This window comes from Caballeronia sp. Lep1P3 (genome assembly GCF_022879595.1).
Lineage (GTDB): Bacteria > Pseudomonadota > Gammaproteobacteria > Burkholderiales > Burkholderiaceae > Caballeronia.
Window position 1 is genome coordinate 57,672 of the sequence record NZ_CP084270.1, and the last position, 115,343, is coordinate 173,014.

Sequence of the window (115,343 nt, forward strand, 5' to 3'; positions counted from 1 at the left end):
GGCGGGCTGTATCGCTTCGCGCGCGCAGAGGTCCTTGAGGACTTCGCTGGCCAGCACGCTGCTTTCCTCGGCATACACCTGCCAGCCGACAATTTTGCGACTGAACACGTCGAGAAACAGATACAAGTAGAAGTACTGCCCACGAACCGTGGTCGGCAGATACGTGATGTCCCAGCTATACAATTGGTTCGGTGCATCGGCGCAAACCGAACGGGGTTTGCTGCGTGCCTGTGCCGGCCGTTCGCTGCGCCGGTGTGCGAGTTGCTTCTCGGCCTTCAGGACCCGGTAGAACGTCGATTCGGAGGCGATATAGCGTTGCTGGTCTGCCAGTCGAGGCACGATCTGGCTTGGCGGCAGATGACCGAATTCGGGCGAGTTCGCGATCGCCAGAAGCTCGGCGCGTTCGTCGGCAGAGAGCTTGTGACGCGGCGCGTGATGCCGTAACGAGCGCCCGTCCACCGCGTCAGGTTCGCCGCGCTGCCAGCGCTGAACCGTTCGAGCACTGAGCCCTAGAATGCTGCACGCACGCGCCTGGCGAGCCCCGGCCAGGGTCGCCTCGCTGATCAGGTCGATCAATGCCTTGCGCTCTTCAGGGACCGTCATTCGGCCTCGCCCCCGAACAGCGCACGGTGCTTTTTTTGCAGCACCAACAGCGCCGCAGCTTCAGCCAGCGCCTTCTCCTTGCGTTTGAGTTCGCGCTGCAGCTCGAAATTGGCCTGCTTCAGATCCCGGACTTCCGTGGCGCTCTCGCGCCGACTACCGGTTCCACCGACCGTGCAAAAATCCGCTCGCCACTGCGCGAGATGATGTGCGAACAGGCCGCGCTCGCGACACCAGCTGTTCAACGCTTCGTCGACCAACCCGTGGCTCTCCTGCAAGGCCATCAGCCGTTCTTCCAGCGACCAGTCTTCCGGACGTCTTGCGTGTTCGGAGCCCGAGCTCCGCTTCGCGGCGGCGGCGCCTCTCATCCACTTCCTTAACGTCAGTACGTTCACGTTCAATTCGTCGGCCACTGCTCCAACCGTTCGGGGGCCGCGCTGCAGGACCTTCGACAGCGCCTGTTCCTTAAATTCAACAGAATACGTTTGTTTCGCCTTCACCCTGTACCTCTGACTCTTCTCGATAAGAAAGTTCAGAGGCGACAACTAGTCTGACGCCGGGGGGCAAGCGCGCCTGAAGTATCCGCAGGCCACCATCGAAGATCTCGACACCCGCGCTGGTCGAGGCGTGGACCCGCGTTCGCTCACAAGCCTGGCTCTCGGCGACTGGGTCGAATCTGGATACAGCCTGCTCATTAGCGGCCCAACCGGCGCAGGTAAATCATGGCTCGCTTGCGCCCTCGCGCAGTATGCCTGCCGACGCGGGCACTCCGCGTTGTACCTACGTGTGCCGCGCCTCGGCGAGGAACTGCGCGTCCTCCACGGCAACGGCGGCTTCACCAAATGGCTGCTGCAGGTTGCTCGCGTTGATGTTCTTCTGCTGGACGATTGGGGAATGGCTCCGCTCGACGCGATGGTCCGAAACGATTTGCTCGAGATGATTGACGACCGATCTGCCGGCAAAGCCACGATTGTGACAAGCCAGCTACCAATCGAACACTGGCATGGCTGGATAGGCGACGAGACGATCGCCGACGCAATGCTAGATCGCCTTATGCAGCGTCATCACCGCATCAAACTGACGGGCGAATCTCTTAGAAAACCATCTCCGAAACCCAGCGGGCTCGAACCAGAACTCGACCAAAACTAGCGAGGAAATCTACAATCGAATCCGCGCAACGCCCGACCTTGCCGAATCGGTCACGTTCCCGAAATCGGCGGTCACGTTCGCCGAAATACGCAAAACGGCCTCGTCCTGGATTTACCCCACCGCCCAATCATCCCGCGGAGGGGACATCCGCGACGCGCTCATCAAACGGCGTGCGTGCCGATCGCATTCCGTGCAACCTGGTCCAATATTGCTGAAGCCGGCCAGAACGCGATTCAGTCATCCTCCACGCGTAACAGACGGTCGAAATCGCCGATGGCGCGGCCGCGACGCGCGAGGATGCTCGACCGGAAGACTCGACCGGCAGGTCTCTGCTGGAGGAAGCAGCAGTCAGCGGACCCGGCGCGCATGCCGGCAGAAGGCCGCAGCCGCAGAGAGCTGCTCGATGGCACTCGTGTAGAGGAAACCTCCGTCTTGACTCCGACAATGCTGCACGAGATGCAGACGCAGGTACTGGAGCTTGTAGCCGCCACGGGTCAGCACAGCGAGCGGGTTCTTGAATTGATCACCGTTCCCTATGTTTGCGAGTACCGTAGCGATGGGAACGCCGCTTCTCTCGAACGGCTCAGGCATGTGCCGCTCGTCTTCCAAGTGATCGAAGAGGCGTGGTCTCGGGATGCCGACGACATTCACAACGAGCAAGTGACCGATGGGCGCATTTCGCACCTGTCACCGAATTCGGCGTTACCGAACGCCTTGCTTTCTGTCACCGACGACTGAAATCGGGTCTACAGACTTAACGGGGATTCGCGTCTTACCTTCAAGGTGCACTTCCGAGCCTACCGTTGGCCCATCAATGCCGTCAGGCTTGCCCCTGGGACGACAGAAGATAATAGGCCGGCACTTCGGCGGCCACACACGAAAACATCTAATTAGTCGCTCTGCTCGTCAAGGTTCTTGCTTGAGGAATTCGACCCCTCTGTATCGGATTTGCGTGACTGATCCTTGCCCGAGTCCGTAGTTGAGACGTTCAGTTCATCCAGCGTCTTGTCGATTTTTTCCTTGTCGCCGCGATCCAGCGCATCTTGTGCGGCGCGGTCCTGGTTTTGTTCGGTTGTTGGTTTTGCGTCGCGCTCACTACGTCCTTCTGGATCGGAGGCGCCATTCATTTCGTTATGATCGGTCATTATTGCTCCCTGTCGAGGTATCTGAGTTAGTGACATGAGGATGTCGGCATACCAGGCGCTGTTGAGTCCAAGGGATTCGTCAACTTGCAGGTCCCGTTCGCCCATATCGATCGTTGACGAGTGGACACCCAGTAGCTTCCACGACAGCGCGCCCCTGTTACTCGCCGTCCCGGCTGTCGCATCGCTCATCACGACGGGCGCGCCGCTGGTGCCTCGATGAGTGCGTGCATCGGTAATAAAGCAGCCTTTGCCCTGAAAGCGTAGACCGAAGGCCGACGCGATGACCCCTTGCCTGACCACAGGCAGGTGGTGCAGCGAATCATGGAAGCCGAGCGGGAAGCCAACAATCAAGACAGATGACCCGACCGGCATCACGTCTTGTGCCTTCGGCAAATGCTCTGGCCCAAACGCTTCGAACACCGCTGTGCGGGGCAGCTGTTCCCTGATCACCTCTAGCACGGCAACGTCGACCTCACCGCCTCCATCCGCGCCCTGTCGCCAGAGGCCCATCCCATCAGCATAGAGGGGAAGCGAAAACCAAATCGATGCCCCAAGGTTATCGTTGTCAATGTGAAGTTCAATTTCGAGCCGGTCCGGGAAGTGTTCGCTCAGCGCATCGAGGACTACGTGCCGGCTGGTCACCAAGAACAGCCGCGCGTCACGCGCGAAAAAGAAGCCGCTGGCGTTCGTTAGATGGCGTTCATTCGCGAATGTCCTCACGCGCGCGGCGGCGAGTAATAAGCTTTCTACGGTGGGTTGATTGACCGTCGTGCGTACGGTTGAGGACTGTTCTCCGACCGCGCAGCTGGCGCGGTTTGCGATCGATGCGAGGAGCGCCTCGCCCTGCGGCGTTGCGTGCGCCGATGCCAGGAAATCCGCGACCGATGTGTCACTCGGATTTCCACCTGATGCAAGATTCGGCACGTGGCGGACGACGGGCACATCGTCAGCACCGCGGAGCAGAAGCCACCTGTCGCCATTCGCGCTCACGTAAAGTTCAATCAAGTCTTTCTCCATCTGGCACATTGCTGAGATTCAGCGATGAGCGATCCTGGCAGCCGTAGCGACTTGGTATGTAGCGACCTGCGGAAACGGGGGACAGAAACCCCGCTGTCGAGTGTGATCGTCTGGTGGACCGATGAGAAGGTCATTGCTGCCTGTTCGGCACATTCGGCGACGAGATAGGACCAGCGCCGCGTGAACGGGCCGTTACGAAGTGGAATTCGACGGCCCAAGACGCGCCAAGCACGCTCAGATTGCTGCCTCCCAAAATCTGAAAGCTGACGTCATACAGATCTTCCGACGATGCCTCCAGGGTGACGTGAATCTCAAAGCCGCGGTAAGGGCCGATGCGAAACATGAGGCATTCCTCGAAGTCGATTCGGTGCCTCAATCGAGAGGGGCGATGGGAACCGCCGACGACGTTACTGCTTCGGGACGACCCCTTCGCGGACAGGGGCGTCAATCCATTCGCGCGCCCAGGTTCGTGCATAGACGATGGCATCTTCGCGCTCCTCGAAAGCGGCTAAGTCACCGCTCATCAGAACTTGAGGCTCTTGACCGTCAACGGCGGGCGTCGTTATTTTTGCATGTGCCATGTACTCGCCGTCCGCCCTACGTGGCGTAGGATCAACACTGAAACTTGGTTCGATGAGCGTCATCTCGTTCTCCGCGAAGTTGACCGACCATTCGCCAAGGGACGGCTAGGTGATGATGATATCCCAGCACCGATTGGGCCCGACCGGCCGCTAGAGAGCTGAAGAGCATCACATCTCACTTACATCGGTGCTGGTGATTTGCTCGAGCGACGAAGACGGTTACATCGTCTTGCTCCCGCGGGAAGTCGCGGTAAGCACGGCAGCGATGATGGCCGGATGACGCACAGCCAGCCGACGCGGAAGTTGAGATCCGGACGCAATCGATGCTGACTTCGTCGGCTAGCGAGAGCAGCCCCGCCCAACCTCCGCTCAGGTTCGGCGATTTTCCTCACAATCGTCCCAGTAGCGCAGTGGGTCGCGATGGTCCGGGTAATGTAAGTCAAGCCACGTTGCGAGCTTGGTCCAATCGGGATGGTGGGTTCCCGTTCGCGCCGACCAGTTCGATGATCGTTCGAGAATTCGACCATTTCCGCGATCGCGAACAAGCACACTCGCGAGACCGTTCGAAGTGTTGGCCTGTGATTCGATAAAGTAACGTGGCAGGAGCCTGAGTTCAGCATCCTTGGCCCATCCGTATAAGCCGCGAACCGCGCCAGAAGCATCTCGCAATTCGATGGGGCCGCTTTCCGGACGAACCGCTGTCCAGCCTTCAGGAAACTCCCCGACAACCTCGTCTTTGCTTTCTCTTACCCACTTCACACGAAGAGCGCGCGTCATCGCTTCGCGCATGCGAGGCACCGATGGGTAGCCCGGCGGCAATTCGATCGACACCGGCAGCGTGACCAGGCTGTCCTTCCAGAGGGTGAGTTCGTCCTCGACGCGCTTCGCGACATCGGACACGTCTGGGCCGAACGGATTCTCGGGGCGCCTTGACCCACTCGACTTCGTCGGCGGCAACCCCTCGAAAAGGCGCTCAGCGTCCTGACGGGTTAGTTTTGACTTTCCTTTGTTCATGCTCTCTCGGTACAAAATATAGATCGGCTTGAACGCGCACGACCCCCGTGACCGCAAAGCGGTCCAGTCGAGCGACGACGCTCGCGCATAAGATCTCACCGTCAATCTAACGCTCATCGTCGCGACTCACCCGTTGGTCCCGGGGCGACGCCGTGCGGCGCGAAGCAAACGCCAGTCACGATGTGACGCTGGCATTCGTGCAAATCGTGTCCCAAATCAGATCGGCGCGCAAACATGCCAGCGATAGGTGGGCAGCGATAGTTGGCCCAACAGGTTGCCAGCGACCGTGACGATCACGATGCTTCGCTGCGACGGATCATTCGCCTAACTCACGACTGTTACCGGGTTCATCGCTTTCAGGTCGGGGAAACGCCCCGCTTTCAATATCCGATCCAGCTGCGCCTCGGCGAGCTCAGTTCGGTGAAGGGGCGTGGAGGCGAACTGCGTGTCGCGCGCGCGTAGGACCGCCTCGATCGCCTCGCACTGATCGTCGGCGATGGCCCACGGGTGATTCGTCTCCGAATCGTGAATGCACTCCCTCAGGACTGCTTCCGCCCTAAGATACGTTGCGATGGGGTGGGTCAAACCGATCCTGCTCGCAGATGAAGTAGGTCAGGTAGAGGATTTTAACTAGTTCACTCGCGAGGTCAGCGTTGACCCGGCCGTTGCGCATTGCAGCCAGCGCCAGATGGTATCTCAGCGAGAAAGCCCGCGCCGTCGCCGGGGCAATCGGCAACAGCTTCGCCAGGGTTAGCTGCGGGCGGCGCATCATCTTCGCGTTCTTTGGTTTCTTCGACATGGTGGCGATTGTCAGCGACCGCCCCACGTTAGAAACCTTGGATGCCAGGGCGCGACGTGTGGGAGAGTCGTTTTGCAGTGAGCTCCGAGCAGGAGCACTGTGCTGCAGAGGCTCTGTCAACTTGTCGAGACTGAGTCGGAAAGACGGCAAGAAAAAGCGTCCCTCAGAAGGCGCTGGACGGATTTCGGGTGACCCCGGTGAACTCGCGCCAGGCAACAAATCGCCCTTCGAGTTGTTTCCGATAGAGTGAAGCGCGCAGCAGATGCCGCTTGAGCGCGAAGTGTTGCCTGATCGGCCCGAAGCACGAGAGAAATTTCTGTGTGCGTTTCGGGTTGCGAAAGCCGCGCATACGCCGTTCGCGTTCGCGGGTCGGTTGGTGGCTGTTCTCCGCGCGGTTGTTCAGTCGGGCGGCCGCTTTGACGAACACGTGCTTCACGTTCGCAAGTTCGGGGATCTCCGCCTTTGCCGCCGGATAGCTGCGCAACTGATCGGTGACGATCTTGCGCGGTACCGGGCTCGAGCGCAGCACACGCTCGAAGAAGCGTTTGGCCGCGGCTTTGTCGCGCCGCTTTTGTAGCAAGATGTCGAGTTCCGCGCCGTGCTGGTCGACCGCGCGCCACAGCAGGTGCGGTTCGCCACGCAGCGTGACGAACATCTCGTCGAGGTGCCAGGTGCTACCCGGCTTGCGTCGCGCGGCTTTCACCCGGTGAGCGAAGCCGTTGCCAAACTTATCGCACCAGCATCGGATTGTCTCGTATGTCACGGTCACGCCGCGCTCGAAGAGCAGTTCCTCGATGTCGCGCAAGCTCAACTGAAAGCGGAAATACCAACGCACAGCGCAACTGATGACCTCGGCCGGGAAACGGTGACCGTGATAGAGCGATTTCGATTTCTTCATCGCATCATCTTACGTGACCGACCCAACAACCTGACAACGCCTTACGGCACAATGCAACAAGGGATGCTTCCCACTACCGGGCTCATGCTCTCGGCAAAAGACAGTTGCCTACTGTCGTTTCTGAGCGGAATCCTGGAAGGGCGCTTTGTTGCCGGTTGAGAATCGGGGCGCACCGATGTTCCTTTTCGTACGCGGGTAACCGTCAATCTAACCTTACCCCCGAAACCGGCTAGGCGCGGTCCACCAACAAATTACTGCGTGTAGTGGGTCGGGAAACAAACATGCAGTCAATCGACGGGACCGAGTAACACGTCGATTGCAGCTTGGCCGGCAATTTCGGCCACCAGATAGGCCCAACGCTCAGTAAAAGGTCCGTTGCGCAACGGGATGCGGCCTCCCCGCGCACCGAGCACTTCGAGGTTCGTGGTGCCTCTTATCTGAAAGGTCACGTCAAAGGTGTTTTCGTCAGCAGCCGAAGTCAGTTCGATCTGAATTTCGAAGCCGCGGTATGCGATCGTTCGGTGCATGAAAGCCTCCCTTTCGTCTTCGGACACTAACATGAGTCAGCATCAGATGGTCTACGCAACCTTTGGGATAGTAGTCATGCATGCGCCACCACGCGTACTCAAATATCTACATACAGGAACCTTCAGGACCGCAACTACCGATTCCATGAATGCTTCTTGACCACTTCGACGAATCTCGCGCGCGGGCAACTTCTTCATCGGCTGTTGGGGTGGTCACAACGATAACCGGAAAGTCTGTACCGGTGCGTTAGCGCATTTGTTGAACGACCTCGAAGCCGTCGAGGAATGGCCGGCAACCAGCGCAGACCGACGGCACGGCGCAGTGTGCCGCCGTAAGGGGCGCGCGGGCCGCTCGCATCAACCGAAGCGTGTCGCAAGCCACTCTTGCGCCCACTTGGTCGCAAATTCGACGGCATCTGCGCGAAGGTCGAAGCCCCCGAGGTCACCGCTAATAAACACGTCGGTCAGGCTGCCATCCGCGGCGTTACCGCTGATGCGTGCGTGCGCCATGTACTCTCCGTCTGCCCTTCGAGGCGTCGGGTCAATGCGAAAGCTCGTCGGACTCGTTTGCATGATCTTCAACTGTTCTATCGACCTGTTTGAAAGGCTGGGGCGCTTGGGTCGTTGCATCCTGCTGGGTCGCTCCTTCCCGCACGCGATGGTTTGTTTGCGCGCCGAAAAACGCGCGGCTCGTTGGGCAAGTGTCGATCACTTGCTCTGCATACGCCGTGCAGGCGCGCCGTGCATCGCCCGCGCTCTGATACCCGCTTTGGGCGGGGAGCCTGAACACGCAACTGCGCGACTGACCGTCTTCCGCTTCCGGCTCTTTAATACGCACGGCGGCATCGAATCCGTCCTCATAGTTGTGACCGTGACCGGACAAGGTCGGTTGGCGTGGAAAGACGAGCGGATAGATTTCCAGCCCACGATATAAGCGGAAATTGACTGTCATGAGTGAGCCCTCGCGCCGTTCAGGCGCCAAAGTAGACTGTGTGCAAAGCAGCTTCGGTAGTACTGAGAGATTGATCGGGTTGCACGGCCTCCGATGCAGGACGGACTTCGGTAGTATCGTCGAAGGACTGCTGGAACCCAAAGCGGCATTCGGTCCAGCCTGCACGTCCCATCCTACCCGCTTCCCAGACTTGTATAGCTAACTTTGAGCGCACAACTTGGGCTGATGTTGAAAGGAAGCGCGCTATACCAGTAAGCCGCCTTTGATTTGAAACGTCACGTCATACATGTTTTCGGCTGACACCGCCAGGCTGACGTGGCGAAGCCGCGGAATGGAATGATCCGGTACATAGGTGCTCCATTGGGAGAGACAGGCGCCTCTTCGGACTTACGAAGAATGCTTAAGTAAGCCCGTTAATTCAGCTGCCACCGGATCAAACCATAGCCAGGCGCCCGACGTACTCAGCAGATTACCTGCTTACCAGTTGGGCACGTCACCGAATCGGTTGCGCCCGGGAAGGATACGATCTACGTGACTCCGCTTGGCAAAAGGCTATCGCTAATCGACTGCCACGCTCGTCTGACGGATCCCGAACCCGCCCCGCTATCCGCCGACCTCGATCGACCGTTCCTTATGAGCTTCCGAGACAGTGAATGTTCCGCTACGGTTTCTGCGCGTTCACGGAACTCACCCTGTCTGAACGCAAACTCAGGATGCAACGGACGTGCGCCCCGTCGAGATGGCATGCCGCAGCCCGAGCAGCCTGCATTGTCGTGAAACGGTGCCGCCAGCTGACGTCGGCAACTGCCGAACAACTACGGAGACTACCTCTGGGAATAGCCCTCTCGCCACAACGTGGCACCGACGGCCACCAGAACTTGGGCGTCTCCTTCCTCTAGACGATCCCACGCCGACGCCAGCCACTGCGCGAGTCCGTTGCACGCGTCATTCAACGTGACGTAGTCTCTTCCCTCAACGTTGAACTGCTCAAAGGTAGCGAGTACGTTTTCTTCTGTCGCCATGTCAATCCTCCGGGTATGTCCCCACTCGACGAGCATAGCCGCGAGTTGCTTGAAATATACTGGACTGTCCGCGCGCACTTCCCGCGCGCCTCCGTACAGGCTTCGCTGCACGGGCCTATCACGGATGCAGTCCAGTGTGGTGTGGTGACTGCCACGGGGCGCGAGCCCGAGCGATGCATATGACGTCGATAGCGCCGGCCTTCAACTGTCGTCGGTCGCACGCGCCGGCGAAACGTAGATCGATTTCGAAAAAAGCGTCTCACCGCCCATCGATCGATCGAGTACACCGATCGCTCGGTTCAGCAGGCCGATCTCGGCGCCCATGCTACGCGCTTCACGCATATAGAAGTTCACAGCATCGAGTCCGTCAATGGTGCAGGCGTCGCCTAGCGGTTGCCCCGGCCACCGAGCGAGAAGTACTGGATCCACCTCGGGCCCGTAGCTGTCCCTACGCGACAAAGTGCACCCGGTGCCAATGTGGACCACTTCGCTCCGAGCACGATCTGCGTGGAACTGCGGAAGTGTCGAAAGAAACTCTAGTAAAGGATACATTTGCCCTCCGGGGCCTGTGCCTGCGATAGGTTGGGGGGATCATTCAGCGCGTTGCAACGGTGGGGACACCGATCATGCAGTCGCTAGGAGTACAGACGTTGTCGACCCAACGCTATCGCCCGCTTTGCAGGAGTCGCTCTGCTTTAATCCTTGAAGGCCGAAAGGGCAATCGTTGATGAGGTCGCAGACTGCGGCAGACCCGCTCATAGCCACGCTCCCTTGATCGCTAGCGATGACATGTGGGCTGGCGCTGGCTCTGTTCAGCCGCCGAAACGGTCGCGTATATCGACTTATAGCAGACCGCCGTAGTACTGCGCGTCACCTTGCCGGCAAACAGCTATGACCCGACGATCCCATCACCGGTAGTCGACCCCCGATTCCCGGGAAAGAGATGACTGGCAGGACGAGCTGACTATATGGTCTGACGCATCGGACAGAGAGGTTCCGTTAAAGCGCGCCAAAGCGATCGCGGCAAGTCGCGCCGCGCCGGTGTCGACTGTACCGACAGGAAAAGGGCCGGTAGACCGGCCCTTGAAACTGCGTTACAGCGGCGAGATATTCGCGGCTTGCATGCCTTTCGGGCCGCGCTTTGTCTCGTAGCTTACTTTCTGATTTTCCGCGAGCGTCTTGAAGCCGTCGCCTTTAACTTCTGAGAAGTGAGCAAAGAGATCGTCCCCACCAGCATCAGGGGTGATGAAACCGAAGCCCTTGCTATCGTTGAACCACTTAACTGTACCGGTATCCATGAGAATTCCTTGAAAAAATAAGAGCTCGCGTGCGGAGCGACAAAAACTTCAAGGAAGAAGAGAGGACAGCGAGTACCGCGCCGAGGACGCGGATAATGGTGATCAGCAATCGAGCTTCTTGAAAATTTCATTTTTCACAATATAGGGCTGGCGTGGCCTTGTCAATTCTTTTCTGGTCGATTCTCAGTGGAACTGTGGCGGTAATTGCGCCCTCATGACGAGGCGATTATCAATCGCCTCTTGACATGCGGAAGCCGGCCGTGAGCCGTTGCAGCCCCAAGCCGTAACGCCGACGCACGTGCCGTTGCGGCAATCGTCCCGCCGAACAGCATGATGGTTGTACCTCGGACGGTTGACCAGTTGACCACTCAGCTCGTTAAGCCGTTTAGGCGTCTCCTAGAGGTCTTCGTACGAATCTCTAGGTTCGCGTTCCCGTGTTTCCCGCGGAATGCTGTCGTTGTTGTTCTCGTTAGCGAGATACAAGATGAGCCATGCACCAAGGACCAACATAATGACCGTCATCGCTATCATTGATGCACCTTTCAGTAGTTGCCGTGCCGGCGTCGCACTTCCCACGCTGAAAGCCATGGGACCAGCAGGCCTCTTAGCAACGCCAAGTCAAACATGATGCGAGGCACCTACCAATGCCCTGCGCAGCTTTCGTCTCGCTTGTTTCGGTGGCATTCCGCAAAGCCAAGCAGATCAGCTGGCATTGGGACGATGAGCGCTAGGACTGCGACACGCAATTCAGGTCGGTCGTCTCCCATACGAACATCAAGATGGCGCCTAATACTTGTAGCCGCCGCTCGCTGGAACAGGACACGCTCGATGCCGCAGTAGTGCGAAACGTCACAGGCCCCATAGGGTGGTCATCGCCTAGGCATTCGGAGGTAGCGTACTTATTTTATTGCTCCTTTTACGACAACCTTTGGCATCGGCGACGGATCGTAGCGTCCGCACCATTTCGCGCGCTTTTTCCTTTGAGCGATGCGCGCCCATTTCTTCGATCAAGTGCGTAAAGCCTCGAAGCCCACGGTGCACGGCACCTTTTTCATTTGCGTTCATCAAACTTCCTTGAGCATGCGCAAGCTCATTATGCGCCCCCGGTACGAGGGGCGCGTGATTCTTGCTGCAATGTCCGAGACGGCACCTGATCACGGCGGGTCAGAAGACGCCTCGCGCGTCGTCGCGCTGACGTCGTGCCGGTCGAGACATGAATGACACGAGACACGAATGCCCTCAACACCGGACGCGCAGGAACATTGTGCCGTTCTCGAGACAACGTCCCGGAAAGCTGTTGCTCGCGTTAAATCAGTGCCCGAGATGTTCCGTCTCGTATTGCGCAGCCCTGGCGCGAGTACGAATGCAGCTGTCCTGACGGGCCCGGCACTAGGCAAGCTCACCAATGAAGCGGAGTAACCGCACGAAAGTAAACGGTGCATTATTGACCAACCAGTTTCGAACCGTTGCGCCGTAAGCTGCACTAGCGCAATCGTACCCAATGCGCACTGTATCGCCAATTGTCGGTGAAGCACGCCAGCGCACGACGGATCGATACGTTGGCTTTATCAAGTTCGGGATCGATCGTAGCGTTTTGCCATCGAGGCGCAACTAGGATCACCGTCATCGCGGAATTGATCGTGCCAGGTTTGAGCCCGCTCTAAGTCCCTCCTCAGAGGATCACTTATGAGCTTCCCCCGAATTTCGACTTCCAGCGGGTCGTGTGTAAACTCGATCTGAAGGAAGGAAAAGAACAATGTTCAAGGTACCAAACCAAGCCTATACGGCGGAGTTCAGGGCGGCCGCCGTGCAGCGGGTCAAGGACGGACAAAGCATCCGTGCCGTGTCTCGTGAATTGAAGATGTCACCGCAGACACTGCGCAACTGGGTGAAAGCTGCAGAGACATCGTGATTGACGCGCTGACGATGGCGTGGTTCCGACGTCGGCCTGAGCCCGGCGCGCTGCATCATTCCGACAGGGGTAGCCAGTACGCAAGCCACGACTTCCAGCGCAAGCTGACGGAATATGGCATGCGCTGCCCGATGAGTCGCAAGGGAAATTGCTGGGACAACGCGCCGACGGAAAGCTTTTTTAACAGCCTGAAAAACGAGCGCGTCCATGCGACTCGCTACCGCACGCATCGGGAAGCGATGGCAGACTTGTTTGAATACGTGGAAGTGTTTTATAACCGCAGTCGTCGTCATTCGTCGCTCGGCTTCGTATCACCGGTTCAGTTTCTGCAGAACTGGATCAAAGCTCAGCAGACCAAGGATGCTGCTGCATAACTCGGGACCCGTGGAAGGCGAAAAACCGAGGGAAGCTCACTTATGCTTGCCGTCTTGATCGTACTTGCCCGAGAGCCATATGGATGAAGATGGAAGCTATATGGCGGATGGGAAAGAGACGTTGGAGCGCTGGGGTGACAGCATGAACGAACCGATCACGACGGTGTTGGCGTGTCGACGCGGACTAACCGATTCGCTCGTCGGAGAGGGCTTCTCGAACCGCGCTGATCTGCCGTCGTGTATTCCCGCGTCGCCTCTATCGTTGAGTGCTGTGATTTGGCAGGTCCGAGAGAGAACCAGTCATTCGAACGGCGTCGACGAGGCGAGACTGACCGACCGCAATTGGCCGGTTGCTGAAATTGAAGTTCGAGCGAGGTCCAACGCGACCGTTCTTCGGCAGCCGACCCGAAACAGCCACTCAGGCAATCGTGACTTCAATGGCTGCTTTCGAGGTGCTTTGGACGACCGGCCGGGCTACTCAGTCCTGGTACCTCGGCGATCAGTCCGGGGGCGCGGTGGGCTTCGCTGCGTTGCGTGTCGTCAGGGACTTGTGCGATCACGCCTGAGCGAGCCCGTCGCGCGTCATGTCGCAAAGCGACTCTCAACACAAATCCAGCTGGCCAAGAGAAACTAGGCAGCGCGCAGGTGCTCCGTGAATCGAAGAAACGAAAGAGTGTCGATGTGTCGGCCTACCGCACAAACGTGACGGAGAACGTTGCTGTGGGTCGCGTCATCCTGAAGCCTCAAGCTTGCAAGAGAATCGCGACCACAGCGATGATGCCCGTTGCAGCGATCGCGGCCGTCGCTAGTACGCAGCGCGGCAGGCCGCAGTTCGTCATCGATGCGGCTGTCGTTCAGCGCTGCGGTCGTGCCCAGCAACTCGCGCAATGCGCCGTTCAGATTTTCAGCAGAAGCTCGGGGGAATGCATGCGGACCTCGTGTTGTGTGATGTGTTTTTTTGTTTTGCCGGCGGCGGTTCCCGCCGTTTTCATGCGGCGCCTTCGCAGCCCTTAGCGCCGGACCACGGGTAGTAGTGGATCGGCGCGAGATCGACGAGCAGCGCGCGGCGGATCTCATCGAGATCGACATCGGTATAGGCGCGCATGAGCAAATTCTCGATCAGCTCCTGCTGGCGCGGCTGTCCGAACGACAGTCGATAGAGCGAGACGATGCGCAGAATCTCCCGCAAGCGCGTGCATTCGACGCTGAATGGCGCAGCGGGTACGATCCGCTCGATGGTCGCCACGCCACGCGGCACGTGCCAGTAGGGCACGAGATCCGTGCGGCGCTGATCCTTCAGCGCCAGTTCGAACAATTCGCCCCAGAGATCCGCGCCGAAGGTCGTCCGGAGCGCAGGGCCATAGGCCTGCGCCACGCGCTGGCGCACGACAAGCGACTTGAAGCGGTTGATCCGTCCTTCGCGCTGTTCGAGATCGATAGGATTGGGCGGCAGGCTCCAGTGCACGATCCGGCGGCAGTACCAGTGGAAGTCGAGTCCTTCCTGTCCGATCGAAGTCGAGTTCAGCATGAACGGCCAGAACGGCGAATTGAAGGACGCGCGGGCGTTCGTGATCCGGTTGATGCTTTTCTCGTCTGTACCTCGCTGATTGCCGAACGGGACGGCGTAGTGACAATGGAAGGTCTTGTCGGACTGCTTCGGATCGGACAAGCGCGACGCCGGCAGCGTCTGCGCGGTCAGCGACACCGCGCCCGTGCCGATCGCGGTATGAAAGGCGTCAATCGAACCGTCCAGCGTTCCGTCGGCCGACTTCAGCAAATGCAGATACTCGTCGAACACGGCTTGCAGATTGCCCATGGCGCCGTACTCGGCGACCGCCATCCACGGCTTTGCGCGCGGCAGAACGGCGCGCAGCACGCGCTGCGACTCCACGCGATTCATCTTGTCGATGAACCAGAGCGCGGCATCGGTCGCGCGCGCGATCAGGAAATTCCGCCGCGCCACCTCCGGCGTTTCAGTAGTGCTGGCGCGCGAATGACGGATCACGTCGATGCCGTACTCGGCGTGACCGTTTTCGGGCGGCCAGATTGCCGTGAGCGTGCGCCGCATGCAGACGCCCGGACCGGCGATGGCGAGATCCGTGAGCCAGTCGAGCAGGTCGACCGGCGGTTCGCCCAGTCCCGCGGCGCCGTCGTTCAGCATTGCGCCGATGCGCTGCGCCTGCGCCGTGCGGGTGGCGGGCGCAGCGGACCATTTGGGGAACCGCGTGACCCATCGCCAGACGTCTGCTTCGCTTTCACCGCAGACGAGATCGAGAAGGAACGGCGCGAGCGCATACCAGCGGCCCTTGAGATTGGCGCGCGTGGCGCCGGAACCGAAGCGCTCGCACATCCGATCGACGTCGCGCTGAAGGTCGACGCGCACGCGCTCACGAACGTCCTCGAGACTTGCATCCGGATACCGCATCGAAACCGACGCGAGACGCGTCGAAGGATAGACGAGCCCCCAGACCGGCCCGACCGAATTGCCGTCGAGACGGAAGGTGCGCGAATGATCCTCGCGTTTTTCGAAGTAGCTCCGGCGTTTCCTGCTCTTCGACAACAGCCGCCGTTCACACTCGTACGACACGTAGCTCGAGATCGCACGAGGCGCCAGCACCAGCGATGAGAACAACAAGGTTTTGCTGAAGCTTTCCAGCCCTTTAAACGGTCCGTCTGCGGCGTAATTGGCGAGACTCGGCGGCACCCACAACAGTCGCTCTGCCCCTTCGGGTGCAGCTGCCCGCAACACCTGAGCGAACCGGCCGCCCGGCGCGTCGCGGGTCAGATCGAGACTGTAGTTCTCGAACTTCCTGTACGGAATCCACGCAGTCTCGGACTGTGCCAGCGCGGAGGCCACGCCCTTCTCCCCGCGGTACTGGCGTAGCGTCTCACGAAGCTGGTAGCCACTGAGAAACGACAGGCTCCACGGCGCCGCCTTGTGAAACTGCATGACATCGCTGCCCGCCTTTCCGTTTGACGCGTCCCTGAGGGCCTGTGCAAGCTGAGCGAGCGCGACGAAGCTCGCGATCTCCGCGATGGAGGTCGCGCCGTCGGCCGCATCCGCCGGCACCGTGCGGAAGATTTTCTCGATATCTGGTTCGATCGCCGCGCGCTCAGTGCGGCAGATGTACGGCCGCAGCGTGGTCTGCACGCGATCGCGCTCGACGGTGCGGAGCGAGTTCGGTGCGAGCGGGCTGTCGGGCAAGCGCAGCAGTTGTCCCAGCAGCGCCTCGCGGCCAGTCTTGTAGTTTGCGAGGACGGTGGCATCGCCGCTGCAAAGATATTTCAGCAGTTCGATGAGTTGCTGTTCGTGCGCTCTTCCTTCCTCCTCGTCGGCGAGATGTGTGAGCGCCTTGAAGGGGGTGGCGGACAAGAGCAGCGTCGCGTAGTCGGAACCTTCGTGCAGCACGCGCCGCGCGATGACCTGCTCTTCCGAAACGGCGTCTTCGTCCGTTGCCTCGCCCGGACCAGGCGCGTCGATGTTCAGCAATGCGGAAAATCGCTGAAACTCATCGAGGATGAACAGATCCGCCTTGAGGTTGCGCGCGCATGCCTCGACGAACATCTGGCGGATGCCTCCGCGCACGCACGTCGTGAGATGCGTGCCGTCGGTGACCTGCCCGGCGTCCGTTTCGGAAAGCGTCCTCAGGAGGCTTCGCCAGGAGCGAACGGACAAACCCAGCGCTTTCGCCGCACGCAGCGCGCGTGCATCGAGTCTGGGCGGTTCGCCCAGACTCGTCAGGAATTCGCGGCGCGACGCGGATTCGAGCGGATCCTGACAGACCCTCTCGGCTTCTTCCCACGCGCCCTTGACGTTCTGCTGGAAGAATTTCCTGAGCGCATCCGTCGGAAGCAGTCCGCCGCCGGACGTCGCCGCGCGCCAAATGATGTAGCGCTCCTTCGCGTTGCCGCCGCCCCGGCTCAGCACGAACGACGTCGCGGGGGTGAGCGAGCACGTTTCCATCAACGGCACGTGTTCGGGTGGCGGTTGTTTGAGACCGAGTTCGGCGAGCCGTCCGAATTTGAGCGAGCTCACCCACTGATCCGCCAGCGCGCCGCGGAATACCGCGAGCTTCTTGACGTTTTCGTGCGCCAGCGCCTGATTGGAGCAAATGTATTCGACTCGAAAAGGCCGCTCTAGCGGGCCCAGACTCAAGCGATTGCGCAACAGCGTGGCGACTACGCCACGTGCCACCAGCGTCTTGCCCAACCCGACCTCGTCGCCGACGAGCAGCCGTCCGCCCAGTCCGTCCACGCCGTCGAGCCGCGCACATGCCGCTTCGACCGTGGCGCGCTGGAAGTCGGTGAGGCCGCACAGCGCTTCGTCAATGGGTCCGATCGCTTCATGCATCATTGTTTGCTCCCGTGGTATCGAGCGAACCCGTCGAACAGGGTGTCGAGTCCTTCCGGAAGAGCGTCGAGCTCGTGGCGTATGCGCTCGAAAATCTCGATGGCGCGGCTCATGCGCCGCGGCGCGCGCGAGGCAGCGCGCAAGAGTTGCTCGTAGAGCGCGCCCCGGCCGTCGAGTCCGAAGATATCGACCGACTTGCCGTCGCCGTCGGCGCGCGTCCAGTCGCCGCGTGATGGACCCGTATCCAGCACGAGTGCGAGATATCGCAACAGCTTTTCGCCGTTGCCGATGACATCGCAGAAAATGGCCCGCTTGCGCGCTTCCAGCAAGTCGGCCGAGAACGCCGCCTGAATCACGAAGCGCTCGCACTGCGCGTCCGCCGCGCGCACTTCGACGGAGACGAACGCGCTCACGTCGGTGAGACTCACGTTGGACCATGAAACTGCCGGCGCAAGCACACGTTCATCGGCGCGGCACAGCATCCGCACGCTGATGTCGAAGTCCGGCTGCGGCTCGAACGGCGTCACTTCGAGGCGCATGTCGAAGTGCGCCGGTTCGGTCTCCTCCGCATGCAGCCGCCAGGCGGCCGTCCTCAGCGCGTCAACAATCTGGCGCATGCGCTGCTCGCGCTCCGCGGCGTCCGGCGCGGTTTCCTTGAACGTGTGCGGTTGAAACACGTTCGCCGCCGACCACATATCGAGCAGCTTCGCAGGGCCGACCTTCTGATTGCGGCCGGTCAGGCGCACCATCAGTTCGCAGTTGCGCGGATACACGTTCGCACTCGGCCGGCCGAACGCGGCGTTCGTCATGTTGGCCGATCCCATGTGCCACGCTGCCATCCCTTGCTGCCGGACGACGATCAGTTTCGCGTGCAGGTTCTGCAACGCCGGCGTTTTTTCTTCGTTGGACTCTTCCCCATCGATGACGCGCTCCGACAACGACAACACCTTCCAGTCTTTGAGCCGCTCGGGCCCGATCTTGTCGAGCGTGTCGCCGCGGCTGATGAGCGTGCGCGAGCCGCTGGCGCGCACGCGGCATGCGAGCGCGTCGAGCATGCTGTGTTCGCCGGCATCGACGAACGGCGAGACGACCAACAGGTCGTCGAGCTTCCCCTCGATGACTTCGTCGAGCGCGAACGGCATGGCCGCCGGCCAGTGCGCGTCGCCATGACGGCCAGGGAGGATGGCGACTTCCGCATCGAATGAATCTGGAGCGGTCCACGCGACCGATTCGAGCCCTTCGCACATGCCTTCGATGAACGCGGCATGCGCCGGATCTCGCGAAAGCGAACGGAGAAAGTCTACGAGCCGTTTGTCGCTGTTGGCCCGACGCCCGGCCGACTGTCCGTCTAACGACACGGCGACATCCCAGCTGCGGTCGAATGTCAGGTTGCGCGACAGCACCAGCAGCCGCCAGCGATCGGGCGCGTCCGCTTCGTCCGGCTCGAAGCGAAGTAGCCACATCTTGGGGTGAAACGATGCAAATGCACCCGCTGCCCCTTCGAGCGCGATGACGGGCGCGATGAGCGGCTCCAGCAGCGCGAACAACCGGTTGAACTTCTCGGGCACCTTGATGCTTCCGCTCTGGTGAAAGACCAGCAAGCGGTTCTGAAGCCGGTCGATAGCTTCGAGCAGCGCCAGGCGTTCGCCCGACAGTTCGACTTCGTCGTCTTCCTTGATCACCTGATCGAGCGTCAGGGCCAGCGACGCGGCTGCGAGCGTTTCAAGATCGAGCGAGTAAGTCGTGGTCAACGCGGAATGGAGTCGATAGCCGTCGGGCGCGCGCAGTTGGTCGCCATAGTCGAGGCGGTCGGTTTCGAGCTTCAGCACGGCAGCTCCTTCGCGATGTCCGTCAACATGCGCCGCGCAGTCTGCCAACGATAATCGAGCGCGCTCATGCCGTACCAGCTGGCTTCATTGGGTTCACGCAGCAGCAACGAACGCTTCGGCTTGTTCTGGATGGCCTGATTGAAGACGAGTTCATCCAGAGCGGACTGATTCGGATCTGCGACGCTGTTGAGCGTGTTCCATCTATCCAGAAACTGGCAGGTAAGCGACTTCACGCGACTGCCGCTGGCGTCGTTGGCACTCATCCATTGCTGCGGGGCATTATCGTGAAAAATGCGTGCGACGCGCGCTTCGGCCTGCCAGCTTGCGTATCGATCCGCGCATAGCTGCGCGAGCTTGCCATTTTGGGTCTTCCCCTCGGCGATCAGGCGGTTGAAGATGATATGGGCGCCCTAGATGGCGAGGCTGAAGCGCTGTGCCCGCTCGACGTTCTCGCAGCATGCCGCGCTGAGCGCCGTCTGTTTCGCGGCCCAGTCGCTGAATGCGGCAAAACTCGCGTAGTCTTTTTTCAGCGCCGTCCTGGCCAGTCCGTGCGAGATCAGTTGCGCAGCAACCGTGTGTTCGAGACCGGGCGCATTCGTGAAGCGCTCGCGCAGGAATTTTGCCTCGGGCGCGGTGAGCTCGAGGAGCATGCCGTCCGGCCATCCTCCAGGCGAGCCGGGCGGCCGGCGCATGACAGCCTCGAATCGATGATCATCGTCGTTGCTGCCTTCGTCGCTCGTCACGATTTCATGCCCGGCGGCATCGCGCTGCCAGTGACGACAAAATTCCGCCAGCGACTGCCTGGTCCGCACGATGTCGAACACACGCAGTCCGTTCCAATAGGTCGTCGATGGACGCCTCGACACACCGCCCTGCTCCACGGCGGTGTGACCGATCACATCGGTCGGCGGCTCACCGATCTTTTCGTAATTGTCCTTGAGCAGGCTCGCAAGCTTGTTCTCCGCCTCACGCAGATACATGGCGAGCGGACGCGCGTTGCGCTTCGACGGCGACCATGCGGCTCAGTCGAGCATCAGCCGCGGAATCGCGAGAAAGTAGCGGGCGCGCGTCTGGATGGTGTTGAAGCCGGGAAACAGCAAATCGGCATAAGCGTCGCGAATCTGGCCTACGCCGAGTTCGTCGAGCGTGCCTTTTTCCTTCATCATCGCGAGCACATCATGCACGCGCCGACGGTCCGACGCGGAAAAATCAATCCAGCCAGTACTGCTCATCGCGACTTGCCCCGTTCTTGTTTAGGTCTTCGTGCCTGCACGGCCCGCTACTGTATAGATGCGGTTTCACTATGTCGTTGAACCGGCATCGAATTGTAATCCGACGTCGGGACAAATCGTGTCCTAGAATGCCGCCTTGGCCCGCAGCCCTACTATCGGCACTAGGCGACGACGTTGAAGTCCTTGGTGGATCGGCGGCGATGGCTTGCAACGAGTCTGCGCGCATGCCGCGTGCGATGGCGGTCGCGACTCGGTGTTGATTCGCAACACGCAAGGTACGGGATTAGACTTGACGCCGTCTGCAGGCGTTACGATGGCACCGCTTGCAATGACATGCCGGACCCAAAGGACGAAGGCTCAAAGCCTGGCGTGCGTGGCTACCCGCCGTTTGGGACAAGCCAGGCAATCGAATGCAACGCTCGCGCGCCACGCCGCATGAAACGTTGTTTTCATCTGTCAGCTTTCGTCAGCGGGGCAGGCGGGCGAAGAAAAAGCGCCCAACCGATGCGTGGGCGCATCGAGCCGGGGAATCGGTTTCGATAGCGAGAGTGTGTAGCAAAGGGACAATGTGAGTAACGGACGACCTTACGACGAAACTGGCGAGTGAATGGCCGTTTGCAGGTTGAAGGAGACTCTTGAACGTCTACGTTGACGCCACAGCGGACGACAGTTTGTGGCCGTCCGGCGCCTTCTGAGCCGTGTACCCGATGCGTCTATCAAGCGAACCGCAGGGACATATGTACCTCGTCGTATGCCTCGTCGCCAACCATCAAAGAGTGGCGTTCCAACCCGAATTCCTGAAATCCTAGCGACGCATAGACGTTTATAGCGGCTGTACTTGTCGCATTGGCCGTTAGATTTACCTGTGTGATACCCGGCACGGATTTGGCGAAATCCAGGGCTTCTGCAATAAGCCTTCTGCCAATGCCCAAACCTCTCATGTCGGGCGCTACATAGTCTCACCTGCAAAATTCGATCTCGCTCGCGCGTGCTCCCGAGTGGTCGATCGGGGCGCAGTCCCACCTTTCCATCTCAGACGGTCGCGCGGGGCGCGAACAAGGCTTCGGGCGAGTCTTTGAACCAGCAGCGCAGCCACGCAAGAACAAAAAATATGGGCGCAAGCCCCAGGCGGACGATGGCGCGCAACAGCCAGCGCAAGTTGTAGCCCGCCGCGCACAACACTGCGTGTAACGCGTCGCCGATTTGCCCTTTTAGCCAGCAACGCCGCATGCCGTGCTCCTGTTTTACGTGCCCGATGATCGGCTCGATCGCTTGGCGGCGCTTTAACCACTTTCGCTGCGTACTGCTTAGCAGGTTGCTGAAATACAGGTGCTTACGACGCAGCTTTGGTCTGTCGCCGCGGCCTTTGCCGCGATTTTTCGCAGTGTGCAATTTCAACGCGAATTCACCGTCTTTTTCGACGGTTTGAGGCCGATTGTTGGCCTCGTGACTACTCATTGCGCCACTATGGGCGGACTTGTCCCAGTGACCGCATGCGCACGAGGTTATAGGCGGCCATGTTCAACACGAACATCTGGTCAACCTTCTCCAAACTACGCACCATCACTTGGCGCATGCGCCCCACGGTCTTGGCCCACCCGAAGCCTTGTTCGATCAACTTGCGCTTTCGCTGCGAAATGGAATAGCCCAGGCTTGATGCAATCGCGTCGGCCACCGCTGAACGCCGCCCAGAAGTGTTTTGCGCAACGTGCGGGGTGACCTTCATTTGCTGGCAGGCTTCAATGAATTCCTGTGCGTCGTAACCCTTGTCTGCACCCAGCGTGATTTCTGCGTTCGCATCTTCTGCCGCTTGCCGCGCATCGTTGATCATGATCTTGGCCGCTTCACGCTCGGCATGCCCATCAGCGTGTGTCACGCGAGCGTTGACCACCAGGCCGTGCCGATTATCGGTCAGCGTATGGCCCATGTACCGCAATTGGCTGGCCGTTTTGCCTTTGCGATAGAGCCGCGCATCAGGATCAGTCTTGGACTGATGCGTCTCGTTGCTGCGCTTGCTGCCTTTGAAGTCGCCCGCGCTGCCGTCATCGTTGTCCTGATCGTCACGGTCCTTGCGCACGAAGCTCTTGTGGCCCGCCCACGCCTGAATCAAGGTGCCGTCCACGCTGAAGTGCTCACCTGAGAGCAGGTCCTTCTTCTCGGCAATGGCCACCACTTCGTTGAAGAATTTGATGACCGCGTCGTGCTTGATCAACCGCTCGCGGTTCTTCGTGAACACGGTGGGCACCCACACCACATCATCCATTGCCAAGCCGACGAACCAGCGAAACAGGAGGTTGTATTGCACCTGCTCCATCAATTGTCGCTCCGAGCGGACACTGTAGAGGATCTGAATCAGCATTGCCCGCAGCAGCTTCTCCGGCGCGATGCTCGGCCGTCCACCTTTTATGTCGACCTCGTACATCTCGGAGAACAGCCGATCCATCTTGGCGAGCGCTTCGTTCGCCATGACGCGAATCGAGCGCAGCGGATGCGACGCCGGAACGAAGTCGTCGAGCTTGCGAAAGGAAAACAAACTCTCAGTGAACGTGTCGGCGCCGCGCATGATCTCCGGGGGGGCAAGTTAGGTCCTTCTATCAACGCTTCAGGCACATCCCGCGATGACCTCTGCGATCAGTATTTCAGCGGCCTGTTAGCGCCTTGTGTTTACCTCGATGAATCAGCTGCACCGGCGCAACATCGGCATCCACACCGCGAAATCCGAGGTCGGCCAGCACGATCTTCGGCGTCGGCGTGCCCGGCAAATCCTGCAGCAAGATGTTCGTTTGTTCAAGTTGCGCGGCCAGCGTGTGCCCGTCGTAAGGGTTGCCTGCAAACGAGCGCGCACCGACGATCAGACCCTGCTTCTCCGTGATCGCGAGACTGACTTTGACACCGAATTCGTAGGGCTGGCGGGCCTTGCCTTTGGATATGCATTCCACTTCTGGCGCGTGAAGCGCGTAGAGTTTGTGCTTGTCCTTCGCACGCTGACGGCAGATACGCCAGGCGCGCTCCAGCCAGATTCGCAAGGATGCCTGTTGCTCAGCGGATGCACCCGATAATTTGCGTTCGATGTCACGCAGCAATCGTCCGAGTATCGTGCGCTGACGCTTGAGCACCCGGCGCAGACGCTTGAACTGTTTGGCATGCGCATAGCCGCCTGCCCGGCGACGCAACTGTTTCCCCTCGCGCTGGTAGGTCTGCTTGAGCGTCAGTCCGGCGCGTTGGGCGAGCCTTGCGAGTTTTCCTCGTGCAACCTCCAGCAAGCGGCTGTCAGTCGGGTAGGCAATTGCTTTCTCCTGGACCGTCGTATCGACAATCACGCGCTCGAACTCGGCCGGCCTTACGGCTTTCATTTGCACGGCCGCCGCAATTGTTGTCGCGAGCATCTCCTCGACGCCGGCTTCGCCCAGCGCCTGCCGAAAGCGCACGAGGTTGGTCGGATCGCATGGCAGGCGCGGCTGGAAATAGTCCTCGCCGCAGAAGTACTGGAAGTACACGTCTTGTGCCCAGCGCTCGCAAACCGACTCATCACTTTCGTTGTATGCGTGCTTCAGGTAGAGCAGTCCGACCATCAGCCGGGTCGACAGGCGCGGACGTCCGGCAGCGCTATGGCCCGCGCCCGCCAGCTTGGGCGCCGTGCCGAACAGATCAACCTCTGCGCTCAGCCGGCCTTCGCGAGCACGCCGCTCGAAGATCGGTGTCAACGTCGCTTCTATCGACGTCCAGGGCATTCGGTTAGCCAGTACGGCCAGCGGGTGCCGCAAATCGATCATTGCATCCAGGCGGCTGCGGAAGAAATCCGGTGTGCTCATCGGCGCTTCTCACTCCCAGAACATAGGCCAATTCCATATTGGAACTGGGAGTTCCGCAACCCTCTGTTTGCACCTATTACCACGCAGCGCCTGGCTTCACGGCATTCTGCAAGACCGACTAACTAGACGCGCCTCTCCCGGCCCAAGTTCTTGTCGCCGTCACGCCTCACAAGAGAATCAGGCGGACCCGCGCGCGCGAGGCCGCGAGTCGCCGGACGCACTGCACCGGTCCTCTACGACGGATCGTAGCCGGCTCACGTCAGGATTGCCGGATCGGCTGTGCCAATCTTTTGACGCCTTCGGTGAAAACCAATGGCCTGCCGATTGCTTTTCATTTGGCCTGTCGCCGACGCACAAGGCTTAAACGCATGATATCGCGCTCACTGAAGGCCACTCTTGCTGCCTCTATCAATGCGCTCACGTTTTCGCCAGACGAAACGGTCTCGCTTGTTGACGTCATCCGTCACCGGCAGACGTTTGCGCAAATGATCGACGCCTGGCACAGCGATACGGATGCGTCGATCGAGGCAATCCTCGCTGCGGCAGCCCGGTGCGCCGCGCTCGGCTGCAACGCCCCAATGGCAAAGGTCCTTGAAGTACGGCGCTCCGACAACGTTCTTGTTGTTAAAGCGCAGTTCGGCCTGAGTGAAGAGGCGCTTGGCCGGTCAGCAGGAAATGTGGACCCGGTCAACCCAGCGGGGGAAGCGCTAGCCAACGCCGAGCCTGTGATCGAGCCCGACGTTCGTCGACGACCGCAAGAAAAGCTGCCGCAGATCCTTCTTGACTACGGCGTCGTGACGTCAGTGAGCTTACCGTTGATCAACCACATTGGGCCCTACGGCATTCTCGAGGTGGATTATCGTGAACCAACTGAATTCGGTGCGTTTGAATTGTCGTTCCTTGCATCCGTCGCCGGCGCGCTCGCCGAAAGCATCGAGAAGTACCACGCGCGATCATCGCTAGCGGCCGATCGTGACGCCAAGGTGGACTTATTGCGGGAACAGCAGCACCGTATTCGCAATAACTTCCAGCTCATCGTCGCTTTGCTTCAACGCAATGCGAGGCAAGCGGACGATCCCCAGGTCCGCAGCAGCTTCAGGGACGTCGAGCGCCGGGTCTTTGCAATGGCGTCGCTCTACGATCATCTCCTCGGTCTCGGTCAACACGGCGAACAGATCGACCTTGGCCGGTACCTTGGTTCCATGGCCGACAGCTTCCACGAGTTTTACGGACTGCGGGAAAACCGAACCACGCTGCAGGTAGACCTCGAGTCTGGCGTCCTGTTGTCGCCCGACATCTGCACCACCATCGGGACGGTGGTGAACGAACTTGTCGCAAACGCCGTTGAACATGCCTTTGGTGGGGAACGTGGGCGAATCAAGATAAGTTTGAGGCAGCAGCCCGAACTTGCGATCTGCGTGGTAGACGACGGCAAAGGGTTTGACGCGAGCGCATCGGAGAACGTAGGGTTACGGACAATTCGGCGGATAGCTATGAGCATCGGTGCAAAATTGGAGCACCGTTCGGAAGCCGGCCACGGCACAGCATGCGAGTTGACACTTCCTGGGCACGCTTTCAACTGAGAGTCCTATCGCTGACTTAAACACTATCCCTATGCTGGGCAATCGTCGAACGCGCCGATGTGTTCAACGTGAGCAATGTGAAGAAGAAACTGGCTTACGGAGCGGATGTTGACCATTGAAGCCATTTGGTTTTTGATAGTCGGGGCCTTGATGGTTGTCATGGCTATCGGTCGAAAGATCGTCGAGCGGTTGCCGATGACCGGCGCGATGATCTATCTCGTCGTCGGGTTCTTGCTTGGTCCAGCATTCGTCGGATTGCTGAGAATCGACATCGAGCGCGACGTTGTGCTATTGCGCACGCTCACCGAGGCAGGCCTTGTCGTTTCGCTGTTCGCGATCGGGATGTATCTTCGCGTTGAGCTTTCGAATCCGCTCTGGAGATTGACATTGCGGCTGGCCGGTCCTGCCATGCTCATCACCATCGCCGTTATGTTCTTCGCGGGGCATTGGGGTCTGGGACTTGCCGCAGGGCCTGCCCTGCTGTTGGCATCTGCATTAGCGCCGACCGACCCTGTCCTCGCCAACGAACTGCGCGTTGAAGAGGCCGGCGACGATGAGCCTCTGCGCTTCGCCTTGTCATCCGAGGGCGGGCTTAACGACGGCGCGGCGTCGCCAATGGTCTATATCGCGCTAGCGATTTGCGGCGTCGGAAGCCTCGGCAGCAGCAATCCGTGGACGTTCCCACTTGCGATCCTATGGGGACTGACAAGCGCCGTCGTCATCGGATGGGCGTTGGGCACAGGCATCGTCGTGCTCGTGACTTGGCTGCGCACGCGTTACGACCATGCGCTCGGCTTAGAGGGCTTTCTTGCACTCGGCCTCGTTGCTTTGGCGTACGGGGCGACGCTCATCGTTGACGGCTACGCCTTTATCGCAGTGTTCGTCGCAGGCGTTGCGCTGCGGCGCCGGGAGATGAAGGCGACCGGTGAGAAGCCGCCGAGCGAGGCGCTCGAGTCGGTGGAACGCGGCAATCGAGATGAGGCTGCAAAAGACCCCGAATTGGCTCACGCCTACATTGCGGAAAAGATGATGGGGTTTTCTGTGGAGATCGAGCGATTCATTGAACTTGGGCTGATGGTTGTTATCGGTAGCGTCGTGTCCGCACATTGGCGCGAATTGCTGCACTGGTCCGCGGTCTGGCCGGTTTTGTTCTTGTTCGTCGTCGCCCGTCCGCTGGGCAGCAGTCTTTCGCTGCTCGGCTCATCGATGGACCGCCATCAGCGGGTGTTATCGGCATGGCTCGGGTTGCGCGGTGTCGGCGCCTTTTACTACCTGTTGTTTTCCTGGGAAAGGGCTGGAGGCAGCACCGTCGCTGCAATTGCGCCGATCATCCTTTCAGCTATCGTCCTATCGGTTCTCATGCACGGAACGACGGCCACGGTGCTGCTTGATCGTTATATGCGCCGAAAGTAGAAAACCCGAGGTTGCGGAATTTGCCTTGCTTTTCACCGATGGAGTAACCCGGAGGATGGCATGGGTGGACGACACAGTCCCGGTGAACGAGTGCAGACATCGGGCACCTACAAAGTTTGCATACACGGCGATGCCAAGTCAGGCTTCGAAGTCAGATGGGTCTAAGGCGAACATTTTCCGCCGATCCCCGGCGGGGCCAGCGCCCATTACGAGCTGCTGTACTTGGCCGCGGGCTCGAAAGAGGAAAGCAAACTCTGCACCGATCGTAATTGATATCGTCGAAGCCGCTGGAAGCGCGCTGTCTGAGGAGCCGAATTTTCACCAGAATTGGCTCGAGATCGGCCAGACTCTGCTGCGCAAGGTGAGCCAAACCCTTCAGTACACCGGCCCGCGAGCGCCCAGACGGGCAGACGACTCTTGCGCCGCTAATTTTTATCCGAATTGCGCGTGAGTTGGCAACGACCGGTTATGACCACACTGCAGCCGGTTGACCGTTCCTTGTTTCAGCATTCCGAGTGACTCAAAGTGGCCGGTTGCTGCCTGCGACGGTCGCATCCGTCTGCCGTGATACGCGACCACCATCGTCCGTGCATCGCAGGCTTCCCGAATCAGAAGCGAAGCGACGTCATTTCTTGCGCCGCGATTAGAATTGCACCGCATGTGTCGCCCAGGCGTCTTCGAGCACTCGCCTACCGATGTTTCGTGCACCGTCACAAACCCTAGCTACTTCAGGCGCTTAACAAGTTACCGAGGGCGTTCCTCACAGACTTTTCAACTGAATCTGTGGATAACTTTGCAACGCGCATGGCCATTGTGTCCGAGGCAAGTACCCTAAGAAGACGTATTCCTAGGGCTGAAGGCGGTCGACGTGTCACGCTAGCAACGTTTTCATCTTCTCCATAAACGCTTAGCACTGACAATCCGCTGCATAAAACGACTGCTTGGGCCCGCGCAGTGGGGCTCAGGGCGACATTACCGACCGGTCCGTGGCCTCGTCGGTCAAAGGGTTATCGCTTCTGTTGCAACGTTTCCAAATTAGCTAAGTAAAATGAAACTTAGCGACGCGCGCATCGAAGCATCAGGCGTCGCAAACGTAAAAGCGAATTCGCGACGCGACGACCCTGCAACGCATCCAGCTTTCCGAGACGTTCTTGTCTGTTCAAATCTGAATCAAAAACGGTTCGGGCGCCGCATGTGCGCGGCGGCACGCTCGACGCACTTCCCCACTGGTATGACGTTTGGGCTGGTTGGCACGGCCTTCGCATATGTATGACGAAGCACTAAAGACATAGCCGCCAAAGTTGGCAAACAGACGGCAAGGTGCTACGGGGCTGGCGCAGACCGATGAAGACCGTCGATGCTTTGCGAACAGCAGGCCAGAGAAATACAGCGCAAAGCGCACAGACCAAGCGGAATAATCATGTTGACCCTTCAGTCCGACCTGCACGGCAATCATTTGTTGGGCGCGCTTCCCGCGCATGAATGGAGCGCCCTGGCGCCCCATCTCGAACTCGTTCAATTGCGCGCCGAGCAGTTGCTGTGCGATTCAGGACGACGCATTAACCACGTCTATTTCCCGACCACCGCCGTTATTACGCTCTTGCACACGATGGAAGATGGCGGTTCCGTCGAAGTCGCGGCCATCGGTCGTGAAGGGATGACGGGCGTGCCTGTGCTGACCGGTGGGGATACGATGCCGACTCGCGTCCAGGTGCAGGCCCCAGGTTTCGCTTACCGGATGAGCGCGAGCGCACTGCGTGAGCACTTCGGCCGCTCCGACTTTCTGCGTCGCATTATGCTTTTGTACATGCAAGCACTGCTGACCCAAGTGGCGCAAACGGCTGCATGCAACCGACACCATGCGCTGAGTAAGCAACTGTGCCGCTGGCTGCTGATTCAGGCAGACCGTACGCCGTCGGATGAACTGAGGGTGACGCAGCAGACCATCGCCGACATGCTGGGCGTGCGCCGGGAAGGCGTCACTGAGGCTGCGGGCAAGCTGCACGACGCAGGACTGATCCATCACAGCCGTGGTTGCATCAAATTGCTCGACCGCGCTGCGCTCGAATCCCGTGCGTGCGAATGCTACGGCATCGTTAAACGCGAGTTTGAGCGGATGCTGCCTAAGATTCGACAAGCCGAGGCCGTTGCATAGTCACTGAACCGCAGGACGGGCGCAGAGCAGCCACCGCCACCGCGGCGGGAGCTTCCTTGCGTGACTGGAGATCGTTTGTAAGCGCGAATTTATGCGCACATAGCGTCTGGGTTCGGAGCAAGGCAAGCTGCGTCCACTGATATTCTGTGGACACACCCATGACTCAAACAGGTCCAGATACGGCGCTTCTCGCCGTTACCCTAGTCGGGCGCGACGGCAAGCGTCGCTACGACTCCCAATCCAAACTTAGGCTCATCGAGGCCTGCCTGCAACCTGGTGTTTCAGTGGCCGGATTGGCGCTCAAAGCCGGCGTCAACGCGAATCTGCTGCGCCGATGGATCAAGCTGCATGAGCAACGCCGCCGCGCCGCGGGGGCGCCGGATATTGTCCCCCGGCGTCAGACTAGTTGTCGCCTCTGAACTTTCTTATCGAGAAGAGTCAGAGGTACAGGGTGAAGGCGAAACAAACGTATTCTGTTGAATTTAAGGAACAGGCGCTGTCGAAGGTCCTGCAGCGCGGCCCCCGAACGGTTGGAGCAGTGGCCGACGAATTGAACGTGAACGTACTGACGTTAAGGAAGTGGATGAGAGGCGCCGCCGCCGCGAAGCGGAGCTCGGGCTCCGAACACGCAAGACGTCCGGAAGACTGGTCGCTGGAAGAACGGCTGATGGCCTTGCAGGAGAGCCACGGGTTGGTCGACGAAGCGTTGAACAGCTGGTGTCGCGAGCGCGGCCTGTTCGCACATCATCTCGCGCAGTGGCGAGCGGATTTTTGCACGGTCGGTGGAACCGGTAGTCGGCGCGAGAGCGCCACGGAAGTCCGGGATCTGAAGCAGGCCAATTTCGAGCTGCAGCGCGAACTCAAACGTATGCGGTCCTTAAGGGACGCCCTAGCAATGGACGAGTGATTCTCTGATGCTACCTGTCCACGTGGACAGCTGGGATGAGAGTACATGACAGAAGATCGAGACTTGCGTAGCCGTCTGGTAGTCGGCGCGAAACGGGATGGTCGCCGGGAATACGATCCGCAAGCCCGCGAGGAACTGGTCCAGTTGTGCATGACGTCCGGCGTTTCGATAGCCCGGACGGCGATGCAATACGGCTTGAACCCGAATCTGTTGCGCGAGTGGATCACGCGCTATCAGAAGACACATGCGGCGCGGAATTCGGCGGATAAGGAACTGAGACCAGCAGACAGGGCATCGCTTGATGTCACGCCGCCTGCCTTGCGGACTGACGCGACCGACGTGCCATCACCATTTGTACCGGTCGTTCAGGGGGCTGTGACGGTTGAACGAGCGGTGTCCGCGCGCACACCATCGATCACGGTTGCCTTGCACATACGTTTGCCTAACGGTGTTGAGTTCGACATCGCAGAGGCGACCATCGACGAGCTGACCACCGTGGTCCAGATGCTCGGGAGGATGCCGTGTTCCGGTTCGACGATAATCTGAAGGTCTACCTGCACCGCGATCCTGTCGACTTCCGCTACGGCATGAACAGTCTGTCGATTCTCGTCGAGCAGTCGATGCGCCTAAATCCGATGGACACGTCGCTTTACATCTTCGGAAACCGACGTCGTGACCGGATAAAGATACTTGGCTGGGACGGCAGTGGTTTCTGGCTTTTTATAAAACGATTGGAGAGCAGCCACTTCATCTGGCCAGACAACAAGGCTGAGATCGTGACGATGACGAGCAACGTGTTGCACGCGTTGCTCGATGGCGATGACATCACCGCGATACGACGGCATCCGAAGCAGGAATATCGCCGCGTGAGCTGAACAGTGAGGCCGTGCGCCGGTCTAACCGGCCATGCCGATCAATGTCACGATCACCGCCGAGGAATTGAAGGCGTTGCTCGCCGAGCGCGATGCTGCTCGTGCATTGCGAGAAGAACAGGAGGCCTTACGCGGCGCCTTGCGGCTTATGACCGCAGAGCGCGATCTTGCTGAGGAGCGACTCCGAGCCTACCGTCGCGAACTGTTCGGCGCCAAGAGCGAGGCACGAGATTCTGATCAACTTGGCTTGTTCAACGAAGCCGAGGTGCTCGGCGCGAACAGCGCGCCTGCTCAAGAAGACACGCCGGAGACGACGGTTGGCGCGCACAAGCGCAAGAAGCGCGGTCACCGCAAGCCGCTTGATCCCAATCTACCGCGCGAGGTCGTGCGGCACGAACTGCCCGAAGCCGAACGCTTTTGCACGAACGATGGACAAGCGCTCGTCGAGATCGGCGCGGAGATCAGCGAGCAGCTCGATGTGATCCCCGAGCAGCTTCGAGTGATCCAACACCAGCGCGTTAAATATGCGTGTCCGTGCTGCGATCTCGGCATCAAGGTCACTCCAGCGCCGCCGCGCATCATCGCGCGCGGACTGTTGAGCGAAGCGGCGCTCGCATGGATCGCCACCGGCAAATATCAGTTCGGCGTGCCGCTCTATCGCCAGGCCGGTTTGCTGTGTCGCTTCGGCGGAGACATCTCGTCGAACACGATCGCCGCCAGCATGGTTCGCGTTGGCCTCGCGACCCAGCCCGTGATCAACCTCATGCGCGATGCGTTGCTTGATGCCGAACTGATCTACTGTGACGAGACGACGTTCCAGGTACTGAAAGAGAAAGGGCGCAAGCCGCAAACGAAGAGCTACCTCTGGGCGCAGATGACCAATTCAGGCATCCCCATCCGCTGCTTCAGCTATACGCCCGGACGCGGTGCCAAGCTGGCCGACAAGCTGTTCACGGGGATCCGCAAGGGCGCCGTTCTGATGACTGATGGCTACGAGCCCTACAACGACATCGCTCAACGCTACGACCTCGTGCACCTCGGGTGTTGGGCACACCTAAGACGGTACTTCATCAAAGCGGAGGAGAACGTGCCGAAAGCCGCGCGTTCGCCCGATCTGCTCGCGACACGCTTCATCACGCTGATCGGCAAGCTGTTCACTGCGGAGGCCCGCTCTAAGAAATGGGCAGCTGAGCGACGACAGCGACTGCGACGTCGATACAGCACGCGCATACTCGACGCCATCTACGCTTTAGCCCTCGCGGAGTCGCCCGGCGTCGTACCAAAAAGTTTGCTCGGAAAGGCACTGACCTATCTGCGCGAGCAGTGGCCGAAGCTGATCCGCTACGTCGAGAACGGCACTTGGGCCATCTCGAACAACCCTTGCGAGAATGCGATTCGCCCCTTCGTCGTCGGGCGCCGCTCATGGCTTTTTAGCGACACCGTAGCGGGGGCGAACGCAAGTGCAAACCTCTACAGCCTGATCGAAACCTGCAAAGCCGGGGGCATCGATCCCTATCGCTACCTTCACTGGTTGTTCCAACGTCTTCCTCTGGCGAGGACCGTTGACGACTACGACGCGCTGCTTCCTTGGAAGATGCCCGCAGATCTCCGCTGACCCGCATTGCTGACGCACATCACGCGCTCTCCACCTTACTCCGAGGGGCGTCGTTCGTGGATCGCGTACACTCAAACGCAAGGAGAAGGCGCTGGCTGAAGCTGCGGCGCTGTTGGTGCTGCAAAAAAAGCACCGTGCGCTGTTCGGGGGCGAGGCCGAATGACGGTCCCTGAAGAGCGCAAGGCATTGATCGACCTGATCAGCGAGGCGACCCTGGCCGGGGCTCGCCAGGCGCGTGCGTGCAGCATTCTAGGACTCAGTGCTCGAACGGTTCAGCGCTGGCAGCGCGGCGAACCTGACGCGGTGGACGGGCGCTCGTTACGGCATCACGCGCCGCGTCACAAGCTCTCTGCCGACGAACGCGCCGAGCTTCTGGCGATCGCGAACTCGCCCGAATTCGGTCATCTGCCGCCAAGCCAGATCGTGCCTCGACTGGCAGACCAGCAACGCTATATCGCCTCCGAATCGACGTTCTACCGGGTCCTGAAGGCCGAGAAGCAACTCGCACACCGGCGCAGCGAACGGCCGGCACAGGCACGCAGCAAACCCCGTTCGGTTTGCGCCGATGCACCGAACCAATTGTATAGCTGGGACATCACGTATCTGCCGACCACGGTTCGTGGGCAGTACTTCTACTTGTATCTGTTTCTCGACGTGTTCAGTCGCAAAATTGTCGGCTGGCAGGTGTATGCCGAGGAAAGCAGCGTGCTGGCCAGCGAAGTCCTCAAGGACCTCTGCGCGCGCGAAGCGATACAGCCCGCCCAGGTGATTTTGCATTCGGACAACGGCGGCCCGATGAAAGGCGCGACGATGCTTGCCACCCTTCAGGCGCTGGGCGTCATGCCGTCGCTGAGTCGCCCGGGCGTGAGCAACGACAACCCTTACTCCGAGTCGTTGTTCAAGACCCTAAAGTATCGACCTGCTTATCCGCTCAAGGCATTCGATACCCTGTTTGCCGCGCGCACGTGGGTGGGCGCACTGGTGCGCTGGTACAACGTAAGCGCGAATTAACACGCACCACGGCGGACCACTGAATAATCTGCGCTCGATCACGTTGACGCGGATTCGTCGTTCCGCTTCGTGAAGTTGAATGGGAGCAGGTCCCGGATATCGGCATCCGCTGAGCGCTGCGGCAGCTCGGTCAGCACGCGCAGCAGATAGGCATACGGCTCGACTCCGCATGCACGGCACGTCAGCATCAAGCTGTAGATGATCGCACTGGCCTTCGCGCCAGCGACTGTGTCGCTGAACAGCCATGCCTTTCTTCCGGTCGTAAATGGGCGGATGTCGCGCTCGAGCAGATTGTTGTCGATGGGTGAGACCCCATCATCGACATAGCGTCGCAGGTATGCCCACTGATTGCGTGTGTAGCTGATAGCCTTGCCGGTCAGACTTTCAGGCAGCACTTGCGACGCCTGTTCATCGAGCCAGATTTTGAACGCCTCCAGCAGAGGCACGCTGTGCGCCTGGCGCAACTCATACGTGTGCTCGGCACGGCTTCGACCTTCGGGCAGTACGCCGCGTGCGAGGGTCTCAACCTGGTAAAGCGCCTTGAAGTATTCGAGCGCCTTGCGTGCGCGGCCGTCGGGTTTCCTGTGAGCCTTGTACGCCTCATCAAACCCGCGGCGCGCGTGAGCCATGCATCCGAGATGGGTCACACCTTCCAGCGTGCGCCACGCACTGTACCCGTCGGTCATCAGCGTTCCGGCGTAGCCGCCCAGAAAGGCCTGCGGATATTGCTGCCCGCGTCCTGGCTGATATTCGAACAGCACGACCGGTTCGGTACTGTCTTTGGCGCTGCGATACACCCACATGTACGACTTGCTCTGCGCTGTCTTGCCGTCTTCCTTGAGCACCTGCACTGTCGTCTCGTCGCCATGAAGCAGGGACTGCGCAAGCAGTGTTCTGCGCATCGCTTCATACAGACGGGACAGGTGCAGCTCGGCGGGACGGATAATCCAGTGTGCCAGCGTACCGCGACTGACCGCAATGTTCGAGCGAGTCAGCGCCTCTTCCATGCGATACAGCGGTGTGCCGTCCGCGTATTTGGCCGTCATCACCGTAGCGATCATTGCCGGGCTCGCGTTGCTTCCTGGCAGCGGCTGCGTCGGCATGGAAGCGATCACAACCGGCGTATGTTCGGCGTGGCGCTCGCAATGGCGACACGCATATTTGAAGCGCACGTGTTGCAATACCGATGCCTTGAGCTCGATATGCAACTGCTCACAGGTCTGCTCGCCCATCCGGTGCATCGCGCCCTTGCAGCACGGGCAGACCTTTTGGTCTTCGGGCAGGTCGTATTCGATACGGGTGCGGGGCAGATCGGCGGGCAGTGGTTTGCGACCGCGCTTCTGATGGGGTGGAGCATCCACGGCAGGCAGGCTGGTGGCGGGCAACGCGAAGACACCGTCCGGATCGTCTTCGACAGGTTCCACCGCGGCGACCTGCTCGGCTTCGTCGAACACGCGATCCTTGAGCTTCTCGCTGCTCGGCGCGAAGCGCTTGAGTTGCGCGAGGCGAAACAGCTCCTCGAGTTGCTCGACGCGTGCCTTCAAGTCCCGGTTGCTTGCCTCGAGCTCGCGGATGTAGGCGAGCACTTCGGGCGGCAGACCGGCGGTGGAATCGGGGGCTGACATGACCCTTACCTTAGCGAAATCGCCGGGCGCGTGGGTTTACGGAAGTTGTAACGACGAGGCCAGTTCAAGGGTCACGGATGCGTCAACCCGTGTGTCGATACTGTCGCGCAGGATGACGACGTACTGCGTCGATATCAATCCCCTCAAGCAACCAGTGCAGTTGCTCGGCGGTCAATTCCATCACGGCCTGCTGCCGGCGTGGCCAGGCGAAGCGGTCTTCTTCGAGACGCTTCATCATCAGCCAGAAGCCGTTGCCGTCCCAGCCAAGCAACTTAATGCGATTGTGGCGCTGGTTGCTGAACGCGAATAGCGCTGGCGCAAACGGGTCCAGCCCTGCCTGTTCTACCAGGGCGGCGAGTCCGTTGATCGACTTCCTGAAATCGACGGCTTCGCGATGAACATACACCTTGAGTCTAGCGTCGAGTCTGAACATCGCAGCGTCCCAGACTCTCGATCATGGCCGATACCAGCGACGCATCGCCGGCTGTGCAGTCCAGCCGCAGCGTCACTCCGTTGGGCATCTCCACCGTCAGTTGCGAGCGCAAGGCCGGATTTGTGCCCACAGGCTCGGAGTCGGGCTTTGAGATGCTGGTCCGCTCAACGACCCCACTGCGGCCAGCCTCGCGGACCATCACAAATGCCGACGGCACGGCGAGTGTCGTCGCATCATCGACAATATCCGGCGCCCCCGCGGCGCGGCGGCGTTGCTCATGCAGCTTGATCCATCGGCGCAGCAGATTCGCGTTGACGCCGGCTTTGAGCGCCAATCCGGCCACTGAAACACCAGGTTGCAGGCAGGCCTCGATGAGCCTAAGTTTGGATTGGGAGTCGTAGCGACGCTTGCCGTCGCGCCCGACTAGGGTAACGGCGAGAAGCGCCGTATCTGGACCTGTTTGAGTCATGGGTGTGTCCACAGAATATCAGTGGACGCAGCTTGCCTTGCTCCGAACCCAGACGCTATGTGCGCATAAATTCGCGCTTACGGTACAACGAGGAGCATCGTCACAGCGCGATCCGGTTCGTCACGCCGGCGCAGCGTCATGCCAACCTCGATCAGGACATTCTGGATCGACGCGCGGCGCTCTACGAGTACGCCCGGCAACGCAATCCGCTTCGGTGGAAAGGCCCAACGCGCAACTGGCAACGCGTCGATGCTGTGCACCTGAACCCGGATCGAATCGATAACCAGGGCGGTACCCCACGACGCCCTAACCAGGAGAGAAAGGCAGCCTGAAATTATTCGTTGAGGCGACAACTAGCTTGAAAATTTCCGCTGGAAGGTGTGACCCATCTCGGATGCATGGCTCACGCGCGCCGCGGGTTTGATGAGGCGTACAAGGCTCACAGGAAACCCGACGGCCGCGCACGCAAGGCGCTCGAATACTTCAAGGCGCTTTACCAGGTTGAGACCCTCGCACGCGGCGTACTGCCCGAAGGTCGAAGCCGTGCCGAGCACACGTATGAGCGGAAATTTTCAAGCTAGTTGTCGCCTCAACGAATAATTTCAGGCTGCCTTTCTCTCCTGGTTAGGGCGTCGTGGGGTACCGCCCTGGTTATCGATTCGATCCGGGTTCAGGTGCACAGCATCGACGCGTTGCCAGTTGCGCGTTGGGCCTTTCCACCGAAGCGGATTGCGTTGCCGGGCGTACTCGTAGAGCGCCGCGCGTCGATCCAGAATGTCCTGATCGAGGTTGGCATGACGCTGCGCCGGCGTGACGAACCGGATCGCGCTGTGACGATGCTCCTCGTTGTACCAGCGCACCAGTGCGCCCACCCACGTGCGCGCGGCAAACAGGGTATCGAATGCCTTGAGCGGATAAGCAGGTCGATACTTTAGGGTCTTGAACAACGACTCGGAGTAAGGGTTGTCGTTGCTCACGCCCGGGCGACTCAGCGACGGCATGACGCCCAGCGCCTGAAGGGTGGCAAGCATCGTCGCGCCTTTCATCGGGCCGCCGTTGTCCGAATGCAAAATCACCTGGGCGGGCTGTATCGCTTCGCGCGCGCAGAGGTCCTTGAGGACTTCGCTGGCCAGCACGCTGCTTTCCTCGGCATACACCTGCCAGCCGACAATTTTGCGACTGAACACGTCGAGAAACAGATACAAGTAGAAGTACTGCCCACGAACCGTGGTCGGCAGATACGTGATGTCCCAGCTATACAATTGGTTCGGTGCATCGGCGCAAACCGAACGGGGTTTGCTGCGTGCCTGTGCCGGCCGTTCGCTGCGCCGGTGTGCGAGTTGCTTCTCGGCCTTCAGGACCCGGTAGAACGTCGATTCGGAGGCGATATAGCGTTGCTGGTCTGCCAGTCGAGGCACGATCTGGCTTGGCGGCAGATGACCGAATTCGGGCGAGTTCGCGATCGCCAGAAGCTCGGCGCGTTCGTCGGCAGAGAGCTTGTGACGCGGCGCGTGATGCCGTAACGAGCGCCCGTCCACCGCGTCAGGTTCGCCGCGCTGCCAGCGCTGAACCGTTCGAGCACTGAGCCCTAGAATGCTGCACGCACGCGCCTGGCGAGCCCCGGCCAGGGTCGCCTCGCTGATCAGGTCGATCAATGCCTTGCGCTCTTCAGGGACCGTCATTCGGCCTCGCCCCCGAACAGCGCACGGTGCTTTTTTTGCAGCACCAACAGCGCCGCAGCTTCAGCCAGCGCCTTCTCCTTGCGTTTGAGTTCGCGCTGCAGCTCGAAATTGGCCTGCTTCAGATCCCGGACTTCCGTGGCGCTCTCGCGCCGACTACCGGTTCCACCGACCGTGCAAAAATCCGCTCGCCACTGCGCGAGATGATGTGCGAACAGGCCGCGCTCGCGACACCAGCTGTTCAACGCTTCGTCGACCAACCCGTGGCTCTCCTGCAAGGCCATCAGCCGTTCTTCCAGCGACCAGTCTTCCGGACGTCTTGCGTGTTCGGAGCCCGAGCTCCGCTTCGCGGCGGCGGCGCCTCTCATCCACTTCCTTAACGTCAGTACGTTCACGTTCAATTCGTCGGCCACTGCTCCAACCGTTCGGGGGCCGCGCTGCAGGACCTTCGACAGCGCCTGTTCCTTAAATTCAACAGAATACGTTTGTTTCGCCTTCACCCTGTACCTCTGACTCTTCTCGATAAGAAAGTTCAGAGGCGACAACTAGTCTGACGCCGGGGGGAAAATGAGGTGACCCGTGAGGCGTTACGAAAAAAATGGTAAGCGCACCGTCACGCCGAGACTTGGTGCGCCACATGACCCACGGCGGCTTGAGCGAGCGACACGCGCTGCGGGTGATAGGCATGAGTGCGAGCTCCTATCGGTACGCGGCAGCAGCGGATAGGAATGAGGCCCTGCGCGAGCAGATCGTGGCGCTCGCGCAGCGACATCGACGGTACGGCTCGGGCATGGTTTATTTGAAGCTGCGCCAATCAGGTCTGGTCGTCAATCACAAGCGTGTGGAACGGCTGTACGCCCGCGAGAACCTGCAAGTACGTCGCCGCAAGCGCAAGAAGGTGCCGGTTTCTGAGCGTCAGCCCTTGGGCCGGCCGTCAGCGGCCAACCAGATGTGGTCGATGGATTTCGTCTTCGACCGCACCGCCGAAGGCCGCGCGATTAAGAATTTGACGATAGTGGACAATGCGACGCAAGCGGATCCGGTGTTAAAGGCGGATCCGTTCGACCTCATCCAAACTGATGTCGTCACGGCGCCGGTCGTAGAGCTGCGTAGTGCGGGTCGACGCGTGATTCGCCATCACCGCGGCGTTCTCAAGCGTACCGCCGTTTTTGAGATACGCGGTGATGCCAGTCGCGCGGAAGGTGTGATTACCGATCAGCGTGTCGATGCCGGCCGCTCGCGCTCGGCGGCGCACCATCGCGTAGGCCGTCGCCACTACTGATGCATAGAAGGGCGGCATGTTCGCCGCGAATGATTTGAACTGCGCTCTTGCGACACCAGGCAGAGCGCGTGTTGCGTCAGTCAAGGCGCATCTCCAAATTACTGCGCCCACGGCTACAGCGCTGGCCGGAACGGTGCGATTTGCGTCATTGAGTGCAGCGTGTCGACGGTCGGTTGCTCTCGTAGGGAGGCGCGACGGCGGGTCAAAGGAAAACATGCCGCAGCACGCCGCGGCTTCTTACTCATGCGACGCTTTGACTAGAAGGCCGACCAGTCGCCATTAGCAGAAGCGATCACCGATGCGCTCAATCGGCGGCTTGGCCGGACGCGTCGCCGTTCGTGCTGGCGCGGGCGTCGGCGCACGCTTCGCCGCGACCACGCTGTTGACTACCGGCGATGACGTGAACGTCTGACCGGTACGAAAGACGCCCACAGCTGCGGTCAGTTGCTTCGCTTGGTCTTCCATCGAGCCGGCCGCTGCCGCCGCTTCTTCAACCAGGGCGGCATTTTGCTGCGTGACCTCGTCCATCTGCGAGATGGCCTGATTCACCTGCTCGATGCCGCGAGTTTGCTCACTCGAAGCGGACGCAATCTCGCCCATGATGTCGGTGACTCGTTGGATCGCGGTGCCCACCTTCTTCATCGTCTCTCCAGCTTGTGCAACGAGCTCCGTTCCCTCATTGACTCGGGTACCGGATGTTTCAATGAGGTCCTTGATTTCCTTCGCGGCGGTCGATGAACGCTGCGCGAGGCTGCGCACTTCGCTCGCGACGACGGCGAAGCCACGACCTTGCTCGCCAGCGCGTGCAGCTTCCACGGCAGCGTTGAGTGCCAGGATGTTGGTCTGGAATGCGATGCCTTCGATGATCCCGATGATTTCGGCGATCTTGCCCGAGCTCTGCTCGATCCCATCCATCGTTTGTATCACCTGACCGATGATGGCGCTGCCCTCGTTGGCGACGGCGTTTGCGTTGTCTGCCAGTCCGCTCGCTTGCTGAGCGTTTTCCGAATTCTGCTTAACGGTCGCGGTTAAGGAAACTCTGCGTAACCCTGTCATGGCATCGATTAGGAATGCTACTATTGACGTTACAGACATGGAGGCATTGTGATGACGCAACTTCATCTCGGTTTGAACCTTTCGACCAAGCGAACGCGTAAGCGGGAGTTTTTGGACGAGATGAGACGAGTGGTGCCATGGTCAAGATTGATCGAGTTGATCGAGCCGCACTATCCAAAGGGCAAAGCCGGACGTCCTCCTTTTCCAATCGCGACGATGTTGCATATTCACTTCCTGCAACAATGGTTTAGTCTGTCGGATCCAGCGATGGAAGAGGCCCTCTACGATGTGCCGCTGTATCGGGAGTTCGCGGGTCTCGACGGCGCGATGACCCGCCTCCCGGATGAAACGACCATCCTGCGGTTTAGGCACCTGCTCGAAGCACATGGGATCGCTGCGCAAATCCTGGCGGTGGTCAATGAGATATTGCGCGACAAGGGATTGATGCTCAAGGCGGGATCGGCCGTCGATGCCACGTTGGTCGCGGCGCCCAGCTCGACCAAGAACGGCTCGGGCACACGCGATCCCGAGATGCAGTCGACTCAGAAAGGCCGCAACTGGTACTTCGGCATGAAAGCCCACGTGGGCGTGGACGCAGAATCAGGCTTGGTTCACACGGTCATCGGCACGGCAGCTAACGTGCACGACATCAATGTGGCACATGCGTTGTTGCACGGGGAGGAGACGAGTGTTTATGCCGACGCCGCATACCAGGGCATCGAAAAGCGTGAGCAAGCGGGTTCGGCCCGATGGCACGTTGCAATGCGGCCCAGCAAGCGCAGGAAACTGAATCTAGACGACCCTGTCGACGCGATATACGACAAGATTGAAAGGCTGAAGGCTGGTATTCGGGCGAAGGTTGAGCATCCTTTCCGAATACTCAAACGACAATTTGGCTACACGAAGACGCGATACCGGGGGCTGGCGAAGAATACCGCTCAAATCACTACGTTGTTTGCGTTGGGCAATCTATGGATGATGCGCAACGCGCTACGCCACTCGTAGAGAGGCCGCCAGATGAACGTGGCCTTCATGTCCTTGCTAAAAGTCACAACCTCTTAACCGCATCGACGTGGTGACCTAATTCAGCAATCGACAGGCTTGCGCGAGGGAAAGTGGAGCTCCAACGCATACTGTTTACAACGAGTCTTCGTCCACGCCTGTCGCATGCGCCTCGAAACGCATTGTGCAGACGCTCCTTAACTCTTCCATGCTCGCGGCCGTTTCCTCCAGCGAGGCGGCCTGCTCTTCGGTGCGAGACGACAAGTCAGTATTGCCAGCGGCGATTTGCTTGCTCGCGCTCGCAATGGCTTCGCTGCTACTTCGAACAGTAAGGACGGTTGCGGCAAGCTTGTCTTTCATGGAAGCCACCCCGGAGAGCAGCTGGCCCATTTCATCATGCGTCTTCACGGCGACAACGCGCGTCAGATCGCCTGCAGAAATGTGTTCGAAGTGCTCAAGCGCTTCTGCGATCGGGGTCATGATCGCGCGGCGCAGCAGGAACCAGCCAGCGAATGCAGCAATCAAACCAGCGGCAATAGCGGCAATCGCTACTACCGCAGCCGTACGACTAGCGCCCGCGTTTTCAATGCGTTGATGATCTGCCGACGTCTGCTGATAGTCGCGCAACGCTTTTGAGGCATCCGTCATTTCCGCGTAAGCCTTAGGCAGTGCAACCATCGCCACCTGACGGATCTCGCTCTCGTTGGCGCGATCCAGTGCAGCACCGAATGCAAGCACCGCTTCGCGTAGCGCCTTGCGCTTTACTGCGAGATCGCCAGCCATGCCCGACTCTTGCGCATCTTGCGGCAACGACATGTATTCTGCGAACGCCTTGTCTGATCCGTCGAGATAGCCTAGCACGCGCTCGCGCTGCCGTGCGGCGTCGGGTGAGTTTGGCTCCATGGCAACGTGATCGAGGACAAGCCTTGCACGTGCGAGACGAATTTCAGCGCTAGCCAGTGCTGCAGTCGACGGCAAGAGGTCCGTGCTCATTGCATCGGCCGAAGAACGGATCTTTTGCATGCCTAACAGGCCTACCGCGCCTACCAGTAGCAGCATAAAAGCAAGGAACGACATCGTAAGCGCGAGGCGCATACGGATTGTGAGAGTCTTCATTTCTGTGATTTTCCAGCGCCACCCATAAAAGGCGATGCGACTGCGCCCACGCACCTGCCTGCCGCTCACCAATTGAAAGCGACCTTTGTATATCGACGCCGATTCGATATTCTGCAATCAGAATTTGTACAGTCGGATGCGATTGGAAGCAGTAGAAAATACCTCTCCAAACTGATTCATCGGACTTGCCGGTGAAGTCTCCCGCAGACTGAACGCTGCAGCTGAATGCGCGAATTGCAACGGCGAAGAAGCGATCCGGCTCGACCATCTCGAACAGGTGAGCAGCATTGCCGTCTAATGACCTGCGTCGGTGGCCGGTTGCGCCCCGCCCGTTGTCCGAAGAGGCGTTCGGAAGCTGGCTGGGACATGTCGCCAGTCGCTACTAGATAAGTGTCGCGCAGATATAGGATTTCACTCAGCTGGGCACATTCCCCGCCCTTCGCAACATCGAATGGATCGTGTTTCCTCCAATATCCGAAGGTACGCTTGCCACGCAATCGGCAGTCACCCGTGAATCCTGACCGGCTTGCGCGGATCCAAACCCCGTCCGGCTGGGGAGCACGGGCAACACTCGAGCAATTTCCGGTAGCAATCGCACGGCGCGTACGTAACATGGATCGGTTGCTTGTGCTGGTGAGCAAATACCGGCACAAACTCAAAAGCGGCCCATCAAGGTCGATCATAGAATTAGTGCACCCCCAAATAGCAAAATTAGCGTACATCAACATCAACTTAAACCAACCAGCCTCCACGCCTCCACGATTCCCCGGGCGCTTCACTACGACGGCTTCGTCATTCGACTACGACTACAACGATGAAGAATTGGCCGGACAGCTCGACGTGTTGCTGGAAGCCGGCAAGCTGCCCGATCTCAAAGCGCTGCGTGAGCAGTACGCACCCCGTGAGGCATCGTGTCCTGAAGTGGATGTTCAGATGCCGCCCGTTGCCGTCTATGACGAACTGCTCGAGGAGATGGCAGCATGAACGCGCCCGCATATGATGGTGGCCGCCTGGCCCTGATGCTCAACGAGCTGCGCTTGCCAACGATCGGCAGGTTGTGGCCCGAGTTCGCCGAGCGCTCGGACAAGGAAGGCTGGCAGGCGACGCGACTGCTTGGCGCGCTGCTTGAGCACGAGCTGGCTGAGCGCGCCAAACGGCGTATCGAGCGGCACCGTACCGAGTCGCATCTGGACCCAACCAAGACACTCGCCACCTTCGACTTCGGAAATTTTCAAGCTAGTTGTCGCCTCAACGAATAATTTCAGGCTGCCTTTCTCTCCTGGTTAGGGCGTCGTGGGGTACCGCCCTGGTTATCGATTCGATCCGGGTTCAGGTGCACAGCATCGACGCGTTGCCAGTTGCGCGTTGGGCCTTTCCACCGAAGCGGATTGCGTTGCCGGGCGTACTCGTAGAGCGCCGCGCGTCGATCCAGAATGTCCTGATCGAGGTTGGCATGACGCTGCGCCGGCGTGACGAACCGGATCGCGCTGTGACGATGCTCCTCGTTGTACCAGCGCACCAGTGCGCCCACCCACGTGCGCGCGGCAAACAGGGTATCGAATGCCTTGAGCGGATAAGCAGGTCGATACTTTAGGGTCTTGAACAACGACTCGGAGTAAGGGTTGTCGTTGCTCACGCCCGGGCGACTCAGCGACGGCATGACGCCCAGCGCCTGAAGGGTGGCAAGCATCGTCGCGCCTTTCATCGGGCCGCCGTTGTCCGAATGCAAAATCACCTGGGCGGGCTGTATCGCTTCGCGCGCGCAGAGGTCCTTGAGGACTTCGCTGGCCAGCACGCTGCTTTCCTCGGCATACACCTGCCAGCCGACAATTTTGCGACTGAACACGTCGAGAAACAGATACAAGTAGAAGTACTGCCCACGAACCGTGGTCTGAGATTGACCCGCCAAAACGGACACCTATCCTTTGGAAAAGGGGGTGCCAAAATGGGCAAGCATCGAGCACCGTACCCGGCGGAGTTCCGGGCTCACATAGTCGAGCTGGTGAAGGCGGGGCGAACACCCGAGGAGCTTGCGCGAGAGTTCGAGCCTAGTGTGCAGACGATAATCAACTGGGTGGCGCAGGCGGATATTGACGCCGGCGTGCGTCAGGAGGGGTTGACCACGGCTGAGCGCCAAGAGCTCTCCCGTTTGCGCCGCGAGAATCGGCAATTAAAGACGGAGCGCGACATTCTCTCTCACGCCGCAGCCTGGTTCGCCCGCGAGACAGGAGCCGTGTCCTCGAAGGATACGGATTCATGAGAGCAAACCAGGCCCGTTGGCCCATTGCTACGATGGCGCGGCTGCTGGGAGTCTCGACCAGCGGTTACTACGCGTGGCTGGTGCGGGAGCCATCAAGGCGGTCACGTAGCGATGCTCAGCTACTGACGCGCATTCGTACGCTGTATGCGAGTTCGCGAGGTACGTATGGGGCGCCGCGCATCCATGCGCAACTTGCGCGCGAGGGAGTGCACGTGGGACGCAAGCGAGTCGCGCGCCTGATGCGCATCGCGGACCTACGGGGAGCAAGCCGACGGCGCTGGCCCCGTACAACGCGCCAGCGTGCGGGGGCACGGCGTGCGCCGGACCTCGTGCGCCGGCACTTCAATGCTGAAGGGCCCAACATACTGTGGGTCGCAGATGCCACCTACATTCCGACGACAGAAGGCTTTCTCTATCTGGCCGTGGTGCTTGATGTCTTCAGCCGGCGCATCGTCGGCTGGGCAATGTCGAACCACTTGTACACCGAACTGATGTTGCGCGCGCTCGACATGGCCCTCCAGCAGCGACGTCATGAGGGTGTGATTTTGCATTCCGACCAGGGGGCCCAATACACATCCATTGCCTTTGGAAAACGCTGCCGCGAAGCCGGCGTGCAACCGTCGATGGGTACAGCCGGCGACGCGTACGACAATGCGATGTGCGAATCCTTCTTTGGGACGCTTGAAGCAGAGCTCCTGGCGCGCGAACACTTCGCGACCCATGAACAAGCACGGAGGCGCATCTTCTCCTTCTTGGAAGGCTGGTACAACGTACGCCGCCTGCATAGCAGCATCGGCTATTGTTCACCGCTCGAATTCGAAAACCTGAGCGCGAAGACAAAAACCGCATCACCCTGCGAGTTGCCCACCGACGGGCAGCGTCGCGGTCGTGAGAAGCGACCCGCTGCCCATCCGTGGACAACCCGCAACTCAACGCTTAACGGAGGCCGGGCCACGACAAATCTTTAACTGCAAATCTGTCCGTCGGAGCGGGTCAATCTCACCGTGGTCGGCAGATACGTGATGTCCCAGCTATACAATTGGTTCGGTGCATCGGCGCAAACCGAACGGGGTTTGCTGCGTGCCTGTGCCGGCCGTTCGCTGCGCCGGTGTGCGAGTTGCTTCTCGGCCTTCAGGACCCGGTAGAACGTCGATTCGGAGGCGATATAGCGTTGCTGGTCTGCCAGTCGAGGCACGATCTGGCTTGGCGGCAGATGACCGAATTCGGGCGAGTTCGCGATCGCCAGAAGCTCGGCGCGTTCGTCGGCAGAGAGCTTGTGACGCGGCGCGTGATGCCGTAACGAGCGCCCGTCCACCGCGTCAGGTTCGCCGCGCTGCCAGCGCTGAACCGTTCGAGCACTGAGCCCTAGAATGCTGCACGCACGCGCCTGGCGAGCCCCGGCCAGGGTCGCCTCGCTGATCAGGTCGATCAATGCCTTGCGCTCTTCAGGGACCGTCATTCGGCCTCGCCCCCGAACAGCGCACGGTGCTTTTTTTGCAGCACCAACAGCGCCGCAGCTTCAGCCAGCGCCTTCTCCTTGCGTTTGAGTTCGCGCTGCCCCCGGCGGGCACCCAAATTCCTCCGGGGATGGGCGCTTCAAATTCCTCCACCCCGCGCCCCCGGTTGAGTAGCCGGTAGCGACATCGCAGGACGTTTATTTTCTTCTCCTTCAGGCATGAAGGAGACCGAGAGGTGAACGTCTTGAAGCAGCATCTCCAAGCCACGATATTCACGCTGCTCGAACGCGGGGCAAGTCAGCGCAAGATCCACGAGGTCACGGGGATCGACCGCAAGACGATCCGCCGCTATCAGTCGATCTTTGAATCGCAGCGAGTCACGGGCGACGCAAATTCCTCCACCCCCGCGCCCGCCGGCATGGCGGAGCCGGTGGGCGCGCAAATTCCTCCACCGCAAACTCCTTCACTTTCGCGCCCGCCGGCTTCTCGGATCGTCGCACCGGTCAAACCGTTCAATTTCGCCCGTTCCGCCAGCGAACCCTATCGCGAGTGGATTGAGCAGCAGATACGCTTGAAGCGCAATGCCCAAGCGATTTACCAGGATCTGGTCGACCAGTTCGGCTTTACTGCGAGCTACGACAGCGTCAAACGCTTTGTGCGCGCCCTCCGGCACGTCGATCCCGAGCAGTTTGACCGCCTCGAGTTTGCTCCGGCTGAGGAAGCTCAAGTCGATTATGGTGAGGGCGCGCCGACGCGTGATCCGAGGACGGGCCGGTATCGGCGCCCGCGCTTGTTCGTCATGACGCTACGCTATTCGCGGCGCAGCTTCCGGCAAGTGGTCTGGAAGTCGAGCAAGCAGGTTTGGGCGCAACTACATGAGGACGCCTTCCGGTACTTCGGTGGCAGCGTGAGTTACGTCGTCCTCGATAACCTCCGGGAAGGTGTCATCACCCCCGACCTATATGAGCCGGAGCTGAACCGGCTCTATGCGGCGATGCTTGAGCATTACGGCGTCGTGGCCGACCCTGCTCGCGTACGAGACCCGAATCGAAAGGGCACCGTAGAGAACGCGATCCAACACACGCAGAACACCGCGCTCACCGGCCGGCGTTTCGAATCACTCGAAGCTCAGAACGAATTCCTTATGCATTGGGAGGAGAACTGGGCAGCCAGGCGCATCCACGGCAGAGCGCGGCGGCAGGTCGAAGCGATGTTCCAGGAGGAGAAGCCACATCTGCGGCCGCTGCCGGCCACCGCGTTCCGCTACTTCACCGAAGTCGTACGCACCGTCTGGGACGACACCACAGTAAGTATCGAGCGCAGCAACTATGCGGCGCGCCCTGCGCCCATCGGCAGCCTCGTCAGCGTGCGCATCTACGACACCACGATTGAGATCCGCGACCGGCGCACTCAGGAGTTGCTGCGCACCCATCCACGCCACACGCAGCCCGGTTCACTCGAATTGCCCGAGAGCGAGCGACCGTTCAATCCGTCGCGCCAGACGAGCCTGGCGCTCGCTAGCGCCGGCGACATCGGCCCACAAACGAAGGCACTTTGCCAGCATCTGTTCGACGCCGAAGGACGCGTCGGACATCGCGGCATGTGGGGCATCGTCGCGCTGGCGAAGAAGTATCCCGCCTGGCTCGTCGAGCAAGCCTGCGACCACGCGCTGCATCATCACCTGTATCGCTACCGGCAGGTGCGCACCGTTGTCGAACGGCTGTTCGAACAGGCACTTGAGCGCCTCGATCGGGCGCCCCAACTCGCCTTGCCGCTCACCCAGGAGCACCCGTTGATCCGGCCCGCAACCGAATACAGCGAGCTCTTCGACGCCGGCGCGCAGCACAGCGCCACATCTCGATCCTCCACGACGGGAGAAACCGTATGACCACCACCTTACCGGACATCGAACGCGCGCTAAGGCTATTGCGTCTGTCAGGCGTACGCGACACGCTCGAGACACGCGTGCTGCAGGCCCAAGGGAGCCAGCAACCATTTCTGGAGACCTTCGCGCTGATTCTGCAGGACGAACTCGACCGGCGACAGTCGCGCCTCATCGAGCGTCGCTACCAGCAATCGGGTCTCGAGGAGAGGCTTACCCTGACGGAATTCGACTGGTCGTTCAATCCAAAGCTGCCTCGCCAAGCCTGCTTCCAGCTACACGCACTGAAGTTCATCGCCGCTGGCGAAAACGGTTTAATTGTCGGCAAGCCTGGCACCGGCAAGTCGCACGTGGCGAAGGCCGTCGCATATCAGGCCGTCCTCCACGGGCACAAGGTGCAGTATCTCGAGACCGATGACTTCTTCAACCGTTATGCGCTGAGTGCGCAGGAACAACGGCAGGCGCGGCTGCGTGCCATTCTCGATTGCGACCTGCTCGTGCTCGACGACCTGTTCCTCTCACGTACGATCCCCGACGACGCCGGCGCACTATTGCAGACCCTGATCCATCAGCGCTACAAGTTGCGTCGAAGCGTGGTGGTCACCTCCAATCGCGTCGTACAGGACTGGGGCGCCTATCTTGGCGACAACACGATGAGCACCACGATCCTTGACCGCCTTATGCATCATTGCCACCTCCTCGAATTCAATGGTCGCAGCTACAGGCTCAAGGAAGCTGCCGAGGCGCTTGCGCAGAAAACGAAAGAAGGCTAAAACTCGACGACGTCCTGCGTTACGGGGTGGGGGAATTTGGGCGCCCATAAGTGGAGGAATTTGAACTGCCCGTCCGGGCGCGCTGCAGCTCGAAATTGGCCTGCTTCAGATCCCGGACTTCCGTGGCGCTCTCGCGCCGACTACCGGTTCCACCGACCGTGCAAAAATCCGCTCGCCACTGCGCGAGATGATGTGCGAACAGGCCGCGCTCGCGACACCAGCTGTTCAACGCTTCGTCGACCAACCCGTGGCTCTCCTGCAAGGCCATCAGCCGTTCTTCCAGCGACCAGTCTTCCGGACGTCTTGCGTGTTCGGAGCCCGAGCTCCGCTTCGCGGCGGCGGCGCCTCTCATCCACTTCCTTAACGTCAGTACGTTCACGTTCAATTCGTCGGCCACTGCTCCAACCGTTCGGGGGCCGCGCTGCAGGACCTTCGACAGCGCCTGTTCCTTAAATTCAACAGAATACGTTTGTTTCGCCTTCACCCTGTACCTCTGACTCTTCTCGATAAGAAAGTTCAGAGGCGACAACTAGTCTGACGCCGGGGGACTTCAGCGCTGTGCCAATGGTCTCGAAGGCTCATGTGACGGCGCTGGCCACCGGCGAGTCATGGCTGGAGAAAGGCGCCACGGTCCTCCTGTTCGGCCCACCTGGGGTCGGGAAAAGTCATCTAGGTTCGGCCATCGGACACGCCTTGATCGATGCTGGCTACCGCGTGCTGTTCACGCGCACCAGCGAGCTCGTTCAGAAACTGCAGGCGGCACGCCAGAGCCTGCAGTTGCCTTCAGCACTGGCCAAGCTCGACCGCTTCGACCTCATCGCCCTCGATGATCTGTCGTACGCGCGCAAGGACCAGGCCGAGACCAGCGTGCTGTTCGAACTGATTGCGGAGAGGTACGAGCGTAAAAGTCTTCTCATATAAGTTATTTGGAATTGGATTCGTGCTACGGTAGGCCAACGTTTTTTGTTCGTGTGGCACGCTGGGGGGCCTGAAACGAGATCACGCAGGGTTATCCACGGGGCCGCCGCCCGCTTCTCTATAGCGAGAGGCGAGCGGCCCGGTGGATAACCCGTGCCGAAGGCGATGCCGCTTTTACCTGCTCGTGCTGAATCGTCGTGGTGACGGGGCGGCATCCCTCGCGAGAGGAGCAAATCATGGCTGCCAGCAGCGCTGTCGTCGAACCGGTCTGGGAACGGTATCCGCTAATCGCCTCGAACTCTTACGCTCGACGATGGATACAGAGTTGCGTGATGCTTGGTCTGGCAAGGCTGCCGCGCGTCAAACAACATGAGAGCAGCGCGTCAATCAGGATGAGAGTACTGGCGTTGCGGCAGCGGTGAAGGGCGTAGCCTGGAACCGCTGCCGCAACGCCGCGCCGAGGAGTCCGCCCCGCTGCCGGGGCGCTTTATCGGTGGTCGCGGTAAATCGGGTATGAACAGCTCTTTCGTGTAGCGAACGGAGGCTGCGTTGCCCGGCCGACACATCAACGACCATCAGATGAGGCTCTACATGAAGTACAGACTCAAGGAAGGACCGGCTCAAGCGGCTGCGCGCGCCGGGTTCAGCGCCGCCACGGGGTATCGCATCGATCAGGACCGGCGACTGCCATCACAGAAGAAGGCGCCACGTGCGCGTCGTCGTCCCGATCCCTTGGCGGCAATCTTCGACACCGAGATCGTGCCGCTGCTCCAGTCCGCTCCCGGCATTCGACCGATAGCCGTGCTGGACGAGATGCTTCGGCGCCATCCCGACCTCCCGGGCAACGTGCGCCGCACTCTGGAGCGCCGTATTCGCGACTGGCGTGCACTCCATGGCGAGGAGCATGACGTTATGTTCCGTCAAGTACACGAACCCGGTCGTCTTGGGTTGTCCGACTTCACCGAGATGGACAGCCTAAAAGGCCAGTTCAAAAAGAGCTCGGAAGGGCTGTTTACTTTTCTTCGAAACGGTTAACCTTGGATGCCTGAACAACGGATCAAGGAATGCCGGCACCTATCATCGATGACGAACTGTGGGCACTGATCGAACCACTACTTCCAGCGCCCAGACCGCGACGCAAGCGTTACCCCGGGCGCCTACCGGTCTCGGACCGTGCAGCATTGAATGGCATCCTGCTCGTTCTGAAGACAGGTATCCGTTGGAACCATCTACCGACGCGGCTAGGCTTCGGCTCTGGCGCGACCTGCTGGCGTCGGTTGCACGACTGGCAGCAGGCCGGGGTGTGGGACAGATTGCATGGGCTGCTGCTCGACAAGCTGCGCGAGTCGGGCCAGCTCGACTTCTCACATGCGGCTGTCGATTCATCGTCCGTGCGAGCCGTTGGGGCGGGCCAAAAACTGGGCCAAACCCCACCGATCGTGCGCGACCAGGCTCCAAGCACCACGTCCTCGTAGACGCCAACGGCGTTCCAGTCAGCGCGATTCTGACCGGTGCAAACCGCAACGATGTCACCCAACTGCTTCCGCTGGTCGACGCCATCCCGCCGATTCGTGGCACTCGCGGCCGACCGCTTCGCAAGCCCAAGGTCATCTACGCCGACCGTGGTTACGATTCTGACTCGCATCGCCGCCGGCTTCGCGAGCGCGGCATCCAACCGGTTATCGCCAGGCGTCGCACGGAACACGGCAGCGGCCTCGGCAAATTCCGTTGGGTCGTCGAACGGACTCATTCTTGGCTCCATGGTTTCCGTCGCCTCCGCACTCGCTTCGAACGCCGCGCTGACATTCACGAAGCTTTCTTAAAGCTAGCCTGCGCACTCGTCTGCTGGAACATCTTCAGCCGAACGGAGCGCGCTTTTTGAACTGGCCTTTAAGCATTACCGTGGCGGGTCTCGCGCTTGACCACCGCCTCTATCACTTCCGGCTGGCCTGCTCGGGCTTCGAGCACGCTCACGTCATTCTCGGCGGCGAGAGCTTTGTCGCGCTGGCTGAAGGGCTGCAGAATGCCATCTGGGCACTCGGGGGCGCGCCGCGCGAGCACCGCAGCGACAGCCTGTCGGCGGCGTTCCGCAATCTCGATGCCGACGCGCGCAAGGATCTGACCACGCGTTATGACGCTCTGTGTGCCCACTACGGCATGCAGCCCACACGCAACAATCGTGGCGTTGCCCACGAGAACGGCTCCATCGAGAGCCCTCATGGCCACCTTAACAGGCCGCTGAAATACTGATCGCAGAGGTCATCGCGGGATGTGCCTGAAGCGTTGATAGAAGGACCTAACTTGCCCCCCCGGAGATCATGCGCGGCGCCGACACGTTCACTGAGAGTTTGTTTTCCTTTCGCAAGCTCGACGACTTCGTTCCGGCGTCGCATCCGCTGCGCTCGATTCGCGTCATGGCGAACGAAGCGCTCGCCAAGATGGATCGGCTGTTCTCCGAGATGTACGAGGTCGACATAAAAGGTGGACGGCGGAGCATCGCGCCGGAGAAGCTGCTGCGGGCAATGCTGATTCAGATCCTCTACAGTGTCCGCTCGGAGCGACAATTGATGGAGCAGGTGCAATACAACCTCCTGTTTCGCTGGTTCGTCGGCTTGGCAATGGATGATGTGGTGTGGGTGCCCACCGTGTTCACGAAGAACCGCGAGCGGTTGATCAAGCACGACGCGGTCATCAAATTCTTCAACGAAGTGGTGGCCATTGCCGAGAAGAAGGACCTGCTCTCAGGTGAGCACTTCAGCGTGGACGGCACCTTGATTCAGGCGTGGGCGGGCCACAAGAGCTTCGTGCGCAAGGACCGTGACGATCAGGACAACGATGACGGCAGCGCGGGCGACTTCAAAGGCAGCAAGCGCAGCAACGAGACGCATCAGTCCAAGACTGATCCTGATGCGCGGCTCTATCGCAAAGGCAAAACGGCCAGCCAATTGCGGTACATGGGCCATACGCTGACCGATAATCGGCACGGCCTGGTGGTCAACGCTCGCGTGACACACGCTGATGGGCATGCCGAGCGTGAAGCGGCCAAGATCATGATCAACGATGCGCGGCAAGCGGCAGAAGATGCGAACGCAGAAATCACGCTGGGTGCAGACAAGGGTTACGACGCACAGGAATTCATTGAAGCCTGCCAGCAAATGAAGGTCACCCCGCACGTTGCGCAAAACACTTCTGGGCGGCGTTCAGCGGTGGCCGACGCGATTGCATCAAGCCTGGGCTATTCCATTTCGCAGCGAAAGCGCAAGTTGATCGAACAAGGCTTCGGGTGGGCCAAGACCGTGGGGCGCATGCGCCAAGTGATGGTGCGTAGTTTGGAGAAGGTTGACCAGATGTTCGTGTTGAACATGGCCGCCTATAACCTCGTGCGCATGCGGTCACTGGGACAAGTCCGCCCATAGTGGCGCAATGAGTAGTCACGAGGCCAACAATCGGCCTCAAACCGTCGAAAAAGACGGTGAATTCGCGTTGAAATTGCACACTGCGAAAAATCGCGGCAAAGGCCGCGGCGACAGACCAAAGCTGCGTCGTAAGCACCTGTATTTCAGCAACCTGTTAAGAGCGCAGTGCGTGATGCGTTGCTTCTGCGCGGCAGTCACGACTTCGACAATCTCGATTCCTATCGCCGCTTTATCGACGAGATCGTCGGTCGAATCAACGCGCGTAACGGCAAACGCATTGAGCTCGAGCGGGCACTGCTTCAGCCGCTTCCGGTCCAGCGTACGTGCGACTACGAGGAAACGCGCGTGTATGTCACGACCACCTGCGGCTTCGTACTGCGCAAGGTGTTTTATACCGTCCCGTCACGGTTGATCGGCCATCACCTGCGCGTACGGCTGTACGACGACCGGCTGGAACTGTTTCTGGGCGGCACGGCCCTCATGACATTGCAGCGCGGCCGCGCAGGTCCCAACGGCAAGCACGGTCACGTAATCAACTACCGGCACGTCATCCACGCGCTGCGCCGCAAGCCCATGGCGCTGCTCAACCTAGTCTACCGCGATCAGATCTTTCCGCGCGAGGCGTATCGATTGACCTTCGATCGCCTGCTTGAGCAGCTTGCGCAGCGCCAAGCATGCAGAACCATGGTTGAACTGCTCGGCCTCGCCCATGAGCACAACTGAGATTGACCCGCTCCGACGGACAGATTTGCAGTTAAAGATTTGTCGTGGCCCGGCCTCCGTTAAGCGTTGAGTTGCGGGTTGTCCACGGATGGGCAGCGGGTCGCTTCTCACGACCGCGACGCTGCCCGTCGGTGGGCAACTCGCAGGGTGATGCGGTTTTTGTCTTCGCGCTCAGGTTTTCGAATTCGAGCGGTGAACAATAGCCGATGCTGCTATGCAGGCGGCGTACGTTGTACCAGCCTTCCAAGAAGGAGAAGATGCGCCTCCGTGCTTGTTCATGGGTCGCGAAGTGTTCGCGCGCCAGGAGCTCTGCTTCAAGCGTCCCAAAGAAGGATTCGCACATCGCATTGTCGTACGCGTCGCCGGCTGTACCCATCGACGGTTGCACGCCGGCTTCGCGGCAGCGTTTTCCAAAGGCAATGGATGTGTATTGGGCCCCCTGGTCGGAATGCAAAATCACACCCTCATGACGTCGCTGCTGGAGGGCCATGTCGAGCGCGCGCAACATCAGTTCGGTGTACAAGTGGTTCGACATTGCCCAGCCGACGATGCGCCGGCTGAAGACATCAAGCACCACGGCCAGATAGAGAAAGCCTTCTGTCGTCGGAATGTAGGTGGCATCTGCGACCCACAGTATGTTGGGCCCTTCAGCATTGAAGTGCCGGCGCACGAGGTCCGGCGCACGCCGTGCCCCCGCACGCTGGCGCGTTGTACGGGGCCAGCGCCGTCGGCTTGCTCCCCGTAGGTCCGCGATGCGCATCAGGCGCGCGACTCGCTTGCGTCCCACGTGCACTCCCTCGCGCGCAAGTTGCGCATGGATGCGCGGCGCCCCATACGTACCTCGCGAACTCGCATACAGCGTACGAATGCGCGTCAGTAGCTGAGCATCGCTACGTGACCGCCTTGATGGCTCCCGCACCAGCCACGCGTAGTAACCGCTGGTCGAGACTCCCAGCAGCCGCGCCATCGTAGCAATGGGCCAACGGGCCTGGTTTGCTCTCATGAATCCGTATCCTTCGAGGACACGGCTCCTGTCTCGCGGGCGAACCAGGCTGCGGCGTGAGAGAGAATGTCGCGCTCCGTCTTTAATTGCCGATTCTCGCGGCGCAAACGGGAGAGCTCTTGGCGCTCAGCCGTGGTCAACCCCTCCTGACGCACGCCGGCGTCAATATCCGCCTGCGCCACCCAGTTGATTATCGTCTGCACACTAGGCTCGAACTCTCGCGCAAGCTCCTCGGGTGTTCGCCCCGCCTTCACCAGCTCGACTATGTGAGCCCGGAACTCCGCCGGGTACGGTGCTCGATGCTTGCCCATTTTGGCACCCCCTTTTCCAAAGGATAGGTGTCCGTTTTGGCGGGTCAATCTCACAACTGCGAAGCGCAACTGGCTCAGGCGCTGCAGCAGTGCTTGGACGATGGACAGTTACCCGACCTGGACGCATTGTGTTCTCGTTTCGAAGCGAAGCGCGCGAACAGCATGCCGGAGGTGAACGTCAAACTGGCACCGCTGAGCGACTACGAAGCCCTACTTGATATGGCAACGGAGGTGACGGCATGAGCCTCGACATCCCCCGGCGTCAGACTAGTTGTCGCCTCTGAACTTTCTTATCGAGAAGAGTCAGAGGTACAGGGTGAAGGCGAAACAAACGTATTCTGTTGAATTTAAGGAACAGGCGCTGTCGAAGGTCCTGCAGCGCGGCCCCCGAACGGTTGGAGCAGTGGCCGACGAATTGAACGTGAACGTACTGACGTTAAGGAAGTGGATGAGAGGCGCCGCCGCCGCGAAGCGGAGCTCGGGCTCCGAACACGCAAGACGTCCGGAAGACTGGTCGCTGGAAGAACGGCTGATGGCCTTGCAGGAGAGCCACGGGTTGGTCGACGAAGCGTTGAACAGCTGGTGTCGCGAGCGCGGCCTGTTCGCACATCATCTCGCGCAGTGGCGAGCGGATTTTTGCACGGTCGGTGGAACCGGTAGTCGGCGCGAGAGCGCCACGGAAGTCCGGGATCTGAAGCAGGCCAATTTCGAGCTGCAGCGCGAACTCAAACGCAAGGAGAAGGCGCTGGCTGAAGCTGCGGCGCTGTTGGTGCTGCAAAAAAAGCACCGTGCGCTGTTCGGGGGCGAGGCCGAATGACGGTCCCTGAAGAGCGCAAGGCATTGATCGACCTGATCAGCGAGGCGACCCTGGCCGGGGCTCGCCAGGCGCGTGCGTGCAGCATTCTAGGGCTCAGTGCTCGAACGGTTCAGCGCTGGCAGCGCGGCGAACCTGACGCGGTGGACGGGCGCTCGTTACGGCATCACGCGCCGCGTCACAAGCTCTCTGCCGACGAACGCGCCGAGCTTCTGGCGATCGCGAACTCGCCCGAATTCGGTCATCTGCCGCCAAGCCAGATCGTGCCTCGACTGGCAGACCAGCAACGCTATATCGCCTCCGAATCGACGTTCTACCGGGTCCTGAAGGCCGAGAAGCAACTCGCACACCGGCGCAGCGAACGGCCGGCACAGGCACGCAGCAAACCCCGTTCGGTTTGCGCCGATGCACCGAACCAATTGTATAGCTGGGACATCACGTATCTGCCGACCACGGTTCGTGGGCAGTACTTCTACTTGTATCTGTTTCTCGACGTGTTCAGTCGCAAAATTGTCGGCTGGCAGGTGTATGCCGAGGAAAGCAGCGTGCTGGCCAGCGAAGTCCTCAAGGACCTCTGCGCGCGCGAAGCGATACAGCCCGCCCAGGTGATTTTGCATTCGGACAACGGCGGCCCGATGAAAGGCGCGACGATGCTTGCCACCCTTCAGGCGCTGGGCGTCATGCCGTCGCTGAGTCGCCCGGGCGTGAGCAACGACAACCCTTACTCCGAGTCGTTGTTCAAGACCCTAAAGTATCGACCTGCTTATCCGCTCAAGGCATTCGATACCCTGTTTGCCGCGCGCACGTGGGTGGGCGCACTGGTGCGCTGGTACAACGAGGAGCATCGTCACAGCGCGATCCGGTTCGTCACGCCGGCGCAGCGTCATGCCAACCTCGATCAGGACATTCTGGATCGACGCGCGGCGCTCTACGAGTACGCCCGGCAACGCAATCCGCTTCGGTGGAAAGGCCCAACGCGCAACTGGCAACGCGTCGATGCTGTGCACCTGAACCCGGATCGAATCGATAACCAGGGCGGTACCCCACGACGCCCTAACCAGGAGAGAAAGGCAGCCTGAAATTATTCGTTGAGGCGACAACTAGCTTGAAAATTTCCGCAATCCGCATCCCATCATCCGTCGCATTCGCTGCGGCCTGCCTGCTACTCCTGCTCTCCGTCAATCCTTCAGCATCTACCTGTTTATCGATCATGGCCTTTTCCTCCTCATCGAAATGAGCTACGACTAGCGTTGCGCTCGTACCTCACGTTGAGCGATACGAACGACCAGAAGTCCTTGGTTCTTCATGTTCTTGACTTCAATGCCCATTAATGTTCGATCCGCAGCCGCGCGCCACGGCGGGAGTTGCGGACGTTCACCCATTTCTAGGATCCCTAACCTCACGTGCCGCAGCTAGTGCAAAGAACGCCGAGCGCGTCAAATGCCGCTGTTTCGCGCTCGCATCGACTTCGTGCAGCAGGCTCGCTGAGAGGCTGAACTCAACGCTTACAGCCTGCGATTTAACCCGCAGCAGGTTGATCTCGACGAACATCCAAATGCCGTGGCCATCGTCCATTTCCAACGACTGGAGTTCCGACATGCTGCCGGTCGGACCGGGTATGAGTTGCTCACTTCTGTCGTACTGCAGTTCGACCGCGCCCTGCGCACTAGAGCGGAGTTCATCAAGCGTGGCGCCACGAGCAGAGGCTAAAGGTAGATCGGCGAAACTAGCGCGGAAACCGTTACGGCTATCACCGTGCACATATAGCGGGTATTGCATAAGGTGCTCCCTCACACTGCCCACATCGGGGCAGATATCTCACAATTTGGTGGCGGCAACTTTCCGTCAACGATGTCCAAGTGCCCGCGCGGCGTCAGTAGTGGGAAACCGTGGCAATCGCGAGCTGCCCGCACAGGGTGCTTCGCGGCTACATTTTCCACGGTGACATGGGCGTACCGGTACAAGCGGGTCCACGTGCAACCTGCACTGTTCCGGCCCTTCATAGAGACGTTAGACTTGATTGGCGAATCACTGTGCCTGAAAGTCAACGAGTCGACGCCAATGTTCATCTTGACGGCCCTCCGGACTTCCCTCCTGCTGCCAGAGAACGTAGGCCCGTTCCCGAAGATGCTGATCACGCGCCCGCTGCCAGTATTCTTCCGCGCGCCCATCCGGGCGTCCGTCTTTCTCCCAGAGCAGGTATGCGCGCTCCTGCACAGCTTCGTCCAGAGCGCGTTTCGTTTCCGAATTGCTCTCGATGTCGTCGCCGTAAGGCGCCATCTGACCGCCCCGATCAATATGTTGCCTGGCTGTCAAGGTGCTAAGTTCAGTGTCGGCCACGAGCCGGCCGTGGGCTGCCGCTTCGAGCGCCTTAGCGCGGTATTGCGAATCGTCGAAGGCGTCGGTGGTGTGGGCCGACTCGTTGAGTGTAATTGGGTACGTGTGCAACACGGTGCCGTTGCGGTCTACTACATCGATCAATCGCTCGTTCATGACTGGCTTCCTGGTGTCTATCCGTTTAATGCAAGGGCTCGACGCTTCAATCTATCTGCAATCGACGGCGCTATGGAATGCCGCGCTTATCTGGCCCGGTAGCGCCTTGCTTGGACACGGAACAGACGAATTACTTGGCGGGGTCAACGGCACGTCGATCGCGGCTGGGCAGCGACTCTGTCCATCAAATATGCCCATCGTTCGGAGAACAACGCGTCGCACCGCGCTTCTAGGTAAGTGCGTCAAGATCAGCCTCTCATACCGACAGCAGAATATCGCCACTTGCTCAGAGTCGAATCGATGAGCGCATAGCTGATGCGCCTTTGCTCTGCCCGCTCAGCGTCCTCAGCTTGTAGAACGAGGTGGCGTGCCCGACGGTCCCGGTTGTAAGCAGTTTCGTTTGCCGCAGCGGGAAGTGCATTCGTATTTCCTAGCCGCATAAGTACCTCTGAAGGCCGCCTCCATTAAACGCGAAGCGTGTTCCGACTGTACACCTTTGAACACCGCGGAAGATGCTTTATTTTCGCCTGCTCATGCGATTGGTTTATCGTCCTTTGTACTCCCGATCGCGCTGATGCTGAATCGCCCCGGGTTTCGGAAATTTTCAAGCTAGTTGTCGCCTCAACGAATAATTTCAGGCTGCCTTTCTCTCCTGGTTAGGGCGTCGTGGGGTACCGCCCTGGTTATCGATTCGATCCGGGTTCAGGTGCACAGCATCGACGCGTTGCCAGTTGCGCGTTGGGCCTTTCCACCGAAGCGGATTGCGTTGCCGGGCGTACTCGTAGAGCGCCGCGCGTCGATCCAGAATGTCCTGATCGAGGTTGGCATGACGCTGCGCCGGCGTGACGAACCGGATCGCGCTGTGACGATGCTCCTCGTTGTACCAGCGCACCAGTGCGCCCACCCACGTGCGCGCGGCAAACAGGGTATCGAATGCCTTGAGCGGATAAGCAGGTCGATACTTTAGGGTCTTGAACAACGACTCGGAGTAAGGGTTGTCGTTGCTCACGCCCGGGCGACTCAGCGACGGCATGACGCCCAGCGCCTGAAGGGTGGCAAGCATCGTCGCGCCTTTCATCGGGCCGCCGTTGTCCGAATGCAAAATCACCTGGGCGGGCTGTATCGCTTCGCGCGCGCAGAGGTCCTTGAGGACTTCGCTGGCCAGCACGCTGCTTTCCTCGGCATACACCTGCCAGCCGACAATTTTGCGACTGAACACGTCGAGAAACAGATACAAGTAGAAGTACTGCCCACGAACCGTGGTCGGCAGATACGTGATGTCCCAGCTATACAATTGGTTCGGTGCATCGGCGCAAACCGAACGGGGTTTGCTGCGTGCCTGTGCCGGCCGTTCGCTGCGCCGGTGTGCGAGTTGCTTCTCGGCCTTCAGGACCCGGTAGAACGTCGATTCGGAGGCGATATAGCGTTGCTGGTCTGCCAGTCGAGGCACGATCTGGCTTGGCGGCAGATGACCGAATTCGGGCGAGTTCGCGATCGCCAGAAGCTCGGCGCGTTCGTCGGCAGAGAGCTTGTGACGCGGCGCGTGATGCCGTAACGAGCGCCCGTCCACCGCGTCAGGTTCGCCGCGCTGCCAGCGCTGAACCGTTCGAGCACTGAGCCCTAGAATGCTGCACGCACGCGCCTGGCGAGCCCCGGCCAGGGTCGCCTCGCTGATCAGGTCGATCAATGCCTTGCGCTCTTCAGGGACCGTCATTCGGCCTCGCCCCCGAACAGCGCACGGTGCTTTTTTTGCAGCACCAACAGCGCCGCAGCTTCAGCCAGCGCCTTCTCCTTGCGTTTGAGTTCGCGCTGCAGCTCGAAATTGGCCTGCTTCAGATCCCGGACTTCCGTGGCGCTCTCGCGCCGACTACCGGTTCCACCGACCGTGCAAAAATCCGCTCGCCACTGCGCGAGATGATGTGCGAACAGGCCGCGCTCGCGACACCAGCTGTTCAACGCTTCGTCGACCAACCCGTGGCTCTCCTGCAAGGCCATCAGCCGTTCTTCCAGCGACCAGTCTTCCGGACGTCTTGCGTGTTCGGAGCCCGAGCTCCGCTTCGCGGCGGCGGCGCCTCTCATCCACTTCCTTAACGTCAGTACGTTCACGTTCAATTCGTCGGCCACTGCTCCAACCGTTCGGGGGCCGCGCTGCAGGACCTTCGACAGCGCCTGTTCCTTAAATTCAACAGAATACGTTTGTTTCGCCTTCACCCTGTACCTCTGACTCTTCTCGATAAGAAAGTTCAGAGGCGACAACTAGTCTGACGCCGGGGGGCTTTCGCGCGCTATTGAAACACGTTCGCGTCTCGGACTATGTCAGGACAAGTCCCGTAAAGGTTCACGGTGACCGCGGCAGTCGCGGCGCCGTGGGTGCCTTGTCGCTGCTCTTCGAGCGATATCCGCCGCTGGCCGCATGGCTGCTGTTACAGGTAAAACAACGCCGTGTACTACTGCAACAGGTCGGGACGGACGGCCGCCTTCGTACGCGGCTGCGTGGGCTTCGATCGCTGCACGACGAGTTCTTGCGGCAATGCCGCGCCGTCGGACTCACGGCGGCGGACTATCCCTTCAACACGGCGGGGCACGCGATCCGAAGATATGCTCGGATGTGGTGTACGGGGGAGTTGAGGCGGGCGATTGAAGGCGGTGGAGGTTTTAGCTGAGAATCTGATTGTCGAAGTCGGAAACCAGCAAACAACAAACCATCCACCATGAGCAAGCTCTCGCGTGGGCGCTCGACCGGGCGGCGCCGTCGACGTCTTGTTTCGGTGCCCTCGCGTCTCGGCAGCGCCCCGACCGGCCGTCAGGTCTTCCAGCTGCGCCTCGAGTTTTTCGATCTGCCGGGCCAGTTTCTCGGACTTGCTCAACGAGCCGGCGCAACAACTTCGGAGCTGGCGCGTCTGAAGGAATTGGAGCGCGAGAATCGTGAGCTGCGCACGGCCAACGAGATCCTGCGCAAGGCCTCCGCATATTTCGCGCAGGCGGAGCTCGACCGCCGATCGAAGCCATGATCGCGTTCATCGACGAGCATCGCGACGTCTACGGTATCGAGCCGATCTGCCGCCTGCTGCCGATCATTACCGAAAGGTGCACGGCTATGGTTCCGCGATCACCTTTCGCCGCCCAAAGGCATCGCCTCACGCCCTCCGCCAAGTTTCACGACACCGCGTTCGCGCCATCCGCGTCGAACAAATCGAGCGTCTTTCGTTCGTCCAGCAACTCGGGCATTGCACCGCTTCGAACCTTGGCCAGCGTCTTGGGCGACAGCCAGATTTCCTCGATCGCGTCGATGCCTTCTTCAATCATCCGCTGCAGAAAAAACGACTGTTTGCGCCCGCTGGCCTCGGCCAGCACGCGCAAGCGCTGTTCGAGGACGGGATCGATGCGCACCGCCACGACCTTCAATTTATTCTCTGCTGATCTTCTCACCGGTTCGCTCCATTCGGATGGGCAACTGGGCAGCCACCGACCGCCACTGCGCCATTCGCCAGTTGTACAGGTCATTATCTACGCCCGGCTTTTCGCTCGAGCCGTTCTGCCAACGGCGGCCTTGCGCCCCGCTCGCCTGGGCGGCGAAGCGGACTCTGCGCGCGGCGCGCGGCGCGGTGTGCCCTGCGGCGTCGTGCGCAAGGACTGAGATTGACCCGCCAAAACGGACACCTATCCTTTGGAAAAGGGGGTGCCAAAATGGGCAAGCATCGAGCACCGTACCCGGCGGAGTTCCGGGCTCACATAGTCGAGCTGGTGAAGGCGGGGCGAACACCCGAGGAGCTTGCGCGAGAGTTCGAGCCTAGTGTGCAGACGATAATCAACTGGGTGGCGCAGGCGGATATTGACGCCGGCGTGCGTCAGGAGGGGTTGACCACGGCTGAGCGCCAAGAGCTCTCCCGTTTGCGCCGCGAGAATCGGCAATTAAAGACGGAGCGCGACATTCTCTCTCACGCCGCAGCCTGGTTCGCCCGCGAGACAGGAGCCGTGTCCTCGAAGGATACGGATTCATGAGAGCAAACCAGGCCCGTTGGCCCATTGCTACGATGGCGCGGCTGCTGGGAGTCTCGACCAGCGGTTACTACGCGTGGCTGGTGCGGGAGCCATCAAGGCGGTCACGTAGCGATGCTCAGCTACTGACGCGCATTCGTACGCTGTATGCGAGTTCGCGAGGTACGTATGGGGCGCCGCGCATCCATGCGCAACTTGCGCGCGAGGGAGTGCACGTGGGACGCAAGCGAGTCGCGCGCCTGATGCGCATCGCGGACCTACGGGGAGCAAGCCGACGGCGCTGGCCCCGTACAACGCGCCAGCGTGCGGGGGCACGGCGTGCGCCGGACCTCGTGCGCCGGCACTTCAATGCTGAAGGGCCCAACATACTGTGGGTCGCAGATGCCACCTACATTCCGACGACAGAAGGCTTTCTCTATCTGGCCGTGGTGCTTGATGTCTTCAGCCGGCGCATCGTCGGCTGGGCAATGTCGAACCACTTGTACACCGAACTGATGTTGCGCGCGCTCGACATGGCCCTCCAGCAGCGACGTCATGAGGGTGTGATTTTGCATTCCGACCAGGGGGCCCAATACACATCCATTGCCTTTGGAAAACGCTGCCGCGAAGCCGGCGTGCAACCGTCGATGGGTACAGCCGGCGACGCGTACGACAATGCGATGTGCGAATCCTTCTTTGGGACGCTTGAAGCAGAGCTCCTGGCGCGCGAACACTTCGCGACCCATGAACAAGCACGGAGGCGCATCTTCTCCTTCTTGGAAGGCTGGTACAACGTACGCCGCCTGCATAGCAGCATCGGCTATTGTTCACCGCTCGAATTCGAAAACCTGAGCGCGAAGACAAAAACCGCATCACCCTGCGAGTTGCCCACCGACGGGCAGCGTCGCGGTCGTGAGAAGCGACCCGCTGCCCATCCGTGGACAACCCGCAACTCAACGCTTAACGGAGGCCGGGCCACGACAAATCTTTAACTGCAAATCTGTCCGTCGGAGCGGGTCAATCTCAGACATCACCTGTTCTTGCAGCGACGTGTAGGTCGCCTCAAGCGCGGCGAGCTTGCCCTTGCCATACGCCCGCCTGATGGCGGGCATCGCCCTGCTGTTGCTCGCGCTTCGACGGTGCGCCGATGCTCAGCGTCGCGCTGTTCCGCGCGCTTGGCCGCCCCGGCCACTTCTTTCTGCGCCTTGGCGGCGGCCCTGCGTTCGTGATCGATCTCTAGCAGCGCCCGCTTTTCGGTCGCACGCACGCGCTCTTCGGCACGCTGCGCCGTCTCCCGGAGTTTTTCCAGATCACGCGAGAACGTGTCGCGTACTTTCTCCAGTTCGCGTTCGCGCGCGAGCGCGTCCTCGTTCAGGCGCTTGGTTTCGGCCTCCACCGCTTTGCGGCGGGCGACTTCCACCGCCTGCTGCCGCTCCAGTTCCCGAATTTCGACCTGCGCCGCGAGCAGTGCGGCAGTGCGCTGTTCGAGTGCGGTCTCGGTCCGCCCGAGCTCCTCGCGCGCGGCGACGACCTTCTGCTCGGCTTCGGCGTGAGCTGCCTCGACCTCATCGCGAAGCAGCGTCAGCTCGGCGTGCGCGGAGGCCGCCGCGCGGGTCCAGAGCGCCCCGATCAGTTCGCCGGCGGCCTCGCTCAGGTCCGTCGGCAGGTCCGGATGCTCGATGCGCACCCGGCTTTTCTCGCGCAACTCCGCCCAGAACTCGCTCAGCACCGAGGCCGGCGTGCTCATCGTGCCGCGTCGGACCAGGTTGTAGAGCCGATTGGCAGTCGGGGCGACCCCGAAGCGGAAGAACAGCAGCGCGCACACCTCGCGGTAGAGCTCGCGGGTCTTCGGAAATTCCGCTTTGAGTCGGTCGATGTCGGCCGCCAGACGGGCGTCATCAGAGAGAAGGTCGGACATTGAGGGGCTGAGTGCCCTGCCCTCGCCCACCGAGGACGCGCCGCTTGTTTTGCCGATCGGCGCCAGCGCACCGAATCGACCCAGCGAGACCTGTGCGCCGCTGACGCGCGCGGGCTTGCACGCGATCGTCAAGTCGGTATTCGCAGGCGCCGCAACACGACTGCGTGATCGCGATGAGCAGTCTGAAGCGCGCGCCGACCTGTTGGATAAAGCCTCTGCGCATTGGCTGCGGCATAGCGCGGGTTCTCACATGGCCGACCGAAAGGTGGATCTGCGCATGGTCCGCGACAACCTCGGCCATGCCTCCTTGACTACCACCAGCATCTACCTGCATGTTGACGACGATCGGCGTCACCAGGAGACCGAGGACAAGCACCGAGTCGACTGGTAGCCTAGGCAGCCAAGCCGGCAGCCTGTGCTGCCACCGAGCGTGCGCCGGATCGGTTCAGAGCCCCTCGTCATCGATAGGTCAGTCCGTGAAAGTGCGTGTTCCTGGGCCGCAGTTCGGCGACCTAGACGAAGCTTGAAGGTCGTTCCCATTTGACCCGTCGGAACGGTGACGTGCGTCGCGTCGCGGTGTTGAAGTCCCATTTCTGGCTGCCGCGGCACGCGGACGATGTCCGGAGGGTGAACGTTTTCAGGGACCGGTTGTGCCGCCTTGAAAACATTGCCCACCGAAACCTACGCGCGCATTTAGTCACAGCCTTAAACAACACGCGTGAGTTCGCGAAAGCGCAATGTCTGATCGGGTATCCTGAAACGTCCGAACTGGGCAGTGGGTGCGGCAAGCACCATTAGTTGCGTAGTCTGGCACAGTATTAAGTACAGATCCCTCCTGCGTTACGTGGTTGCCGTTGATTGCGTCTCAAACAGGACAAGTCACCTGGGGCTAAAGCGGTCGACCCGCCGTTCGCCTCCTATGCCATATTGGCGCATGGGCTGCGGCTTCCGGGACACATCATGCTATATCTTCACTGCACCCAGAAGCTGCTCGATCGCCTGAAGCCCGAAGTGACCGAGGGTGGAAGCAGTTCTACCAAGCTTGGCAGTTGGTACGCGACTGTCTTGAAATGGAAGCGACCCGTTGCGATGCTTGTAAACGAACGAACGTTACTGCCGGTGTTAATGCCCTTGTCTCCGGCGGCCAGCTTTTGCACTCGGTTCCCTGACGCCTTGGCAGAGATCCTGGCCGCCCACGGCGTTCAGCGCGCATTCGTCGAGTCCGAAATCTCGGAGATGCAAGTTTTCAGGTACGCAAGGACGCAGAACCGCAGCGTTGTCGGCATCATGACGCAGTTCGCGTATCTCGCCGAAGGGCGCCGGGCCTACGACCAAGTGAACGAGCTCTCTGCGCTGTCGCTGAAACTAGCGCGCACGCCGTGTAGCCCCCTTGGCAAGGGACCGTTGTTCCCGGACAAAGCATTGAAAGAGCTGACGGGCGATGAGTGAGCGGACATTCGATGGCGGCGACTGCAGCGTACTCCGTTTAAACGGGCTGTCGCGCGGCCTTGGCTCGGTCAACCATTGCCTGAACCGATCGGGCGCAGCCGACTCACCGGCGGTCGGCGCTGACGGTGCCGCGTTAGCTGATGTAATAATGCTCGCAGTCACGGGCCCGACACCGTTCTCGCAGGCACCCAGTAGCGTTAAAAGCGCTGCGCCGACCTCGAACGCAAATAGGAAAGCAGCATGTCAACATGCATGGCCGAAATTCCGTTTTGAGCTGATTGTTCTGAGTAGTCCCGCCCTGTGAACGTCCGGAGCGTGAAACGGTTCGAGACCACGTAATAGCCCATCCCGACGACTGTCACGTAGAAATCCAGCGCATCGACATCTGCACGGAATTCGCCGGCAGCTGCCCCGCGTGCGAGCGTTGTGCGGAAGAGCCCAACGATTGGAGAGATTGTCTCCCGAAGTTTGCTCGAGCGTTCGATGAACCGGCCCTCATGCAGATTCTCGTTATTGATCAGGCGCAGCCACCGAGGGTTTTCTCGAAGATGCGTCCATATGGACCCCGCGAGCGAGCGCACTGCGTCTGACGGTTGCAGTCCTGACAAGTTGAGGCTGCCTTCTCGACTGGCAAAGTCCGCATACATCGCCTCGAGGACTGCGACATACAGCCCTTCCTTGCTCTGGAAGTAATAGTAGAGCATTCGCTCATTTGCGCCGGCGGCGGATGCAATCGCGTCAATGCGCGCTCCGGCAAGTCCAAAGCTTGTGAACTGTTCCGTGGCCGCCTTCAGAATCTTCCGGCGCGTGCCTTCGGGGTCTCTCTTGTATTGGCTCATGTCTCGGTAGCTAGGTTCATCATTAGACACTTACCTAATCCGAGTCATTATGAACGGCCGTTAGGGCGAAGTGTTGTCTTTCGCGTTAAGGAATGTGCCGACTTGACTGCGGCAAGGACGAACGTTTGTAACGGCGGGCTATTTAATTCTTACACCAACCGAAGCGTCCGGAACGGCGGATGCGCCGATATGCCTTCGCGCGGAGACGTTACCTAGGGCCAGTGATGACAGGGCGGGGGCGGCAGCCTTGGCCGCTGCGCTTGCCACTGAGGGATTCCGCACAATTGTCGCCGAGGGCGCATGTGCCGCCTTTCGAACGCCGTCCGCGTGGACGCCGCACGGATTCTGGACATGCAGATGCCCGATAGCCACGGTTTCGCCGTGGCGTCGGCGATGCGCGGGTCAGGCCGTTTCGCGAACGTACGATCATCGCGTACTCGTCCCTGAACGAGACGGAGCTAATCGAGCAGGGCAGAGAAGCGCAGATCGACGCGTTCTGCCGAAAAGGACATTCTATCCGGGCGCTCCTCGCGTTAATCGATTACCTCGCTCCGTCGACGCTGCCGCGAGCAAGGTAAGGCGCAGTCGGTAACGCGCGCGCTCACGGCCGTCTGCGTCGGGTGCAGGCATTCTGCGGCCACAATGACGCTGCCGAACTCGGCGACCTCGAGAAACGCGCGAGGCGGGCAATTATCGGCAGGCGTCGCTGGCGGCGCTCTTCGTATCGGCCGACAGGTCGCCCCGTCCAATTGGACCATGAACCGTACCCCTCATTGTGCGTTCGGGTCGCCGAAGGGAGATGCCGCGTCTAACCGCATAAGACCATGGAAACAATGGCCGTCGTTATCGTAGCGGAATTGGGATCAGCTACTTACCGTACCTTGCCACCGCAGGATGCACGCGGAGGGCATTTTCTGCAACGCTGCTCAGTCTCGATTGCCGTTTGCAGATGCCCACCTTCCCGCTCACGCCGCGAAGACCGCACAGATCGAGACAAAACATGTACGAACAGAATTGAGCGCGCTGCTGTGGCAACCCTTTCATAGGCGACCTCACAGTGGCAAGGCAAACGGAATTGTCTACATTCCTGGCAGTCGGCAGCGACGCTACATGTATCACGGCATGCGTCGACCGGCAACCAACGATCGGACTAGCGTTCGTTCGGAGGAGGTACCGACGCACCGGAGAAGTAAACCAAGCGGACCGCGATCGCGGGCGAGTTCATCGGGTTTTCTTAGCTTGCCTGCGGGCGGTGAGACGACTGTCGTAAGTCCAGCGGCTTACCTTTGTGAAGCGCAGCCGCGCCGCGTCCGGATGGGCGGGGTTCACGAGGACATTGGCCTCCTGCGGCACAATCACTGACGGCACCCTGTACAGCAGGCTTCGTCTACCTGCAAGCCACGCGTCGCCCGCGTCGAGGCTCACCTTGCCATGCGGAACAGCATCCCAGCCGACGTGCGGTCCGGACGTGTCAAACACCGCCGCCGCCAGCCAGACGTCTTCGGGCACCTCGATGGCAACCAGATACCGGTTTAGCGGCAACTCGCCCAGCCCGACGTGCACGAGAGTTTCAAGGCACGCCAGCGCGATGCTGCCCGCGGTGTAGAGCACGGGCGTTCCTGGCCGGTTCCAGCGTCCGCCCGTCGCCTTGGCACCGGCCCCTGTGGTGTCATCTGCCGTGTAATCCGGTGTGTCGGTCGCAATGCGCCAGAGCATCACCGTACCGCTCACGCGTAGGCCCCGCTCTGCGCCATCGCCAGCAGATTCGAAACCAGGTCGCGCCCTTCTGCTGTGTCCATGTACTCGGCTGGGCGCTTTCCGTCCAGCGCCGGCAGCGGCTCATCGAGCCAGCGCGCGAGCCATTGGGCCGCGTCAAAGCCCGTCGGGTCGCCCGACTCTTCGACCATCGTTTCTACCTGGCCGATCAGCTTCGCCATTCCAACCACGCGCTCGCTTTGCTCGGGCGAGAGCTTCTCGCCGGCCTTGGCCTTGCGGTCGATGGTCGTGATGGACAGGCCAAGGGTCTTGCCGAGCTGCTCCTTGCTGCGGGCCATAGAGCGCGCGATACGAACGAAATCGTCCGCCTTCACGCCCCGCTTGATCGCGTCGATCCGTACGGACCGGTCCACTCGATACACTGCGCCGAAGTGCGTGAGATCAATCACCTCCGCGCGCCCCCTTAGTGCCGGCCTTCCGCGACGGACGGCGATTGGCAACTCTTCACTGATGTCATGGACGCCCGGGAATTTTCCGCTGCGCGTCTTGCTGGCGGCCTTGGCCGGCTTGTCCCCCCGCGACCTTGCGTGGCCACCTTTCAGATCTGTCTCCATCGCACACCCCCATCTGACAGTTTAGTATACCCCAAATGGATGGCATGACGCTGGCAGCGGTGCCTGATAAAGTTCAATGAGCAGCGCGGGGTACGCCGGACGATCGGTCCGCCGACCGCCTCGACCGTCATCGACCCTTAACAGGTTGCTGAAATACAGGTGCTTACGACGCAGCTTTGGTCTGTCGCCGCGGCCTTTGCCGCGATTTTTCGCAGTGTGCAATTTCAACGCGAATTCACCGTCTTTTTCGACGGTTTGAGGCCGATTGTTGGCCTCGTGACTACTCATTGCGCCACTATGGGCGGACTTGTCCCAGTGACCGCATGCGCACGAGGTTATAGGCGGCCATGTTCAACACGAACATCTGGTCAACCTTCTCCAAACTACGCACCATCACTTGGCGCATGCGCCCCACGGTCTTGGCCCACCCGAAGCCTTGTTCGATCAACTTGCGCTTTCGCTGCGAAATGGAATAGCCCAGGCTTGATGCAATCGCGTCGGCCACCGCTGAACGCCGCCCAGAAGTGTTTTGCGCAACGTGCGGGGTGACCTTCATTTGCTGGCAGGCTTCAATGAATTCCTGTGCGTCGTAACCCTTGTCTGCACCCAGCGTGATTTCTGCGTTCGCATCTTCTGCCGCTTGCCGCGCATCGTTGATCATGATCTTGGCCGCTTCACGCTCGGCATGCCCATCAGCGTGTGTCACGCGAGCGTTGACCACCAGGCCGTGCCGATTATCGGTCAGCGTATGGCCCATGTACCGCAATTGGCTGGCCGTTTTGCCTTTGCGATAGAGCCGCGCATCAGGATCAGTCTTGGACTGATGCGTCTCGTTGCTGCGCTTGCTGCCTTTGAAGTCGCCCGCGCTGCCGTCATCGTTGTCCTGATCGTCACGGTCCTTGCGCACGAAGCTCTTGTGGCCCGCCCACGCCTGAATCAAGGTGCCGTCCACGCTGAAGTGCTCACCTGAGAGCAGGTCCTTCTTCTCGGCAATGGCCACCACTTCGTTGAAGAATTTGATGACCGCGTCGTGCTTGATCAACCGCTCGCGGTTCTTCGTGAACACGGTGGGCACCCACACCACATCATCCATTGCCAAGCCGACGAACCAGCGAAACAGGAGGTTGTATTGCACCTGCTCCATCAATTGTCGCTCCGAGCGGACACTGTAGAGGATCTGAATCAGCATTGCCCGCAGCAGCTTCTCCGGCGCGATGCTCGGCCGTCCACCTTTTATGTCGACCTCGTACATCTCGGAGAACAGCCGATCCATCTTGGCGAGCGCTTCGTTCGCCATGACGCGAATCGAGCGCAGCGGATGCGACGCCGGAACGAAGTCGTCGAGCTTGCGAAAGGAAAACAAACTCTCAGTGAACGTGTCGGCGCCGCGCATGATCTCCGGGGGGGCAAGTTAGGTCCTTCTATCAACGCTTCAGGCACATCCCGCGATGACCTCTGCGATCAGTATTTCAGCGGCCTGTTAAGCGCCGCTCCCTTGTGTCGCCGAGCGGCAGATGACTGGGCAATAGGAGCCATTCGGCTTTGCGTCATGGTCAGCATCAGCATTCATTCCCGAGTTGGTCGCCTGCGGCAGCGATCAGCCCGAGCAACGCGGGCGGGGCCACCGGTTTCACCAGATGCAGGTCGAAGCCCGCGCGTTCCGAACGCTCGCGGTCGCCCTTCGTCCCGTAGCCAGTGACGGCGACTATCGTGGCCTTTGCGGTCGCGGGCAATGCGCGCAGCCGGCGCGCCAACTCGTAGCCATCCATGCGCGGCATGCCTATGTCCGCGAACACCACCTGAGGCGCGAAGGTCTTGGCGATCTCCAGCGCGGTTTCGCCGTCGAAAGCTGTACGGACCTCATGCCCTTCCATTTGGAAAAGCGTTAGCAACGCAGATACGATGTCCGGTTCGTCATCCACGATCAGGATGCGGCGGCTGAGGGTTGTCGGCCGGGCGAGCGTATGATCGGCCGCAGGCTGCGCCGGCACAAGGTGCGGCGTGCACCGCAGCGTCACAACGAAGCGGGACCAGCGGCCGCTGCGGGCCCGCTCGAGCGTCAACGAGCCGCCATGCCTCTCGACAATCTGCCGCGATACCGCAAGCCCGATGCCGAACCCACCCTGCGAGCGGTCGAGCTCGCGCGGCCCCTGCACGAACAACGAAAACACCCGATCGCGCAGCGGCTCCGCCACCCCATGGCCGTCGTCGCTCACGCAGACCCTTACCTCACCGTCGCCCACGACCATCGAAACATCGATGTGGCCGTGCGGCGGCGCATAAGTCGTCGCATTGTTCAGCAAGTTGACGAACACCTGGTTGAGGCGCACGTGGTCCCCCGCAATCGTCGCCGAACGGTCGAGTCCATTGATTGTCACGGTCTGTCCGCTCTGCGCGGCCGCAGGACGTATTGCATCGACAGCCTCATCGATGATCGCCGACAGTTCGACCGGCACTGGGTCGATTGAAAACAATCCACGCACCGTTCGGTCCGCCTCGAGCAGATCGTTGAGAATGACCGAAAGGTTGCGCACCTGGCGCTTGACGATATTGCTCGCCGCCGCCGCCGGACTTTGTTCGGGTACAGAACGGCGAATCACCTCGATCGCACTCTCAATCGGCGCGAGTGGATTGCGCAGTTCGTGGCTCAGCATCGATAGGAACTCATCCCGCTCTCTCAGCAAGACTTCCAGGTCGCGCGTGCGGGCGTCAACGCGAGCTTCGAGTTCCGCATTCGCGCGCTCAAGCTCCGAGCGCGCCGCGGCGAGCGAATCGCTTTGCACGAGCTGCCAGACGCTATTTCGCCGTGTAAGTGCGAACTGATGCGTGTTGCATACATCCAGCACGTCCGACGCGGTGCAGCGGTCCATGCAGTAAGAACAAACGCAGATAATGCGGTACTGCCCCAGTGTTCGATTCAGGTGGGCCTCGTAGTCGGCGAAGTCGTGCCAACGGGTGCGCTCCAACCAGAACGTGTCACCGGTTACCCGCAGCCCCTCGAAGCCATGCGCGCGCGACTCACGCTCGTGCCGCACCCATTCGGCGAGGACATGGTTGGCGCGAAACGTGCCGTCCGGGTAGTACCAGTCGGATGCTGGCTTGAACGCGATCTGTCCGCGCGTCAGGTAATCTTTGAAATCGGGTAATGCCTCGACCAGTGCCGTCTCCGCCTCCTCCACGCCGATTGGGTCGGACGCAACCCACAAACAGCTTTCGTTGTCGCGCAGCCCTGCCTCAAAATACGGGACTAGCATGTCGATCAGATCCTGCCGCGTTTCGTAAAAGTGGCAGAAGTGCGTTCCCCAGCCGGCATGGCCTATCGCATCAATGCCACTTTTTCTAAGGGTTTGTTTCAGCGCGTTGCTAGGCGATTGATGATCGTGCATGAAAAGAGTCGTCGTCGTTGACGATCGTAGGTCGGGTGGGGCAGAAAGCGGCAAAGTAATCGGCGAGCGGCTGGCCGCAGTCCGCTAAGCAGAATGTGGGGCAGAGACACGCGGCCGGGCCGGTGTATCTATGCGTAGTCGCGACGTCCGTCTGCAGCACAGTCATCATAGACGATCCACACGCTGCCGGAGGGGATGCGCCGACAGTTGACCCGGTGCGACGCCCCGAGGCGTGAACTGGATCGCACCGGCCGAGGACCGCGACAGCACCATCATGCCTCACGCGCGCGCGAATCAGGAACTGGCCCAGCCAAGTCGCTGATATGACTTTCCGTGTCAATCGCGATATCTGCGTCTTTGGCTTTTCCATAGGCAAAGGAATTTCCTGAGGGCGACGTAGCAGTAAGGCCGACGGTGAATCACGCTGATATCCGCGGGTTGTGGGCCTCGACGTGATCGACGACAACCTAGATGTCGCGTTGCGTATCGGCTTGCCGGCAGATACGGGCGTGATCGCGAAGAAACTTTTGTCGAGCAGGCGCATCGTCGTCGGATGGCCTGACTATCTCGCGCGACATGGCATACCGCGCACACTCGCAGATCTTGCCGCGCACGATTGCATCCGGCTCGTGCGCGGACGGCGTGTGTTCGACCGCTGGCGTCTGCTGAAGATGGAGAACCAAGCGATGTGCTCGTGAGCGGTAGACTCTCGACCGCGAACGGCGAAGGAGCCTGTCAGATTTTCTGTGTGCCGAGGTGTTACGTCGCAGGCTGAACGAGACTCGGCATCGCGAGATATTCGAGGCGAGACGACGCTGTTTGTCGCGGGCTGATCGACCAGTTGCTGGCCCAGGTGCAAGGCAAGGATGCTGAGGCGGTCCTGGGCGAATCAGGTCTGGCCGGCCAACTCAAGAAACAGCTGGCCGAGCGCATGCTTGCAGCCGAGTTGAGCCACCATCTGGAAGCCGAGACCGAGCAAGGCCAGTCCGGTAACCACCGCAACGGCACCAGCCCCAAGACGGTGCTCACGCCCAATGGCGAATTGATGCTGGATATTCCGCGCGACCGGCAAGCCACATTCGAGCCGCAATTGGTGGGCAAGTATCAACGCCGACTGCCGGGCTTCGATGACCACGTCATCAGCATGTATGCGCGCGGCATGAGCGTGCGCGAGATTCAGGGCCATTTGCTGGAGCTGTACGGGCTGCAGGTGTCGCCCGATCTGATTTCCACGGTCACCGACGAGGTGCTGGCCGAGGTCGAGCAGTGGCAGCAACGCCCGCTCGAGGCCATGTATCCGATCGTGTACTTTGACGCGCTGCGCCTGAAGATCCGCGACGAAGGCACGGTCAGGAACAAGGCGGTCTATCTGGCGCTGGGCATCCGCGCCGACGGTCGCAAGGAAGTGCTGGGCTTGTGGATCGAGCAAACCGAGGGCGCCAAGTTCTGGCTGAAGGTTTTCAACGAACTGAAGAACCGCGGCTTGCACGACATCCTGATCGCGGTGGTTGACGGCTTGCGCGGCTTCCCCGAAGCGATCGAGGCAGTCTATCCGGCCGCCCAGATCCAGACCTGCATCGTGCATCTGTGTGGCGCGACAATTCGGATGAGAGACGCGCAACAATCAAGTTGAGAATGTCGCGGCAGAAATGATGATGCCGATGTTGATTGGCGCTGGCAAGCGTTTGTTGATTGACGCGCGGCGTTGATTGACGCGGGCGTGCGGGTGTCGCGCGACAATCAAGCTGTAGCGACCAGTCAATGAGGATAGCTGTGTAATGGCGACGCCGCGGTTATTCTGGCTGCGCGACAATCAGGATGAGAATGTGGTGGCGTGGAGGGTGATGACGGGGTTGATTGACGCGGGCTCGCTTTGCCTGCGAGCCGCGCGTCAATCAGGATGAGATTAGCGGGTTATTCGGTGAGATCGATGCCGTGCTGATGCTCCTGTGTAGCTGGCACGCCGACGTTCTTTGGTGTCGCTCGACTGGCCGGGCGCCCCGGTCCGTGCTGCTTGCGCTGCAGGGCAGTACGGCGACGGTAGCTTTCGACGTTCAACTCAAAGATGGTCGAGTGGTGGACCAAACGGTCGACGGCGGCCACTGTCATGGCTCGGTCGGGGAAGACCTTGTCCCATTCGCCAAACGGCTGGTTGGCTGTTATGCAAAGGGAACGTCGCTCATACCTGGCGCTGATGAGTTCGAACAGCACCGACGTCTCTGCCTGATCTTTGCTGACATAGGCGAAATCGTCCAGGATGACCAGGTCGAAGCGATCCAGCCGGTTGATGGCGGACTCCAGCGCGAGCTCGCGGCGAGCCACCTGCAACCGTTGCACGAGGTCGGTAGTGCGAGCGAAGAAGACCTTCCAGCCCTTCTCCAGCAGGCTTAGTCCGATCGCCGACGACAAATGCGATTTGCCCCCTCCGCTCGGCCCTAGAAGAATCAGGTTGGTGCCGTTACGCAACCAGCCGTCGCCCGCGCAAAGCGCCGAGACGTGCGCGCGCGACACCATCGGCACTGCGTCGAAATCGAAGTTCTCCAGTGTCTTGCCCGGTAGCAGTTTCGCGTCCCTGAGGTGACGTTCGACTCGGCGTCGATCGCGCTCGGCGATCTCGTGTTCGGCCAGGGCCATCAGCAGGCGTGCCGCTGGCCAGCCTTCCGTATCGGAGCGCTCGGCAAAGCTAGACCAGATCTGCTTGATGGCAGGCAGCCGCAAATCGTTGAGCAGCAACGACAGGCGTGTGGCGTCGATGTCGAGGCTCATGCCGTCACCTCCGTTGCCATATCAAGTAGGGCTTCGTAGTCGCTCAGCGGTGCCAGTTTGACGTTCACCTCCGGCATGCTGTTCGCGCGCTTCGCTTCGAAACGAGAACACAATGCGTCCAGGTCGGGTAACTGTCCATCGTCCAAGCACTGCTGCAGCGCCTGAGCCAGTTGCGCTTCGCAGTTGTGCTCATGGGCGAGGCCGAGCAGTTCAACCATGGTTCTGCATGCTTGGCGCTGCGCAAGCTGCTCAAGCAGGCGATCGAAGGTCAATCGATACGCCTCGCGCGGAAAGATCTGATCGCGGTAGACTAGGTTGAGCAGCGCCATGGGCTTGCGGCGCAGCGCGTGGATGACGTGCCGGTAGTTGATTACGTGACCGTGCTTGCCGTTGGGACCTGCGCGGCCGCGCTGCAATGTCATGAGGGCCGTGCCGCCCAGAAACAGTTCCAGCCGGTCGTCGTACAGCCGTACGCGCAGGTGATGGCCGATCAACCGTGACGGGACGGTATAAAACACCTTGCGCAGTACGAAGCCGCAGGTGGTCGTGACATACACGCGCGTTTCCTCGTAGTCGCACGTACGCTGGACCGGAAGCGGCTGAAGCAGTGCCCGCTCGAGCTCAATGCGTTTGCCGTTACGCGCGTTGATTCGACCGACGATCTCGTCGATAAAGCGGCGATAGGAATCGAGATTGTCGAAGTCGTGACTGCCGCGCAGAAGCAACGCATCACGCACTGCACTCTTAACAGGCCGCTGAAATACTGATCGCAGAGGTCATCGCGGGATGTGCCTGAAGCGTTGATAGAAGGACCTAACTTGCCCCCCCGGAGATCATGCGCGGCGCCGACACGTTCACTGAGAGTTTGTTTTCCTTTCGCAAGCTCGACGACTTCGTTCCGGCGTCGCATCCGCTGCGCTCGATTCGCGTCATGGCGAACGAAGCGCTCGCCAAGATGGATCGGCTGTTCTCCGAGATGTACGAGGTCGACATAAAAGGTGGACGGCGGAGCATCGCGCCGGAGAAGCTGCTGCGGGCAATGCTGATTCAGATCCTCTACAGTGTCCGCTCGGAGCGACAATTGATGGAGCAGGTGCAATACAACCTCCTGTTTCGCTGGTTCGTCGGCTTGGCAATGGATGATGTGGTGTGGGTGCCCACCGTGTTCACGAAGAACCGCGAGCGGTTGATCAAGCACGACGCGGTCATCAAATTCTTCAACGAAGTGGTGGCCATTGCCGAGAAGAAGGACCTGCTCTCAGGTGAGCACTTCAGCGTGGACGGCACCTTGATTCAGGCGTGGGCGGGCCACAAGAGCTTCGTGCGCAAGGACCGTGACGATCAGGACAACGATGACGGCAGCGCGGGCGACTTCAAAGGCAGCAAGCGCAGCAACGAGACGCATCAGTCCAAGACTGATCCTGATGCGCGGCTCTATCGCAAAGGCAAAACGGCCAGCCAATTGCGGTACATGGGCCATACGCTGACCGATAATCGGCACGGCCTGGTGGTCAACGCTCGCGTGACACACGCTGATGGGCATGCCGAGCGTGAAGCGGCCAAGATCATGATCAACGATGCGCGGCAAGCGGCAGAAGATGCGAACGCAGAAATCACGCTGGGTGCAGACAAGGGTTACGACGCACAGGAATTCATTGAAGCCTGCCAGCAAATGAAGGTCACCCCGCACGTTGCGCAAAACACTTCTGGGCGGCGTTCAGCGGTGGCCGACGCGATTGCATCAAGCCTGGGCTATTCCATTTCGCAGCGAAAGCGCAAGTTGATCGAACAAGGCTTCGGGTGGGCCAAGACCGTGGGGCGCATGCGCCAAGTGATGGTGCGTAGTTTGGAGAAGGTTGACCAGATGTTCGTGTTGAACATGGCCGCCTATAACCTCGTGCGCATGCGGTCACTGGGACAAGTCCGCCCATAGTGGCGCAATGAGTAGTCACGAGGCCAACAATCGGCCTCAAACCGTCGAAAAAGACGGTGAATTCGCGTTGAAATTGCACACTGCGAAAAATCGCGGCAAAGGCCGCGGCGACAGACCAAAGCTGCGTCGTAAGCACCTGTATTTCAGCAACCTGTTAAGGTGGCCATGAGGGCTCTCGATGGAGCCGTTCTCGTGGGCAACGCCACGATTGTTGCGTGTGGGCTGCATGCCGTAGTGGGCACACAGAGCGTCATAACGCGTGGTCAGATCCTTGCGCGCGTCGGCATCGAGATTGCGGAACGCCGCCGACAGGCTGTCGCTGCGGTGCTCGCGCGGCGCGCCCCCGAGTGCCCAGATGGCATTCTGCAGCCCTTCAGCCAGCGCGACAAAGCTCTCGCCGCCGAGAATGACGTGAGCGTGCTCGAAGCCCGAGCAGGCCAGCCGGAAGTGATAGAGGCGGTGGTCAAGCGCGAGACCCGCCACGGTAATGCTTAGGCTGTCCATCTCGGTGAAGTCGGACAACCCAAGACGACCGGGTTCGTGTACTTGACGGAACATAACGTCATGCTCCTCGCCATGGAGTGCACGCCAGTCGCGAATACGGCGCTCCAGAGTGCGGCGCACGTTGCCCGGGAGGTCGGGATGGCGCCGAAGCATCTCGTCCAGCACGGCTATCGGTCGAATGCCGGGAGCGGACTGGAGCAGCGGCACGATCTCGGTGTCGAAGATTGCCGCCAAGGGATCGGGACGACGACGCGCACGTGGCGCCTTCTTCTGTGATGGCAGTCGCCGGTCCTGATCGATGCGATACCCCGTGGCGGCGCTGAACCCGGCGCGCGCAGCCGCTTGAGCCGGTCCTTCCTTGAGTCTGTACTTCATGTAGAGCCTCATCTGATGGTCGTTGATGTGTCGGCCGGGCAACGCAGCCTCCGTTCGCTACACGAAAGAGCTGTTCATACCCGATTTACCGCGACCACCGATAAAGCGCCCCGGCAGCGGGGCGGACTCCTCGGCGCGGCGTTGCGGCAGCGGTTCCAGGCTACGCCCTTCACCGCTGCCGCAACGCCAGTACTCTCATCCTGATTGACGCGCTGCTCTCATGTTGTTTGACGCGCGGCAGCCTTGCCAGACCAAGCATCACGCAACTCTGTATCCATCGTCGAGCGTAAGAGTTCGAGGCGATTAGCGGATACCGTTCCCAGACCGGTTCGACGACAGCGCTGCTGGCAGCCATGATTTGCTCCTCTCGCGAGGGATGCCGCCCCGTCACCACGACGATTCAGCACGAGCAGGTAAAAGCGGCATCGCCTTCGGCACGGGTTATCCACCGGGCCGCTCGCCTCTCGCTATAGAGAAGCGGGCGGCGGCCCCGTGGATAACCCTGCGTGATCTCGTTTCAGGCCCCCCAGCGTGCCACACGAACAAAAAACGTTGGCCTACCGTAGCACGAATCCAATTCCAAATAACTTATATGAGAAGACTTTTACGCTCGTACCTCTCCGCAATCAGTTCGAACAGCACGCTGGTCTCGGCCTGGTCCTTGCGCGCGTACGACAGATCATCGAGGGCGATGAGGTCGAAGCGGTCGAGCTTGGCCAGTGCTGAAGGCAACTGCAGGCTCTGGCGTGCCGCCTGCAGTTTCTGAACGAGCTCGCTGGTGCGCGTGAACAGCACGCGGTAGCCAGCATCGATCAAGGCGTGTCCGATGGCCGAACCTAGATGACTTTTCCCGACCCCAGGTGGGCCGAACAGGAGGACCGTGGCGCCTTTCTCCAGCCATGACTCGCCGGTGGCCAGCGCCGTCACATGAGCCTTCGAGACCATTGGCACAGCGCTGAAGTCCCCCGGCGTCAGACTAGTTGTCGCCTCTGAACTTTCTTATCGAGAAGAGTCAGAGGTACAGGGTGAAGGCGAAACAAACGTATTCTGTTGAATTTAAGGAACAGGCGCTGTCGAAGGTCCTGCAGCGCGGCCCCCGAACGGTTGGAGCAGTGGCCGACGAATTGAACGTGAACGTACTGACGTTAAGGAAGTGGATGAGAGGCGCCGCCGCCGCGAAGCGGAGCTCGGGCTCCGAACACGCAAGACGTCCGGAAGACTGGTCGCTGGAAGAACGGCTGATGGCCTTGCAGGAGAGCCACGGGTTGGTCGACGAAGCGTTGAACAGCTGGTGTCGCGAGCGCGGCCTGTTCGCACATCATCTCGCGCAGTGGCGAGCGGATTTTTGCACGGTCGGTGGAACCGGTAGTCGGCGCGAGAGCGCCACGGAAGTCCGGGATCTGAAGCAGGCCAATTTCGAGCTGCAGCGCGAACTCAAACGCAAGGAGAAGGCGCTGGCTGAAGCTGCGGCGCTGTTGGTGCTGCAAAAAAAGCACCGTGCGCTGTTCGGGGGCGAGGCCGAATGACGGTCCCTGAAGAGCGCAAGGCATTGATCGACCTGATCAGCGAGGCGACCCTGGCCGGGGCTCGCCAGGCGCGTGCGTGCAGCATTCTAGGGCTCAGTGCTCGAACGGTTCAGCGCTGGCAGCGCGGCGAACCTGACGCGGTGGACGGGCGCTCGTTACGGCATCACGCGCCGCGTCACAAGCTCTCTGCCGACGAACGCGCCGAGCTTCTGGCGATCGCGAACTCGCCCGAATTCGGTCATCTGCCGCCAAGCCAGATCGTGCCTCGACTGGCAGACCAGCAACGCTATATCGCCTCCGAATCGACGTTCTACCGGGTCCTGAAGGCCGAGAAGCAACTCGCACACCGGCGCAGCGAACGGCCGGCACAGGCACGCAGCAAACCCCGTTCGGTTTGCGCCGATGCACCGAACCAATTGTATAGCTGGGACATCACGTATCTGCCGACCACGGTTCGTGGGCAGTACTTCTACTTGTATCTGTTTCTCGACGTGTTCAGTCGCAAAATTGTCGGCTGGCAGGTGTATGCCGAGGAAAGCAGCGTGCTGGCCAGCGAAGTCCTCAAGGACCTCTGCGCGCGCGAAGCGATACAGCCCGCCCAGGTGATTTTGCATTCGGACAACGGCGGCCCGATGAAAGGCGCGACGATGCTTGCCACCCTTCAGGCGCTGGGCGTCATGCCGTCGCTGAGTCGCCCGGGCGTGAGCAACGACAACCCTTACTCCGAGTCGTTGTTCAAGACCCTAAAGTATCGACCTGCTTATCCGCTCAAGGCATTCGATACCCTGTTTGCCGCGCGCACGTGGGTGGGCGCACTGGTGCGCTGGTACAACGAGGAGCATCGTCACAGCGCGATCCGGTTCGTCACGCCGGCGCAGCGTCATGCCAACCTCGATCAGGACATTCTGGATCGACGCGCGGCGCTCTACGAGTACGCCCGGCAACGCAATCCGCTTCGGTGGAAAGGCCCAACGCGCAACTGGCAACGCGTCGATGCTGTGCACCTGAACCCGGATCGAATCGATAACCAGGGCGGTACCCCACGACGCCCTAACCAGGAGAGAAAGGCAGCCTGAAATTATTCGTTGAGGCGACAACTAGCTTGAAAATTTCCGCAGAGGTGCCGGACGTTTCAAGGTTGACAATGGGGCGAAATCGGCTCATACGGTCGGGAGTCAATCGGTTTAGCCAGCGCGGGCAGACGTAACTGGAGCCTGCTCAGGCATGCGTGCTCGTGAGCGCATCCGCTGCATCGAGAAATTGCGCGGCAACCATCGGCCGTCCTAACAGGTAACCCTGCAACGAGTTGCAACCGAGCTCAGTCAGCGAATCTTGCTGCTCCTTGGTCTCTACTCCTTCTGCTACGACCGACAAACATAGCGCGCGCCCGAGAGCAATAATCGCCGAGACGATTGCAGCGTCTTCGGAGTCGCTCGCGACGTCGCGCACGAATCCTCGGTCGATCTTCAGCTCAGATGCCGGCAGCCGCTTCAGGTAAAGCAAGCTCGAATAACCAGTGCCAAAATCATCGATTGATATTCTTACGCCCATCGCCTTTAACTTCTCGAGCGTTGCAAGACTTGCTTCAACGTCGCGCATCGCCGTTGACTCAGTGATCTCGAGCATCAGGTAGTGAGGGTCGAGCCGATGGAGCGCAAGCGTGTCTGCCACTGTCTGCGCGAGCGCGGTATGGCTAAACTGTAGTGGCGATAGATTGACCGACATCGTCCAGCCCGTGTTGCCGAGGTCCACCCAGGCTCGCATCTGCCGGCAGGCCTCGTCGAGCACCCATTCGCCGATCAACAGGATGAGGCCGCTCTTCTCGGCGACTGGAATGAAATCGCCCGGCGGCAATAGACCACGCGTTGGGTGCTGCCAGCGTAGTAATGCTTCCGCGCCGAGCACCGGACCGTGCGGGGCTTGGAATTTCGGCTGGTAATGGAGCACAAGTTCGTTACGCGAGACGGCCTTGCGCAATTCTTGCAGCAACTGCAAATGCACCTGGGCGTTTTGCTGCATCGATGCTTCAAAGTAGCAGAACGTCGCCCGGCCAGATGCTTTGGCCGAGTACATTGCAGCGTCTGCGGCCGAAAGGAGCTCGTGTGGGTTGTGGCCGTCACCCGGAAACATGGAGATTCCGATGCTGCCCGACACTCGTAGTTCATGACCGCCGGCGTGCACCGGAGCGTCTATCGACCGCAGCAGGTCTGCAGCCAGCGCTCCGGCGTCGGCCGCTTCAGCAACGCGCACGATGAGCGCAAACTCGTCTCCCCCTAGGCGTGCGACAGTGTTGTCCCGGTGGGTCGATTTCTGGATGCGTTGCGCGATATCAATGAGCAGAAGATCGCCGATGTGGTGGCCATAGGCGTCGTTGACAGCTTTGAAGCCGTCGAGGTCGAGGAACATTAGCGCAAAACAGGCGTCCTCGCGATCCGCCGCGCTAATGGCCTGGTTAAGGCGGTCTTCCAGCAGCAAGCGGTTTGGAAGTTTTGTCAGGGTGTCGTGCAGAGCGAGATAGGTAAGCTCCTCATTGGCCTGCGCGAGCGAGACGGCCAGCACCGCCGTGCGTGATTCCAGCCGCAAGTCGAGGATCGACGTTATCAGCGCGATAGACAGTACGGCGATCGTCACGACGATGATCACCGGCGCGAGCCACACGCTGCTGACGCCGTCGCGCACCGCGCTGCACACACTGCCGGCCGCAAACTCCGCAGCGAACATGCCCGTGTAGTGCATGCCGGCAATGGCGGCGCCCATTAGCACTGCGGCGCCCAGCCTGAGCATACGCGTGCGGCGGCCGTCGCGGCGAAGGTTGAAAGCGATCCACTGCGCGGCGCCGGATGCGGCGATCGCGATTAGCACGGACGCAACCCAAAGTAGTGGGTCGTAAGTGATGCCCGGTTCCATCCGCATTGCGGCCATACCGGTGTAGTGCATTGACGCGACACCTGCCCCCATCACGACCGCGCCAACTATTAGTCGTCTCCAGGGCAACGTCGGCTGACAGACCACCCAGAGGGCAAACGCGGAAAGCGCCATCGCGATAAGGAGGGACAGCGCTGTAAGCGCCGTGTCGTAGCCGATCGGAATGGGCAACGTGAACGCGAGCATGCCGACGAAATGCATCGACCAGATGCCGAGGCCCATCGCGGCTGCACCACCCGCCAGCCACCAGTGGGACGCCTTTCCGGTCGCAGTCGTGATGCGCCCGGCCATGTCCAAGGCCGTGTAGGACGCCAACACAGCAACCATTATGGACGCGACGACCAGCGTCAAGTTATAGCTGCCGACCAGCATATGGAGGTGTCTTTTAGGAACTTCACAGAGAAATCGCCGCTTTCTTTTTCATGCGTACTGAAGCGACTACTAGATCGGTATAACGACTGGCAATCGCGGGACTTTAGCCGATTCGAGCACAGGTAAGACCAGCTCGTCGCCCGATGATTGAGCCTTGCTGTACGCAATATCACTGAGTCCCGACGCGCTGGGTCCACCTGTGGAGTTCAGGCTTGGTGAGATTCGCAACCGAGGTGCGGCGTCCGAGGCCATGGCCACCGACGGTGGTCAGGAAATACTGCGGCCGATGAACTCACCGCATCGGCAGCACGTGGAGCCGCAACGGTCGCACACGTAATATCACGAAGATTCGCATCGGGTCCGGTGCAGCCGACCACAAGGCGCTAGTCGGCCAGAAAGCGACGGTCATTCGCCTCGTTCTTCCGTTGTTCATGGGCGTCGATGGCGGTTACAGGTTCGTCAACGGTCACTCGCGCTGCGGGAAAACGAGCCCGACGAAGCCGCGCTCTGTGCAGTAGGCCTAGACGGGAAATTCACCGTAATTTCGGTCCCTTGTGCTTGCACGTGTCGCCGTCTAGCGCACAACGTCAGACGGAGTGTTGGGTCTGAGCCACCCACGACGCGCGCCCACGTGTGGTCAAGAATTGCCACTGGAGATCCAAAAGCCAACGTATTCAAGTCATGCGATGTGGTGTAGCGCGGCGCCACCGGGTTGGTACGGACTTTGCCTTGATTCCCATCAAGGAGTGCCGGCGTCCTTGAACCAAGCTCCGAACACTCCCGACTGGCTAATCTATCCCCTTGGAGAAGCGAAATGAGCACGCTGATTATCAAAGACATCCCCGTAGTCGTTGAGATGGATCGTACTGAAATGACCGCAATCAGCGGCGGCCGGCTGCCGCAGCAGATCGTGAACATCATCCAGGCTGTTGGCGACTATGCGAATGACTCTCCTACCCAGCACAGTTTCACGGGCAGCGGAGCTTCCGTGACGTACTGAGATTGAGATAAGCACGTCGAGTTCGGAGCTAAAGGCCGCGCAGGACAAGGGGCCTCTTGAATTCAAGCGGTTCCTTGTCCCTGATCGATGGGGTATTAGGCAGCGTGTGACCTCGCGCTCTGTATGTTCCGAGGTTCGGACGTTCCTGGACTTTCGGGTCGAGCAATACCCTGCATACCTTTGGCGACTTGCCGAACCCGTTGCGGAACTGACTCAGGGGCAAGTGAATATGCGCTGCCTTTCTCGTCTGGCTCTAAGCTGTTAAGCCTTCGCTGCAACATCGCGCGCCCGATGTGGCGATTTTCGAGTTTGATCGATGCTCGAGTCGGGAATTTCGAAAATCCTCCTCGAATGGCGGAAATGCTCGTGAAGCCGACCTTCAAGTTATACGGTGGTGAACGGCGCCTGAGGGTCGGACTGCGACGTTCGCGGCGCGCGCCCTGAGCGCTTGGCGTACGAAAAAATCCCTTTATTGACAGCACCCCCAGATGGATGAAGTCACACAGCAAAACGCGGCACTCGTAGAACAGGCGAGTGCTGCTGCGGGGCTGCTTCAGGATCAGGCGGAAAAGCTGCGTGCAGCAGTGCATGTATTTCGCACGGAGTGACGTTCTCCACGTGTGTCGCTTGGGCGTCGGCTTAGACAGCGTCAAGCGGCACGGCCGGTCAGCGACAACTATTCTGGCCGGTCGACGGGTGTAATTGTCGCTGGCTAGTTCATAGTTGTCGCTTCTCCATCGTAATTGTCGTGGGGTAATTGTCGCCGACGCGCGCTCTGCTTGTCGCTGGCCTTTCGACGGCGATAGCTTTCAACATTCAGTTCGAAGATCGTCGAGTGATGGACGAGCCGATCAATGGCTGCGACCGTCATGCCAGGGTCGGGGAACACGTCATTCCATCCCGAGAATGGCTGGTTGGCCGTTATGAGAAGACTTTTACGCTCATACCTCTCTGCGATCAGTTCGAACAGCACACTGGTTTCGGCCTGCTCCTTACGCGCGTACGACAGGTCGTCCAGGATGATGAGATCAAACCGATCAAGCTTCGTGAGCGCGGATGGAAGTTGCAGGCTCTGACGCGCAGCCTGGAGTTTCTGGACGAGCTCGCTCGTGCGTGTGAACAGCACTCGATAGCCGACTTCGATTAAAGCGTGTCCGATGGCTGAACCTAAATGACTTTTGCCGCCACCGGGGGGCCCGAACAGGAGAATCGTGGCACCTTTCTCCAGCCACGAATCTCCGGTCGCCAGTGCCGTGACATGCGCTTTCGAGACCATTGGCACCATGCTGAAGTCGAAGGTGGCCAGCGTCTTGGTCGGATCAAGATGTGACTCGGTACGATGCCGCTCGATGCGTCGTTTGGCACGTTCGGCCAGTTCGTGCTCAAGCAGCGCCCCAAGCAATCGCGTAGCCGGCCAGCCTTCCTTATCAGAGCGCTCAACGAACTCGGGCCATAACCTGCCGATGGTCGGCAGACGTAACTCGTTCAACATCAGGGACAGACGGCCGTTGTCATGGGCAGGCGCGTTCATGCTGCCACCTTGTCGAGAAGCTCGTCATAGACCGCGACGGGCGGCATTTCGACTACCACCTCGGGACATCGGGCCTGACGCGGCGCGAATTCATCGCGCAACTGCTTCAGATCGGGCAGCTCGCCTACTTCGAGCAAGGCGTCGAGGCGCTCGGCCAGCAACGCCTCAACGCCGTGATGTCCTGCGAGTTCGAGCAGCCCTACGATCGTCTTGCATGCCTGGCGTTGCGTCAGTTGCGTCTCCAGCTTCTCCCAGGTCCGTCGGTAGGCTTCACGGGGAAACAGCGCGTCGCGAAACGCAAACTGAGGTCGGTCGGAGAGAGGTGGCCGCGCGAATTCGGACAGCGGGATAGGTGGAACGCCCGGGGCTTAGCCAGCGATAATGCAGGCAAAGGAACCGAGAACATGACGAAGAGAACCCGACGCACGCACTCAGCGGCGTTCAAAGCGAAAGTGGCGCTGGCGGCAGTCAAAGGCGAGCGCACGCTGGCCGAGCTAGCGCAGCAGTTTGATGTGCACCCGAACCAGATCACGGAATGGAAACAGCACTGCAGGAGCGTGCGGCCGACGTGTTTGGAACGGCGGGCGTGGTATCGAACGAGCCGCCGGTAGACGTGAAGACCCTACACGCCAAGATCGGCCAGCTTTCTCTGGAAAATGATTTTTTAAGCGGCGCGCTCAACAAGGCGGGATTGCTGAGCGCAAAGCGATGATTGACCGTGGCCATCAGTTACCGGTGTCGCAGCAAGCAAAGCTCGTCGGCATTGCCAGATCGAGTGCGTACTATCGGCCGCGGCAGGTCAGCGAGGCCGACCAGAACTTGATGCGCCGGATCGACGAGCTGCACCTGGAGTTTCCGTTCGCCGGAGCGCGAATGCTGGTCCGTCTGTTGCGCCGGAAGGCCATGGGGTGGGTCGCCGTCGCGTGCGCACGCTCATGAAGCGTATGGGTGTGAAAGCGCTTTACTGCAAGCCCAACACGAGCCGACGCAACCCGCAGCACAAGGTTTGGCCGTACCTGTTGCGCGGCATGAAGATCGAGCGCGCCAATCAGGTCTTCGCACTCGACACAACGTACATTCCCATGGCGCGTGGCTTCGTCTATCTGACGGCGGTAGTAGATTGGGCGAGTCGCAAGGTTCTTGCGCACCGGGTGGCCATCACGCTGGAGGCGATACATGCCGTGGAGGCGCTGGAAGAAGCATTCGCCCGCTACGGGCTGCCAGACATCGTGAACACCGATCAAGGTAGCCAGTTCACGGCGGCCGCGTTCACCGACGCCGTACTTGAGCGCGGCGTGCAGCTGTCGATGGACGGCAAAGGCGCCTGGCGCGACAACGTGTTCGTCGAGCGCGTATGGCGCAGCATCAAGTACGAAGAAGTGTACCTGAGGGCCTACGAGTCGGTCAGCCACGCCCGGCGCTCCATCGGCGACTACATCGAGCTATATAACCGGAAACGGCCCCATTCGAGCTTGGCGGATCAGACGCCGGATGAGGCATACTTCGCGTCGCTGCCAGCGATCAAATCGGCAGCATGATTGCCTCGGACGCTCCACTTAAAAATCTCAAAGAACCGTCCGAACGAGCGAAGCCACCTTTCCAGGCCGAGTGCGATTTCAAACTTAACTGTACTAAGTCCCGCAAGCGGGTAGGATGGGACGTGGTGGATTGGGGCGAGATGGGAGTGGATAGATTTCCACCCCGCGTATGAGTGGGCATTTCTGTCATGAGTAAGCCCTCGCGCCGCTTTGGCGGCAATATGAGAAGGTATTTGGAGCAGTATCGGTAGCGCGACACGTTGATCGCATCGCACGGCCTTCGATGAACCACCGACGTAGCCAAGTTTGTTGAAAGCACCGCTGGGCGTCAAGAACCCTTCGTTGCCGGCTGGCTTCTCTGCGGACCTTCCCGGAGAGAAGTGCCGTACGGAACGTAGCCATTACGGACGATTCACCCCTTAGATAGCATCGCAATACTAAAGGCAACAGCCAAAGCATCCAATTCGATGACGCACATCACTGGAAAGCGCCCAAAACTTGTTTTGTACCCAACCCGAACGGTCGCGCCCGCCGCAGGCTCGACCGAGGAAGATTTCGCTGTCTACGCGTCGTATCGCGGGAGCGTCGCCGGGGGATATTACGGAACCCTCAAGGTAGTACGTCTAACCGACAGTCGTTTGCTCTACCCGTTCGATGGTGCGGAGGTCATCGGCCCGTATCCTACTAAAAATGCTGCTGTTACCGCCGCCCGCCAAAGAGGTGACGACGTTGTTCGCGCCGACCTTGCAAGACCTGAGCTTTGATGCTTGCAAGCTTGCGGGTGGTCCGATGCGGCGCGTCGATGCCCTTCCAACAGTGACCGCTATCTACGGGGCCCTTCGGGCTTTGTCGCAGTAAGCGTCGGGTATCATGCGCCTGTCAATACGGACGATCGAATGCTCGATGACGACTCTAAATTCAGCCTTGGCCGCGGTGCTCAAGCGTTTGCATTATCCGCTCGACGTGATGCTGACGTGCGTGCGCTGGTACGTGGCGTATCCGCTGAGCCTTCGGCATTTGGAAGAGATGATGGCGGAGCGCGGAATCGGTCGATCATTCAACTGTGCACCGCTGGGCCATCAAAGTATTGCCGGTCCTCGAGAAGGCCTTTCGCCGTCACAAGAAAGCCGTCGGTCGGAGCTGGCGGATGGATGAAACGTATATCAAAGTCCGCGGGCAGTGGAAGTACTTGTATCGCGCAGTCGACAAGGAGGGCAACACGGTAGATTTTCTGCTGTTGCCCATCGTGACAAGACTGCAGCGAGGCGCTACTTCGAAAAGTCAATCGAGCAAAACGGCGAACCGGAGACGGTGACAATTGATAAGAGCGGTGCGAACCTCGCCGCGCTGGATGCTCTCAACGCGGAGCGGAAAACACCGATCAAGATTCGCCAGAACAAGTATCTGAACAATATTGTCGAGCAAGATCATCGGGCGATCAAGCGACGCACACGGCCTATGCTCGGCTTCAAGAATTTTCGTTGCGCTCGGATTCTGTTGAGCGGCATCGAACTCATGCATATGATCGCCAACGGCCAATTGGAAGACCGTGGCGTCGGATACACTCATGCACAGCAGTTTTACTTACTGGCCGCATAAGTAATCCTACATATCTGCCATTTTTTCACCCTCTTTGCTTACCGCGACAAAACCAGAGAGGTGGCCTCGGTAGTTCGGACAGTTTTCCGAGGACTTTAAGTGGAGCGTCCGAGGCAATCATGCTGCCGATTTAATCGCTGGCAGCGTCGCGAAGTATGCCTCATTCGGCGTCTGATCCGCTAAGCTCGAATGGGGCCGTTTCCGGTTGTATAACTCGATGTAGTCGCCGATGGAGCGCCGGGCGTGGGTGACCGATTCGTAGGCCCTCAGATAGTTGAGTAGCCCGGCGGAGTCGCACCGCCAGGCCCTCCCAGAACTGTACGTGAGCCTCTCGACTCATACAGCTCCTATCGTCCAGCCGTGGCTCCGAGCGTCCAATGCGCGAACAGGGTCGGTCGCCGCATTTTCAGACGCCGCAACCAATCCCAGGCCCGCAGCTTGTGCGTTCGGAGTTTCTTGTATTTGCGCTGAGCCCAACGCACAATGAATGAATCCAGTGTGCGTAAGGCCCCGTGAAGAGCCGAAGGCCGAAACCGCCCGTAGTAGCGAACCCAGCCCAGAAGTACCGGCTGCGTCCATCGAGCAACGTCGACAAGTTCAAGGTCATTGCGACTATGCAACCGCCACCGACGCATTCGCAATCGCATCGACTTGGCCGCTTTGTCGCTTACTGCGGGAGCGAAACTGACGAACAGTGCGCCAGAGCGATTCATCGAGCTCCGGGGCCGGAAGCAGTAGCCCAGGAAATCGAAGCGTTGCACCGGATAGCTGCCGCGTCGGTTATCGTCCTTGCAGTAGACGATTTTGGTCTTCTCCGGATGAAGCTGCAGTCTGCAAGCCGCAAGCCGGGCATCGAGCTCTGCTCGTAGTTGCTTAGCTTGCGTCTCGCTCTTGCAGTGGCAAATGACATCGTCGGCGTAACGCTCAAACAGGACGCCGGGATAGTTTAGCGACATCCATTGATCAAACGCGTAGTGCAAGAACAAGTTAGCCAATATAGGGCTGACGACCGCCCCTTGTGGCGTCCCTCGATCCCGCGATACCAGAGCGCCATCGGGCATACAAACCGGTGCGACCAACCATCTCTCGACGTATAGCATCACCCACTTGCAGTTCGTATGTCGACGTAGCGCGCGCATCAGAAGTTGATGGTCGATATTATCGAAGAAGCCTTTAATATCAAGATCGAGCACCCAGTCTGAGCGCCAGCAACGCTGACGCGCGACTGTGAGTGCCTGATGCGCTGAGCGGCCCGGCCGATAACCATACGAGTCGTCATGGAACACTGGCTCCAGAATCGGTTCGAGATATCGCCGTACCACCATCTGCGCGATGCGATCCGACACGGTCGGAATCCCCAACGGCCTTGTCGTGCCATCAGCCTTTGGGATCTCCACGCGCCGCACGGGAGGCGGGACGTAGCTGCCCGAGGACAGCCGGTTCCAGAGTCGATAGAGGTTATTACTCAAGTCCTCTTCGAACTGGGCAATCGATTGTCCATCGACGCCCGCCGCACCGCGATTTGCCTTCACCCGCTTGAACGCTTCCCACACCTCACGTTTGGAAATATCAAACGGCTTTGCCTTATCCATGCAAGTCCTCCCCTTGCGGGTTGCTCGCCTGGTCAAGCCGGACGACGACGCTCCTTCGGTCCAGCTCCATTACAGAGCCTTCAACCCTACTACGAACGCCTCCGCCCCTGTGCCCCGCATCGGTACTCTCACCCTTGCGAAGGCTATCCGCTTGGGCTTCTCCCTTAGCATCGGGACGACAGGTTCCTACGTTCCTTACCAAAGCCTGGATCAAGATCACGCCGCCTTCATGCCGGAAGCCGGTTGGGCAGTAAGCAGGTATGCCCCCAACCTTTGTCGCGGGATAGAAGTCAAGATCCCGGTTTCGACTTCAGTTAATACGTTTCGACACGTCATCAGCGGTTCACTCGCGTTCGTCTTCCTGATCCTCACCTGACGGAGTCGAGCCCCGCCTTTTCCAGCAACGCTCACCACGGGAGCTCTTAACTCACGCAGCTTGTGGTGGTTTGAAGCCTGCTCCTGCAAGCCGACTCCGAGGGGCCCGCCCTCATCTTTGGTAAAACATCGCAACTGTTCTAAGCTCGAACCGTCGCGTTCGTAGCACACGACTTCCTCGTACTTGACGCTGCGCCACACGCGCTCGACGAACACGTTATCGCGCCAGGCGCCTTTGCCGTCCATAGACAGCTGCACGCCGCGCTCAAGTACGGCATCGGTGAACGCGGCGGCCGTGAACTGGGCGGATTCAACCGGTCGTCGCAACACCTTTAATTGAGGTGGTGTTGCATGGCGCGAAGTGCAAAGCAGGTGTATTGGTTGACGGGTCGAGCAGCGATGTACTCGCCGGGCGCCCCATCGCTTGGAAACGAGATCGAGCGACGCTTTTGGCAACAAATCGCGACTGGCATCACGAGCGAGAAAGCAGCGCAGGCGGTCGGTGCGTCTCAAGCGGTAGGCTCGCGCTGGTTCCGCTATCGTGGCGGCATGCCACTATTCATGTCCAAACCTATCGCGGGTCGATACTTGTCGTTCGCTGAGCGAGAAGAGATAGCATTGCTCTCTGTCCAGGGGTTCGGGGTGCGCGAGATCGCCCGTCGTATCGGACGAAGTGCGTCAACCGTATCACGAGAACTAACGCGCAATGCTGCGACTTGAAACGGATGCCTCGAGTATCGTGCTTCGGTTGCGCAGTGGAAGGCAGAACGGTTCGCTAAACGACCTAAGCCAGCGAAACTGGCGACTAATGCGGAGCTACGTCAATATGTACAGGAGCGCTTGGAGGGCAAAGTACATGACGCTGACGGTCGTAAGATTGACGGGCCCAGGCAGACGCCGTTCAAGGGGCGAAATAAACCGCACCGTGGGGACCGAAAGTGGGTCAATGGTTGGTCACCTGAACAAATTGCTAATCGGTTGCAGTTAGATTTTCCGGATGATGAATCCATGCGCATCTCTCACGAAGCTATTTATCAAGCGCTCTATATTCAGGGGCGCGGCGCGCTCAAGCGTGAGTTGGTGGGCTGCCTGCGCACCGGGCGAGCCTTGCGCGTTCCGCGAGCGAGAGCGCGCGCCAAGGCATGGGCGCACGTCAGTGAGGAGGTGATGATTTCCAGTCGACCTGCAGAGGCCGAAGATCGTGCGGTGCCGGGCCATTGGGAAGGCGACCTGCTCATTGGCCTGAACCGATCTGCCATCGGTACGCTGGTGGAGAGATCAAGCCGTTTCACAATGCTCGTGCATTTGCCTCGAGAGAAAGACTATGGGTCTATTCCGCGCACGAAAAACGGGCCTGCGCTAGCCGGCTACGGGGCCGTCACGATGGCCAACGCACTCAAAAAGACTGTAACTGACTTGCCTGCTGAACTCTGGCGATCATTGACGTGGGATCGTGGCAAGGAACTGCCCGATCACGCCCGTTTCACTATTGAGTCTGGCGTGAAGGTATTCTTCGCCGATCCGCAAAGCCCATGGCAGCGCGGTACGAATGAAAACACGAATGGACTGCTACGACAATACTTTCCAAAAGGTACAGACCTGTGCCGGTGGAGTGCTCGGGAGATCCAAGCTGTTGCTAATACATTGAACTCAAGGCCGCGGAAGACTCTCGGATGGAAGACGCCTGCGGAAGCCCTAGACGAGTATCTGGAATCTGTTCAACAATCCAGTGTTGCGACGACCGGTTGAATCCGCCCTGGCTACCCTGATCGGTGTTCACGATGTCTGGCAGCCCGTAGCGGGCGAATGCTTCTTCCAGCGCTTCCACGGCATGTATCGCCTCTAGCGTAATGGCCACCCGGTGCGCAAGAACCTTGCGACTCGCCCAATCTACTACCGCCGTCAGATAGACGAAGCCACGCGCCATGGGAATGTACGTTGTGTCGAGTGCGAAGACCTGATTGGCGCGCTCGATCTTCATGCCGCGCAACAGGTACGGCCAAACCTTGTGCTGCGGGTTGCGTCGGCTCGTGTTGGGCTTGCAGTAAAGCGCTTTCACACCCATACGCTTCATGAGCGTGCGCACGCGACGGCGACCCACCCCATGGCCTTCCGGCGCAACAGACGGACCAGCATTCGCGCTCCGGCGAACGGAAACTCCAGGTGCAGCTCGTCGATCCGGCGCATCAAGTTCTGGTCGGCCTCGCTGACCTGCCGCGGCCGATAGTACGCACTCGATCTGGCAATGCCGACGAGCTTTGCTTGCTGCGACACCGGTAACTGATGGCCACGGTCAATCATCGCTTTGCGCTCAGCAATCCCGCCTTGTTGAGCGCGCCGCTTAAAAAATCATTTTCCAGAGAAAGCTGGCCGATCTTGGCGTGCAGCGTCTTCACGTCTACCGGCGGTTCATTCGATGCCACGCCCGCCGTTCCAAACACGTCGGCCGCACGCTCCTGCAGTGCTGTTTCCATTCCGTGATCTGGTTCGGGTGCACATCAAACTGCTGCGCTAGCTCGGCCAGCGTGCGCTCGCCTTTGACTGCCGCCAGCGCCACTTTCGCTTTGAACGCCGCTGAGTGCGTGCGTCGGGTTCTCTTCGTCATGTTCTCGGTTCCTTTGCCTGCATTATCGCTGGCTAAGCCCCGGGCGTTCCACCTATCCCGCTGTCCGAATTCGCGCGGCCACCTCTCGCAGCGCCGCGACGGTCGCGCCACTGACCGGCACGGTGCGCTGCTTGCGGCGCTTGCCGATCACGGTGAGCGTCCAGACCGACGACGGGCCGCGGCCCGACTCGGCCGAATCGACGGAGCGGGACGACGTTGGCGGCGACGTTGTCTGCGACGGTGATCGGGGCGAGGGGCTGCGCGATGCGCGCGCGTCCCCGGCCACCTCGGCGAGGCGCAAGTCTTCGCGCCGCGCGAGCGCCGCTTCCGCGCGGCGCAGCCCGGGCGGATTCAACCGGTCGTCGCAACACCTTTAATTGAGGTGGTGTTGCATGGCGCGAAGTGCAAAGCGGAAATTTTCAAGCTAGTTGTCGCCTCAACGAATAATTTCAGGCTGCCTTTCTCTCCTGGTTAGGGCGTCGTGGGGTACCGCCCTGGTTATCGATTCGATCCGGGTTCAGGTGCACAGCATCGACGCGTTGCCAGTTGCGCGTTGGGCCTTTCCACCGAAGCGGATTGCGTTGCCGGGCGTACTCGTAGAGCGCCGCGCGTCGATCCAGAATGTCCTGATCGAGGTTGGCATGACGCTGCGCCGGCGTGACGAACCGGATCGCGCTGTGACGATGCTCCTCGTTGTACCAGCGCACCAGTGCGCCCACCCACGTGCGCGCGGCAAACAGGGTATCGAATGCCTTGAGCGGATAAGCAGGTCGATACTTTAGGGTCTTGAACAACGACTCGGAGTAAGGGTTGTCGTTGCTCACGCCCGGGCGACTCAGCGACGGCATGACGCCCAGCGCCTGAAGGGTGGCAAGCATCGTCGCGCCTTTCATCGGGCCGCCGTTGTCCGAATGCAAAATCACCTGGGCGGGCTGTATCGCTTCGCGCGCGCAGAGGTCCTTGAGGACTTCGCTGGCCAGCACGCTGCTTTCCTCGGCATACACCTGCCAGCCGACAATTTTGCGACTGAACACGTCGAGAAACAGATACAAGTAGAAGTACTGCCCACGAACCGTGGTCGGCAGATACGTGATGTCCCAGCTATACAATTGGTTCGGTGCATCGGCGCAAACCGAACGGGGTTTGCTGCGTGCCTGTGCCGGCCGTTCGCTGCGCCGGTGTGCGAGTTGCTTCTCGGCCTTCAGGACCCGGTAGAACGTCGATTCGGAGGCGATATAGCGTTGCTGGTCTGCCAGTCGAGGCACGATCTGGCTTGGCGGCAGATGACCGAATTCGGGCGAGTTCGCGATCGCCAGAAGCTCGGCGCGTTCGTCGGCAGAGAGCTTGTGACGCGGCGCGTGATGCCGTAACGAGCGCCCGTCCACCGCGTCAGGTTCGCCGCGCTGCCAGCGCTGAACCGTTCGAGCACTGAGCCCTAGAATGCTGCACGCACGCGCCTGGCGAGCCCCGGCCAGGGTCGCCTCGCTGATCAGGTCGATCAATGCCTTGCGCTCTTCAGGGACCGTCATTCGGCCTCGCCCCCGAACAGCGCACGGTGCTTTTTTTGCAGCACCAACAGCGCCGCAGCTTCAGCCAGCGCCTTCTCCTTGCGTTTGAGTTCGCGCTGCAGCTCGAAATTGGCCTGCTTCAGATCCCGGACTTCCGTGGCGCTCTCGCGCCGACTACCGGTTCCACCGACCGTGCAAAAATCCGCTCGCCACTGCGCGAGATGATGTGCGAACAGGCCGCGCTCGCGACACCAGCTGTTCAACGCTTCGTCGACCAACCCGTGGCTCTCCTGCAAGGCCATCAGCCGTTCTTCCAGCGACCAGTCTTCCGGACGTCTTGCGTGTTCGGAGCCCGAGCTCCGCTTCGCGGCGGCGGCGCCTCTCATCCACTTCCTTAACGTCAGTACGTTCACGTTCAATTCGTCGGCCACTGCTCCAACCGTTCGGGGGCCGCGCTGCAGGACCTTCGACAGCGCCTGTTCCTTAAATTCAACAGAATACGTTTGTTTCGCCTTCACCCTGTACCTCTGACTCTTCTCGATAAGAAAGTTCAGAGGCGACAACTAGTCTGACGCCGGGGGCAACAGCCCCAGCAACGCCTTGAAATCAACCGGCTTAACAAAGTGATGATGAAAGCCGGCAGCCAAGGCTTTTTGCTTGTCCTGGGGGAGTCCATATCCGGTGACGGCAATTAGGACCGTCTTCGCTGCTTCAGCCTTGCTGCGAAGGAGGCCAGCCAGCTGATAGCCGTCGATATCCGGAAGACCAATATCGAGCAGGCAAACGTCCGGGCGCCACCGTCCGGCGAGCTCAAGCGCCGTGGTCGCGTGCGACGCGTACTCGACGTCATTGCCCGCGGTTTCGACCAACATACCGAGGGCTTCCGATGCGTCAGTGTTGTCGTCGACAATGAGCACCTTCAGGCCCGCAAGCGAAGACGACCCGCGAGCCGCCTCCTTGTCGACGCGATGGACAACCGCATGGGTGACTTCGAGGCAGGGCAGACAGACAACGCACGTGCTGCCCTGCCCGGGGCCCCCGCTCCACGCGTAGACAGACCCGCCATGCGCTGTGACCAGGCTGCGTACGAGCGCCAAGCCAATGCCCAGTCCGCCCTGTGAGCGGTCGGCGCTGCGTTCCGCCTGGGCAAACAACTCGAACGCGCGCGCCGTGACCTCCGGGGTCATACCGATCCCATTGTCCGACACAACCAACTTGACGTGCCTGCGTTCGATGCCCACGCTGAATTCGATCGCGCCTCCTTCGGGCGTGTATTTCGCGGCATTGTTGAGCAGATTGGCCAGCACTTGCACCAGGCGCTTCTGGTCGCCACGCACGAGCGCGGCGTCCGGCGAGGTGTGGAGCGAAAGCCGGTGCTTTTTTCGCTCAATCACGGGCCGCACCTGCTCAATGGCATCCGCCGCCGCCCGATTCAGATCTAATACCTCGAATTGGTATTGGACGAGGCCTTGCGTGACGCGCGAGACGTCAAGCAGGTCATCGATCAAGCCCGTCATGTGCTTTGCCTGGCGAGCAATGATCGCACTGGCCTTACTCACCCGACGCTCATCGTTGGGGAAGGTCCGGATCAGATCCGCCGCGGAGGCAATGGGCGCCAGCGGGTTGCGCAGTTCGTGCGACAGCATCGCCAGAAACTCGTCTTTGCGTTTCCCGGCGACTAACAATTCCTCTTCGGCCGCTGTCCGTTCGGTGATATCCAACTGGGCCACGACCGCGCCCGTGATCTCGCCGTTTTCGTTGCGGACTGGTGCGCCGTTGCTCAACAGCACGCGACGGACGGGCGGTTCGTCGAAACTTTCGATTTCGAACACGTCACCGAACACCTCTTCACCACGCAGTGCTCTCGCCGTCGTCCAGTCGCCGAGCGTCAGAAGCTGTCCATGTCGCTCGGAGTGTCGGCCCAGCGAGCCTTCCACTTTCCCAAATCATCGAGCTGGGTGCGGTCCGGGTGATGCTCGCCCCACAGTTGCGCAAAGGTTCGATTCTCACGTTCAATGGCGCCATGGCGGTCGCTGACGACGATGCCGACCGGCGCCACCTCGAGCAGCGCGTCAAGGCGGCGAGTGGCCGCTTCCGCTAAGAGCGCTGCCGCGCGGGCGCTGCGCTCGCTGCGCGCCAATCGCAGTTGCGCATCGCGCTGCTCGGTTATATCCGAGAACAGGATGGCCACCTGATTCGGCTGAGAGGCGTCGAGGCGAAATGCATGCACGTCGTACCACCGTTTGAGCGCCGCCGCTTCGTTCTGAAAGTGCACCGGGATGCCCGTTCGCGCAACCTGAGCGTAAGCGTCGAACCAGTGCCGCTCATGCTCGGGCACCAGTTCCAGCATGGTTCGCCCGGTTGCATCAACCAACCCCGTGTTCGCCTCAAACGCGGGGTTCACCGTCAGAAACCGATAGTCCGCCGCCCTTCCGTCCCCATCGAATAGCATCTCTATGATGCAAAAGCCCTGCGTAGTTTGCTCTAACAACGTTTGGTATCGGCGTTCGCTGTCGGGGAGTGTCGCATCAGGCGCCGTGTTTGGCACTTCCGGCGAAACGGTGAACGTCTGACGGATGCAGACAAGTTCGCCGCATTGGTCATGCACTGGCGCGTGCTCGACGCTCCAGTCGTGAGTCTCATTGTTTTGCGCGGCAACTTCGGCAGGCCACGAGAGTTGGCTGGCGGCGACAACGACACGGTTCGGCCGGCCGCTCGCGGTTGCGAGCGAAATGGAATGACGTAACGCTTCACGCGTCGATGCGCGATCGGCAGGCGCTAATTGAGGAAGCTTGAAAAGACCGGCGCCGACGATCTGGCTTGCCTGGATCGAAAACGCCTGTGCAAACGCATCGGTCACGGCGAGCACGACGGCATCGATATCCGTGGATAGAAGCAGGCAGGCAGCGGGGAAAGTGCGGAAGGCGTTCTGGTAGACGGATAGAGAAGTCACTTCGTCAGGTTCGCTCATGTTGTGAGTGTGGGCCGAGAACGCAGGCCGGCGTCTGTGATCGCGGGGGGCACGACCTAGCCCCGGTCAGGCCCTGCAGGCTTCGTTTCGACGCGGCCGGGGACGGCGGACATCATCACCCCTGCCAAGCAAACTACGGTCCGTCGGCGCCGGGGCCCGCCGGCCCCACCTCGGTCAAGCACGAGTATGTCGAGGGCGAGCGGTCCGTCACTCCGCTTCATCCGCGTAATAGCGGGCCGCCGCCTCGAGCATGCGGCGTCGTTCAGCCCGCACATAAATCGACGTCGTCTGCAACGACGCGTGACCGAGAATGGCTTGGACCACATCGGTCGGCATTTCTCGTGCGACCGCGCGTGTGCCGAACGTGTGCCTGAAAGCATGCGCCGACGTGTTCGCCAACTGCACCAGGTCGTCGGTGCTGAAGTCGGCCAGCGCGGCACTCTCCCTGGCGAGCCGTTGCACCGCCGTTTTCACGAGCCGCCCGAATGCATCGACGGTGTACGGCCCTTCCTCCGTCGGGGCATCGTGCCGCCCGAGCGCGGCTGGCGTGGCCGGGATCCATTGCGGCGCAATCAGCGGCCCCTGCGCGTGTGGCGCGTTGAAGTCGCGTCCGCGGTCGCGCCAGTGGGCGCGCAGCGCCGCGACGGTCGCGCCGCTGACCGGCACCGTGCGCTGTTTGCGGCGCTTACCGATGACGGTCAGTGTCCAGACGGTCGAACTGCCGCGCTTCGACTCGACCGAGTTCCGCAGCGTTGGTTGCGACGGTGAGCGGGGTATGGAACTGCGCGACGCGCGCCCATCGGCGGTCACCTCGGCGAGGCGCACATCTTCGCGACGCGCGAGCGCCGCTTCCGCCCGCCGCAGTCCAGAATCGCCCATCAGTAAGATCGCCGCCCGCGCGGCACGCCACTGTCGCGCCTCGTCGTCCGACTCCGGCACGCCACCCTTGAACCCGTCGCAGCGGGCATCGAGCGCCTGACGCACCCACGTCCATAAGCTCGCGGGCAGCGCCCGGTGGACTTGCACGGATAGTTCGCGTGTCACCGTCGCCGGTTCGTGCACCGCGCTCCACGGATTGCCGGCGAGATAGCGCACCTCCACCAGCCACGCGAACGCCGCGCGCAGCACGCGCACCGCATACGCCTGACTGTCGGCCGACAAACCCTCCGGCGCGAACGGGCGCCACCGCCCGCTGCTGCGGGGCCGCTTCGGTCCGGTGAACGACGCCAGCGGCGCCTGCAAAAAATCCTTGTACGCCTCGCAGTCCTCGACGGTCAGCGATGACAGCGCTTTGCGCCGCACCACCACGCTCCACAGAATCAGCCGCTCGAGTTCACGCGTGTACGCGCGCAAGGTGGTCGGCCGGTCGCGATAGCGGTGCAGATATGCGTGCACCGCGGCGAGATCGTGCTCGGCGCGAATGAACGCAAAACTCGCGGCGCGATTGAAACCGCTCGCCCCCGACAACTCGGCCGGCACCGCCAGGTGCTCGAACGGCGCGAGCCGCGGTTCGCCCGGATCGCCGCCGACCACGATCACGCGATCGTCGCCCTTCCCTTCGCTCGCGCTTGTTGGCGCCAGGGATGTCGTGTCGACGTCGGCGTCGACCTTGCCGCCCAGTGTCGCCTCATGCCGCCGCAGCCACGCGACGATCGTCCGCGCGCGCAACGCGCCGATGCGCGGCACCGAGCGCCACCAGCTGCCGCCGCGGGCATTGCAGTAGTCGATCAGCGCGCCGAGCGTGCCGATGCCCTCTCCGTTGAGACGCTGCGCGATCAATGGCCGGAACCATAGGTGCACCGCGTGCGCAGGAAGCGGCACCGCCGCGGCGAGGGTCGATGCCTGCTCGACCATGCGCAGGGTCATCGCGGTGAGCTTCGCGCTGCCGTGCTGTCTGATCGACGCCTTCAGGTGGTCGGCCAGCACCGGCGAGCCGTGCCGTAACGCCAGCTGCACCAAGTCATCGCGCATGGTGCGCAGATACCGCTCCATCGCGTCGGCGCTCGCCGCGTGCGGCGCGTACTCGGGATCGTAGTAAAGCCGCGCGATGGTGGCTGCCGGCAGGCGTTGCACGAACGCACGCAGCGCGGTGAAGTCGGTGCGCGTGTAGGTGCGCGGCGGAGGCAAGGTCAGCTGTTGCGGTTGATTGGCCATTGCGGTGCGCTTACTGATTCGTCCATGGAAGCCACGGGCTTCCCCCATGGGGCTCGTCGGGTGAGTCTTTTCAGGGGCGGACGGTGAGCTTAGCCGGGCGACGCGTCCCGTCCGACGGCGAACAGCCGCTGGTCCCATACCACCGGCTGCGGCGCGGACACCACCAGGCGCGCCGCATCCGGATGCGCCGGATTCACCACCGCATTGCATTCCGCCCGCGCGACCACCGACGGCACAATCAAAATCGCCGAGCGCGCCTCGTCGATCCAGCGGTCGCCGAAGCGTCGCGCGACCTGCGCATCCGGTGCGTCCCAGCCCATCGGCAGATCGTCGCTCTCCACCCGCTCGATGGGCACGTCCTCGGACACCTGGGCTGCAACCCACACATGATGCTTGGGGACTTTGCCGATCCGCGCGTGTACCAGCACCTCGAGCATCGCCCCCGCGAAGTTCAGCGCGCCGTAAATCACCGGCCGACCCGGACTGTTGAAGCGGCCGCCGACCAGCATCGCGCCGGTGCCGCTCCACACCGGATGACGGCTATCGGCGATTCTAAAAATCCGCATTAGACCGGCGCCTCGGCTTGATCGTCGACGCTACTCATATTGAGCGTCATGCGGGCAGCCCATAAAACAGCTTCCACAGCAGCTCCTCGACGCGCCGCGCGCCCAGTTCGGTCAGCGCGACCTCGACCGGGGTGCGCCCTTCGAGCAGCGGGTGCGCGGTGTTCAAGAACTCGCGCGTATCCGCCTCGTCATCCCACACGTAGCGGGCGGTCGCGACGATCCGGGCGAGCCGCTCGGTCTTTTCCGACTCGTCGGGACTGAGCTTGTCGCGGCGGCGTTTAAACGTCGCTTCCGGCACGATGCGGGCGAGCAGCGCGCGCCGTTCCTCGGCGCTGCGCGTCGCGTGCTCCACGCCTTCCTTGAGCGCGGACTTCGGCAGCCCCTCGCGCACCTGCGCGTCGAGCTCGGCGACCGAGTGCGGAATGGACGGCAGCGCCATCACCGCGGCAATTTGTTCGGGCGACACCAGCAGCATGGCGGTCTCCTTGGTTCACTTGAACCTTCATTATAGGCCAAATGATACCTCTACCCTAATAAAACGAAACGTAAAGCCGCCTACCCGCCATTCTAGCCATTAAATCGTTCACTGCTAATAATAATTAGCAGACAAGGCATCTTCCATTATTGGGTCGCTTTTGGTATCGGGCGGTGACTCTTAAGCCTCCGCCCCGCCCTACCAGCGCCCCGGGCGACCGCTCAGATCGCCAGGACGCCGTGGCTTACGCCGGCTTGATGTTCGACGCCTGCTTGCCCTTTGGCCCCATCTTCTCGTCGTAGGTCACCTTCTGGCCTTCGGCGAGTGTTTTAAAGCCTTCGGCGCGGACTTCCGAGAAGTGCGCGAACAGATCGTCACCGCCGCCGTCCGGTGTGATGAAGCCAAAACCCTTTGCATCGTTGAACCACTTGACCGTACCGGTTGCCATTTGTGTTTGACCCAAGAAAGAATTGAAGACGGCGCCCGCCATATCGCGAGCGCGGGTGCCTATCTTGATCGTGGGCCTCGTGCGAGGCAACCCGGTATATCCCCCGCAGAGATGACTGGCAAACGAACCTAACCGGTGCGCACGCGTTGGCCTAGCCTGATACCCACGCGTTATCAGGCTTAAACAGCTTGTCTCGATCAGGAAGCTTTCCGAAGCAAAAAGGCGACCGGCGGAGCCCTCAGCCCTGCCCTATGACGGTCTTAGTACAGCCAGAAGGTAGGATAAATCCGACTCTGGCAGTTAGTCGCCCATGACACGTGATAACTCAACGCGTGGATTTACGTCCAGCACGGACGGTGGATCGACCACCATGTGCACGCCTAAAGCGGCGTTGACATCGCCGTGACTGTGCGGCGCCGGAGAGGATCAAAGGGCCGTGCGGGACGGCCTGGCGTGCGTCCGATGCGCATCGACGTCACGCCGCTGGACACGGGCGAGCCGCCCACTCGAAGTGGCGCCCAGCCGCTGACGGTGGCGCATGAACAGCGCTGCTGGCCGTGGGCGGATCGACACGTTGGCTCAGCCGGTGCGCTGATCCGCGCGCAGGAGGACCGCCTCGGGACGCTCGGGTGCAAAGGACACGATGCGTTGCGGGCCACATTTTTGTTGGGTATTTACGCGAGACCTTCAGACGATGGCCCCGCACACCGCCAGTTGATTGTCAAACAAATCGAGCGCTTGAGACGAAGGCGACAAAGATCCGAGCGGGTCGATCATCGACGATCATCCCGCTGCATCCGTCTCAGTGCAGCGGACCCATGCCTGCTAGATTCCCGCTTCATTGCCTATAAGGGCTTGACGAGCCGAACGTCGCTGGGCAAGTTTTCGGCCGGCGGGTTCCGTCGGCCCCCATGCTGTTCCAGACACTCCCCGAAGAACGGACGGACCCGTGGCAACGCAGTGCAGTCAAGAAACCCAATGCCGCCGCACCCTACGGTTCTCCGTCCCGACGGACGCTTGGCGGACCATTACATCGACGCCAACGGCGCCCTCGACAAAGTGCGCGATGGCGCGTCGCCCGGGCGGTCAACGCCGCTGCGATCGACGGCTTGGGCGTGGTTCCAACGCGCTTTGACGTCGCGCCGCGAAGCTCTGCTGAGCCGCCCAGCCAGAAAAGCGACGCCTATCCGCTGACCCTCGCCTCTGAACAACGCATGCTGGCTTGGCGAATCGAGACATCGGCGCGGCAATGCGCTCATCCACGCGCAGGAGGACCGCCTGACGACGCTTGTCCGCGACGGACACTACAGGGCGCGGCGACACCGATTGTTGAGGTTCACAGAAATGCCTGCGAAGCGGGGCGAACGCCCGTAACCGACGCTCCTGCCAAGCTAAGCTTATTCGGCAGCCGCGAAGCCAAAACCTGGTTACCGCCGCGTTTTGATGCTCAACCCGCCTAAGGCCTTCGCCACCTGCCGTTGCTGGCCCCAGGAGCAACGCAGGGACGCCTGTTACGCGCTCGATGTAGCCTGGCAATCCCCCGAACGATTTCTTTGTTACCAGGTGGGACCTCGCCATCGGGAAGTCTAGCCGAGAAGCGACCTGCTTCATTGCGGCAATCGCGTTTGCGGTGACGGTTAAGCTGTCGCTGTAGGCAGTCGGACTAGCATGCTTCGCGCGTTCGGCGATTGATATAGCAGATTGGTAGTTGCATGTCGGCATGCTCTCTCGGAAGCAGCTGACACCGTCAATTAGCGGGATGGGTGCCCCGTCGTAGACGATGGAGCGAGGGATGGGGACGTTGCTGCCGGCATCGAGCGGATTCGTCACCGCCGGCGATCGTCACAGCGACCAATTACCGGCCGAGGAAAGCAGATCAAAGAGTGGAGCAGTCCGCCCATCGACCAGCGCGCGAAAATTTTTCGGTACCCGCAGCGTAGGGGATGCGGACGAAAGAGCGTTTCTGCTTCAAGTCGCGCGGCGACTAGCTCACCCGGGTGAGCTCTCAGACTGTAGTGATGCCAGGAAAGCGCGAAGCGATTCCAATTTTTCTGGCCCTAGGGTTGACTTATCAATGTCAATGGTTGCCTTCTTGTCCGTCTCATTCCAAGTGCCGAACGAAAAGTTCACCCGGGTGAACTTCTGGGCGCTTCGATTGATAAGGGCTTCGTAAATCGCCTTTGGCGGAAGAGACTTGCCTGCGACTGCTTTCGCTGCACTTATAACCGCGGCGGAATCAACATCAATGACCTGCCGTAACTTTTCAGCCCACTTCGGCTGGATATCGCTTGGCGACCGAAACGCATCCACAACAGCATCAGGCAGTTCAGCAAGTGCGCTGTACCGGCTCATCAAACTTTTGGTTTTCCCCAGTACGGCTGCGATCTCCGACCAGTTTCGGTAGAGTTTGAGATCAATCCCTCGTCTGTAATGCATGGCGAGTTCATACGCCGACAGGTCTTTTCGCTGTTCGTTTTCCCTGCTCATCTCTTCGAAGAGATCCTTGTCGGACATGTCCTCCTGAATCATTGCCAGGACCGGTAGTCCAAGTTCCAAGCACGCTCGATGTCGTCTGTGTCCAAACACAACTTCGTAGTTCGGGCCGATTCGTCTCACCTTGATTGGCTGTACGTTTCCGCCCGCGCTCAAGATCTCTTGCTTGAATGTTTCGAATGAAGGTCCTTCAAACGAACCCTCGATTCGATTGGCAAACTTCGACGCTTTGATCGAATCTGCTGTGAGTTTCCGTGTCGGGAGCGCACCATCATGAAGCGCAAGTCTCCTTTGTGCCTCGCTCAGGTCCCTTTCGACCTTTTCGAGTTCTCCCGTGAAATCCGTGACTCTGTTCATTGCGATTCGCGGCGTTCTACGCTCCAAACGTGGCATGAGTGCCGGATCCAAGGCCGCAGCGGCGAGTCGGGCCGCCTCCTCTTTCTTACTTGTCATCAGCTAACTCCTCAATTAACCCAGACACGCCTGATTTGAGCCTCTACTTGGTCGACGGCTGCGTCATAGGCAACTCGCGCCGTCTGATATGTCTTGGCACTACCCGTGTACCTGGTTATGTCATAGACCGTAGAAAACTTCGTCCCGGACGAGCTCGATACAACTGTCTTCGGAATTTCGCCTGTCATTAGCTTGTCCCCGTACGCCACTTTTACCCATTCCCTCACCACGCTTTCGTTCACATTTCCCTGCCCCTCGGTCATGCAAAGCAGCACGTCGATAAATTTCCACGTCTTTTCAGCACCCGCTTGCTCGGCAATCGAAGAAGCTAAACCCGAAAAAAGAGTCCAGAACTGGCTCGAACTGGCGAAGTCCATGCCGCGAGGTGGTATCGGCATGATTAGCCCGTCAGCAGCGAAGAAGGCGTTCAAAGACAAGTAGGAAAGCGTTGGAGAGGTGTCAATTAGAATGACGTCATACTCCGCTCGAAGGTCCTGCAATCCTTTGTTCAGCACGTCATAGAACCGAAAATCGGGCTCACGCTTCGACTGTCGACTTGGGATGTGAAACTCCGCTGCGAAGGCGACTGGACTACAACCGACGACGTCCAGTCCATCCCAGTAGGTCGGCTTGACTGCATACTGGAGCGACAGCTCATCCCCAGCGCATAACGGCAAAATAGTGTCTTCCTCTTGAACTTGAGTATCTGGCAGGTAACCGCATAGGCTCGTAAGCGACCCCTGCGGGTCCAAATCTATGCACAACACCCGGTACCCAAGAAGCGACAGCCCTTGTGCCATACACATTGTCGTAGTCGTTTTACTTACACCGCCTTTGCTGTTCCCGGTCGTTACGACTACCGCCCGGTCATCTGGTCCTCGCGTATACGACCGCCCGTAAGCACGTGCCCAGCGCCGCGCCTCGGCCAACGTGAAATCGCGACGGGATTTGTTTATTTCCTTGCCGGCGGGAAGATCCCCCTTTGCGACCCGTCTCATGAGGGCGCTGCGATCGATGCGGCAAAGAGCAGCAAGTTGGGCGACGGAGAAAGTAGGGGGCTTTTTGATGTAATCCGGCGAAAAAATGCTATTCCGAACACGCTCTACAACGTCCGCTACGCGATTGGCCTGATCCTCGATGTCATCGATCGTGTATTCAGGGCGCAAAGGATCAATCATTGTCCGTCCGATTAGAAATTGTTGTTATACTCGAAAAAAGTAATCGGCAATAGAATACCTGATCGACGCCGAGGAACAAAGCAAATGACAAAGAAAACGCCGAGTTTGATTTCCTCCGAATTTCTTGAATCCCCAGCTACGACCGAGAAGGTAGCGGCCAAGGAGACAGCTCTCGAGATCGTCGCAAGGCTAGAGAAATCCCTCGCCGGGCGGAAGAGCGCAAATCAACAGTCGCCACGACCACCGACTCGTGTCCAGATTCCGCTATGGTCGGAAGACCATCGGCCCGTGCTGCACGATCTGGTTCGGTCCGCGCTCTTCACCTGCGGGCAAAGGGATGCACGTATGGATCTCAAGGCGAAGCCGATCTGTGCGCTAGAACACATCAAGATCACGTACACAGGAGAGGAACTGCGCCAGCGCGACTATGACGTCTACTTGCAGATCCTCCATTTGTCTCGCGGTGCCACTGTTGACAATCGACAGGAGTGGGTCGAGTTCGAGGCCCGTTCTCTCATAAAGATGCTGGGCTGGACTCAAAACTCTCGCAGCCTCGTAGAACTGCGGGAAACCATACGTCGATTAACGGCGTGCGCGCTGGAAGTAACTCGCTCCCGCACGAAAAGCAGCGCTCCCGTGGTCTATGGCGGACCACTCCTGCTGAAATACGCCGGTGCGCAAGAGGGCGGTTTTGACGAAGTGACCTTTTGGAAGGTGCAGATAAACAGCGAGGTCGCAGCACAGCTCAAACCTGGGGATTACACACGTATCGATTGGCAAATCAGGACCAAGCTTTCTCCTTTGGAGAAGTGGCTGCATGCCTTCTACTCGACCAATCAACATCCGTATCCGATGAAGGTCGAGACAATACACAAGCTATGTGGATCTCGTATGGCTGAGGTCAAATTTTTCCGCCGCGCGATCAAAGCCGCACTAGACCGCTTGACGGAAGTAGGGTTCCTTTCGTCTTGGGAATTGGACGAAACTGACAAGGTAAGGGTGGTCCGCAGTCAAATGCTTACTGCCAACGCCGATAGGGTAGCGAGCGACGCGGGTCCGTTGACCCAAGGCTAACGCAACCGCAGTTCGACTTCAGTCAAATGATCACCAGCGCTTCAATCAACGGTGACCATTTGACTCGGAACAAGCTCGCCAGCAGCCCGGAGTCAAGTCGAATAGTCACCAACGGAGCGACGAACCGGCTTTTCGCCCGAAGCTGCAGCGGTCTGCAACGTAAAAAATACAAAAAAGTGCCAGTTTTGCCAGCATAAGGGATGAGAAGCGCATCATCCACAGAGCAATAGTCGAATGCTCACCGCTCTAAGTCAGATGCGCACCGATACAAGTCAAATGCTTACTCCAACTAGTCGGATACACACCCACTTTAGTCAAATAGCCACCGGTCGACCGGCGTAAACATCTGAATTTACTAGGAAACCCCGGTCGCTCGGACAGGTGCTAGAAGGTTTTAAGAAGGTTCTTAGCTCTTTCTTAGACAATCTCAGATACGAAGATTGAGCAATTCCTGCAAAGAGGGCGAACACATCGGTCACGGCACAAATAGGGGAGGACGCTTTCCCTGAAGAATTGATTGTCGTAATAGGCGCCGTATTCGTGTGTGCACAGCAAGAACCAACTCTGAAAGCCCGCGACCCACGCCGGTTACCTCGATCGCTGCCACGGGGTGCTAGCGTCTAGGTAAGGCTATCTGCACGGCCGCCCGTCAAGCACAAAGGCACCGTCTGCAACGCGGGCCCCGCTCTGGGCTGAGAGCCGCTTATCAAAGACAACAAGGATGGGCTCGAAGAAGCTTCACCGTTGTTTGCCGCTCGTGCGCGCATCGTCGGGAATTGCTCAAGGTGACGGCCGGAGCATTGCCAAGGCGTCGCCCTCTGTGGTCAGCGACCTTTGAACGTCTCACTCGGATAAGCGCTAAACGTTTCGGGCCCAAAGGCGGGCCGTTTGGCCGACTACCGTCAGAAAACCGCACTTCATCTCACGATCCGGAGCCACTCCCATTGCCGGCCTCAGCACGCGCCAATAGTTGAGAAGGCGACCATTTCAAGACTTCGCAAATCCGAAGAATGTTAAGGATCGTGACGTTCCGCTCGCCGCGTTCAATCTTTCCCATGTGACTGCGGTCGATGTGGGCCTCATGCGCGAGCACCTCTTGCGAAAGGCCGCGTTCCTTGCGCAGCGCGCGAATAGCCCGTCCTAGACCAATAAGATAGCCGGTGCCGTCACTAGCAGCTGAGATTCTTTTCATACCTCCATGGTCAAGATGCTATGCTTTTATGACCACGGTATTTAAGACCCATCCATGCAAACGAAACGTTTTGAGGTTGCACGCGGGACGGCGCGGTCTGCCACGTTTGACCTGCCACGGACCGATGTAGTGGCCTTATCGCGCGAGCTGAGCGCACGCGGACCGGAGGCTGCGCTGCCGCAGAACCTGAGCGACGTGCGATTGCGCGCGCTAGTTCGCGATATCGTCGCCAATGACGGGCTTCACGATCAGATGGCCGTGAAAATCCTGGCCCTGACTCTCGCCGCCGTGCAAAAGCCGGATTTGAAGTGGCAAGAGACGTGGGACGGCAACCACCTCTTCGAATCAGAACCCTTGTCGTCTTACCTTCGAAGCTATCAGCTCGCTCTCATCTCGGAGTTTGTTGATCGGCAGGTTGGTGTGCATGGCGCGGAATACGCCGTGGATAACTTTTTCGATCAAGTAAAGGCTAGCCGCCGGAACATGAATACGGTTTGAAGCGCGGCCGGCGAATCCCGAGCGAAGAAGAACGGCAGGGCCGCGCCATCGATCAGTAGTCCAGTTGCAATCACGAAGGGCCATGGAGAACGAAGTCATGCTCGAAAACAATCCACCGCCGCTGACGATCGCGTCGCGGGTTCTTTCACCCGAAACGCTTGCCGCACTTCGTCGCTCAGAGATGGCTCCGGAAATCTGGACAGTCGGTTAGGTGGAGTCGCTGGGTTTTGAGATAGGCATAATGCCTATAAAGGAAACCAGACGATGACGAAGAGAACCCGGCGCACGCACTCAGCGGCGTTCAAGGCGAAGGTGGCACTGGCAGCAGTACGCGGGGAGCGCACGCTCGCAGAATTGGCGCAGCAGTTTGAGGTTCATCCGAACCAGATCACGGAATGGAAGCGGCAGTTGCAGGAACGAGCGGCCGACGTGTTCGGCGCGACGAGCTCGCCCGTCAATGAGCCGCCGGTGGATCTGAAGACACTTCACGCAAAGATCGGCCAACTGGCGCTGGAGAATGATTTTTTGTCCGGCGCGCTCGGCAAGGCAGGCCTGCTGAGCGCAAAGAAATGATTGATCGTGCCCACCCCCTAGCGGTTTCGCGGCAGGTCGAGCTGGTCGGCATCAGCCGATCCAGTGCGTACTATGCGCCGCGCCCGGTGGGTGCCGCGGATCTGGCGCTCATGCGCCGTATCGACGAGTTGCACCTGGAGCATCCGTTTGCTGGCGCGCGCATGTTGATGCGCCTGCTCAAGCGAGAGGGCATAGTGGTCGGCCGCAAGCACGTCGGCACGTTGATGCGCAAAATGGGCATCGAAGCGCTGTATCGCAAGCCGAACTTGAGCCGCAAACATCTGGCCCACAAGATCTGGCCGTACCTGCTGCGCGATCGGAAGATCGAGCGCAGCAGTCAGGTGTACGCATTGGACACGACATACGTGCCTATGGCACACGGCTTCGTCTATCTCACAGCTGTGATCGATTGGGCCAGCCGCCGTGTTTTAGCGCACCGAGTCGCGATCACGATGGAAGCTGAGCATGCGGTGGCGGCGCTTGAAGAAGCATTCGCGAAATATGGATTGCCTGAGATCGTCAACACCGATCAAGGCAGCCAATTTACCAGTACAGTCTTCACCGACGCGGTCCTCTCGCGCGGAATCGCCCTGTCGATGGATGGCAAGGGAAGCTGGCGGGACAACGTTTTTATCGCCTCTTTTGAATTCTCAGTGGGTGGTTTGGCGGGTCAAGGGCGAGCGTAAGCTCGGCGCAGGGAACCCTTGAGGCGCACTGATTCGATAAGCTGAGTCATGGCTGGTTGCGGCAGAATGCTGCAACCAACCATGCAAGACGAAACGAACAATGACGAACCAACTGTTTGAAGCCGCTCTGGGAATCAAGGCCCCGTGGTATGTACAAAGCGTCGACTTTGATGCCGGCAAACGCCAGCTCACGATTGCCGTGGACTTCGTCGCGGGCAGCCGGTTCGGTTATGCCAGCGTCGCCGGCGAGCATCCGGTGCACGACACGCAAATCAAGCGTCTGCGCCATCTGAATTTCTTCCAGCACGAGTGCTATCTGGAAGTACGGGTGCCGCGCGTGCGCTTGCCGGACGGCTCGGTACGGTTGGTGGAACCTGATTGGGTCGGCCAACTCAGCGGCTTCACGTTGCTGTTCGAGGCGCTCGTGCTGATGCTCGCTCAGCAGATGCCGTTTGCTGCCGTGGCGCGCATCGTCAACTTGTCGTGGCACCGGGTTCACGCCATCTGCTCGCGCTATGTGGAACTGGCGCTCGCGTCGGCGGACCTGTCGGATGTGACGATGGTGGCGATTGACGAAACCTCGTACCGGCGCGGTCATGAGTATCTGACACTGGTTGCCGACATGCAGGCGCGGCGGGTCGTGTTCGTAACAACCGGCAAGGATGCCAGCACGATTGAACGCTTCGCCGCCTATCTGGGCCAACACGGCGGCAAGCCCGAGCAGGTCGGCTCGGTCAGCATCGACATGTCGCCGGCTTTCATCAAGGGCGTCGACGAACATCTACCCAATGCGCGGCTGACCTTCGACAAGTTTCACGTCGTCGCGCACGCGTCCAAGGCGCTCGATACAGTGCGTCGGCAACAACAGAAGGTCGACCCGGAACTTAAAGGCATGCGCTGGATACTGCTGAAAGACGCGAACAAACTCAATCTGGCCCAACTGACCGACCTCGAGGCGCTTATCAGTCAGTACACCACCAGCCGCACGGCCCGCGCCTGGCTGTATCGCGAGCAACTGCGTGAGATTCTCGAGCGCAAGCAAATCAATGTCGTCTCCGAAATGTTGCAACAGTGGTGCACCAACGTCATGCGCTCGAAGGTCGAACCAATGAAGGACGTGGTGCGATTGATTCGCCGGCACTTCGACGGCATCGTCGCCTGGACCCAGACCCGCCAGACCAACGGCTTCATCGAAGCCATCAACGGACTGTTTCAGGCCGCCAAACGCAAGGCACGCGGATACGCTCGCTTCGAAACCATGCGAACGGTCCTGTTTCTCATCGCAGGCAAACTGGACTTCTCCGCCTTCAACTCGCATGCCCGCTGAAGGCCGTTACCCACTCCGCTTTCAAAAGAGCCTTTTTATCGAACGACTGTGGCGCAGCGTGAAGTATGAAGAGATCTATTTGAAGGCCTACGAATCCGTCGGCCATGCACAGAAGTCCATCGCTAACTACCTCACCTGGTACAACAAACAAAGGCCTCATTCAAGTCTGTCGGACAAGACCCCAGATGAAGCCTACTTCGCGATGCTGCCCGCGATCAGAACGGCAGCGTGAGCACCCAGCGTTCCACTTAAAAATCGAAAAAGCTGTCCGAACGAACGGGGCCACCTCTCTCTCCCTATCACCTTGCGGCGTGGCGGATCGCCGATCGATGGGCGCTTGAGCAGCCCGAGGATTTGCGCGCGCTCGAGAGACAGGGCGAAATCTTTGTTCACGGCTTCCCGCTTTGCGAAGCGATCGTTGGGCAACTCACCGGGGATCGATTCACGTCAATTCGTTCGCCCAACTGCTGTAAATCGGGCGGACGAGTCGGACGACGAGGCCGACAACGACGGCGATAGACATTTAGACGGTGACGCGGACACACGAGGATGGACCGAAGCGTTGAACGCTTGACTAAGCCTGGACAAGCAGTAACGGCGTATACCGACTACTACTACTACTGCGTCGACGGGTAAGCGGACGACGACCGGAGCATCGAGGACGTTTGACGATGCACCGGCAACCGATGGTTGCGAATGCCAGCCGCACGGGAACAAAACCCACCTGGCAGCTACAACGGAAGCCCGATCGGACATGCCGCTCTCGCCCAAAGGCAACAGTCTGCGGTCGAAAGGAATGCCCTAAGCGCTCGACAATGGCGCATGGACGGCGTACCAGCAAGGACAATGGTTCGATGAGACGGCGTTCTTGCGGGCCGTGGACCTTGTCGGTGAGCGGGCTGAATGGATCGTTCTCCCAGACGTCGTGCAGGGCGGAATGGCGTCGCTGGAATTTTCGCTCGCGTGGAAAGAGCGTCCGCGCGAGATTCCGACGAAGCTGCTGATCGCCGTACCGGACGGCCTTCAGCTAGATGACGTGGCGCGGGAGCTTTGTCCAGCCGCGGGGATTTTTATCGGCGGTTCGACCGAATGGACGAGGCCACTGCGGGCGCATGGGATCATTGGCCCGCCGCCGCAATTGTCATCTTTACGTTGGACGGGTGAATACAGTTCGCCGGATCGTGATTTGCGCCGCCGCAGGCGCGAACGGCATCGACGATACGAGCGTCAGCCGCTACGCCAAGACCCTTTCGAAGCTTGACGCGGCATCGAGGCAAGATGATTTCTTTTCGACCGCCCACGAGAACGTTCGCGACGCCCAGCATGCTAGGTAGCGACGTCGACCTTTGCGCACTAATGAATTACGCCGCCCGATGCGTCAAAGGTTCACCGGCATTTTCACGAAATCTTTGCTTGTTCTACCTTTGGTGGGCGCGATCAGTCGCCCCACCGTCCGCAGAAGGTGGATTTGTCGAAACGCAAGGAAGCCTTTGAAGGGCTTCCCCGACACGTAGTAGACCATATCCCCCTCCCTTAGCTCCACGTCCTCCAGCAGTTCCGTTCGCTCATCTGTCGCGAGGCTAACTTCCTCGATTTGAGCCAACGTTCTCGCGCCTTCACTTTGGACATCGGGCGCAGCCCGGTGACTTTTTTCTGACGTCGGAAGCGCCGTCGACGGCTTTTCTTCGACGGCGGTTTCGGGCATCCCCCTCTCACTTCCAACCCGCGCCGGTTCGGACGCCGCCGCAGTCGGTGGCGGAACCGGCGCGGCCGGCGAAGCCGGTCGTGGGCTTTCCCGCCGTGGCAACGGCCGTTCCGCACGTCCGGATTCCGCTTTCGGCACCACCGGTGTGCCCGTCGACGGCATAGCCGTTTCGTGCTCCAAGATATTGATAAGCCTAGGCGCGGAGCGGGCTACTTTTGCTCTCCTTACGGCGATTGCGTCCCCGTGCGCGGTTCGGATCGCCACAGTCTGTGTGACTAACGCCTTGCGGGTCGCGGCTACTTTCTTTGCATGGCGAAGACTTTCTGCCGCTAGCTCAGCGTCAGTTTTAAGGTCGAAAAAGTACTGTCTCAAGGTGTGGACCGAGATGTGCCAGTCAGCCTCTTTCTGCAGAATCTCAGCCATTCGCTCAAAGCTCATTCCTTTTTGACGCGCCGCGACCAGGGTGTTTAGCAGCTGCGTTAGCGCTTCCCTGCCGCGAAATCTGTCGTCTGGCAGTTCGTTGTAGATCGCCTCCAGCAGCTTCTGTCGAGCGATCTCAATCTGGTCTTGGGTGATGCTCATTCGGGTCGACGACATAGCGTGCCTCTTTTTCTCCGTTCGAGTCGGCTGGTTAATAATCATATTATCATCATAACCTTCAGACGAATTCGTTTGTCGTGGCACCCTCCAGATCCTGCACTGAAAGTCCTTCTACGCAAGCTTGGATGAACTGGACCAATCGGTGATCTTTTGGGTAAGCGAAATGCAGCGCCGTCATGCGCTTCGCTTTGCAGGCAAGTTCACGGACGGCCTCATAGACGATTCCATAGATGGCTTCATAGACGCTTCGGCTCGGTACATCTAGGACAGGATATGGAATGTATCTACGCGACAAGTCGCGTAGATACACCGGATCGAAGCGCTCGGGGGCCTGCGGCCCCCGTCGCACCTCGACCCTTTCCGTCGAACTCAGGGCGTTGCCCCGAGACCCGTAGTGCGAGTGAGATTCAAAGAACAGAAAACAGCAATGAAAAAAGACAGCGAAGCGGGGAAAAGTGAGTCGGTCCGGCTGCGTCTGACGGCGCAAGACAAGGCCGCCATCGAAGCGAAGGCGCGGGACCGGAAGTTGACGGTGACGGAGTACCTCACGCGCGCGGGGCTGGGGCGCTCAATGCGTCAGCGCTCCGACGTCGATGCGATCAATCTGTTACGCGAGTGCGTGGACGAGCTCAAAGAAATGCACGTAAGCCTGCGCGGTGTACAGGAGGCTGAGCGTGCGTTGTCGCCGGCCAGCATGGAGCGTGCGATGGAAGCGGTGTGCGCCGCGATCCAGCGCGTCTGGCAGAGCGGGGACGACCGATGATTCCCAAAGTCGTGCCCAACCGCCGGGACGGCAAATCGTCGTTCCGTCAGCTGGCCGCCTATGTCACGCACGGCATCACCCAGTCCGGCGAGCCGCCGGAGAAGTACAGCTGGTCGACCCTCACGCAGTACATCACGAAAGAAAGCGTGCTGGACGCGCTGGGGGAGCAGGTCGAAAAAACGATTGGTGTCGAGATCAGCAATGTGTCGTCGCTCGCGAACGCGCCAGCGGAAATGTACGCCGTCGCGCAGCAGGCCCCGCGGGTAAAAGAACCGGTCTATCACTACATCCTGTCGTGGCCGGAACACGAGCGGCCGGCGACGCAGGACATTTTCGCCGCGGCCCGGCACACGCTCGCGGCGCTCGGTATGCAGGATCACCAGTACATCATCGCGATTCACGCCAACACCGACAATTTGCACGCGCACATCGAGGTCAATCGGATTCACCCCAAGACCTTTCGGGCCTTCGACCCCTATTACGATTACCTGACGCTGCATCGTGCCGCGCGCGAAGTCGAGATCCAGTACGGCTGGCATCACGATAACGGCGCGTTCAATGTGGAAGTTATTGCCGGCCAGAAGCACATCGTGCGCAACCTCGACTATCGCGATCCGGACCTGGCGCCCAGCCGTGCCGGTGCGCAACGCGCCGAGGTCTGGTCCGGTGAACAGTCGCTGGAGACGTGGTGCAAAGGCGAGCCGGCCGCAGACCTCAAGCGCGTGCTGAAAGACGAGGAAACCATAAGCTGGCAAGACGTGCATCGTGCGCTTACGCTACACGGGTTGGAGTTGCGCGACGCGGGTGGAGGAGGGCTGAGGGTCGCGGATGTGAGCGAGGCCGCTCTTGCCAAGCAGGGCAAGCCGCTGGCGGTCAGCGCGTCCGCGGCGTTTCGCTTTCTCCGGCGAACCGAACTGGAAACGCGTTTCGGACCCTTCGAGGCGCCCAACGCTGAGACGGTCATTGCACCCCGGCGGACCTATCGGCGCGACCCGGATAAACGCCTTGAGTCGCGGGTGGAACGCCGGGCGTTGCGCGATGCGCTGCATGCCCGCTTCAAGACCGAGGAAAAAGCCGCCCGCGAGTGGCAGGCAGAAGCGCGCCGGCAACTGGCGCCTTTTGTCGCCGAGGATCGCGAGCGACATCTGGCGCTCCTTGAGCGTCAGAAGCAATTGCGAGCCGCGATCCGTCGCGAGCCGTTGCTCAGCCCGGGTCAAAAGCAGCAGGCGTACATGGTTGCGAAAGTCTCGATGGCGCGCCGGCGCGCGCAACTGGTCGAGCAGATCCGCCGAGAGCGCGACGAGCGGCGCGCGCTGCTGCCGCCCATTCCGACCTGGCGGGAGTGGGTCGAGCAGCAG

Annotated in this window: 85 protein-coding genes, 35 pseudogenes and 1 other annotated feature (2 of these 121 cut by a window edge); of the genes and pseudogenes, 53 read left to right on the forward strand and 67 right to left on the reverse strand. The window is 60.2% G+C overall.

What is annotated here, in order from left to right; genetic code table 11:
• Window positions 1-1,100, reverse strand: a protein-coding gene (locus tag LDZ27_RS28100; RefSeq protein ID WP_244814132.1) for an IS3 family transposase whose coding sequence is annotated in 2 segments (ribosomal slippage) — window positions 1-632 and window positions 632-1,100 — 1,578 coding nt in all; it reaches 477 nt to the left of the window's first position. Because the reading frame shifts where the segments join, the coding sequence is not laid out codon by codon here.
• A 64-nt stretch (window positions 1,101-1,164) separates the two neighbouring features.
• On the opposite strand from LDZ27_RS28100, the pseudogene LDZ27_RS28105 reads away from it, so the two are divergent.
• Together LDZ27_RS28105 and LDZ27_RS28110 are read left to right on the forward strand one after the other, a co-directional pair.
• Window positions 1,165-1,749: pseudogene (locus tag LDZ27_RS28105) on the forward strand (ATP-binding protein); the annotation flags it as partial.
• A 366-nt stretch (window positions 1,750-2,115) separates the two neighbouring features.
• The gene (locus LDZ27_RS28110; protein ID WP_244818709.1) at window positions 2,116-2,487 is read left to right on the forward strand and encodes a hypothetical protein; all 372 of its coding nucleotides are present in this window, start codon (window positions 2,116-2,118) and stop codon (window positions 2,485-2,487) included.
• A 152-nt stretch (window positions 2,488-2,639) separates the two neighbouring features.
• Here the strand turns inward: LDZ27_RS28110 and LDZ27_RS29175 are convergent, their stop codons facing one another.
• The 13 genes from LDZ27_RS29175 to LDZ27_RS28175 form a co-directional block, all read right to left on the reverse strand.
• Window positions 2,640-3,899, reverse strand: a complete 1,260-nt coding sequence (locus tag LDZ27_RS29175; RefSeq protein ID WP_370653516.1) for a serine protease — start codon at window positions 3,897-3,899, stop codon at window positions 2,640-2,642.
• 142 nt (window positions 3,900-4,041) lie between these two features.
• Window positions 4,042-4,254, reverse strand: coding sequence for a hypothetical protein (locus LDZ27_RS28120; protein ID WP_370653517.1), 213 nt, complete (start codon window positions 4,252-4,254; stop codon window positions 4,042-4,044).
• Window positions 4,255-4,318: 64 nt separating this feature from the next.
• A complete protein-coding gene (locus LDZ27_RS28125; RefSeq protein WP_244818710.1) occupies window positions 4,319-4,555 on the reverse strand; it encodes a hypothetical protein in 237 nt (78 codons plus the stop codon).
• A 306-nt stretch (window positions 4,556-4,861) separates the two neighbouring features.
• A complete protein-coding gene (locus LDZ27_RS28130) occupies window positions 4,862-5,506 on the reverse strand; it encodes a hypothetical protein (protein WP_244818711.1) in 645 nt (214 codons plus the stop codon).
• Between the two features lie 556 nt (window positions 5,507-6,062).
• Window positions 6,063-6,305, reverse strand: a complete 243-nt coding sequence (locus tag LDZ27_RS28135) for a hypothetical protein (RefSeq protein ID WP_244818712.1) — start codon at window positions 6,303-6,305, stop codon at window positions 6,063-6,065.
• A gap of 163 nt (window positions 6,306-6,468) precedes the next feature.
• The gene (locus tag LDZ27_RS28140) at window positions 6,469-7,203 is read right to left on the reverse strand and encodes an IS6 family transposase (protein WP_244818680.1); all 735 of its coding nucleotides are present in this window, start codon (window positions 7,201-7,203) and stop codon (window positions 6,469-6,471) included.
• A 287-nt stretch (window positions 7,204-7,490) separates the two neighbouring features.
• On the reverse strand, window positions 7,491-7,730 hold the full coding sequence (locus LDZ27_RS28145; RefSeq protein ID WP_244818713.1) for a hypothetical protein: 240 nt from the start codon (window positions 7,728-7,730) through the stop codon (window positions 7,491-7,493).
• 357 nt (window positions 7,731-8,087) lie between these two features.
• Entirely contained in the window at window positions 8,088-8,303 is a 216-nt protein-coding gene (locus LDZ27_RS28150) for a hypothetical protein (protein ID WP_244818733.1), read from the reverse strand.
• Entirely contained in the window at window positions 8,272-8,682 is a 411-nt protein-coding gene (locus LDZ27_RS29180; RefSeq protein ID WP_370653518.1) for a hypothetical protein, read from the reverse strand. Before LDZ27_RS29180 ends, LDZ27_RS28150 begins: the two co-directional genes overlap by 32 nt.
• A gap of 824 nt (window positions 8,683-9,506) precedes the next feature.
• Window positions 9,507-9,704 carry a hypothetical protein gene (locus LDZ27_RS28160; protein ID WP_063786808.1) on the reverse strand — a complete coding sequence of 66 codons (198 nt, stop codon included), beginning with the start codon at window positions 9,702-9,704 and terminating at the stop codon, window positions 9,507-9,509.
• Window positions 9,705-9,905: 201 nt separating this feature from the next.
• On the reverse strand, window positions 9,906-10,058 hold the full coding sequence (locus LDZ27_RS28165) for a hypothetical protein (RefSeq protein WP_244818714.1): 153 nt from the start codon (window positions 10,056-10,058) through the stop codon (window positions 9,906-9,908).
• Window positions 10,059-10,798: 740 nt separating this feature from the next.
• Entirely contained in the window at window positions 10,799-11,002 is a 204-nt protein-coding gene (locus tag LDZ27_RS28170) for a cold-shock protein (RefSeq protein WP_040048723.1), read from the reverse strand.
• 876 nt (window positions 11,003-11,878) lie between these two features.
• Window positions 11,879-12,067, reverse strand: coding sequence for a hypothetical protein (locus LDZ27_RS28175; protein ID WP_244818715.1), 189 nt, complete (start codon window positions 12,065-12,067; stop codon window positions 11,879-11,881).
• Between the two features lie 691 nt (window positions 12,068-12,758).
• Between LDZ27_RS28175 and LDZ27_RS28180 the strand changes: the two genes are divergently transcribed.
• Both LDZ27_RS28180 and LDZ27_RS28185 read left to right on the forward strand, forming a co-directional pair.
• The gene (locus LDZ27_RS28180) at window positions 12,759-12,914 is read left to right on the forward strand and encodes a transposase (RefSeq protein WP_244818716.1); all 156 of its coding nucleotides are present in this window, start codon (window positions 12,759-12,761) and stop codon (window positions 12,912-12,914) included.
• Window positions 12,905-13,288: pseudogene (locus LDZ27_RS28185) on the forward strand (IS3 family transposase); the annotation flags it as partial. The gene LDZ27_RS28180 and the pseudogene LDZ27_RS28185, both read left to right, overlap by 10 nt.
• Window positions 13,289-14,276: 988 nt before the next feature.
• Here LDZ27_RS28185 and LDZ27_RS28190 read toward each other — a convergent pair.
• The 9 genes and pseudogenes from LDZ27_RS28190 to LDZ27_RS28230 all read right to left on the reverse strand — a co-directional run.
• On the reverse strand, window positions 14,277-17,642 hold the full coding sequence (locus LDZ27_RS28190) for a DEAD/DEAH box helicase (RefSeq protein ID WP_244818717.1): 3,366 nt from the start codon (window positions 17,640-17,642) through the stop codon (window positions 14,277-14,279).
• Window positions 17,639-19,468, reverse strand: a complete 1,830-nt coding sequence (locus LDZ27_RS28195) for a phospholipase D family protein (protein WP_244818718.1) — start codon at window positions 19,466-19,468, stop codon at window positions 17,639-17,641. The genes LDZ27_RS28190 and LDZ27_RS28195 overlap by 4 nt, the downstream gene beginning before the upstream one ends.
• Window positions 19,462-19,731: a hypothetical protein gene (locus LDZ27_RS28200; RefSeq protein ID WP_244818719.1), complete on the reverse strand. Its 270-nt coding sequence runs from the start codon at window positions 19,729-19,731 to the stop codon at window positions 19,462-19,464. The genes LDZ27_RS28195 and LDZ27_RS28200 overlap by 7 nt, the downstream gene beginning before the upstream one ends.
• Before the next feature lie 147 nt (window positions 19,732-19,878).
• A complete protein-coding gene (locus LDZ27_RS28205; protein ID WP_244818720.1) occupies window positions 19,879-20,292 on the reverse strand; it encodes a hypothetical protein in 414 nt (137 codons plus the stop codon).
• 198 nt (window positions 20,293-20,490) lie between these two features.
• A complete protein-coding gene (locus LDZ27_RS28210; RefSeq protein ID WP_244818721.1) occupies window positions 20,491-20,700 on the reverse strand; it encodes a DUF6361 family protein in 210 nt (69 codons plus the stop codon).
• A gap of 716 nt (window positions 20,701-21,416) precedes the next feature.
• Window positions 21,417-21,641, reverse strand: a complete 225-nt coding sequence (locus tag LDZ27_RS28215) for a GNAT family N-acetyltransferase (RefSeq protein WP_244818722.1) — start codon at window positions 21,639-21,641, stop codon at window positions 21,417-21,419.
• 91 nt (window positions 21,642-21,732) lie between these two features.
• Window positions 21,733-22,011 (reverse strand): annotated as a pseudogene (locus tag LDZ27_RS28220) (transposase); the annotation flags it as partial.
• Window positions 22,012-22,165: 154 nt separating this feature from the next.
• Entirely contained in the window at window positions 22,166-23,263 is a 1,098-nt protein-coding gene (locus tag LDZ27_RS28225; protein ID WP_244814578.1) for an IS5 family transposase, read from the reverse strand.
• A 79-nt stretch (window positions 23,264-23,342) separates the two neighbouring features.
• Window positions 23,343-24,512 (reverse strand): annotated as a pseudogene (locus LDZ27_RS28230) (IS5 family transposase); the annotation flags it as partial.
• Window positions 24,513-24,814: 302 nt separating this feature from the next.
• Between LDZ27_RS28230 and LDZ27_RS28235 the strand changes: the two are divergent.
• The 9 genes and pseudogenes from LDZ27_RS28235 to LDZ27_RS28275 all read left to right on the forward strand — a co-directional run.
• Entirely contained in the window at window positions 24,815-26,095 is a 1,281-nt protein-coding gene (locus tag LDZ27_RS28235; RefSeq protein ID WP_244818723.1) for a histidine kinase dimerization/phosphoacceptor domain -containing protein, read from the forward strand.
• Between the two features lie 105 nt (window positions 26,096-26,200).
• A complete protein-coding gene (locus tag LDZ27_RS28240; protein WP_244818724.1) occupies window positions 26,201-27,508 on the forward strand; it encodes a cation:proton antiporter in 1,308 nt (435 codons plus the stop codon).
• Between the two features lie 1,420 nt (window positions 27,509-28,928).
• Window positions 28,929-29,663: a Crp/Fnr family transcriptional regulator gene (locus tag LDZ27_RS28245; protein ID WP_244818725.1), complete on the forward strand. Its 735-nt coding sequence runs from the start codon at window positions 28,929-28,931 to the stop codon at window positions 29,661-29,663.
• Window positions 29,664-29,821: 158 nt separating this feature from the next.
• Complete coding sequence (locus LDZ27_RS28250) at window positions 29,822-30,082, forward strand: transposase (RefSeq protein ID WP_370653520.1); 261 nt, start codon at window positions 29,822-29,824, stop codon at window positions 30,080-30,082.
• A gap of 32 nt (window positions 30,083-30,114) precedes the next feature.
• Window positions 30,115-30,570 (forward strand): transposase, encoded by a 456-nt coding sequence (locus LDZ27_RS28255; RefSeq protein ID WP_244818726.1) that lies wholly within the window; start codon window positions 30,115-30,117, stop codon window positions 30,568-30,570.
• A 45-nt stretch (window positions 30,571-30,615) separates the two neighbouring features.
• A complete protein-coding gene (locus LDZ27_RS28260; RefSeq protein ID WP_244814114.1) occupies window positions 30,616-31,116 on the forward strand; it encodes a transposase in 501 nt (166 codons plus the stop codon).
• Entirely contained in the window at window positions 31,092-31,445 is a 354-nt protein-coding gene (tnpB, locus tag LDZ27_RS28265; protein WP_244814113.1) for an IS66 family insertion sequence element accessory protein TnpB, read from the forward strand. The genes LDZ27_RS28260 and tnpB (LDZ27_RS28265) overlap by 25 nt, the downstream gene beginning before the upstream one ends.
• Before the next feature lie 31 nt (window positions 31,446-31,476).
• Complete coding sequence (locus LDZ27_RS28270) at window positions 31,477-33,057, forward strand: IS66 family transposase (protein ID WP_244814112.1); 1,581 nt, start codon at window positions 31,477-31,479, stop codon at window positions 33,055-33,057.
• A gap of 64 nt (window positions 33,058-33,121) precedes the next feature.
• Window positions 33,122-34,053 (forward strand): annotated as a pseudogene (locus LDZ27_RS28275) (IS3 family transposase); the annotation flags it as partial.
• A 53-nt stretch (window positions 34,054-34,106) separates the two neighbouring features.
• Here LDZ27_RS28275 and LDZ27_RS28280 read toward each other — a convergent pair.
• From LDZ27_RS28280 to LDZ27_RS28290, 3 genes are all read right to left on the reverse strand, one after another.
• Window positions 34,107-35,693 (reverse strand): IS66 family transposase, encoded by a 1,587-nt coding sequence (locus tag LDZ27_RS28280; protein WP_244817430.1) that lies wholly within the window; start codon window positions 35,691-35,693, stop codon window positions 34,107-34,109.
• A gap of 82 nt (window positions 35,694-35,775) precedes the next feature.
• Window positions 35,776-36,126, reverse strand: a complete 351-nt coding sequence (gene tnpB, locus LDZ27_RS28285; protein ID WP_244817429.1) for an IS66 family insertion sequence element accessory protein TnpB — start codon at window positions 36,124-36,126, stop codon at window positions 35,776-35,778.
• Entirely contained in the window at window positions 36,107-36,595 is a 489-nt protein-coding gene (locus LDZ27_RS28290; protein WP_244817428.1) for a transposase, read from the reverse strand. The genes tnpB (LDZ27_RS28285) and LDZ27_RS28290 overlap by 20 nt, the downstream gene beginning before the upstream one ends.
• 83 nt (window positions 36,596-36,678) lie before the next feature.
• On the opposite strand from LDZ27_RS28290, the pseudogene LDZ27_RS28295 reads away from it, so the two are divergent.
• Together LDZ27_RS28295 and LDZ27_RS28300 are read left to right on the forward strand one after the other, a co-directional pair.
• Window positions 36,679-36,927: pseudogene (locus LDZ27_RS28295) on the forward strand (IS3 family transposase); the annotation flags it as partial.
• Window positions 36,928-36,966: 39 nt separating this feature from the next.
• Window positions 36,967-37,155: pseudogene (locus LDZ27_RS28300) on the forward strand (transposase); the annotation flags it as partial.
• Between the two features lie 42 nt (window positions 37,156-37,197).
• Here the strand turns inward: LDZ27_RS28300 and LDZ27_RS28305 are convergent.
• A protein-coding gene (locus LDZ27_RS28305; RefSeq protein WP_244814132.1) for an IS3 family transposase occupies window positions 37,198-38,774 on the reverse strand; the annotation gives its coding sequence in 2 pieces (ribosomal slippage) (window positions 37,198-38,306 and window positions 38,306-38,774; 1,578 coding nt in all).
• Window positions 38,775-38,837: 63 nt separating this feature from the next.
• On the opposite strand from LDZ27_RS28305, the pseudogene LDZ27_RS28310 reads away from it, so the two are divergent.
• A pseudogene (locus LDZ27_RS28310) lies at window positions 38,838-39,304 on the forward strand (IS3 family transposase); the annotation flags it as partial.
• 15 nt (window positions 39,305-39,319) lie between these two features.
• On the opposite strand, the pseudogene LDZ27_RS28315 reads toward LDZ27_RS28310, so the two are convergent.
• Window positions 39,320-39,547, reverse strand: a pseudogene (locus tag LDZ27_RS28315) (tyrosine-type recombinase/integrase); the annotation flags it as partial.
• Window positions 39,548-39,835: 288 nt separating this feature from the next.
• Window positions 39,836-40,588, reverse strand: a pseudogene (locus tag LDZ27_RS28320) (methyl-accepting chemotaxis protein); the annotation flags it as partial.
• A 75-nt stretch (window positions 40,589-40,663) separates the two neighbouring features.
• Between LDZ27_RS28320 and LDZ27_RS28325 the strand changes: the two are divergent.
• Complete coding sequence (locus LDZ27_RS28325) at window positions 40,664-41,617, forward strand: IS5 family transposase (protein WP_244816423.1); 954 nt, start codon at window positions 40,664-40,666, stop codon at window positions 41,615-41,617.
• A 132-nt stretch (window positions 41,618-41,749) separates the two neighbouring features.
• Here LDZ27_RS28325 and LDZ27_RS28330 read toward each other — a convergent pair whose 3' ends face one another.
• Entirely contained in the window at window positions 41,750-42,847 is a 1,098-nt protein-coding gene (locus tag LDZ27_RS28330) for a Tar ligand binding domain-containing protein (RefSeq protein WP_244818727.1), read from the reverse strand.
• Window positions 42,848-43,342: 495 nt separating this feature from the next.
• On the opposite strand from LDZ27_RS28330, the gene LDZ27_RS28335 reads away from it, so the two are divergent.
• Together LDZ27_RS28335 and LDZ27_RS28340 are read left to right on the forward strand one after the other, a co-directional pair.
• Window positions 43,343-43,714: a hypothetical protein gene (locus LDZ27_RS28335; RefSeq protein ID WP_244818641.1), complete on the forward strand. Its 372-nt coding sequence runs from the start codon at window positions 43,343-43,345 to the stop codon at window positions 43,712-43,714.
• Window positions 43,711-43,953: pseudogene (locus LDZ27_RS28340) on the forward strand (ATP-binding protein); the annotation flags it as partial. The gene LDZ27_RS28335 and the pseudogene LDZ27_RS28340, both read left to right, overlap by 4 nt.
• Before the next feature lie 38 nt (window positions 43,954-43,991).
• Here the strand turns inward: LDZ27_RS28340 and LDZ27_RS28345 are convergent.
• Window positions 43,992-44,621: pseudogene (locus LDZ27_RS28345) on the reverse strand (transposase); the annotation flags it as partial.
• Between the two features lie 54 nt (window positions 44,622-44,675).
• On the opposite strand from LDZ27_RS28345, the pseudogene LDZ27_RS28350 reads away from it, so the two are divergent.
• A pseudogene (locus LDZ27_RS28350) lies at window positions 44,676-45,811 on the forward strand (IS3 family transposase); the annotation flags it as partial.
• A 143-nt stretch (window positions 45,812-45,954) separates the two neighbouring features.
• On the opposite strand, the gene LDZ27_RS28355 reads toward LDZ27_RS28350, so the two are convergent.
• Window positions 45,955-46,449, reverse strand: a complete 495-nt coding sequence (locus LDZ27_RS28355; protein ID WP_244818642.1) for a helix-turn-helix domain-containing protein — start codon at window positions 46,447-46,449, stop codon at window positions 45,955-45,957.
• A 197-nt stretch (window positions 46,450-46,646) separates the two neighbouring features.
• Between LDZ27_RS28355 and istA (LDZ27_RS28360) the strand changes: the two genes are divergently transcribed.
• Both istA (LDZ27_RS28360) and istB (LDZ27_RS28365) read left to right on the forward strand, forming a co-directional pair.
• Window positions 46,647-48,335: an IS21 family transposase gene (istA, locus tag LDZ27_RS28360; RefSeq protein WP_370653521.1), complete on the forward strand. Its 1,689-nt coding sequence runs from the start codon at window positions 46,647-46,649 to the stop codon at window positions 48,333-48,335.
• Window positions 48,332-49,102 (forward strand): IS21-like element helper ATPase IstB, encoded by a 771-nt coding sequence (gene istB, locus LDZ27_RS28365; protein WP_244815404.1) that lies wholly within the window; start codon window positions 48,332-48,334, stop codon window positions 49,100-49,102. The genes istA (LDZ27_RS28360) and istB (LDZ27_RS28365) overlap by 4 nt, the downstream gene beginning before the upstream one ends.
• A gap of 19 nt (window positions 49,103-49,121) precedes the next feature.
• Here the strand turns inward: istB (LDZ27_RS28365) and LDZ27_RS28370 are convergent, their stop codons facing one another.
• The gene (locus LDZ27_RS28370) at window positions 49,122-49,586 is read right to left on the reverse strand and encodes a transposase (RefSeq protein WP_244818644.1); all 465 of its coding nucleotides are present in this window, start codon (window positions 49,584-49,586) and stop codon (window positions 49,122-49,124) included.
• Between the two features lie 62 nt (window positions 49,587-49,648).
• Between LDZ27_RS28370 and LDZ27_RS28375 the strand changes: the two are divergent.
• From LDZ27_RS28375 to LDZ27_RS28400, 6 genes and pseudogenes are all read left to right on the forward strand, one after another.
• Window positions 49,649-50,020, forward strand: a pseudogene (locus LDZ27_RS28375) (ATP-binding protein); the annotation flags it as partial.
• A gap of 579 nt (window positions 50,021-50,599) precedes the next feature.
• Window positions 50,600-50,998, forward strand: a pseudogene (locus tag LDZ27_RS28380) (IS21 family transposase); the annotation flags it as partial.
• Window positions 50,999-51,084: 86 nt separating this feature from the next.
• A protein-coding gene (locus LDZ27_RS28385) for an IS5 family transposase (protein WP_244816175.1) occupies window positions 51,085-51,902 on the forward strand; the annotation gives its coding sequence in 2 pieces (ribosomal slippage) (window positions 51,085-51,433 and window positions 51,433-51,902; 819 coding nt in all).
• A gap of 8 nt (window positions 51,903-51,910) precedes the next feature.
• Window positions 51,911-52,261: pseudogene (locus tag LDZ27_RS28390) on the forward strand (IS21 family transposase); the annotation flags it as partial.
• Between the two features lie 77 nt (window positions 52,262-52,338).
• Window positions 52,339-53,436: an IS5 family transposase gene (locus LDZ27_RS28395; RefSeq protein ID WP_244818645.1), complete on the forward strand. Its 1,098-nt coding sequence runs from the start codon at window positions 52,339-52,341 to the stop codon at window positions 53,434-53,436.
• Between the two features lie 153 nt (window positions 53,437-53,589).
• A pseudogene (locus LDZ27_RS28400) lies at window positions 53,590-54,150 on the forward strand (IS21 family transposase); the annotation flags it as partial.
• Window positions 54,151-54,337: 187 nt separating this feature from the next.
• On the opposite strand, the pseudogene LDZ27_RS28405 reads toward LDZ27_RS28400, so the two are convergent.
• Window positions 54,338-55,473: pseudogene (locus tag LDZ27_RS28405) on the reverse strand (IS3 family transposase); the annotation flags it as partial.
• A 36-nt stretch (window positions 55,474-55,509) separates the two neighbouring features.
• On the opposite strand from LDZ27_RS28405, the gene LDZ27_RS28410 reads away from it, so the two are divergent.
• Window positions 55,510-55,716 carry a hypothetical protein gene (locus LDZ27_RS28410; RefSeq protein WP_244818646.1) on the forward strand — a complete coding sequence of 69 codons (207 nt, stop codon included), beginning with the start codon at window positions 55,510-55,512 and terminating at the stop codon, window positions 55,714-55,716.
• 73 nt (window positions 55,717-55,789) lie between these two features.
• Window positions 55,790-57,366, forward strand: a protein-coding gene (locus tag LDZ27_RS28415; RefSeq protein WP_244814132.1) for an IS3 family transposase whose coding sequence is annotated in 2 segments (ribosomal slippage) — window positions 55,790-56,258 and window positions 56,258-57,366 — 1,578 coding nt in all. Because the reading frame shifts where the segments join, the coding sequence is not laid out codon by codon here.
• 295 nt (window positions 57,367-57,661) lie between these two features.
• Here LDZ27_RS28415 and LDZ27_RS28420 read toward each other — a convergent pair.
• From LDZ27_RS28420 to LDZ27_RS28430, 3 genes are all read right to left on the reverse strand, one after another.
• Window positions 57,662-58,066, reverse strand: coding sequence for a type II toxin-antitoxin system HicB family antitoxin (locus tag LDZ27_RS28420; protein WP_244818647.1), 405 nt, complete (start codon window positions 58,064-58,066; stop codon window positions 57,662-57,664).
• A 249-nt stretch (window positions 58,067-58,315) separates the two neighbouring features.
• The gene (locus LDZ27_RS28425; protein WP_244818648.1) at window positions 58,316-58,780 is read right to left on the reverse strand and encodes a DUF2934 domain-containing protein; all 465 of its coding nucleotides are present in this window, start codon (window positions 58,778-58,780) and stop codon (window positions 58,316-58,318) included.
• Between the two features lie 634 nt (window positions 58,781-59,414).
• Window positions 59,415-60,991, reverse strand: a protein-coding gene (locus LDZ27_RS28430) for an IS3 family transposase (protein ID WP_244814132.1) whose coding sequence is annotated in 2 segments (ribosomal slippage) — window positions 59,415-60,523 and window positions 60,523-60,991 — 1,578 coding nt in all. Because the reading frame shifts where the segments join, the coding sequence is not laid out codon by codon here.
• Between the two features lie 56 nt (window positions 60,992-61,047).
• Here LDZ27_RS28430 and LDZ27_RS28435 point away from each other — a divergent pair.
• A pseudogene (locus LDZ27_RS28435) lies at window positions 61,048-61,386 on the forward strand (integrase); the annotation flags it as partial.
• Window positions 61,387-61,647: 261 nt separating this feature from the next.
• Window positions 61,648-61,856, forward strand: a pseudogene (locus LDZ27_RS28440) (IS3 family transposase); the annotation flags it as partial.
• Window positions 61,746-61,863, forward strand: a sequence feature (AL1L pseudoknot). It overlaps the preceding pseudogene by 111 nt.
• 73 nt (window positions 61,864-61,936) lie before the next feature.
• On the opposite strand, the gene LDZ27_RS28445 reads toward LDZ27_RS28440, so the two are convergent.
• Window positions 61,937-62,209: a hypothetical protein gene (locus LDZ27_RS28445; RefSeq protein ID WP_244818734.1), complete on the reverse strand. Its 273-nt coding sequence runs from the start codon at window positions 62,207-62,209 to the stop codon at window positions 61,937-61,939.
• A 258-nt stretch (window positions 62,210-62,467) separates the two neighbouring features.
• Here LDZ27_RS28445 and LDZ27_RS28450 point away from each other — a divergent pair.
• Window positions 62,468-63,603: pseudogene (locus LDZ27_RS28450) on the forward strand (IS3 family transposase); the annotation flags it as partial.
• A 180-nt stretch (window positions 63,604-63,783) separates the two neighbouring features.
• Here LDZ27_RS28450 and LDZ27_RS28455 read toward each other — a convergent pair.
• Window positions 63,784-64,676, reverse strand: a pseudogene (locus tag LDZ27_RS28455) (DNA-binding protein); the annotation flags it as partial.
• 4 nt (window positions 64,677-64,680) lie between these two features.
• Here LDZ27_RS28455 and LDZ27_RS28460 point away from each other — a divergent pair.
• Both LDZ27_RS28460 and LDZ27_RS28465 read left to right on the forward strand, forming a co-directional pair.
• A pseudogene (locus LDZ27_RS28460) lies at window positions 64,681-65,067 on the forward strand (tyrosine-type recombinase/integrase); the annotation flags it as partial.
• Window positions 65,068-65,534: 467 nt separating this feature from the next.
• On the forward strand, window positions 65,535-66,125 hold the full coding sequence (locus LDZ27_RS28465) for a hypothetical protein (protein ID WP_244818649.1): 591 nt from the start codon (window positions 65,535-65,537) through the stop codon (window positions 66,123-66,125).
• A 197-nt stretch (window positions 66,126-66,322) separates the two neighbouring features.
• Here the strand turns inward: LDZ27_RS28465 and LDZ27_RS28470 are convergent, their stop codons facing one another.
• From LDZ27_RS28470 to LDZ27_RS28490, 5 genes are all read right to left on the reverse strand, one after another.
• Complete coding sequence (locus LDZ27_RS28470) at window positions 66,323-66,964, reverse strand: TetR/AcrR family transcriptional regulator (protein WP_244818650.1); 642 nt, start codon at window positions 66,962-66,964, stop codon at window positions 66,323-66,325.
• A gap of 1,221 nt (window positions 66,965-68,185) precedes the next feature.
• A complete protein-coding gene (locus LDZ27_RS28475) occupies window positions 68,186-68,680 on the reverse strand; it encodes an RES family NAD+ phosphorylase (RefSeq protein WP_244818735.1) in 495 nt (164 codons plus the stop codon).
• 11 nt (window positions 68,681-68,691) lie between these two features.
• Window positions 68,692-69,294 carry an antitoxin Xre-like helix-turn-helix domain-containing protein gene (locus tag LDZ27_RS28480; protein WP_244818651.1) on the reverse strand — a complete coding sequence of 201 codons (603 nt, stop codon included), beginning with the start codon at window positions 69,292-69,294 and terminating at the stop codon, window positions 68,692-68,694.
• 295 nt (window positions 69,295-69,589) lie between these two features.
• Window positions 69,590-70,687 (reverse strand): IS5 family transposase, encoded by a 1,098-nt coding sequence (locus tag LDZ27_RS28485; RefSeq protein WP_244814578.1) that lies wholly within the window; start codon window positions 70,685-70,687, stop codon window positions 69,590-69,592.
• Between the two features lie 166 nt (window positions 70,688-70,853).
• Window positions 70,854-72,680, reverse strand: a complete 1,827-nt coding sequence (locus LDZ27_RS28490) for an MEDS domain-containing protein (RefSeq protein ID WP_244818652.1) — start codon at window positions 72,678-72,680, stop codon at window positions 70,854-70,856.
• Between the two features lie 452 nt (window positions 72,681-73,132).
• On the opposite strand from LDZ27_RS28490, the gene LDZ27_RS28495 reads away from it, so the two are divergent.
• Both LDZ27_RS28495 and LDZ27_RS28500 read left to right on the forward strand, forming a co-directional pair.
• On the forward strand, window positions 73,133-73,378 hold the full coding sequence (locus LDZ27_RS28495; RefSeq protein ID WP_244818653.1) for a LysR substrate-binding domain-containing protein: 246 nt from the start codon (window positions 73,133-73,135) through the stop codon (window positions 73,376-73,378).
• Window positions 73,379-73,467: 89 nt separating this feature from the next.
• A pseudogene (locus LDZ27_RS28500) lies at window positions 73,468-74,268 on the forward strand (IS256 family transposase); the annotation flags it as partial.
• A gap of 326 nt (window positions 74,269-74,594) precedes the next feature.
• On the opposite strand, the gene istB (LDZ27_RS28505) reads toward LDZ27_RS28500, so the two are convergent.
• Entirely contained in the window at window positions 74,595-75,446 is an 852-nt protein-coding gene (gene istB, locus LDZ27_RS28505; protein ID WP_244815364.1) for an IS21-like element helper ATPase IstB, read from the reverse strand.
• Window positions 75,443-76,195, reverse strand: a pseudogene (locus LDZ27_RS28510) (IS21 family transposase); the annotation flags it as partial. The gene istB (LDZ27_RS28505) and the pseudogene LDZ27_RS28510, both read right to left, overlap by 4 nt.
• An 86-nt stretch (window positions 76,196-76,281) precedes the next feature.
• Between LDZ27_RS28510 and LDZ27_RS28515 the strand changes: the two are divergent.
• Window positions 76,282-77,379 carry an IS5 family transposase gene (locus LDZ27_RS28515; protein ID WP_244818645.1) on the forward strand — a complete coding sequence of 366 codons (1,098 nt, stop codon included), beginning with the start codon at window positions 76,282-76,284 and terminating at the stop codon, window positions 77,377-77,379.
• Between the two features lie 123 nt (window positions 77,380-77,502).
• Here the strand turns inward: LDZ27_RS28515 and istA (LDZ27_RS28520) are convergent.
• Together istA (LDZ27_RS28520) and LDZ27_RS28525 are read right to left on the reverse strand one after the other, a co-directional pair.
• Window positions 77,503-78,270 (reverse strand): annotated as a pseudogene (gene istA / locus LDZ27_RS28520) (IS21 family transposase); the annotation flags it as partial.
• Between the two features lie 579 nt (window positions 78,271-78,849).
• Window positions 78,850-79,221, reverse strand: a pseudogene (locus LDZ27_RS28525) (ATP-binding protein); the annotation flags it as partial.
• A 62-nt stretch (window positions 79,222-79,283) separates the two neighbouring features.
• Between LDZ27_RS28525 and LDZ27_RS28530 the strand changes: the two are divergent.
• Window positions 79,284-80,860 (forward strand): IS3 family transposase gene (locus LDZ27_RS28530; protein ID WP_244814132.1). Its coding sequence is split into 2 segments (ribosomal slippage): window positions 79,284-79,752 and window positions 79,752-80,860, totalling 1,578 coding nucleotides; the frame shifts between segments, so codons are not numbered across the junction.
• Between the two features lie 142 nt (window positions 80,861-81,002).
• Here the strand turns inward: LDZ27_RS28530 and LDZ27_RS28535 are convergent.
• A complete protein-coding gene (locus LDZ27_RS28535; RefSeq protein ID WP_244818654.1) occupies window positions 81,003-83,081 on the reverse strand; it encodes a bifunctional diguanylate cyclase/phosphodiesterase in 2,079 nt (692 codons plus the stop codon).
• Between the two features lie 814 nt (window positions 83,082-83,895).
• Here LDZ27_RS28535 and LDZ27_RS28540 point away from each other — a divergent pair.
• A complete protein-coding gene (locus tag LDZ27_RS28540) occupies window positions 83,896-84,081 on the forward strand; it encodes a hypothetical protein (protein ID WP_244818655.1) in 186 nt (61 codons plus the stop codon).
• A gap of 712 nt (window positions 84,082-84,793) precedes the next feature.
• Here the strand turns inward: LDZ27_RS28540 and istB (LDZ27_RS28545) are convergent.
• Both istB (LDZ27_RS28545) and LDZ27_RS28550 read right to left on the reverse strand, forming a co-directional pair.
• The gene (istB, locus tag LDZ27_RS28545) at window positions 84,794-85,612 is read right to left on the reverse strand and encodes an IS21-like element helper ATPase IstB (protein ID WP_244818656.1); all 819 of its coding nucleotides are present in this window, start codon (window positions 85,610-85,612) and stop codon (window positions 84,794-84,796) included.
• Window positions 85,609-85,914: pseudogene (locus LDZ27_RS28550) on the reverse strand (IS21 family transposase); the annotation flags it as partial. The pseudogene LDZ27_RS28550 and the gene istB (LDZ27_RS28545), both read right to left, overlap by 4 nt.
• A gap of 102 nt (window positions 85,915-86,016) precedes the next feature.
• Between LDZ27_RS28550 and LDZ27_RS28555 the strand changes: the two are divergent.
• From LDZ27_RS28555 to LDZ27_RS28565, 3 genes and pseudogenes are all read left to right on the forward strand, one after another.
• A pseudogene (locus LDZ27_RS28555) lies at window positions 86,017-87,150 on the forward strand (IS3 family transposase).
• A gap of 467 nt (window positions 87,151-87,617) precedes the next feature.
• Window positions 87,618-87,914 (forward strand): DUF6723 family protein, encoded by a 297-nt coding sequence (locus tag LDZ27_RS28560; protein WP_244818657.1) that lies wholly within the window; start codon window positions 87,618-87,620, stop codon window positions 87,912-87,914.
• Window positions 87,915-88,053: 139 nt separating this feature from the next.
• A pseudogene (locus LDZ27_RS28565) lies at window positions 88,054-88,749 on the forward strand (IS6 family transposase).
• Between the two features lie 117 nt (window positions 88,750-88,866).
• Here LDZ27_RS28565 and LDZ27_RS28570 read toward each other — a convergent pair.
• From LDZ27_RS28570 to LDZ27_RS28580, 3 genes and pseudogenes are all read right to left on the reverse strand, one after another.
• Entirely contained in the window at window positions 88,867-89,019 is a 153-nt protein-coding gene (locus LDZ27_RS28570; RefSeq protein WP_370653522.1) for an integrase core domain-containing protein, read from the reverse strand.
• Between the two features lie 77 nt (window positions 89,020-89,096).
• Window positions 89,097-90,341 (reverse strand): group II intron reverse transcriptase/maturase, encoded by a 1,245-nt coding sequence (ltrA, locus tag LDZ27_RS28575; RefSeq protein WP_244818658.1) that lies wholly within the window; start codon window positions 90,339-90,341, stop codon window positions 89,097-89,099.
• A gap of 546 nt (window positions 90,342-90,887) precedes the next feature.
• Window positions 90,888-91,028, reverse strand: a pseudogene (locus LDZ27_RS28580) (IS3 family transposase); the annotation flags it as partial.
• 39 nt (window positions 91,029-91,067) lie between these two features.
• On the opposite strand from LDZ27_RS28580, the pseudogene LDZ27_RS28585 reads away from it, so the two are divergent.
• Window positions 91,068-92,465 (forward strand): annotated as a pseudogene (locus LDZ27_RS28585) (IS30 family transposase).
• Between the two features lie 7 nt (window positions 92,466-92,472).
• Here LDZ27_RS28585 and LDZ27_RS28590 read toward each other — a convergent pair.
• The 11 genes and pseudogenes from LDZ27_RS28590 to LDZ27_RS28640 form a co-directional block, all read right to left on the reverse strand.
• Window positions 92,473-93,321: pseudogene (locus LDZ27_RS28590) on the reverse strand (IS3 family transposase); the annotation flags it as partial.
• A gap of 52 nt (window positions 93,322-93,373) precedes the next feature.
• Window positions 93,374-93,676 carry a hypothetical protein gene (locus LDZ27_RS28595; RefSeq protein WP_244818659.1) on the reverse strand — a complete coding sequence of 101 codons (303 nt, stop codon included), beginning with the start codon at window positions 93,674-93,676 and terminating at the stop codon, window positions 93,374-93,376.
• 94 nt (window positions 93,677-93,770) lie between these two features.
• Window positions 93,771-95,347 (reverse strand): IS3 family transposase gene (locus LDZ27_RS28600; protein ID WP_244814132.1). Its coding sequence is split into 2 segments (ribosomal slippage): window positions 93,771-94,879 and window positions 94,879-95,347, totalling 1,578 coding nucleotides; the frame shifts between segments, so codons are not numbered across the junction.
• 45 nt (window positions 95,348-95,392) lie between these two features.
• Window positions 95,393-96,766 carry an ATP-binding protein gene (locus LDZ27_RS28605; RefSeq protein WP_244818660.1) on the reverse strand — a complete coding sequence of 458 codons (1,374 nt, stop codon included), beginning with the start codon at window positions 96,764-96,766 and terminating at the stop codon, window positions 95,393-95,395.
• Window positions 96,718-97,800 (reverse strand): PAS domain-containing protein, encoded by a 1,083-nt coding sequence (locus tag LDZ27_RS28610; RefSeq protein ID WP_244818661.1) that lies wholly within the window; start codon window positions 97,798-97,800, stop codon window positions 96,718-96,720. Before LDZ27_RS28610 ends, LDZ27_RS28605 begins: the two co-directional genes overlap by 49 nt.
• 207 nt (window positions 97,801-98,007) lie before the next feature.
• Window positions 98,008-99,954 (reverse strand): phage integrase family protein, encoded by a 1,947-nt coding sequence (locus LDZ27_RS28615; RefSeq protein WP_244818662.1) that lies wholly within the window; start codon window positions 99,952-99,954, stop codon window positions 98,008-98,010.
• An 89-nt stretch (window positions 99,955-100,043) separates the two neighbouring features.
• On the reverse strand, window positions 100,044-100,520 hold the full coding sequence (locus LDZ27_RS28620; protein ID WP_244818663.1) for an RES family NAD+ phosphorylase: 477 nt from the start codon (window positions 100,518-100,520) through the stop codon (window positions 100,044-100,046).
• 46 nt (window positions 100,521-100,566) lie between these two features.
• Entirely contained in the window at window positions 100,567-100,995 is a 429-nt protein-coding gene (locus LDZ27_RS28625; RefSeq protein WP_035970327.1) for an antitoxin Xre/MbcA/ParS toxin-binding domain-containing protein, read from the reverse strand.
• Window positions 100,996-101,239: 244 nt separating this feature from the next.
• Window positions 101,240-101,443, reverse strand: coding sequence for a cold-shock protein (locus LDZ27_RS28630; RefSeq protein ID WP_040048696.1), 204 nt, complete (start codon window positions 101,441-101,443; stop codon window positions 101,240-101,242).
• Window positions 101,444-103,432: 1,989 nt separating this feature from the next.
• Window positions 103,433-104,389 (reverse strand): ParB/RepB/Spo0J family partition protein, encoded by a 957-nt coding sequence (locus LDZ27_RS28635; RefSeq protein WP_244818664.1) that lies wholly within the window; start codon window positions 104,387-104,389, stop codon window positions 103,433-103,435.
• Between the two features lie 11 nt (window positions 104,390-104,400).
• Window positions 104,401-105,567 carry an AAA family ATPase gene (locus tag LDZ27_RS28640; protein WP_244818665.1) on the reverse strand — a complete coding sequence of 389 codons (1,167 nt, stop codon included), beginning with the start codon at window positions 105,565-105,567 and terminating at the stop codon, window positions 104,401-104,403.
• A gap of 84 nt (window positions 105,568-105,651) precedes the next feature.
• Here LDZ27_RS28640 and trfA point away from each other — a divergent pair, with 84 nt between their 5' ends.
• Window positions 105,652-106,641: a plasmid replication initiator TrfA gene (gene trfA, locus LDZ27_RS28645; protein ID WP_244818666.1), complete on the forward strand. Its 990-nt coding sequence runs from the start codon at window positions 105,652-105,654 to the stop codon at window positions 106,639-106,641.
• Between the two features lie 922 nt (window positions 106,642-107,563).
• On the opposite strand, the gene LDZ27_RS28650 is transcribed toward trfA, so the two are convergent.
• Window positions 107,564-107,833 (reverse strand): helix-turn-helix domain-containing protein, encoded by a 270-nt coding sequence (locus LDZ27_RS28650; RefSeq protein ID WP_244818667.1) that lies wholly within the window; start codon window positions 107,831-107,833, stop codon window positions 107,564-107,566.
• Between the two features lie 54 nt (window positions 107,834-107,887).
• Between LDZ27_RS28650 and LDZ27_RS28655 the strand changes: the two genes are divergently transcribed.
• The 6 genes and pseudogenes from LDZ27_RS28655 to LDZ27_RS28675 all read left to right on the forward strand — a co-directional run bounded on the left by LDZ27_RS28655 (window position 107,888) and on the right by LDZ27_RS28675 (window position 112,178).
• Entirely contained in the window at window positions 107,888-108,331 is a 444-nt protein-coding gene (locus tag LDZ27_RS28655) for a hypothetical protein (RefSeq protein ID WP_244818668.1), read from the forward strand.
• A gap of 82 nt (window positions 108,332-108,413) precedes the next feature.
• Window positions 108,414-108,542, forward strand: a complete 129-nt coding sequence (locus LDZ27_RS28935) for a hypothetical protein (RefSeq protein WP_255751478.1) — start codon at window positions 108,414-108,416, stop codon at window positions 108,540-108,542.
• Between the two features lie 53 nt (window positions 108,543-108,595).
• Window positions 108,596-109,539 (forward strand): annotated as a pseudogene (locus LDZ27_RS28660) (IS3 family transposase); the annotation flags it as partial.
• Window positions 109,540-109,690: 151 nt separating this feature from the next.
• Window positions 109,691-110,917 carry an ISL3 family transposase gene (locus LDZ27_RS28665; protein WP_244814135.1) on the forward strand — a complete coding sequence of 409 codons (1,227 nt, stop codon included), beginning with the start codon at window positions 109,691-109,693 and terminating at the stop codon, window positions 110,915-110,917.
• Between the two features lie 34 nt (window positions 110,918-110,951).
• Window positions 110,952-111,149: pseudogene (locus tag LDZ27_RS28670) on the forward strand (integrase core domain-containing protein); the annotation flags it as partial.
• Between the two features lie 705 nt (window positions 111,150-111,854).
• Window positions 111,855-112,178, forward strand: a complete 324-nt coding sequence (locus LDZ27_RS28675; RefSeq protein WP_244818669.1) for a hypothetical protein — start codon at window positions 111,855-111,857, stop codon at window positions 112,176-112,178.
• 117 nt (window positions 112,179-112,295) lie between these two features.
• Here the strand turns inward: LDZ27_RS28675 and LDZ27_RS28680 are convergent, their stop codons facing one another.
• Window positions 112,296-113,204 carry a hypothetical protein gene (locus LDZ27_RS28680; RefSeq protein WP_244818670.1) on the reverse strand — a complete coding sequence of 303 codons (909 nt, stop codon included), beginning with the start codon at window positions 113,202-113,204 and terminating at the stop codon, window positions 112,296-112,298.
• 445 nt (window positions 113,205-113,649) lie between these two features.
• Between LDZ27_RS28680 and LDZ27_RS28685 the strand changes: the two genes are divergently transcribed.
• On the forward strand, window positions 113,650-113,985 hold the full coding sequence (locus LDZ27_RS28685) for a hypothetical protein (RefSeq protein ID WP_244818671.1): 336 nt from the start codon (window positions 113,650-113,652) through the stop codon (window positions 113,983-113,985).
• A protein-coding gene (gene traI, locus LDZ27_RS28690) for a TraI/MobA(P) family conjugative relaxase (RefSeq protein WP_244818672.1) crosses the window boundary here: on the forward strand, window positions 113,982-115,343 show its 5' portion. The gene runs 810 nt beyond the window's last position; 1,362 of the gene's 2,172 nt are visible here — the first part of the coding sequence; the start codon lies at window positions 113,982-113,984; the stop codon falls past the right edge of the window. The genes LDZ27_RS28685 and traI overlap by 4 nt, the downstream gene beginning before the upstream one ends.

Coding starts and splice junctions, on each gene's coding strand:
- LDZ27_RS28355 (WP_244818642.1), bottom strand. CDS start 46,449: ATGACGGTCCCTGAAGAGCGCAAGGCATTGATCGACCTGATCAGCGAG.
- LDZ27_RS28145 (WP_244818713.1), bottom strand. CDS start 7,730: ATGCACCGAACGATCGCATACCGCGGCTTCGAAATTCAGATCGAACTG.
- LDZ27_RS28665 (WP_244814135.1), top strand. CDS start 109,691: ATGACGAACCAACTGTTTGAAGCCGCTCTGGGAATCAAGGCCCCGTGG.
- LDZ27_RS28635 (WP_244818664.1), bottom strand. CDS start 104,389: ATGACAAGTAAGAAAGAGGAGGCGGCCCGACTCGCCGCTGCGGCCTTG.
- LDZ27_RS28470 (WP_244818650.1), bottom strand. CDS start 66,964: ATGAGCCAATACAAGAGAGACCCCGAAGGCACGCGCCGGAAGATTCTG.
- LDZ27_RS28150 (WP_244818733.1), bottom strand. CDS start 8,303: ATGCAAACGAGTCCGACGAGCTTTCGCATTGACCCGACGCCTCGAAGG.
- istB (WP_244818656.1), bottom strand. CDS start 85,612: ATGAACGCGCCTGCCCATGACAACGGCCGTCTGTCCCTGATGTTGAAC.
- LDZ27_RS28625 (WP_035970327.1), bottom strand. CDS start 100,995: ATGCTGCTGGTGTCGCCCGAACAAATTGCCGCGGTGATGGCGCTGCCG.
- LDZ27_RS28490 (WP_244818652.1), bottom strand. CDS start 72,680: ATGCACGATCATCAATCGCCTAGCAACGCGCTGAAACAAACCCTTAGA.
- LDZ27_RS28200 (WP_244818719.1), bottom strand. CDS start 19,731: ATGAGTGCCAACGACGCCAGCGGCAGTCGCGTGAAGTCGCTTACCTGC.
- LDZ27_RS28335 (WP_244818641.1), top strand. CDS start 43,343: ATGGATCGGTTGCTTGTGCTGGTGAGCAAATACCGGCACAAACTCAAA.
- LDZ27_RS28225 (WP_244814578.1), bottom strand. CDS start 23,263: ATGCGCGGCGCCGACACGTTCACTGAGAGTTTGTTTTCCTTTCGCAAG.
- LDZ27_RS28110 (WP_244818709.1), top strand. CDS start 2,116: ATGCCGGCAGAAGGCCGCAGCCGCAGAGAGCTGCTCGATGGCACTCGT.
- LDZ27_RS28240 (WP_244818724.1), top strand. CDS start 26,201: ATGTTGACCATTGAAGCCATTTGGTTTTTGATAGTCGGGGCCTTGATG.
- LDZ27_RS28420 (WP_244818647.1), bottom strand. CDS start 58,066: ATGCAATACCCGCTATATGTGCACGGTGATAGCCGTAACGGTTTCCGC.
- LDZ27_RS28650 (WP_244818667.1), bottom strand. CDS start 107,833: ATGAAAAGAATCTCAGCTGCTAGTGACGGCACCGGCTATCTTATTGGT.
- LDZ27_RS28260 (WP_244814114.1), top strand. CDS start 30,616: ATGACAGAAGATCGAGACTTGCGTAGCCGTCTGGTAGTCGGCGCGAAA.
- tnpB (WP_244817429.1), bottom strand. CDS start 36,126: ATGTTCAGACTCGACGCTAGACTCAAGGTGTATGTTCATCGCGAAGCC.
- LDZ27_RS28630 (WP_040048696.1), bottom strand. CDS start 101,443: ATGGCAACCGGTACGGTCAAGTGGTTCAACGATGCAAAGGGTTTTGGC.
- LDZ27_RS28475 (WP_244818735.1), bottom strand. CDS start 68,680: ATGCTCTGGCGCATTGCGACCGACACACCGGATTACACGGCAGATGAC.
- LDZ27_RS28210 (WP_244818721.1), bottom strand. CDS start 20,700: ATGAGCAGTACTGGCTGGATTGATTTTTCCGCGTCGGACCGTCGGCGC.
- LDZ27_RS28685 (WP_244818671.1), top strand. CDS start 113,650: ATGAAAAAAGACAGCGAAGCGGGGAAAAGTGAGTCGGTCCGGCTGCGT.
- LDZ27_RS28395 (WP_244818645.1), top strand. CDS start 52,339: ATGCGCGGCGCCGACACGTTCACTGAGAGTTTGTTTTCCTTTCGCAAG.
- istB (WP_244815404.1), top strand. CDS start 48,332: ATGACCACCACCTTACCGGACATCGAACGCGCGCTAAGGCTATTGCGT.
- LDZ27_RS28120 (WP_370653517.1), bottom strand. CDS start 4,254: ATGTTTCGCATCGGCCCTTACCGCGGCTTTGAGATTCACGTCACCCTG.
- LDZ27_RS28250 (WP_370653520.1), top strand. CDS start 29,822: ATGACTCAAACAGGTCCAGATACGGCGCTTCTCGCCGTTACCCTAGTC.
- LDZ27_RS28140 (WP_244818680.1), bottom strand. CDS start 7,203: ATGAAGAAATCGAAATCGCTCTATCACGGTCACCGTTTCCCGGCCGAG.
- LDZ27_RS28125 (WP_244818710.1), bottom strand. CDS start 4,555: ATGACGCTCATCGAACCAAGTTTCAGTGTTGATCCTACGCCACGTAGG.
- LDZ27_RS28610 (WP_244818661.1), bottom strand. CDS start 97,800: ATGAGCGAACCTGACGAAGTGACTTCTCTATCCGTCTACCAGAACGCC.
- LDZ27_RS28280 (WP_244817430.1), bottom strand. CDS start 35,693: ATGTCAGCCCCCGATTCCACCGCCGGTCTGCCGCCCGAAGTGCTCGCC.
- LDZ27_RS28290 (WP_244817428.1), bottom strand. CDS start 36,595: ATGACTCAAACAGGTCCAGATACGGCGCTTCTCGCCGTTACCCTAGTC.
- LDZ27_RS28325 (WP_244816423.1), top strand. CDS start 40,664: ATGACGCAACTTCATCTCGGTTTGAACCTTTCGACCAAGCGAACGCGT.
- LDZ27_RS28270 (WP_244814112.1), top strand. CDS start 31,477: ATGCCGATCAATGTCACGATCACCGCCGAGGAATTGAAGGCGTTGCTC.
- LDZ27_RS28515 (WP_244818645.1), top strand. CDS start 76,282: ATGCGCGGCGCCGACACGTTCACTGAGAGTTTGTTTTCCTTTCGCAAG.
- LDZ27_RS28535 (WP_244818654.1), bottom strand. CDS start 83,081: ATGCTGGTCGGCAGCTATAACTTGACGCTGGTCGTCGCGTCCATAATG.
- LDZ27_RS28425 (WP_244818648.1), bottom strand. CDS start 58,780: ATGAACGAGCGATTGATCGATGTAGTAGACCGCAACGGCACCGTGTTG.
- LDZ27_RS28615 (WP_244818662.1), bottom strand. CDS start 99,954: ATGGCCAATCAACCGCAACAGCTGACCTTGCCTCCGCCGCGCACCTAC.
- LDZ27_RS29180 (WP_370653518.1), bottom strand. CDS start 8,682: ATGACAGTCAATTTCCGCTTATATCGTGGGCTGGAAATCTATCCGCTC.
- LDZ27_RS28215 (WP_244818722.1), bottom strand. CDS start 21,641: ATGAGAGGTTTGGGCATTGGCAGAAGGCTTATTGCAGAAGCCCTGGAT.
- LDZ27_RS28170 (WP_040048723.1), bottom strand. CDS start 11,002: ATGGATACCGGTACAGTTAAGTGGTTCAACGATAGCAAGGGCTTCGGT.
- LDZ27_RS28540 (WP_244818655.1), top strand. CDS start 83,896: ATGAGCACGCTGATTATCAAAGACATCCCCGTAGTCGTTGAGATGGAT.
- LDZ27_RS28620 (WP_244818663.1), bottom strand. CDS start 100,520: ATGCGGATTTTTAGAATCGCCGATAGCCGTCATCCGGTGTGGAGCGGC.
- LDZ27_RS28675 (WP_244818669.1), top strand. CDS start 111,855: ATGGCGTCGCTGGAATTTTCGCTCGCGTGGAAAGAGCGTCCGCGCGAG.
- trfA (WP_244818666.1), top strand. CDS start 105,652: ATGACAAAGAAAACGCCGAGTTTGATTTCCTCCGAATTTCTTGAATCC.
- LDZ27_RS28180 (WP_244818716.1), top strand. CDS start 12,759: ATGTTCAAGGTACCAAACCAAGCCTATACGGCGGAGTTCAGGGCGGCC.
- LDZ27_RS28245 (WP_244818725.1), top strand. CDS start 28,929: ATGTTGACCCTTCAGTCCGACCTGCACGGCAATCATTTGTTGGGCGCG.
- LDZ27_RS28190 (WP_244818717.1), bottom strand. CDS start 17,642: ATGATGCATGAAGCGATCGGACCCATTGACGAAGCGCTGTGCGGCCTC.
- LDZ27_RS28485 (WP_244814578.1), bottom strand. CDS start 70,687: ATGCGCGGCGCCGACACGTTCACTGAGAGTTTGTTTTCCTTTCGCAAG.
- ltrA (WP_244818658.1), bottom strand. CDS start 90,341: ATGGATAAGGCAAAGCCGTTTGATATTTCCAAACGTGAGGTGTGGGAA.
- LDZ27_RS28640 (WP_244818665.1), bottom strand. CDS start 105,567: ATGATTGATCCTTTGCGCCCTGAATACACGATCGATGACATCGAGGAT.
- LDZ27_RS28135 (WP_244818712.1), bottom strand. CDS start 6,305: ATGTCGAAGAAACCAAAGAACGCGAAGATGATGCGCCGCCCGCAGCTA.
- LDZ27_RS28935 (WP_255751478.1), top strand. CDS start 108,414: ATGGAGAACGAAGTCATGCTCGAAAACAATCCACCGCCGCTGACGATC.
- LDZ27_RS28175 (WP_244818715.1), bottom strand. CDS start 12,067: ATGAACGCAAATGAAAAAGGTGCCGTGCACCGTGGGCTTCGAGGCTTT.
- LDZ27_RS28130 (WP_244818711.1), bottom strand. CDS start 5,506: ATGAACAAAGGAAAGTCAAAACTAACCCGTCAGGACGCTGAGCGCCTT.
- LDZ27_RS28680 (WP_244818670.1), bottom strand. CDS start 113,204: ATGAGCATCACCCAAGACCAGATTGAGATCGCTCGACAGAAGCTGCTG.
- LDZ27_RS28480 (WP_244818651.1), bottom strand. CDS start 69,294: ATGGAGACAGATCTGAAAGGTGGCCACGCAAGGTCGCGGGGGGACAAG.
- LDZ27_RS28655 (WP_244818668.1), top strand. CDS start 107,888: ATGCAAACGAAACGTTTTGAGGTTGCACGCGGGACGGCGCGGTCTGCC.
- LDZ27_RS28160 (WP_063786808.1), bottom strand. CDS start 9,704: ATGGCGACAGAAGAAAACGTACTCGCTACCTTTGAGCAGTTCAACGTT.
- LDZ27_RS28560 (WP_244818657.1), top strand. CDS start 87,618: ATGACGCACATCACTGGAAAGCGCCCAAAACTTGTTTTGTACCCAACC.
- istB (WP_244815364.1), bottom strand. CDS start 75,446: ATGAGCCTCGACATCGACGCCACACGCCTGTCGTTGCTGCTCAACGAT.